Raw genomic sequence first — 112,444 nt, forward strand, 5'->3', positions numbered from 1 at the left:
CATCTCCGACTGGGGACACGACTTCCGTCCTGACTATCGCCGCCTGGCCGAGCTGATCGGCCAGCTTCCGGGCGATCTGCCCGTCCTCGCCACGACCGCGACCGCCAACGCACGCGTCGTCACCGATGTGGCCGAGCAGCTCGGCTCGGTCGATCAGGTGCTGACGATCCGCGGATCTCTCGCACGTACGTCGTTGCGGCTCGGCGTGCTCGAGCTCACCGGCTCGCGCGAGCGGCTCGGCTGGCTGCTCAGCCACCTGGCCGAGCTGCCCGGCAGCGGCATCATCTACGCATTGACGGTCTCGGCCGCCGAGGACACCGCACGGCTGCTGCGAGACGGCGGTCAGCCGGTTCGCGCCTACACCGGCCGCACCGACCCCGAGCAGCGCGAAGAGCTCGAGCGGCAGCTCAAGGACAACGAGATCAAGGCGTTGGTCGCGACCAGCGCCCTGGGGATGGGTTTCGACAAGCCGGACCTCGGCTTCGTGATCCACCTCGGCGCCCCGTCCTCCCCGGTCGCCTACTACCAGCAGGTCGGCCGCGCCGGACGCGCCACCGACAACGCCGACGTGCTGCTCCTGCCCGGGCGTGAGGACGCCGACATCTGGCACTACTTCGCCACTTCGTCGATGCCCGACGAGCAACGTGCGGCCGCCGTGATCGGCGAGCTCGGTGACAAGCCGCTGTCGACCCCCGCGCTCGAGGCGCTGGTCAACCTGCGCCGTACGCCCTTGGAGCTCCTGCTCAAGGTGCTCGACGTCGATGGCGCCGTGCGCCGGGTGCAGGGCGGATGGGTCGCGACCGGGCAGCCGTGGACATATGACCGCGAGCGCTACGAACGCATCGCCGAGGCACGATCGGCCGAACAGGCGTCGATGCTCCGCTATGAGCGGTCGACGACATGCCGCATGGAGATGCTCCAGCGCGACCTCGATGACCCCACCGCGTCACCCTGCGGCCGCTGCGACAACTGCGCCGAACCGTGGTTCCCGACCGATGTGGCCGCCGATGCTGCCCAGGTGGCCTCGAGCACGCTCGACAAGGTCGGCGTCGAGATCGAGCCGCGCGCCCAGTGGCCCACGGGCGCCACCAGGTTGGGCGTCGAGGCCAAGGGCAAGATCCCTGAGGACCAGCGCGCTGAGCCAGGACGAGCGGTCGCGCGGCTGACTGATCTCGGGTGGGGCGGAGTCCTGCGGGAGATGTTCGCCGCTGGCGCGCAGGACGGGCCGGTCACCGACGAGATGCTGGGCGCGTGTGTGCGTGTCCTCAAGGACTGGAGCTGGGTCGAGCGCCCCGCTGCGGTGGTCGCCATCGGTTCACGGTCGCGCCCACTCCTGGTCGACTCGCTGGCTCGCGGCATCGCTCGCATCGGTCGCCTCGAAGACCTCGGCAACCTCGACCTGCTCGGCGAGGGTTCGCGAGGCGGGCCGGGCGGCAACAGCGCCTATCGACTCGCCGACGTCTGGGGCACCTTCGGGGTCGGCGTCGGCCTCTCCTCGGGGCTGGCCGGCCTGGGCGGAAAGCCGGTGCTGTTGATCGACGATCGGGTCGACAGCCGCTGGACCATGACGGTCGCCGCGCGAGAGCTGCGCCTCCACGGCGCCGGGTCGGTGCTCCCGCTGGCTCTCGCCATCGTCGCCTGATCCCACCCTCCGCGCGGGGGCGGAGGGTCTCGCTAGAGTGCGGGGATGCCCACCCTGCGCGAAGTTGTCGGCGTCCTCGATGGCCTCTACGACCCCCTCTGGGCCGACGACTGGGACGCCGTGGGCACGGTCGCGGGCGATCCCGACGCCGAGGTCGCCAAGATCCTGTTCGCGGTCGATCCCGTGCAAGACGTCGTCGACGAGGCGGTCGCCTGGGGTGCCGACCTCGTCGTGACACACCACCCGCTGTGGCTGCGAGGCGTCACCTCGGTCGCGGCCAGCTCACCCAAGGGCCGGGTCGTCCACACGCTGATCAGCAACGGCATCGGACTGCACACTTGCCACACCAACGCCGACTCGCCGCCGCTGGGAGTCTCGGAGTCGATGGCCCTGACACTGGGGCTCTCCGACATACGACCGCTGGAGCCTGACCCGGACGGCCCCGGTGACAGGGGGAGCGGGCGAATCGGCACGCTCAGCACAGAGATGACGCTGGACTCCTTCGCTGCGTATGTCGCCGAGTCCCTGCCCACGCACCGCAGCGCCACCCGGGTCGCCGGCGACCCGTCAACCGTGATCAACACCGCGGCGTTGTGCGGCGGCTCGGGGGACTTCCTGCTGGCCGCTGCTGATGCCGCCGGTGCCGACGTATACGTGACCTCGGACCTGCGTCACCATCCGGTCAGTGAGCACTTCGAGACACCCGGGGCGTGTGCCGTGATCGACGTGCCGCACTGGGCTGCCGAATGGACCTGGTTGCCGGTCGCCTCGGCCGCGGTGGCCGACCGGTTGGACGGCGTCGAGGTCAAGGTCTCCACGATCATCACCGATCCATGGAGCTCGGCGATCGTGGCCGACCGATGATCCGCCCACGATCGCTGCTCGAGGCGGCGCACGCCGGTGCGGGCCTCGCGGTGTCCGCCGGTCTGGTCCGACCGATGGGCCCAGCCACGGTGGGCCGGATGATCGGCGCAGGTCTGCGGCATCAGGCCTCGGCGTCGGCCCTGCTCGGCCTGGCGGCAGCCCAGTGGCCCGACCGGCCCTGTGTCATCGACGACGACGGCGTGAGCACCTGCGCCGAGGTATATCGCCGAACGGGTCGCCTCGCAGGCGCCCTGAGGGCACGTGGCGTCTTGCGCGGCAGCAAGGTCGGGGTCATGTGCCGAAATCATGTGGGATTCGTGGTCGCCAGCTTCGCCGCACTGTGGGCGGACGCCGATCTCGTGCTGCTCAACACCGATTTCGGCCCCACACAGCTCGGAGACGTCATCCGGGGCCAGGGGATCGACGTCCTGGTGCACGACGAGGAGTTCGCCGAGCGCCTGACCGGCATCGATGTCGACGCCTATGTCGCGGATGCCGGTGGTGCGTCTTCGATCCGCTCGCTCGAGAGCGAGGGCAGGCGACCTCCGGCAACGGGCGGGAGCCATGGCCGGCTCGTGATCATGACGTCCGGGACGACCGGGTCACCCAAGGGATCGCGGCGGGATGCCGATCTGCTCGGAGCGCTGGCTCCGGTCAGCTCATTGCTCCGCGGCATCGGGCTGCGCAGCGGCGCCCCGGTGCTCATCGCGCCGCCGATCTTCCACGGTTTCGGGCTGGCGTACCTCCTGATGAGCATGTCGCTGGGCTGCCCGGTCGTGCTGACCCGCCGATTCGACCCACCGGACGTCCTCCGCCGGATCGCGCGGGACCGGGTCGAGATCGTGTTCGCCGTGCCGGTCATGATCGCGCGCCTGCTCGCCGTGCCGGCGGACGTACGCGGATCCAGTGACCTCTCGTCTCTCCGGGCGGTCCAGTCCGGAGCAGCGCCACTCCCGCCCGACCTGGCAACCCGATTCATGGATGCGTTCGGCGAGGTTCTGCATGACGTCTATGGCTCGACCGAGAGTGGGTGGTCGACGCTCGCGAGCTCGCAGGATCTGCGCGATGCACCCGGTACGGTCGGGAGGCCGCTGCGAGGTGTCTCCATCCGCGTCCTCGGACCGGATGACCGGAGCGTGGCCGCCGATGAGGTCGGAGCGATCTTCGTGTCGAGCGGCATGACCGAGCCGATCTACACCGGTGGAGGCGGCAAACGGGTCGTCGACGACCACGTGAGCACCGGCGACCTCGGTCATCTCGACGGCGCGGGGCGCCTGTTCATCGACGGCCGTGAGGACGACATGATCGTGTCCGGCGGGGAGAATGTCTTCCCGGGTGAGGTCGAGGACGTCCTCGACTCCCACCCTGATGTCGACGAGGTGTACGTCCACGGCGTGGTGGACTCCGAGTTCGGTCAACGGCTCCGCGCCGAGGTGGTCCTGCGGGACGACACCGAGGTGTCGGCGCAGGACATCAAGGACTTCGTCCGCGAACGACTGGCCCGCTTCAAGGTGCCGCGGGACGTCGAGTTCGTCGAGGCGCTCGAGCGGACGGCGACCGGAAAGGTCAGACGGGTACGGTAGCCCTTGTGAAAGCCGACCTCTCCGCCCAGTCCGCCCTGCTCGACCTCCAGGCCCAGGACTCCGCCCTCGCACAGCTTCAGCACCGGAAGAACTCCCTGCCGGAGCTCGCCCAGATCGAGGAGCTGCAGACCAAGGCGGGTGAGCTCGACGGTGCACGCATCGAGGCAGACACCGAAGTCTCCGACCTGACTCGTGCGCAGAAGAAGGCCGATGCCGAGGTCGAGCAGGTCAAGACCAGACGAACCCGCGACGAGGAGCGGCTCAACTCCGGAGCGATCAGCAACCCCAAGGATCTGGAGAGCCTCCAGCACGAGCTCGTGGCCCTCCAGCGACGGATCTCGACGCTCGAGGACGATGAGCTCGAGGTCATGGAATCGCTCGAGGCGGCCCAGAGCCGACTGACTTCGCTCCAGGCGGATCTCGATTCGGTCAACGAAGAGCTCTCCCACTCGATCGCCGCGCGGGACGCTGCTGTCGCCGTGCTGGACGAGCGGGCGGCCGGTGCACAGACAGATCGCGCGCAGGCGGCAAGCGGAGTTCCCGATGATCTCATCGCGCTCTATGACAAGGTCCGCGCCCAGTACGGAGGCCTGGGCGCAGCTGCCCTGCGGGCCCGTCGGTGCGAGGGTTGCCGGCTCGAGCTGAATGGCGCGGACCTGCGTGACATCGCGGCCGCGCCCGAGGATGAAGTGATTCGCTGCCCCGAGTGCAGCCGCATCCTGGTGCGTACGCCCGAGTCTGGCCTGTGACTGCTCGGATCATCGTTGAGGCCGACGGCGGTTCGCGCGGCAACCCGGGACCATCCTCGTACGGCGCTCTGATCCGCGACGCCGACACCGGCATGCTGATCGCGCAACGTGGCGAGACGATCGGCATCGCGACCAACAATGTCGCCGAATACAGCGGATTGATCGCCGGGCTCGAGCTGGCCCGCGAGCACGCGCCCGACGCCGAGGTCGAGGTGCGGATGGACTCCAAGCTCGTCATCGAGCAGATGGCCGGGCGGTGGAGGATCAAGCACCCAGACATGAAGCCGTTGGCCCTGCAGGCCCAACGCCTGACTCCGGCCGACGTGACCTGGACGTGGGTGCCACGCGAGCACAACAAGGCCGCCGATGCACTCGCCAACGCGGCCCTCGACGACGAAGCGAGCGGTGGCTCGGGCAAGGTCACCGAGCCGGGACCCACCCGCAGGGCGCGTGTCGCCAAGGCGCCGGCAGCTCCCGGTTGGACCGCGATGACGGGGGAGCCGACGACGCTGATCCTGCTGCGGCACGGAGTTACGGAGTCGACCGAGCGCAAGATCTTCAGCGGCAGCGGTGGCGCCGACCCGGGGTTGACGGAGGCCGGCGCCGAGCAGGCCAGACGCGCCACGGCCTGGATCGCCCGGCACGGTGGTGCAGACGTCGTGCTCTCGTCACCCCTGCGACGCACGCAGGAGACCGCTGCGGTCGTCGCCGGAGAGCTCGATCTGGACGTCACGGTCGAACCCGGCCTGCTCGAGGCGTCGTTCGGCGAGTGGGACGGCTTCACGTTTGCCGAGATCCAGGAGCGGTGGCCGACCGAGATCACCGAATGGCTCGGATCCACCGCGGTGCCTCCGCCGGGCGGTGAATCCTTCGACGCCGTCGATTCGCGTGTTGCCGAGGCGCGGGACCGGATCCTGCGGACCTATGTGGGTCAGACCGTCGTCGCGGTGAGCCACGTGACACCGATCAAGCTGCTGGTGCGAGGTGCGCTCGAGGCGCCGATGTCGACGATCTACAAGATGGAGCTGTCGCCGGCTTCGATCACGGTCGTGGCGTGGTGGCCGGACGGGCGCGCCTCAGTGCGCAACCTCAACGTCGTGCCGGACTGACGACCCGGCCGGGCTGGACCTCCGCGACCACGACATCCAGCCGTTGGCCCTCGCGCTCGACGGTCCAACCGAGATCGCTCAGCACCGACTGCAGCTCGTCGATCGTACGAGGATCCGCCCCGGACTCGAGCAACCCGCGCACGACGCGCCCCTTGGTCGCCTTGTTGAAGTGACTCACCACCTTGCGGACCCCCTGGTGCTCGTGGAGCACCCGCATCGTCGCCGTGCGTGGCGCCAGCTCCGGCGGAGGCTTGCCGAGCGCCGTGTATGTCCCGGAGCGCAGGTCGACCAGCAGGCCGTCACCCGTCAGCTCCTGCATGACGCGGGGCAGCGGCGCGCGCCAGCGTCCCGCTACGGTCCCGAGGCGGGGCAGGCTGACGGTTCCCGACAAGCGGTAGGCCGGAATCAGGTCGCTCGGTCGCAGGAGGCCGAACAGTGCGCTCGCGATCGCCAACGACTGGTCGGCTCGCTCGCGGGTCTCCGGGTCGAGGCTCGGCAGGTCCAGCTCGGAGAACAGCACGCCGGTGTAGATGGCGTCGGCGCGGGCCGCCGGCTCCTCGATCAGGTTGGCGTTGACTGTGATCGAGTCGACCTGGGTGGTGCCGAGACCGAGCACCGCAATCGCCCGCTGGGGATTGCCGTTGCAGAGCTTGACGAGGGTCCGGAGCAGCTGTGCGCGTACAGGACTGAGGCGTGGGAACGAGAGTGCCTCGAGGTCGAGCGGGGGTCCTGACTCCGGCCGGGTCTTGCCCTCGGAGGGTGGGAGCAGGATCAGCACGGATCGACCCTATCGGCCCTCGTCGGGGTCAGCTGACCAGCATCCAGATCCCCACAGCGGCGAACAGCAGCGCGGAGATGAGGTGCACGACGCGGATCGGGAGCACCTGCAGGAGCGCACGTCCGACGAACACCGCGAGCACGATCGAGATCAGCATGCCGATCGTGCTGCCGATCCAGATCAGCGCCCAGTGGTGCTGCGTCGAGAGGGTCAAGGTCGCGAGCATGGTCTTGTCGCCGAGCTCGGACACGACGAACGCAACCCCCACGACGAGGACGGCAGCGCCACCGCGCGAGCGCTCCTTGGGCTCCTCGTTCGCCGCGAGATGGCGCAGGGTCAGTGCAGCGAACAGGAGGAACAGCAGGCCACCTCCTATGCGTACGGCCTGCTCGGGCAGCGCGTCGCCGATCGCGTTTCCGACGAGGGCCGAGACGAGGTTGGTGAGCGTGCAGGCGAGCCCGGCGCCGAGGATGACGGTCCGCGCCCGGTAGCGGGTTGCGAACGTCATCGACATGAGCTGGCTCTTGTCGCCGAGCTCGGCCACGAACACCAGTGCAGCGCTCAACAGGACCGCATACATGAAGGAGGCTCCTCGTCCGCCTGGACGAAGAGCCTGGGATGACAAGCCTTCGACCAGGCATGTCAATGACACATGCTGGTCGAAAGTCTCGTCCGCCATCCGGAGATGGCCTGCTGCACCGGACCTCACAACTTCGCGAGATCAGTATGTCGACACAGCCGTTGGGGACTACTCCCTTTCGTGCCCCGAGTCTAACGGACTTCGCTGCCCACGTGAGCACCGCGTAGGATCGGGATCGCGAATGAGTCGGCCGGGCGGCCGCGGCACCCCACCTCTGGGTGGAGGTGTCGAGGAAAGTCCGGACTCCGCAGAGTGACGGTGGTGGCTAACGGCCACCCACGGCGACGTGCGGGACAGTGCCACAGAAATGAAACCGCCAGCGGCCTTCGCCCGATCATGAGCGAGCACGCTCGCTCATGGCGACGGCGAAGGTGCGGGTAAGGGTGAAACGGTGAGGTAAGAGCTCACCAGCGCTCCGGGTGACCGGGGCGGCTAGGTAAACCCCACCGGGAGCAAGACCAAGAGGACACACGTCGCTTCGGCAACGTGGGTCTGCGCTGACGGGCTGCTCGTCCCATGTCAGCGGGTAGGTTGCACGAGGCGTCCAGCAATGGGCGTCCCAGATGGATGGTCGCCCGGGTCGTCGGAGAGATTCGATGGCCCGACAGGATCCGGCTTACAGGCCGGCTCATTCGCCCCTTGACGACCGGCCCGACCGCTCAGCCGGCGTCGGCGAGGTGCATCGAGTGCTGGATGGCCAGCGCGTCGAACTGCCACGTGATCTCACGGACGATGTCGACCACATCGGGATCATCGGTCTCGATCGTGACCACGAGATGGCGGTTGTTGTTCCAGCCGGGCGCGTCGATCGTGATGTCGGGGATCGCGCCGAGCGCGAGGGAGACCGTGGAGAAGGCGTCGTCGCTACTCATCTGCATGTTGAGTACGACGCGAAGCATGATTTTATCCTCCCACGCTGGGCCCCCAATTGGTGAGCGAATGCAGATCGACGAAGGTATGGGGTGCGCTCTGGTGCACGGCACGTAGGCTGAAAGGGCAGGCCCGCCCCATCATCGGCAGCGGCCGCTCTCGCTAGATCACACACCCCCGATCCCAGGAGATCTGATCCATGAGCACTGTTCCCACCATCGACCTCAACAACGGCGTCTCGATCCCTCAGCTCGGCTTCGGGGTCTATCAGGTGCCGCCCGAGGACACCAAGGAGGCGACTCTCACGGCGCTCGAGGTCGGCTATCGCCACATCGACACCGCGCAGATGTATGGCAATGAGAAGGGTGTCGGCGAGGCTGTTCGGGAGTCGGGTCTGGATCGCTCCGATGTCTTCGTCACGAGCAAGCTCAACAACGGCTTCCACGCATACGAAGACGCAATCGCCGCGTTCGACCTGTCCCTGGAGACGCTGGGGTTCGACCAGCTCGACCTCTTCCTCATCCACTGGCCGCTGCCCGGCATCGACATCGACTTCGTCGAGACCTGGAAGGCGTTGGAGGAGGTCTACCGTGCCGGCAAGGCCAAGGCGATCGGTGTCTCAAACTTCCAGCCGACCCACCTGCGCCGGCTGATCCAGGAGTCCGAGATCGTGCCCGCGGTCAATCAGATCGAGGTCCACCCCTACCTGACACAGGAGGACGTGCGCGCCGAGTGCACCGAGCACGGGATCGCGATCGAGGCCTGGTCACCGATCGCCCAAGGGCTCGTCCTCGACAATCCGGCCATCACCGGGATTGCCAAGGAGCACGACAAGACCGCGGCCCAGGTCGTGCTCAGGTGGCACATCCAGCGCGGCGACATCATCTTCCCCAAGTCGGTGACCCGCGAGCGGGTCGAGGAGAACTTCGAGATCTTCGACTTCGAGCTCCCCGACGGCGACATGGGTCTGATCACGGCCCTCAACCAGGACCAGCGCACCGGGCCCAACCCGGACGAGTTCAACTGGATCCCCTGAGCGACCCGCGAGCTGGGCGGAGGTCAGGACAGTGTCAGGATCTCCGCGCCGCCAGCGGTGACCAGGAGGGTGTGCTCGAACTGGGCTGTCCGTGACTTGTCCTGGGTCGTGGCGGTCCACCCGTCGTCCCACATGTCCCACTCGACGGATCCGAGCGTCAGCATCGGCTCGATCGTGAACGTCATGCCTGGTTCGATGACGGTGTCATGGGCGGGGTCGTCGTAGTGGGGGATGACGAGCCCGTCGTGGAAAGCGGGTCCGACGCCGTGCCCCGTGAAGTCGCGGACCACGCCATAGCCGAATCGTCTGGCGTAGGACTCGATGACCCGGCCGATCACGTTGACCTCGCGGCCCGGCTTGACCGCGCGAATCGCGCGCATCGTGGCCTCGTGCGTGCGTTCGACCAGGAGGCGGGAATCCTGGTCGACGTCGCCGACGAGATAGGTCTTGTTGGTGTCGCCGTGCACTCCGCCGATGTAGGCCGTGATGTCGATGTTGACGATGTCGCCGTCGTCGAGCCGCCGGTCGTCGGGGATGCCGTGGCAGATGACCTCGTTGACGCTGCTGCACAGCGACTTGGGGTAGCCGCGATATCCCAGCGTGGAGGGGTAGGCGCCATGGGCGGTCAAGAACTCGTGGCCGACCCGGTCGAGCTCGTCGGTCGTGACGCCCGGAGCGATGGCCGCTTCGACGGCGTCGAGTGCCTGCGCGGCGATCCGGCCCGCAACCCGCATAGCCGCGATCGTCTCGGCGTCACGCACGTACGAGCCGCGATAGGGCAGGGGAGCGATCTGTCCGACATACTCCGGACGCTCGATCGAGGCCGGCACGGCGCGCTCAGGGGACAGTCGGCCAGCGGTCAGGACGTTCACCCGCAGAGTCTAGACAACGCATGCCGACACGCGGTGGGGCAGTATGAGGTCATGAGCGAAGGAAAGTTCTACTACTGCACCAAGCACGAGACGGTCGAGGGCGAGCAGGGTTGCCGTGCGGCGGATCGGCTCGGCCCCTACGACTCCGCGGCGGAGGCCTCGCGGGCGCTTGAGATCGCTGCGGAGCGTACGAAGGACTGGGACAACGACTCGAACTGGAACGACGACAAGACCGAACCCAAGGAATGACCCGCAGGCGGATCAAGCTCGATCGATCCGGCCCGTGGATCGCGGTGGTCGGGCTTGTGATGATGCTGTGGTGCACGGTGTCCACCGTGTTGTTCGCGCCATGGTGGGGCGTGGCGATCGCATTCGCACTGTTGATCCCGCAGGTGTGGCTCGTTGCGACGTGGGCGCGGACGCGCCCCCGCCTGACGATTGCCGTGCCACTGGTCGGGCTGCTGCTGTGGATCGGGCTCGCCTGGCTCGGCGCGAACCTGTGGGGCTGGCGTCCCTGACCCCTGGTCCCGCTGAGCTCAGCTCTCGAAGCTGTGCTCCGCGGCGGGGAAAGCTCCGTCCTTGACGTCCGCGACGTATGCCTGCGTGGCCGCGAGCATGATTCCGTGCAGGTCGGCATACCTCTTGACGAACCGGGCCGTCTTGCCGGAGTTGAGGCCCAGCATGTCCTGCCACACCAGCACCTGGGCGTCGCAGTCGAGTCCGGCGCCGATGCCCACGGTCGGGATGCGCAGTGCCTTGGTGACCTCGGCCGCGACGGGTGAGGGGACCATCTCCATGACGATCGCGAATGCGCCTGCTGCCTCGAGTGCCTTCGCCTCCTCGACCATGCGAGCGGCACCGTCACCGCGGCCCTGGACCCGATATCCGCCCAGGTTGTGCTCGGCCTGTGGGGTGAAGCCGATGTGCGCGCACACCGGTATGCCGGCGTCGGTCAGGAGCTTGACCTGCGGCACCATCGGGAGTCCGCCCTCGAGCTTGACGGCGTGGGCGCCCGCTTCCTTCATGAAGCGGACCGCGGTGTGGAACGCCTGCTCGGGTGAGCCCTGGTAGGAGCCGAACGGCAGGTCTGCGAGGACCAGTGCGTGCTTGGCAGACCGTGACACGGCGCGCACCAGCGGGATGAGCTCGTCGACCGTCACGGGCAGCGATGTCTCGTTGCCGAACACATTGTTGGACGCCGAGTCGCCGACCAGCAGCACCTCGACCCCGGCTTCGTCGAACGTCGCAGCGGTGTACTGGTCGTACGCCGTCAGCATCGTCCACTTCTCGCCCTGCTCCTTGAGCTGCTGCAGGTGATGAGTGCGGACGCGCTTGCGGGCTGTCGGCGCTGCGGTCGCAGGTCCGGTGCCGTAGGGCGCGGTCTCTTCTGGGGTGGCGTCAGCCATGGGTCGATCTCCTTGTCGTCTCGCAGCTCCTTGCGAAGTCCACGGATGTCTCCAGCGTGCCAGATCCGGGCCAAAGTGCGGCGGAGTGTGAAGGAAGTCTCACGGGTTCTGCGATCGCCGGACTGATGGGCGGTGGGTTAGCGTCCAGGGCCGCGAGGCGGATGGGACGCTGCCGCACCGCTCGTTGGCTGGGCTGGCGCCCCTTGTGGGCCAATCGACTCGCGGCCGCCGCGCCGCGGACCTAGCTGTGCGCACTCGCGCCGAGAGTTGTTCCCGATGGTCTACCGAGGGAGGCGCAGTTTCGTCCTGCGCCTTCGCTGCTCGCTGACCGCCCACATGGCCAAACCGGCCAATATCGTCGCGACCAGCAGCCAGCAGCCAGCAGCCAGCAGACGGTCAGTCCCACTGGATTCTCGTCGACCGCTTCACCAAAGAGCGACAGAAGAGCGTTCGCGACGAACGCTATGGTGACGGTCCGCTCGGCGTTGGTCGAGAGTTCGCTGCTGGAGTAGCCGGATGCAGCTCCGCGCTTGGTCCAGCGGGCCAGCGCGTACCAGCTTGCAAACACCGCGACCACGCAGAGAAGCGCGAGTTCGATGCCCCAAGGCCTGCCGGAGAGGTCCACTCGGCAAATTCAACGAGTGGGCGAGAAGGTGGGCAATCCGGCCTGTATGAACCCCTGCGGTGACGGGCAGCCGTGTGGGCCGCCGGACCGGTGGGTCAGGCGGCTGGGCGGTAGTGGGTTCGTCGTCGGCGGCGTAGTGGTCTACCGGTGCTGTTGGTGAAGGTGAATCCGTCCACGGCGTTGCCGGTGATGTGGAGCCGCCCGCGGTGAAGCAAATGGTGGCATCGGGTGCAGAGTCCGACCAGGAGGTCGAGGTCGGTCGGTCCGCCATTGGACCACCAGATCGAATGGTGAATCTCCAGGTGAGTGTGGTTGCAGCCTGGGGTGGCGCACACACCGGTCTGGCGGGCGATGACAGCACGCCTCTGGGTGAGGTTGGGCTGGTATTTGGTGGTGCCGGCGTTGAGGATCTGCGCCTGGCGGTTGCGGTCGCCGTCTTTCATGAGGAATGCGGTGAAATCACTGACGCATTGCAAATACATCAGCAGGTTGGGGCCGATGGCACCGTGGCCGGCCAGTGTGGCGGGTTCGACCGGTGGCATGGGGTCGGGGCCCAGGAAGGACCGCTCGGCGCCGGCCTTGACGTGGGTGGCGGCGGCTTGCAATGTGTCGGCGTCCACGAACACCGACAGGTGGGGTCGGACACCTTTGTCCGAGGGCAACCCGTTGGCCAGCACGGAGGACAGCAGGTCGTCGAGGCCTTGGACCCGGCGCTCCGAGCCTGGTCGGGTGTCTTCCTTGTCGACCGGTGCTGCCACCGAGTCGAGGACCTTCTTGAGCTTCGCGCCGGTGATGGTGTTGAGGAACCCGGCCACGTGCCAGCCGTCGGGGACGGCGTTGACGCAGAAGTCTTGCTTGTCCATCCCGCGTTCCCAGGCGTCGTCGAGGTCTTCGGGATGGACCTTGTCCTTCAAGTGTTTGACCGCTTCGAACAACTCGCTCGGTTCGCATTCGCGGGCGACGTCGACGAACACGTCCTGGAACTGGCGCATCGGCTCCAGGCCGACGTGGGCCAGGCCGTAGACGAAGACCCGGACGTGGGCGGCGCTGATCTGACCGGTCATCGCGGCCTCACCCACCAACGGCAGGTCCCGAAGAGCCGAAACGTTGCGGACCAGGGCGGTGGCTTGCCCGGCGTTGAGCCGCAGCTGGTTACGGACCCACATGTTCAACGTCGACGCACCGTCGAGCTCGAAGTCCTTGGACACCTCCAGCTCAGCCAGCAGCGACGCCTTCGCAGCATCCAACGCGTCCTGCGCGGTCTGAACCGCCCTGATCTTGTCCCGCACATCACCAGACCGCAACGTCCGTGCGGCGGTGCGCATCGCCTCGATCGTTGGGTCCGGATTCATACCCTCATCATAGTCGAACAGGCGTTCGAACACAAGCGGAATTCACTGAAACGACAGAGAAAACTAGGTGTCCGACCCGCCTGTCAAGATGGGAGGGGACTACAGCTTTTCCCGCCAGCGGTGGGTGATCGGCACCCTCCGATCGCGACCGAAGTTGCGGCGGGAGACCTTGGGCCCCGGTGGATACTGCCGACGCTTGTATTCAGCGCGGTCGACCAAGGTGATGACCCGCTCGACGAGCGCCGGGTCGAAGCCCTCAGCGATGACGTCGGCCGAGCCGAGGTCGCGCTCGACATAGGCATCGAGGACCGCGTCGAGCAGGTCGTAGGGCGGCAATGAGTCCGAGTCGAGTTGTCCTGGGCGCAGCTCAGCTGACGGCTGCTTGGTGATGGTGCCCTCGGGGATGGGCGGGGTCTCGCCGCGGTCGGTCGCAGCTTGGTTGCGCCAGCGCGCGAGCTCCCAGACGAGGGTCTTGGGCACGTCCTTGATCGGCGCGTAGGCGCCGACGGCGTCGCCATAGATCGTGGAGTAGCCAGTGGCGAGCTCTGACTTGTTGCCACACGCGAGCACCAGGTGCCCGTGCTGGTTGGACAGACCCATCCAGATCACCGCGCGGATCCTGGCCTGCAGGTTCTCCTCCGCCAGACCGTCGAGGTGCAGCGCCTCCTGGTATGCGTCAAAGATCGGCGCGATCGCGATCGTGTCCAGCGACAGACCCGTACGTCGAGCCTGCTCGGCGGCGTCGGACCGTGAGTGTTCGCTTGACCAGGCGCTGGGGTTGGAGACGCCGAAGACGTTGTCAGGTCCGAGGGCATCGACGGCGATCGCGGCGACGAGCGTCGAGTCGATGCCGCCCGACATGCCGAACAAGACCGATGCGAAGCCATTCTTGTGGACGTAGTCGCGCAACCCCGTGACGAGCGCGGTCCAGATCTCCTCGTGGCGAGATATCCGCTCGTGAGAGGCGGTCGGACTTGGCTCGTAAGCCGCAAACACCTCGGAGCTGATGATCGTGCGCTTGATGTTCAACCCACCGAAGAGCTCGTCGGCGTCTGGCATCGCGGGCGTCGCGGCGGGCAGGTCGAGATCGACGACCAACAGCTCGGGCTCGAACTGACCCGACCGACCGAGGACCGCGCCGTCCGCGTCGACCACGATCGAGTCACCGTCGAAGACCAGCTCGTCCTGGCCGCCGACCAGGTTGACGTAGGCCAGGACGCACTCACCCTCGCGAGCCCGACGCGCGCAGAGCTCGAGGCGTACGTCGTCCTTGTCCGCCTCGTAGGGCGAGCCGTTGGGCACGACGAGCAGCGCGGCGTCGGCGGCCTTGGCGGCGGCCGAGGGCCCATCGCGCCAGAGGTCTTCGCAGATCGCCAGCGCGACGTCGATGCCACCGATCTGGAGGATGTTGATCGTGTCGCCGGGGACGAAGTTGCGGATCTCGTCGCCAACGCCGTAGTTCCAGAGGTGATGCTTTGCCTGTCGCGCCACGATCCGACCACCGTGCATGACGCCGACGGAGTTGGTGGGTGCGTTCTTGGGTATGCCCAGCCGCTCGGTGACGCCGTCCGCCTGGTCGAGGAAGCCGACCATGACCACGAGATCACCGCAACCCTCGTCCTGCAGGCGTACGGCGAGGTTCGAGGCTGCGGCCTGTGACGCCTTGATGAGCGACGCCCGCATGGCCAGGTCCTCGATCGGATAGCCGGTCAGCATCATCTCCGGGAAGACCGCGAGGTGAGCCCCTTGCGCGACGGCGTCCTTGCAGTGCTCGACGACCAGGTCGGCGTTGCCGGCGAGGTCACCGACCGTGGCATTGACCTGGGCAAGGGCGAGTCGCAGCTGGGGCACGCATTCAGCCTAGTGGGAACCGCGATCGCGTTACCTCGTCGTAACAATCCGCATGGGAGACTGGCGGCATGGGAAAACAGGAAGATTTCGTGCTGCGCGCTCTCGAGGAGCGTGATGTCCGGTTCGTACGTCTGTGGTTCACCGATGTGCTGGGTTCCCTGAAGTCCGTCGCGATCGCCCCGGCCGAGCTCGAGGGCGCATTCGCCGAGGGCATCGGCTTCGACGGCTCGGCAATCGAGGGCTTCGCCCGGGTCCATGAGTCCGACATGCTCGCGATGCCCGACCCCTCGACATTCCAGATCCTTCCGTGGCGCGGAGAGACTCCGGCGACGGCCCGGATGTTCTGCGACATCCTGATGCCGGACGGCACGCCCTCGTACGCCGATCCGCGGCACGTGCTCAAGCGCACGCTGCAGAAGGCCGCAGAAGCGGGCTTCACGTTCTACACGCACCCCGAGATCGAGTTCTACCTGTTCAAGGGCAAGCCGGGCCTCGGCGAGCAGCCCGTGCCGGTCGATGACAGCGGATATTTCGACCACACCGCACAGGGCGGCGGCCAGGACTTCCGCCGCGAGGTCATCACGATGCTCGAGAACATGGGCATCTCGGTCGAGTTCAGCCATCACGAGAACGGACCCGGCCAGCAGGAGATCGACCTCCGCTATGCCGATGCGTTGTCGACGGCGGACAACATCATGACGTTCCGCACCGTGGTCCGCGAGGTCGCGCTCGGGCAGGACAAGTGGGCCTCGTTCATGCCCAAGCCGTTCACGGAGCACCCCGGTTCCGGCATGCATACGCATGTCTCGCTCTTCGAGGGTGATGAGAACGCGTTCTACGAGGCCGGCGCCGAATACCAGCTCTCGCAGACCGGCCGTGCGTTCATCGCCGGCGTGCTGGAGCACACTCCCGAGATCACGGCGGTCACCAACCAGTGGGTCAACTCCTACAAGCGTCTCGCGGGCGGGGGAGAGGCGCCCAACTATGTCTGCTGGGGCCACAACAACCGCTCGGCGTTGATCAGGGTGCCGATGTACAAGCCGCACAAGGGTGGTTCGGCCCGCGTCGAGCATCGTGGCATCGATTCGGGAAGCAACCCCTACCTGGTGTTCGCGTTGGTCCTGGCCGCAGGCCTCAAGGGCATCGAGGGCAAGTACGACTTGCCGGCCGAGGCCGAGGACAACGTGTGGGGCCTGAGCGAGAACGAGCGCAAGGCGATGGGTATCGCGCCGTTGCCGCGCAACCTCGACGAGGCGATCCGCACGATGGAGAGCAGCGAGCTCGTCGCCGAGACGCTCGGCGAGCACGTCTTCGACTTCTTCCTGCGCAACAAGAGGGCCGAGTGGCAGGCCTACCGGTCCCAGGTCACCCAGTTCGAGCTCGACCGCCTCATGCCGATGGTCTGACGCCAGCCTTCTCGACCAGTACGGCCCTTTCGCGCTCGTTGTGTGTCAGCTCGGCGGCGGCGAGAAACTCGATGCGCGCCTCGTCGTGCCGTTCGAGCCTCGACAGGAGCTCACCGCGGACGCTGGGCAGCAGCGAGTAACCGTCGAGTGCGCGTTTGGCGATCAGCTCGTCGACGAGCTGCAGCCCGGCCGCGGGGCCATCGGCCATCGCCACTGCGACCGCCCGGTTGAGATCGACGACCGGCGATGGTGCGAGCGATCCCAGGGCGTCGTACAGCGCGACGATCTGGGCCCAGTCGGTCTCGGCGGTCGAGGCGGCGACGGCATGGCATTCAGCGATGCCGGCCTGCAGCGCGTATGCCCCTCGGCCGCGTCCCGCAGCGTCGGCGCGGGCCAGTGCTTCGCAGCCACGTCGGATCTGGTGGTGGTCCCATCGGCTGCGATCCTGGTCGGCGAGCAGAATGGGCTCGCCGTTCGCATCGACGCGGGCGGCGAAGCGCGAGGCCTGCAGCTCCAGCAGGGCCAGCAGGGCGAGCACCTCCGGTTCCTCCGGGACGAGGGCGCTCAGGATGCGCGTCAGCCGGATCGCCTCGTTTGCGAGGTCTGGGCGCGTCCAGGCGGTGCCGGACGTGGCGGCGTAGCCCTCGTTGAAGATCAGGTAGGCGACGCTGAGCACCGAGCCGAGCCGCGAATCGAACTCCTTGCGGGGCGGTACCTCGAACGGGATCTCGGCGGCGGCGATGGTCTTCTTGGCACGGACGACCCGTTGCTGCACGGTGGCGACCGGGATCATGAACGCCCGAGCGATCTCCTCACTCGTCAGACCACCCACCACGCGCAGAGTCAGCGCGATCTGCGACTCGCGGGGGAGGATCGGGTGGCACGCCGTGAAGACCAGGCGCAGGACATCGTCGTCGATCGTCTCGGGGTCCCACGGCAGCTCGTCGGACCCCGTGTCGAGGCGCTGCTGCTCGGCGAGGTGGTGGGCCATGTCGGCGTGGCGGTCGTCGAGGCGATTGTTGCGACGGTGCATGTCGATGGCCTTGCGCTTGGCGACTGTCGTCAACCATGCACCGGGGTTGGGCGGCACTCCGTCGCGTGGCCACTGCGCCAGCGCGAGGAGCAACGCCTCCTGGGCGAGGTCCTCGGCAAGGCCGAAGTCGCCGACCACCCGGGTCAAGGTGGCGACGATGCGGGCCGACTCGATGCGCCACACCGCCTCCACGCGCCGACGGGCGGATGCCACAGCGTCTTGCGCTGTCACATCCGCGCCGTCTGGGGTCGCCATGTCGTCGTTGCGAAGGTCAGCCGGCGACGGGCTTGTCCGAGCCAAGCTGCTCGCGCCACTCGTATTCCTTCTGGACGTACTCGTTGGACTGGTCGAACTCCTCGGTCTCGGTGACCCGACGCACCTCGAGGCGTGTCCCGGGGCCGAGGGGGCAGCGCTTGGCCCACTCGGCGGCTTCTTCCTTGGTTGACGTCTGGATCATCCAGAACCCGTTGAAGAGCTCTTTGGCCTCGGCGTACGGGCCGTCGGTGACGACCGGGGGCGTCGAGTCGAAGTCGACGACGAAGCCCTCCTCCGCCGGAGCGAGGCCCTCACCGGCGAGCAGGACACCGGCCTTGATGAGCGACTCGTTGTAGGCGCCCATGGCGTTGATGATCTCGGTGAAGTCGAAGCCCTCGGGGATCTCGAGCTCGACGGGCGTGCGCATGATGAACATGTACTTCATGGTGGTGACTCCTTGTCCGGGGCCGATGATCGACCCTCTCATCTACGCTTCGAACGGGCGACGACAGGATCGACACATGTTGCAAACTTTCTTCGAGTTTGTTGTCGAGTAGCCTGCACGGGTGGCAACTGACGCGCGCGAGCTGGCCCGAGCACTCGTACGCAAGGGGTTCCGCAACGGCGAGGGCGCTGTGGCCGATCTGGCGAGGCTGGGCGACGTTTCGGACGCACTGGTCGACCAGATCGCTTCTGTCGCCAGCCCGGACACCGCCCTGGCGTCACTCACGGCGATCGCCGATCGCTTCGGTGCGCGCAAGCTGCTCGACCTGCTGCGCGACGACGCCGAGCTCCGTCAACGGCTGCTCGTGGTCCTCGGCACCAGCGAGGCTCTCGGCGACTTCCTCGTACGCCATCCCGAGCACCTGGTGGACCTGAGCTCGGCCGAGCTGTCGCCCACCCCGATCCCACTCGACGCGCGCCGGCGACAGATGGAGGAGGCGACGACGCCCGACGAGCTGCGGGTCGCCTACTACGGCAAGCTCCTGCACATCGCGGCCCGAGACCTGACGGCACTGACGTCATTCGAGGAGTCGTCCGCCGAGCTGTCGGACCTGGCCGTCGCAACCCTCGGTGCGGCGCTTGAGATTGCGCAGGCAGCCGAGGATGACGCCGCCACGTGCCGATTCACGATCATGGCGATGGGCAAGACCGGCGGACGCGAGCTCAACTATCTCAGCGACGTCGACGTCATCTTCGTCCAGGAGCCGTGCGAGGGCTCGGATGAGACCACCGCCATCGCGGCCGCGACCCGGCTTGCCGCAGCGGTCATGAAGATCTGCGGTGAGCACACCGGTGAGGGCACGATCTGGGAGGTCGACGCCAACCTGCGCCCCGAGGGTCGTGCCGGACCGCTCGTGCGGTCGCTCTCGAGCCACGTCGCCTACTACGAGCGGTGGGCCACGACGTGGGAGTTCCAGGCGTTGCTCAAGGCGCGCTTTGCTGCTGGCGACGAGGAGCTGGCGCAGGGCTATCTCGATGCGCTCTCCCCGATGATCTGGGTCGCGAGCACGCGGGACAACTTCGTCACGGACGTACGCGCGATGCGTCGCCGCGTCATCGAGCACATCCCTGCGAACCACCGGGACCGCCAGCTCAAGCTCGGCGCTGGCGGCCTGCGCGATGTCGAATTCGCAGTGCAGCTGCTGCAGCTCGTGCACGGCCGTGCCGACGTGTCGTTGCGCAGCCCGACGACGATCGAGGCGCTGAAGGCCCTGATCGAGGGTGGCTATGTCGGTCGCCGCGATGGCGCCGCGATGGAAGAGGCATACGAGTTCCTGCGGACCCTCGAGCACCGCATCCAGCTCTACAAGCTGCGGCGCAGCCACATCGTGCCCGAGGACGCGGAGGACCTGCGCCGGATCGGCCGGAGCATGGGATTTCGGCACAGCCCGGCCGAGAACCTCACCAAGGAGTGGCAGGCACATCGGCGGATCGTGCGGCGCCTGCACGAGAAGCTCTTCTACCAACCCCTGCTCGAGGCCGTCGCCTCGTTGCCGAGCGATGGATTGCGCCTCACGCCGCTCGCCGCCGAGCAGCGGCTCACGGCGCTCGGCTTCGCGGACCCCCGGGGCGCGCTGGCCCACATCCAGGCTCTGACCGCGGGGCTGTCGCGACGTGCGTCGATCCAGAAATCGTTGCTGCCCGCGATGCTCGCCTGGTTTGCCGAGTCGCCCGACCCCGACGCGGGGCTGCTCGCGTTTCGCAAGATCTCAGAGGGTCTCGGCGAGACGCACTGGTATCTGCGCAAGCTCCGCGACGAGGGTGCCGGCGCCGAGCAACTCGCGCACGTGCTGTCGTCCAGCCGCTATGTCACCGACCTCATCTTGCGCGCGCCTGACTCGGTCGCCCTGCTCGGCGACGACGCTGAGCTGCAGCCACTCGAGCGTGAGCGCCTCCGCACCGAGGTCGACCTGGCCGCCAACCGCCACCGCGACCCGCAGGACGCGATCCGTGCCGTACGCCGGGTGCGGCGCCGGGAGCTCTCCCGCATCGGCATAGCGGACGTGCTCGGCCGGCTCGACATCCTCGAGGTGGGCGAGGCGCTGACCGACGTCTCGACGGCCACGCTCGCCGGAGCGCTCAAGGCGGCGACCGCGGCGGTCGAGGCGGATCGCGGTGCGATGCCGACCCGTATGTCGATCGTGCTGATGGGCCGGCTCGGTGGGGGAGAGGCCGGCTACGGCTCGGACGCTGACGTGATGTTCGTGCACGAACCGATCGCGGGCGCGGACGAGACCGAGGCCGCCGGAGCGGCGATGGCCGTGGCGCAGGGCCTGCGCAAGATGCTGTCGGCACCCGGCGACGATCCGGCGCTCGAGGTCGACGCCGAGCTGCGTCCCGAGGGCCGCAACGGACCCCTCGTGCGTACGTTCGCGGCCTATCAGGCGTACTACGAGAAGTGGTCCGCGGTGTGGGAGGCCCAGGCACTGCTGCGCGCGAGCGCGACGGTGGGCGATCCGGGTCTCAACGAGCGGTTCACCGCACTGATCGATCCGTTGCGGTGGCCCGAGGGCGGGGCGACTCCCGCCGAGGTCCGCGAGATCCGGCGCATCAAGGCTCGGGTCGACTCCGAGCGCCTGCCGCGTGGCGCCAACCCCAACACGCACCTCAAGCTCGGTCGCGGAGGTCTCGCCGACGTCGAGTGGACCGTGCAGCTGCTCCAGATGCAGCACGCGCACGCTGTGCCCGAGATGCGTACGACCCGGACCCTCGACGCCCTGCACGCCGCCGCCAAGGCCGAGCTCCTCAGCCACGACGACGCGCAGGCGCTCGAGTCGGCCTGGCGCCTGGTCAGCCGGATCCGCAACGCGGTCGTCCTGATGCGCGGCAAACCGGCTGAGTCGATGGTCGAGCAGGCGGGCGAGCGCGCCGGGGTCGCCCATCTGCTGGGCTATGGCATGGATCAGAGCGAGCGCATGGTCGATGAATATCTGCGCACGACCCGGCAGGCCCGCAAGGTCGTGGAGCGGATCTTCTACGAGTGAGTTGTTCGCTGGGTCTGTGGCGAGCCGGCTCAGGCCGACTTGTCGTGGTGCAGCACGATCTCGCGCTCGTTGATGTTGAGCCCGCCCCACACGCCGTAGGGTTCACGCACGGCGAGAGCATGGTCGAGGCATTGCTGGAGGACTGGGCACACCGCGCACAGGGCCTTGGCGGCGGCCTCGCGGGCGCGACGGCGGGGTCCCCGCTCGGCGTCAGGTGAGAAGAAGGTCTCGGGGTCGACGCCCTGGCACGCGGCGTCGTACTGCCACTCGTAGACCTCCTGCAGAGGCATGGGGAGCCGAGAGATGCTGGCCATGAGTCAGCCCTCCGCCGGTCGCGACATCGTGATCTGGAAGACGTCGAGATAACCGGTGACGAACCCTGCCTCGCAGTAGGCGAGGTAGAACTCCCACATGCGTCGGAACGTCTCGTCAAAGCCCTGGTCGTTGATCGCGGCCCAGTTGGCGTTGAAGGCATCGCGCCAATGGCGCAGCGTCCGGGCGTAGTCCTGACCCAGTGAACGGCGGTTCGTCACCGTCAGTGAGGTGTGCTCGTCGAGAGTCTGGTCGATCGCGTCGAGGGACGGGATGAGGCCGCCCGGGAAGATGTACTTCTGGATCCAGCCGTAGGAGTTACGGGTCGCGAGATAGCGGTGGTGCCCCATCGTGATGGCCTGGATCGCGACCCGGCCCCCGGGGGCGAGCAGCTTGTCGATCGTCGAGAAGTAGGTCCCCCAGTACTCCTCGCCGACGGCCTCGATCATCTCGATGCTGACGATGGCGTCGTACTGGCCGGTGACCTCGCGGTAGTCGACGAGCTGGAGGTCGACGTCGACGCCAGCCTCGGCAAAGCGTTGCTCGGCGAGCGCGGCCTGCTCGGTCGAGATCGTGATGGTGGTGACTTTCGCTCCACGCTGGGCCGCACGGATCGCCAGCGCGCCCCAGCCGCTGCCGATCTCGAGAACCCGCGTGCCCGCGGTGACCCGGGCATCGTCGAGGATCGCGTCGATCTTGCGCAGCTGTGCGGCTTCGAGCTCCTGCTCCGGGCCTTCGAACGACGCGGCCGAATAGCTCATCGTCGGGTCGAGGAACTCGGCGAACAGGTCGTTGGACAGGTCGTAGTGTGCCTCGATGTTCTTGCGCGACCCGTTGACCGAGTTGCGCTGGTGGTGCGGCAGCTTCTTGTCGACGAAGACGCGGAACTTCTGCAGCGGCACCGGGACGATCGTCGCCATGCGCTCGGCGAACGGAGTCAGCAGCTCGGCAAGGTCGGTGCCCTCACCCGCGGTCCAGTCGCCGGCCATGTATGCCTCGCCGAAGCCGATCTTGGTCTCGGAGCCGAGCCGGGCGAAGAACGCCCGGGGTCGCACGATCCGCATCTCGGGAGAGTCCGGCGAACCGGCGCCCCACGTGTTGCCGTCTGCGAACGTCAGGCGCACGGGCACTCGGTTGACGGTCGGCTTGAGGATCGCCTTGGCGGCATGCGCCTTCAAGGGGGTGCGGGGGGCGTGCGCGATGCCGGGCCAGCGTGCGGTGGCGATCTGCGTCATTGGGTGCCTTCCTGACGAACATGTGCCGGTCGCTGGACGACTGGCAACCTACGAATCCAGAGCCATACACCTTGTATTCGGATCAGAAGGCTCGTGCGATGGGTCATGAGTGGCATCTTGACGAGAAGTTTTGCGAGCCGACCGGCTGTAGCTGCCCGTGGAGTACCCCGGAACGTCGCGCTGAACACCGCCTCGCCGCCCTGGCGCAAGATGATCGTCGACGACACCTTCTCGGGCGTCAGGGTGAACTGCAGGTCGTAGGTGCCATCGACGGTGAAGAACGGCGACACGTAGAACGCCTTGTCGACCTCGCTTCGACCCTGCTCGTCGGTCTGCAGAAGATAGGCGTGCCGCTCCCCGTATGTGTTGTGCACCTCGGCGACGATGCAGGTCAGCGACTCGTCGGGCGCGATCGCCCAGAACACGCTGAGCGGGTCGAAGGTGTGACCCAGGATCCTGGCATTGGCGAGCATCAGCACGCGATGACCGCTGATGTCGACGCCCTGCGCCTTGCAGAAGCGCTCGATGTTGGCGTGGATCGTGTCATGCGGATCGCCGATGTGGTCGGCGGCGCTGAAGGTCGAGAACGGACGCAGAGCCCGTGGCATCCGGGGCAGGTCGTCGACGTCGACGAGCCACTGGTAGACGCGATTGGTGAACCGGTGGCGCAGGGGGGTGCGGCGGGTGTGCCCGACCGTGCCCTCGACGAGGGCCGGGAGGGCGGGCACCTCGGTGAGTCTCGGCCTCGCCTGCGGCGCGGTCACCATGGCGAGCCGAGAGCCGCTGCCGCGTCGACGCCGGAGCGGCAGCCATCCTCGTGGAATCCCCAGCCGTGATAGGCCCCGGCGAACACCGTCTGCGCGGTGAACAGGCCCTTCAGCTCGCCCTGCGCCGCGACCGATGCAGGGGTGTAGATCGGGTGGGTGTAGTCCATGCGGGCGACGACCTTGGCCGGATCGATCCGATCGCTCGCATTGAGCGTCACGAGGAAGGGCTCAGTGCTCTGGATGCCCTGGAGCTTGTTCATCCAGTAGGTCACCGCCGTCCGGTCGCTGCGTTGGGCGCAGTCGTCCATCCGATAGTTCCACGCCGACTGCGCGGCCGGAGCCTTCGGGAGCTGGGACGGGTCGCGGTGGAGCAGTGTCTCGTTGTGCGAGTAGGTGAACGCACCGAGGACCCGGCGCTCGTCGTCGCTGGGATCACTCAGCAGAGTCAGCGCATCATCTGCGTGCGTCGCGATGACGACGGCGTCGGCGCGGTGCAGCTCGCCCGCCGCGTCGATCAGCTCGACCCCGTCGGGCTTGCGGGTGATCGTCCTGATCGGGCTGGACGCGCGTACGTCACCGACCGCCGCCGTGACTTTGTCGATGTAGGTGCCTGATCCGCCGGCGACGGTGAACCACTGCGGAGACCCCTTGATCGACAGGAAGCCGTGGTGGTTGAGGAACTCGAAGAGGTAGCGCGCCGGATAGGCCAGCGCCTCCTCGTGGCCGGACGACCAGACGCACGACACCACGGGGATCGCGTAGTGGGAGATGAAGTAGTCCGAGAATCCGTGGATTCGTAGGAAGTCGCCGTAGGTGAGGGGCTCGGCTCCGGGCTCGTCCGGGGCAGAGTCCAGCAGGGCATGTGCGAGCCTGCCGAACTTCTTGACGCCGAGAAGCATCAGGAGATAGCGGGGATCGGCCACCCGGCGACGCTGCGCGAAGACGCCCTGACCGCCCCGGCCGCCGGCATACTCCAGGCCGCATCCGTCGCAGTGGATGCTCATGCTCATCTCGGTCGGGAAGACCTCGACGTCGAGCTCATTGAACAGGCGACGCAACAGAGGATAGGTGCGGTCGTTGTGGACGATGAATCCGCTGTCGACGCGATGCGTCGTGTCACGGTCCTCCACGGTGTGCGTGTGGGCGTGGCCACCGATCCGGTCATCGGCCTCGAAGACCGTGACGTCCCAGTCCTTGCGGAGGACGTATGCGGCTGTGAGCCCCGAGACACCTGACCCGATGACCGCGACACGCCTCTTTTGATCACCAGTGCTCATGCCGCAACCTTCGCTACAAACCCACAACGCAAAGGCAGCGGCATGAACCCTGCTGGATGGTTCACTCGCTGGCGCTCGCTCATGTCTCTAATTCGTTGCTATTCGGCCGCGGGATTGGTGTCCTCAGCGTCCTCATCAGCGCGTCTGCTGGCCTCGGTGATCTCGAAGATCTCGGTGCCGAAGGCCCCGACCTCGGTCGTGATCTTGCGTGCCGACTCGAACAGGATCGCCACGACGTGGCCCGCGCTGGCGATCGCCGCCTCGGCTGACTGCTGAAGGACATCCTTGGTGATCTCGCGTCGGCTCAGTGCCATCGGTGTCCCTCTCGGTCGCAGTCGCCTAGGACGTCAATTGTGGCGCACGCGCTTCTTCGGCGCGACGCGCCGCCTCTTCGCGCTTGGCGCGACGCAGGGCCTTGGACTCCGGGCTGTTGCCGATCTTGTAGGGATCGGAAGGCTTGGCGCCGTACTTGCCGAGCTGACGGGCCACGCTGAGCATCTGCTTGGACAGTCGACCGGTGTTGTACTGCAGGCCGTATTGCTCGACGAGACGGTGCACGTCGACCGCGACCTCGGGGTAGCGGCGAGCCGGGATGTCAGGGAACAGGTGGTGCTCGATCTGGTAGCTCAGGTTGCCGGTCAGCACGTGGAACGGCTTGCTGCCCGAGATGTTCGCCGAACCGAGCAGCTGGCGGAGATACCACTGGCCACGCGACTCGTTCTGGGCGTCCTCCTCGGCGAAGGTCTGGACCTCCGCTGGGAAGTGGCCGCAGAAGATGATGCAGAACGTCCAGATGTTGCGGATGATGTTGGCCGCGACGTTGGCGCCGAGGATCGCCAGAGGTGCCCACCAGCCGACGAACGGCACGAGAGCGAGTCCGAGCACGGGCCACGCGATGTAGTCCTTGAAGACCTGCTTGCGGATCTTCTTCATGGCGCGCTTCTTGCGGGCCTGGAAGTCGGCCTTGGTGATCTTGCCCTGGAGGTACTGATCGAGCTCGACCCCGTGATACATCACGCCCCACTCGAAGACCATCATCAGGACGAACGCGAGTGGCAGGTTGAAGCGGTGGGTGGCATACCAGGGCTGGTCGCCGTCGATGCGCAGCAGGTTGTAACCGATGTCGCGGTCCATGCCGTGGATGTTGGTGTAGGTGTGGTGGATGTAGTTGTGCCCGTGCTTCCAGTCCTGTGCCGGCGCGACGTTGTCCCACTCGTAGCGCTTGCCGTCGACCATCGGGTCGTTCATCCAGTCGTACTGCCCGTGCATGACGTTGTGGCCGATCTCCATGTTGTCGAGGATCTTGGCCAGGCCGAGGAAGGCGATGCCGAGCACGAACGCGGGCCAGTAGAACGGCATGAAGATGCCGACGCGGCCCAGGACCTCACTGGCCTTCTGCACCTTGATGACGCGACGGATGTAGTCAGCGTCCTTCTGGCCCAGGTCGTCCAGGACACGCTGGCGCACGACATCGAGCTCACGGCCGAACTCGTCCAGCTGCTCGTATGTCATGTATTCCAACCCGATCGTTGCGGGTTTGGTGGAGTCCTTGTTGATCAGCGTCAGCGGCGCGGCGTTGTGCTGGCTGGCGCTGCGAGGCTTGATCGGGGCGTTCTTGGTCTTTCTGGCCATGATGTGTGTCTCCCTCTGCTTGAAGTGCAGGATGCTTAGAGTGCGATGCTGACGTCGCCGACCGGGACGCTGACGCAGATCTTGATGGTCTCGTCGGTGTTGGCGGTGATCTCGCCGGTCACGACGTGGCGGACGGCGCCGCTGTTCTTCTTGATGGCGCAGGTGTTGCAGACGCCCATCCGACAACCGAAGTCGGGCTTGAGTCCTGCGGCCTCGGCCTGCTCGAGCACCGTGGCCCCGCTGTTGTCGGTGTCGATCCTGGCGTCGTCGAACGACAGGGTGCCGGTGGCATCGGCGGCGTCGAGATCGACCGACGGGACCTTGAAGTACTCCATGCGGAGCTGGTCGCTCGCGCCGAGCTCGTCGTAGGTGTCACGAACCGAGGCGATCAGCCCGGCCGGTCCGCAGACGTAGGTGAGTGTGTCGGCCGGGTCCAAGCCGAGGTGCTTGAGGTGATCGATGGAGAACCGGCCCTGGAGGTCACCGGGTCCGGGCTGGCGGGTGTAGATGCGAGTGACGGTGAGCTGCGGCAAGGACGCGGCGAGCTCGTCGAGGTCGGCGCTGAACATCTCATCGCCGACCGAGCGGGCGTAGTGCAGAAAGGTGACCTTGCCGCGGTGCCCGGAGTCGCGCAGGGTGCGGACCATCGACATGACCGGAGTGATCCCGGATCCGCCGCTGATCAGCAGGAGGTTGTCGGGGACCTCACGCGGCAGGACGAACTCGCCCTCGGCCTGCGACAGGTGGACGATCGTCCTCGGCTGGAGCTCGCGGTGCAGGAACTGTGAGACATAGCCGTCGGGGTGGGCCTTGACCGAGACGCTGAACGTGCCGTCCTTGGCAGCGCGCGAGCTCGAGACGGAGAACACCCGGACGCGACGCTTGCCGTTGACCTCGACACCAAACTGCACGTGCTGGCCGGGCGTGAAGCCCTTCCAGGTGCCGTTGGGGCGCAGGACGACGGTGCTGGCATCGCCGGTCTCCTGCACCACCTTGACGACGCGGGCGCGGACATTCTCGGCGGCCAGCATGGGGTCGATCTGGTCGAGGTAGTGGTCGATCGTGTGCGGGGAGGTCAGTGAGGCGACCGGACGAGACGCGAGCGCCTTGCGGATGATGCCCATGCCGAACCTCCTCCAAACGAGTGAACATGCGTACACTTAAATTGTGCATCACGTGCGGCTGCCCCGCAACAGGCGGAGGCAGTGACCTCGACCACGATGGTTACACGTGTACACCGAAAGGCGGGTGGATAGGCTGTGAAGATGTCCGAGCCTGCGCAGTCCGCCTCGCGCCAGGAGCAGAAGGAGCGCACCCGGCAGATCATTCTCGCCGCGGCGCTTGAGCTCAGCCAGAAACAGGGGTTCGCGCAGGTCAGCCTCCGGCAGGTCTCACGCACTGCCGGAATCGTCCCGACCGCCTTCTACCGCCATTTCGAGTCGATGGACAAGCTGGGTCTTGTCCTGGTGGAGCAGTCGTTCTCGACGCTCCGTCGGATGATCCGCGACGCACAGCGCGACCCGCAGGTCTACGACAACATGATCGACGCGACGGCCAATGTGCTGGTCGAGACCGTCAAGCAGAGCAAGGCGCAGTTCGGGTTCGTCTCCCGCGAACGCCTGGGCGGCCCCGATGTCGTGCGCACGGCGATCCGGCACGAGCTGGACCTGTTCGTCGGCGAGCTCGCCGTCGTCCTCGGACGGCTGCCAAACATCGAGAACTGGTCATCCGAAGATGTGCAGATGGTGTCGCGGCTGTTCGTCCGCAACATGGTCTCCAACGCTGAGGAGGTCGTGGAGATGCCGGACGGGCGTCCTGATCTCGAGGAGCAGATCAAGGAAGGCGCGCGCCGCCAGATGCGCCTCATCGTGATCGGTTTCCGCGAGTGGCGGAGCTAGGTGTAGCTGAGGTCCAGGTGCCAGCGGTGGATCAGCCAGCAGGCTGGATCTGGACCTGCGTCTGGCCGTAGGCATCCTGCGCCGTGGTGGCGAGCTTGTCCAGAGCGGCGGAGAACACGTCATCGCCGATCGAGTCCTCGAGCTGTTGCAGGAGCTCGGGCTCGGCGGTGAAGTCGGCGTGCCACGTGACGTAGGAGCACGAGTGCCCGGCGTCCTCGACGAGGATCGTGGCGCGGTGGTTCGCGATCGGGAAGGGCGGGTCCGGCATGGTGTAGGACAGCGTCATGACGTGGTCGTCGCGTTCCACGACGGTCACGACGAGCTCGGGCGACGCCACGGGGCCGTCGGCATAGATGCGGAGCTTGGGGTGCCATTCGGCGAAGTCGCCGGCCAGGGGCCACACGTGGTGGGCGGGGGCGGCGACAAACGTACGACGGGTGATCCGGGGCATTGACTTCCTTCGGCACGGCTGGGGACGAGTTCCCCACATTCTCGCGTGTGGAAGTCGATCCGAGGGCATCTCGACCGTGAGGGATTGCTCACGCACTCCGGTGGTCAGGCGAGGCCGAGGTCGCCGGCCAGTCGCAGGGCGACCTGGTCGAAGTACGTCTCGAAGTCGCTGACCGAGCCCTTGAGGTGGCCGAACAGCTCGAACGACACAGTCCCGAAGAGGGTCGACCAGGCCATCAAGGTACGCATGACGATCTCGGGGACGCTCTGCTCGCTGACGACACCTCGCTCCCGTACGAAGGCGATGGCGTCGGCCACCATCTGGTCGGGGGCAGCGCTCCTCGAGGGCGGGGTGGCGACCGCGCCGGCAGATCCGGCCTCGTACGCCCCGACGATGATCTCCACGAGGCGGACGATGACACGGGTCGCCGGTCCGACGGTGTCCCGGGGCGCGGCATATCCGGGCACGGGAGAGCCATAGAGCAGCGCGTAGTCGTGCGGGTGCGACACGGCCCAGTCGCGGGTCGCGCGACAGGTCGCGGTCCAACGGCCGATGAAGTCCGCGCGGTCAGGGACCCCTTCGTCGGCTGCTTCCACGGCGGCTCCCAGCTCGTCGTAGGCCGCAATGAGCAACGCGGTCAGGAGCTCGTCGCGGCTTGGAAAGTAGCGGTAGACCGCGGATGACACCATGCCGACATCGCGGGCCACTGCGCGCAATGAGAGCTCGCCCGGGCCGGCTTCGCGCAGACGGGCTCGGGCCGCCGAGAGGATCTCCGCGGTGATCTCGTCGCGGGCCCTCTCGCGGGCGGTTCGTGTGGTGCTCCGGGCGGTCGTCATGGAGCCACTCTGACCTACAACGAGAGCAGTTGCAACAAATGAGAGCAGTGCTCTTGCCAAGCGCGCTCGAGGCTGCCATGCTCAAACCGAGAGCGGTGCTCTCCACCACGCGAAAGGCATTCAACATGACTGATCGTCATCTCGTCGTCGGAGCCGGACCGGTCGGCCGTCACGTCGCCGAGCTGCTCGCTGCGCGCGGCTCCGAGGTCGTCGTCGCCACCAGGTCCGGCACGGAGACCGGCATCGAGGGCGTGACGCATCTTCGCCTCGATGCCTCGGACGCGGACGCCCTGAGCGCCGCCGCAGAGGGGGCCTCGGTCCTCTACAACTGTGCCAACCCGGCCGACTACACGACGTGGGCGACCTTCTGGCCGCCGCTTGCCGCAGCCTTCGTCACGGCCGCGGAGCATTCGGGCGCTGTCTACGCGATCACGGGCAACCTCTACCCATACGGACCCGTCGAGGGCCCGATGCACGAGGGGTTGCCAGATGCCGCGACGGACCGCAAGGGTGTGCTGCGCGGTGGGATGTGGGCCGACGCGAAGGCGCTTCACGACGCCGGCCGGATCCGGACGGTCGAGGTGCGTGGGTCGGACTACATGGGCAGGGGAGTCGGCGCCAACGGACACGTCACTCGCCAGATGCCCGGCGCGCTGAAGGGCAAGCGAGCCTGGGTCGTGGGACGCAAGGATCAACCGCACACCTACACCGATGTGCTCGACACCGCGCGCCTGCTGATCGCAGCGGCCGGGGACGACTCCGCGCACGGCCGGGTCTGGCATGTGCCGAGCAACCCTCCGCGTACGCAGGAGCAGGCGATCACCGAGGTCCTGGCCAGCGTCGGCAGGCCGGCGGTCGGAGTCTCCGCGATCCCGGCCCCGATCTTCGCCGTGACGTCACGGTTCGTGCCGCTCGTCCGCGAGCTGCGGGAGCTGTCCTATCAGTGGACCGCGCCGTACGTGCTGGACGACAGCGCTGCTCGTGCACACTTCGGCATCGAGCCGACGCCATGGGACGAGGTGTGCCGCCGAAGCGCGGAGGAGTGAGTCACGTGCCCATGAGGGACAGCATCTCCAGCGCCGGCTCCCAGCCGAGCGACTCGTAGAGGCCTCGACCGTCGGCCGAAGCAGCGAGCACGCCGCTGGTGGCCCCACGACCCATGGCCTGCGTGGTCAGGGCCGCCATGACATGCCGGCCCAGGCCCTGGCGCTGGAAGTCTGGGGTCGTCTCGACGTTGTCGAAGGTGGCCCAGTCGTCGAGCACTGCCACAGAACCCTCCGCGGCCAGGCGGTCACCGGACTCCACTGAGTACGTCGTGAGGTGCTCGTCGACATCCCAGCCGAAGGTGAGTCCTGCCGCGAGCGGGGGGATGGAATCGTCGCGGAACGTCGCAGACATCAGCATCTCGTCGTCGCGGTCCACGCGTACGCCCGGCGGCAGGTTGAGCGAGCGGTAGGCACGGACGTCTTTGGCGATGACCGTGAGCATCGCGCGCGGGTCACCGTCGATGTGTCGCAGGAGTGCGGCGAATGTGTCCACCCCAGGGTCGACGCACACCAGCTCGGTCTCGCGGGTGCGGGATCCGACCTGGACCACTGGCCAGCCGTCGAGCTCCAGGACCTCGATGCTCCGGGCGTGTGCCCAGGTCGCGAGCCACCGGTCGATCAGGGTGTGTTCGGTCCTATTCGGCATGTGGTCAGTCTGCCAGCGGCGCAGTCCGCTGAACGTACGCGGCCCGGGCGGCCCACATGTGGTGTTCGCCCATTGTTCGCTGCGGTGCCGCCGTCGCGAAACGGCACCGAAGCAGACTCTGCGTAGATCTATAGGCGCCGCCTCCGGCGGCGAATCCCTTCTAAGGAGTGCTCATGAAACGGCTGAACCTTGGCTTGACTGTTCTCACCGGCCTCGTCGCCGCGGGCATCGTTGCGTCGTCGGGCACCGCGGTCGCGGGCAATGTCCGATTCTCTGACTTCACCCCGCTGGCGAGCTCGTCTGGTCCGACGGCCAATGAGGCCGCACCCATCACGTTCGGAAATCCCGCATTCGACCAGCGGTCGATCGCGTCGGTCAACGAGCAGCTCGCCAAGGGCGAGCCCAACAGCGGTGTCTGGGACATGAACACCGTCAATGAGACTGGCCCCCGCAAGGGCAGTCACCTCTTCACGCCCTTCGAGAGCGGTCAGTCCGGCATACAGCGCACGAACCTCGCGTCAGGCGAGACGGAGACCATCTTCTACAGTCCCGCGCCCGGGGACTTCGTCCGCTGGGACGCCTCTTTCTGGACGCCGTGGGGCACCTTCGTCACGGCCGAAGAAGAATGGTGCGATGACCCCACTGGCTGCAAGACCAACCCCTACGGTCGGCTGTTTGAGCTCAACAACCCCTTGACCGCGAGCTCCGTCACCAAGCCGGACGGTGAGAAGGCGGATCTGAAGCACCGCAACGTCATCCCTCGGGTGTCTCACGAGGGCATCCAGTTCGACAAGAACCTGAACATGTACTTCATCGACGAGCTCAACGGGGGCAGCCTGTACAGGTACTCCTCAGCAGCGAGCCGGGGCCAGATCGAGTCGGGCCGCGCGGGCTACTTCGACGCCGGTCAGACGTCCGTGCTGCGAGTTGGCGATGGCAGCACCCCCAACGCCTCGGGCGCGTACACCTGGGTGCCGATCACCGACAAGAAGGGCAAGGCGCTGCCGGGTGCCCTCACGATCACCGATCCCAATGGCGTCACATCGGTGGACGGCCGCAACACCACGAACCGGCCGCAGTTCAAGGGCACGGACTATCAGCGCCCCGAGGACCTGCAGATCCAGACGGTCAAGGGTGTCGAGCGGCTCTACATGGCCACCACGACGACCAACGAGGTCTATGCGCTCGACCTCGGCACCCAGACGGCTTCGGTCTTTGCCAACCGCAGCACCACGGATCGCTCCACGGGCGCCGCGGTTGGCACAGGACTGTCCAGCCCCGACAACCTTGCGCTCGATCCCGACAACAACATCTACATCGTCGAGGACCGCAACGGGGGTGTCGACGACGACATCTGGTCTGCTCGCGATCTCAACCTCGACGGCGACCTGACGGACGCTGGTGAGGGCCTAGGCCGGTGGGCATCCAACGGGACGGTGGGCTCGGAGTTCACCGGTCTCTACTTCGACCCGACGAACAAGCGTCGCGCCTGGGTCAACATCCAGCACCCGGCCAGCCGGAACGATCGGGTCATCGAGATCACGACCCCTTAGTACGACTTGCCAGAACCTGAAACGCCCCGGGACTCAAGGTCCCGGGGCGTTTCGCAGTGTGTCAGGGGCAGCTCGCGGCCGCCGCGCGCCGCCCATCGAAGTTCGGCCCCAGCGAATGCAACAAGAACGCCCCCCATCCCGAGGGATGAGGGGCGTCCTTGTCACGTCATCGTGACCGGCAGGTGAGCGCGACCCGCGAGAGCAACGGAGGGGCTTCCCCTCGAGACCTCGCCCGTTGGGGCTCCACCGGTCAGATGTCGTAATAGAGCTCGAACTCGTGCGGGTGCGGCCGCAGCTGCACGGGCAGGATTTCCTCGGTGCGCTTGTAGTCGATCCACGTCTCGATCAGGTCGGGCGTGAACACGTCACCCGCGGTGAGGAACTCGTGATCGGCCTCGAGCGAGTCAAGCACCGCGTTGAGTGAGGTCGGCACCATGTTGATCGCGTCGTACTCCTCGGGCGGGAGCTCGTAGATGTTCTTGTCGATCGGAGCCGGCGGCTCGATCTTGTTCTTGATGCCGTCGAGTCCGGCCAGCAGCAGCGCTGAGAAGGCGAGGTAGGGGTTGGCCGACGGGTCGGGGCAACGGAACTCGATGCGCTTGGCCTTCGGGTTGGACCCGGTGATCGGGATGCGAACGCAGGCCGAGCGGTTGCGGGCTGAGTAGACCAGCGCGATCGGGGCCTCGAAGCCAGGCACCAGGCGGTGGTAGGAGTTGACCGAAGGGTTGGTGAACGCGAGCAGCGAAGGAGCGTGCTTGAGGACGCCGCCGATGTAGTGGCGCGCGAGGTCCGACAGGCCGCCATATCCGGCCTCGTCGTAGAACAGCGGCTTGCCGTCGTTCCAGATCGACTGGTGCACGTGCATGCCCGAACCGTTGTCTCCGAAGATCGGCTTCGGCATGAAGGTCACGGTCTTGTCGTTGGCCCACGCGGTGTTGCGCACGATGTACTTGAACTTCATGACATCGTCGGCGGCCTTGAGGAGCGTGTCGAACCGATAGTTGATCTCGGCCTGTCCGCCGGTGCCGACCTCGTGGTGGCCGCGCTCGAGGGTGAGGCCGGCGTTCGTGAGGTTGGTCATCATGTCGTTGCGGAGATCGGCCGTACGATCGGTCGGGGCGACGGGGAAGTAGCCGCCCTTGTAGCGGACCTGGTAACCGCGGTTGTCGTCGACGTCGTCGGTGGTAGACCAGGCGGCCTCGGACGACTTGATCTCGTAGAACGACTTGTTGGCGCTGGTCCCATAGCTGACCCGGTCGAAGATGTAGAACTCGGCCTCGGGAGCGAAGAAGGCGGTGTCGCCGATTCCGGTCGTGGCCAGGTAGGCCTCGGCCTTGCGGGCGATGTTGCGCGGATCGCGGGAGTAGGCCTCGCCCGTGATCGGATCGTGGACGAAGAAGTCCATCGCGATGGTCTTGGCCCGCTTGAACGGGTCGAGGTAGGCGGTCTTGATGTCCGGGAAGAGCACCATGTCGGACTGATCGATGGTCTGGAAGCCGCGGATCGACGAGCCGTCGAACGCGACACCGCTCTCGACCATGTCGGCGTTGAACGTCAAGGCGGGCAAGGTGACCTGCTGCTGGATGCCTGGCAAGTCGGTGAATCGGACGTCGAGATATTCGACGCCTTCGTCCTTGATGAACTTGAACAGCTCGTCGGCATTGCCGAACATTGGGCCTCCTCGACCGCTGTGCGGCCTCTGTGTGTCGATGACAGGTGAGTGCGTCGCTGCACCGTACCCCGACGCTATGGTCGGGCAGTTTCCCGACCGTCACTGGATTGTTTCCAGAATGTTACAAGTGCCGCTCCCGGGCGCAACGGCAGCATTGGCAAGGGCCGTCGGTAGGCTCGCCGGGTGCAGACTGTCTCGCTTGGCCGCCGCATCGGCGCGCTCTTCATCGACTGGATCATCGCTGCGCTCAGCGCAGCCGCCCTGACCGGTTCTGCGTATGCCGGAGCAGGCTCCGCAGACGCGTTCGTGCCCCTGGGGGCATTCTTCGTCGAGGTCTCGCTGCTGACCGGGCTCCTGGGCACCACGATCGGCAAGCGGATCTTCGGACTGCGTGTCGAGCGGCCCGACGGCCGGGGAGTCGGCATGCCGCGCGCCATCGTGCGTACGGCCTTGCTGTGCCTCGTGATCCCCGCGCTCGTCATGACCGACGACAAGCGGGGGCTTCACGACCTCGCCGCTGGGACCCGCGTCACCGGGTTCTGACCGATCTCGCTGCGTTTGCGTGGCGGGGGCAACGCGAACGCATCAAGATCGGTCAAGCGCCCCGACGCCGGGCGGGCTGAGATCAGCCGCGCATGGCTTTGCGTGAGCCCTTCATGCTGGTCGGCACGGGGCCGCGCGGCATGGGGGCGGCGGGACGCATCGCGTCGAGCGCCTTGAGCTTGTAGAGCAGGGCCGTCATCTGCGCCGGCTTGATCTTCTTGGGCAGCTTCTGCATGTGCTTGACGAGCTTGGTCAGCTTGACCTCGCCCTCGCCACTGCCGACGATCAGGTCGAGGACGGGGATCTCGCCCCCGGCGATGCGGGCATGCTTCTTCTTCTCCGCGGCCAGGAGGTTGCGGACCCGCGACGGGTTGCCCTCGCCGACTAGCACGATGCCGGGACGGCCGACGACGCGGTGCACGACGTCCTGGTTCTTGGTGAACGCGACGGCGGGCTTGACTTCCCAGCCCTTGCGCAACATCTGCAGGGCGCCGGCGGCGGCACCGACCTGGCCCTCGACCTGGGCGTATGCGGCCTTCTCGGCACGTCGGCCGAAGACGATGAGCATGCCCAGGATGCCGATCAGGAGGCCGAACAGGATCGTGATGATCAGCCCGAACACGCCGGTCCCGAACAGGAGGATGCCGAGTGTCGCGGCCACACCACCGGTCAGGAGGAAGGTCAGCAGCAGGATCAGGCCGATGTTGCGGTCGCTGCGCTTGGTGATCGTGTACGCCTGGCGCATCTGGCCCAGGCGACCCTTGGCGGGTGGGGGAGTGGCATTCGACATGAGGGTCAGTCTACGTCGCGCTGCGGGTTGCGACGCTGCCGCGTCCTGACTCGATTGCCTGCTTGTAGAGCGTGCCGGCGCGGTAGGACGAGCGTACGAGCGGTCCGGACATGACTCCGGCGAAGCCGATCTCGTCTGCTTCGGTCTTGAGCTCGACGAACTCCTCAGGCTTGACCCACCGCTCGACGGGGTGGTGCCGCACCGACGGCCGAAGATATTGCGTGATCGTGATCAGGTCACAGCCGGCTTCGTGGAGGTCGACGAGTGCCTGGGAGACCTCTTCACGGGTCTCGCCCATGCCGAGGATCAGGTTGGACTTGGTGACCAGGCCGTAGTCCCGGGCCTGGCTGATGACGTCGAGCGACCGCTCGTAGCGGAACGCCGGACGGATGCGCTTGAAGATCCGTGGGACAGTCTCGACGTTGTGTGCCAGCACCTCGGGACGGGAGTCGAAGACCTGGGTGAGGAGCTCGGGTATGCCGTTGAAGTCAGGGATCAGGTTCTCGACACCGGTGCCAGGGTTGAGCTCGTGGATCTTGCGGACCGTCTCGGCGTACAGCCAGGCGCCGCCGTCGGGCACGTCGTCGCGGGCGACGCCGGTGATCGTGGCGTAGCGGAGCTCCATCTTCTGGACGCTCTCGGCGACGCGGCGGGGCTCGTCACGATCGATCGGGTCGGGCTTGCCGGTGTCGATCTGGCAGAAGTCGCAGCGTCTCGTGCACTGCTCACCACCGATCAGGAAGGTGGCCTCGCGATCTTCCCAGCACTCGAAGATGTTGGGGCAGCCGGCTTCCTGACAGACCGTGTGCAGGCCCTCGCCCTTGACGAGCTTCATCAGCTCGTTGTACTCGGGGCCCATCTTGGCCCGGGTCTTGATCCATTCGGGCTTCTTCTCGATGGGAGTCTCAGCATTGCGGACTTCCAGACGCAACATCTTGCGTCCCTCGGGTGCGATCGTCACCAGGCCAGCCTACGCCGGTGCCCCAGCCGCCATGCCGAGCACCGGCACGGTGGGCTGCGCCGCGTGGACGAGGTCGGGCGACGGGTCGTATGCCTGCCAGTCGAGCAGCTCGTGCAGGTGCGGCGAGACGACGGAGGCCGCCTCGCTCACGGTCAGGTCACGGCCCAGCTCTGCGCTCAGCGAGGTGACCCCTGCGTCCGCGATGCCACAGGGCACGAAGCGGTCGTAGAACGCGAGATCGACGTCGGCGTTGAGGGAGAAGCCGTGCATCGTGACACCCCGCGAGACCCGGATGCCGATGGCGCCGATCTTGCGCTCGATGCGTCCCTGTCCGGCCGCCAGCCAGACGCCGGAGCGGCCGTGGACGCGACCCGTGGTCACGCCGAGGTCGCCGCACGCGCGGATCAGGGCTTCCTCGACCCGGCGCACATAGTCGACGACGAGCACGTGCGACGGCAGCTTGGTGATCGGGTAGCCGACGAGCTGTCCGGGGCCGTGGAACGTGATCTTGCCACCGCGGTCGACATCGACCACCGGGGTGCCGTCGAGGGGGCGCTCATGCGGCTCGGTGCGGCGGCCCGCGGTGTAGACCGCGGGGTGCTCGAGGAACAACGCCGTGTCGGGGATCTCGTCCGAGACGCGCTGGGCGTGCAGCTCGCGCTGGAGCTCCCACGCGTCGAGATAGTCGAGCGCTCGGTCGCCGTACCAGTCGTCCAGGATCTGCAGCGTCACGACTCCAGCCTAGCCGCCCTGTGGATGACGGCGGGCGGGTCGGCGGTCCGAGCGGCACAGTGAGGTCATGGACTGGCTGTGGGTGGTGATCATCGCGATGCGTGCCGCCTCACCCGCTCCGGACGACCGCTGGGCGACCCGGCTGACCGAGCTCGACGACGTACGGGCCGAGGCGTTCGCCGCTGGAGATCCCGACCTCCTCGACGGTGTGTATGCCCAGGGGAGCCGGGCACGGGTCGTCGACTCCGCGACCATCGCGGACTACCGGCGCCGAGGCGCACGGGTCGTCGACGCGGAGCTGAGGGTGCTCTCCTGCCGGGTGCTGGGAGCGTCGCGCTCGCGGGCACGCCTCGATGTCGTCGACCGTCTCGGACCAGCCCGGATCGTGTGGGACGACGGTTCCTCCACCGCATTGCCCAGGGACGAGCCGTCCCGCCGGATCGTCCACCTCGTACAGACGCGGGAGGGGTGGCGGGTCGCCGGTGTCACTCCTCGCCGGTCGTCCCGTCGATGAGCTCACGCATGACGTCGAGGTGACCCACGTGACGCGCATACTCCTGCGTGACGTGGAACAGGATCGTGAGCAGCGTCGGTATCGGGTCGCCGTCAGCGAACCGGCCTCCGGTCGCGGCGTGATCCTGGAGGTCGTGCGTCGTCACGATCTCGGATGTGCGCTCACCGCCGTCGGTCAACGCAGCCAGGAGCTCGTCGTGCGTACGGTCGGTGGTCCACGCCCCGGCGTCGTCGTGGTCACCCCACGGGCTCTCGACCGGCTCGCCGAGGAATCCCCAGACGAGCCACCGGCGCTCCATGTGGACGAGGTGCGAGATCATCTCGAGGGGTGTCCAGCCCGACGGCAGGATGCTCTCCCGCATGGCGTGCTCATCCAGACCCGTGACCTTGCGTGCCGCAGCGTCCCGGAAGAAGTCGAGATAGGCGATGAATGCCTGAGCGGAGTCGGAGACCGCCGTGCCGGGGGACGGCAGCGACGGGGTCTCGCTCATGGCAGGGCGGCGTCGAGCGTCGAGGCGATGTCGGGATGGGCGAAGGTGAAACCCAGTCCGTTCAACGCGGCCGGGGAGATGCGCAGCGATCCGAGCAGGTCGTCGGAGATCCCCCCGAGGGCGGCCTTGACGGCGAACGACGGCACTGCGAGGAATGTCGGACGGTGCACGGCCTGACCGAGTGCGTCCGTGAACTCAGCATTCGTCACCGCGGCCGGCATCGCGAAGTTGAACGGCCCTGCGGCTTCGTCGTTCTCGAGCAGGAACTCGACGCCGCGCACCCAGTCCTGGGCCGAGATCAGGGACATGTGCTGCTTGCCGGAGCCGAGCTTGGCGCCACCGCCGAGCTTCCACGCCGGGAGCATCAGGGGCAGTACCCCTCCTTGGTGGCTCAGCACGAGCGAGGTACGCACGAAGCACGTGCGGGCGCCGGCCTCGATTGCGGGCGTCGCGGCGTCCTCCCACTGGCGGGAGACGTCGGCAAGGAATCCTTCGCCGGGCGAGCTGGACTCCGTGAGCTCCTCGTCGCCGCGGTCCGTGCCGTACCAGGACATGCCAGAACCGGAGATGAAGGCCGTGGGAGAGGCTGAGGCGGCGACTGCCTTGGCGAGTGTCCCCGTCGCGGAGAGACGAGAGCTCAGGATCTCCTGCTTGCGCGCCTTGGTCCGCGGCCACTTGGCGATCGACGACCCTGACAGGTTGACCACGGCATCGGCCCGGTCGATGACGATCTGGTCGATACGCCCGGTCCTGGGGTCCCAGACCGACGCGTCGTCGGCGGGCTCGCCCGACCGGATCAGGCGGGTCACCCGGTGTCCTCGGGCGCGCAGGTGCTGGGTCAGGGCTGTGCCCAGGAACCCCGAGGCACCGCCAATGACGACCTGCATGCGATCAGGAGCCGAGCTCGGCCTCGAACGAGGCGCCTTCGAGTCGATCCTTGATCGACGTCAGGAATCGGGCTGCGTCGGCACCATCGACGATGCGGTGATCGTAGGTCAGCGCAAGGAAGACCATCTGGCGTACGGCGATGCTCTCGCCGACGTGCGGGTCGGTGATGACCACCGGACGCTTGACGACCGCTCCGGTGCCGAGGATCGCGACCTGCGGCTGGTTGATGATCGGCGTGTCGAACAGCGCCCCACGGCTACCGGTGTTGGTCAGCGTGAACGTACCGCCCGACAGCTCGTCCGGCGTGATCTTGTTGGTGCGCGTCCGCTCTGCCACGTCGGCGATCTTGCGGGACAACCCCGCGATCGAGAGGTCGCCGGCATCCTTGATGACCGGGACCAGCAGGCCTCGCTCGGTGTCGACCGCGACGCCCAGGTGCTCGCCGGCCGGATAGGTGACGGTGCCGGCCTCGAGGTCGATCGAGGAGTTGACCTGCGGATATTCCTTGAGAGCCTCGATCGCGGCCTTCGCGAAGAATGGCAGGAACGACAGCTTGACGCCCTCCCGCTCGAAGAACTGGTCCTTGGTGCGCGCACGCAGTCGGGCGATCTCGGTGACGTCGACCTCGACCACGGTGGTCAGCTGAGCGGAGATCTGCAGCGACTCCAGCATGCGGTTGGCGATGGTCTTGCGCAGCCGGCTGAGCTTCTCGGTCTTGCCGCGCAGGGGGGAGGGCTCGGCGGCCGCTGCGGGTGCGTCGGTGGGGGAGGCCTCCTCACCAGTGGATTCTGCCGGAGCATCCGCGGACTTCTCGGCGGCGTCGAGCACGTCCTGCTTGCGTATGCGGCCACCGACGCCAGTGCCAGTGACGGCTGCGAGGTCGACGTCGTGCTGCTTGGCGAGCTTGCGGACGATCGGGGTGACGTAGGTGTCGCCGCCGTCGGCTGCGGGCTCAGGAGCTTCTGCGGAGTCGGGCTTGGACTCGGAGGGCTCCGGTGCGGGCTCCGGCGCCTTCTCGGGCTCGGCCTTCTCCTCGGGCTCGGGTTCCGGTTCCGGCTTTTCCTCGGGCTCGGGCTTCTTCTCGGGCTCTGGCTCGGCCTTCGCCTCGGGCTCCGGCTTTTCCTCGGGCTCCGGCTCGGGTGCCTTCTCTGCCTCCGCGTCAGCCGAACCGATGATGGCCAGCTCGGCGCCGACCTCGACGGTCTCGTCCTCGGACACCTTGATCTCGAGCAGCTTGCCCGCGACGGGTGAGGGGATCTCGGTGTCGACCTTGTCGGTCGAGATCTCCAGCAGAGGCTCGTCGACGGCCACGTCGTCGCCGACCTCCTTGAGCCACTGCGTCACGGTGCCCTCGGTGACGCTCTCACCGAGCGCGGGCAGGGTCACTGCGGTGCCGCCACCCGAGGCTGGTGTGGTCTCGGCCTTCGGCGCGGCAGCATTCTCGGCGGCGGCCTGATCGGCTTCTGCGCTGTCGTCATCGGCGGGGGACCGCTCCTGCGAGGCGCTCTCGGCGACTGGCTCTTCGGCGGGAGCTTCCTCGGCGGGAGCCTCGTCGGACTTGTCGCCCTCATCGGGGGTGGCCTCGGAAGACTCATCCTCGGCCGGGGCTTCGTCCTTGACGTCGTCCTCGGAGACAGGGGCCTCGGCCGCGGCGGCGTCGTCGGCGCTCTCGCCCTCCTCGCCGATGATCGCGAGCACGGCACCGACCTCGATCGTGTCGTCCTCCTCGGCCTTGATCTCGAGCAGGACGCCCGCGACGGGCGAGGGGATCTCCGTGTCAACCTTGTCGGTCGAGATCTCCAGCAGTGGCTCATCGACCGCGACGGTGTCGCCGACCTGCTTGAGCCATTGGGTGACTGTGCCCTCGGTGACGCTTTCGCCGAGAGCGGGAAGGGTGACAGACGTGGCCATGATGTCCTTTGGTTCTCCGGGTCAGGCGTGTGAGTGGAGGGGCTTGCCGGCAAGTGCGAGAGCCGCTTCGCCGAGTGCTTCGTTCTGGGTCGGGTGGGCGTGGATGAACTGGGCGACGTCCTCGGGATAGGCCTCCCAGTTGACCATCAGCGAAGCCTCGCCGACCTGCTCGCCGTATCGGGCGCCGATCATGTGGACGCCGACGATCGGGCCGTCCTTCTCACGTACGAGCTTGACGCTTCCCGCGGTGGCGAGGATCTGGGACTTGCCGTTGCCACCCAGGCTGTAGTCCTGGATCTCGACCTTGTCGTCGCCGTACTTGTCGCGGGCCTGGGGCTCGGTGAGCCCGACCGAGGCGATCTCGGGATCGCAGTAGGTCACGCGGGGGATGCCCGAGTCGATGACCGGCTGCGGCTTGAGGCCGGCGATCTCCTCGGCTACGAAGATGCCGTGCGCGAAGCCACGGTGGGCCAGCTGCAGGCCCGGCACGAGGTCGCCGACCGCGAAGACACCCTCGACGTTCGTCGCGAGGCGCTCGTTGGTGGGGACCCAGCCACGATCGACCGTGATGCCGGCCTCCTCGTAGCCCATGCCCGCAGAGTTGGGGCCACGGCCGACCGCGACGAGGACCAGGTCGGTCTCAATCGTCGCGCCGTCCTCGAGGGTGACCGTCACGCCGGACTCGGTCTGCTTGACCGAGTCGAACTTGACGCCGGTCTTGAACTTGATCTTGCGCTTGCGGAACGCGCGCTCGAGCTGCTTGGCCAGTGACGGATCCTCCAGCGGGATCAACGTCGGGAGGCCCTCGATGATCGTGACATCGGCGCCGAACGACTTCCACACCGAGGCGAACTCGACACCGATGACGCTGCCACCGATGATGACGACCTTCTCGGGCACCTCGCTCATCGTGAGCGCCTCGGCGCTCGTGATGACGCGGCCGCCGATCTCCAGACCGAGCGTGCGGGACACCGAGCCCGTCGCCAGGACGACGTTTGTGCCGGTATAGCGATCGCCACCGACCTCGACGGTCTTGGCGTCGACGAGCTTGCCCTCGCCCTCGACGACCGTGATGCCGCCGGACTTGATCAGACCCTGCAGACCCTTGTAGAGGCGCTCGATCACGCCGTCTTTGTACTTGTTGACCTGAGGCATGTCGATGCCCTCGAACGAGGCCTTGACCCCGAAGTTCTCACTCTCGCGGGCGGCATCGGCCACCTCAGCGGAGTGCAGCAGCGCCTTGGTCGGGATGCACCCGGTGTGCAGGCACGTGCCGCCGAGCTTGCCCTTCTCGATCAGCGCGACGGACTTGCCGAGCTGGACCGCGCGCAGCGCACAGGCATAGCCACCACTGCCGCCGCCGAGAATCACGATGTCGAAGTTGTTGCCGGCGCCGTCCGCCACGGTTCCTCCCAAAGGATGTGTCTGTTCCTCATCTTGTCACTCGCGGCAACGAGTCTGCCACCGGGGTTTGATCGGGGTATGCGACCCGATCGGGCACACTTGGCGCATGGGAATTTTCCGAGGCCGCAAGGCGAGGACGGATGGCGGCGCGGTGGTCTCCGACCGCAACGCGAGCCGGGCCGACCTCGACGCGCTGCGTGCCTTCGTCGAGTCACGCAAGGGTGTCGAGGCCTATATCGAGCCCAAGACCTCGGTGACCCAGACCACCCTGCTGCTGGTCGCCGCCGACGGCGAGTCGATCCGTCGCCGCGTGACCTCGGCGCAGGCGGCGCACGACTTCGCCCGCAAGAAGCTCAACATCCCGGTCTACGACGCCAATCTGGTCGGAGTGCCGCCTCGCAAGCGTGAGTACGACCTGCGCAAGGCCAAGGGGACTCCGGCGTCCTCGACCCCGGCCGCGCCGCAGGCGTCCAAGCAGACCCCCAGGGAGCTCGCCGCGATCATGACGCTGGAGTCGATCGCTGGCGCCGATCCGTTGCCGACCAACCCGTCGTTCGACGAGCTGATGGGCGTCTATCGCAAGGCGCGCAAGCAGGCGCACCCCGACCGCCTCGACGGGGCACGGGACAAGTGGGACACCGTCGAGGACGCGGCTCGCGCCCTCGGTCTCCCCGACTGACACGCCGCCTCCCCGACTGACACGCCGCCCGGGCTGCGGGGCGGGCGCTGGCGTCCATCGGGCTCGACGTCTCAAACGCTCACGCACGCCCAAGACGTGGGAGCTGGTGACTAGTGCCAACCCCCGGGGTCCAGACCGCCGGGGACGTCTGCGCCGGGCTCATAGGGCGTGCGGGTGAAGACGAACGAGGCCAGCACGAGTCGGGTGGCGCGGCCCGAACCATCGCGATCCACCTCGAGCGGCTCGCCGCGGTAATAGCCGTCGAGGCCGACCCAGCCGTCGCCGCCCGCCTTGAACCGTGCGCCGCGACCCTCGCCCGGCGTGCCGAGCCGGAGCTCGCCGTCCGGAGCGAGCGACAACCCGAACTCATAGGTCCCCCAGAACCACGGGCCGACGAGGTCGAGCGCGGCGGCCTGCGAGTCGTCTGCTGACCAAGGTGCGGGGTCGATCGGCTCCTTCTCGATGAACAGGTCGAGCAGCTCGGCCGTCACAGTCCCGAGGCCGCTGGTCGCATTGGTCATCAGCACCGCGCCGTCCCCGCTCTCCACGTCGACGCGCAGCACCGCGAGGAAGCCCGGCATCGACCCGCCGTGCCCGGCATACCTGCGGCCCTTGACGTTCCACATCTGCCATCCGAGCCCGTGTGCACCGGTCCATGCCGTGCCTGGGACGTCGTTGACGGCGAAGGGGTGCAGCATCTCGGTGAGTGTCTCGCGAGCGAGCACGTCACCGGTCCGCCCGCCGAGGAATGCCGCCCAGAGCGCGAGGTCCTCGACCGTCGACCAGAGCTGGCCGGCCGGTGCCATCGCGACCGCATCGTGCTCGGGCTCGGCGTGCACGAGGTCAGCCAGCGGATGCACGGCGAGTCCCGGGGCCGCGGGGGCCACCGGCCGCGTCGTCGTACGTCTCATGCCGAGCGGCTCCAGGATGCCCACGCGCACGGCGTCCTGCCACGGCTGCTCCCGCAGCCGCGCGACGAGCTCGCCGAGCACGGCGAAACCGACATTGGAGTAGTGGAAGGAGGTGCCGGGAGTGGAGCGAAGGCCCGGGCCGGTAGCGAGCAACGCCGCCCATGAATCACCAGCGGTCCGCTCCCACCACTGCCCGTCGGACTCGGCCTGGAGCCCCGAGGTGTGGGTCAGGAGCTGGGCGATCGTGACCTGCGGGAACGGCACCTCCGGCAGGTGCGCGCCGATGGGGTCGCCGATCTCAAGCCGTCCCTCATCGCGCAGGCGCATGACCTCGACGCCGACGAACGTCTTGGAGATCGAACCGATGCGATATTGCGTGTCGGCCGATGACGCAGGACCACCGGCGCGCCCGTCGAGCGTCCCGACCGTGTCGGTCCACACGAGCACTCCGTCCCGCTCGATGCCTGCAGCGACGGAGGGGAGACGTTGCTTGGACTGCTCGACCCGCAGCCGCTGCGACAGGGCGCGTGCCGTGGACGAGTCGATCGTCATTGAGTCGTGGCCAGCTCCGTGGCGAGCTTGACGAGCGTGCGCACGCCGCTGCCGGTGCCACCGACAGGGGTGTAGTCAAAGGCGCTGCCCTCGTTGAACGACGGTCCCGCGATGTCCAGGTGGGCCCACGGGATCTCGCTGACGAACTCGCGCAGGAAGGCCGCTGCGAACAGCGTCCCGCCGTATGGCTTGGGGTTGTGCTGACGCAGATCGGCGATGCTGGAGGACTTGACGATGCCCTGCATCTCCTCGGCGATCGGCAGCGGCCACATGGATTCGCCGGCCGACTTGGACGCGGCGAGGACCGTGTCGCCGAACGCCTCGTCATTGCCGAGGATGCCGCTCGTGTGCGAGCCGAGGGCCACGACGCAGGCGCCGGTCAGGGTTGCCACGTCGACGATGTGGTCGGGCTTGGCTTGGGCGGCCAGCGCGTGCCGGGGGGCGAGGACGAGGCGGCCTTCGGCGTCGGTGTTGTGCACCTCGACGGTCGCTCCGTTGCGCATGGTCAGCACATCACCGGGGCGCGTGGCGCCGCCGCTGGGCATGTTCTCGGCGATGCAGGCAAAGGCGGTGACCTTGATCGGCAGGCCGAGTCGCGCGATGGCGACCGTAGCGGCGACGACCGCTGCGGCGCCGGCCATGTCGAGCTTCATGGTCTGCATCGAGGCACCCGGCTTGATCGACAGTCCACCCGAGTCGAAGGTGATGCCCTTGCCGACAAGGGCAAGGTGCGCGACCGGGTCGGCCGGTTCGTACGACAGCGTCACCAGGCGTGGGGGACTGTCGGATCCGCGGCCGACCCCGAGGATGCCGCCGCACCGCTCCTTGGCGAGGCGCCGCTCGTCCCATACCGAGACCTTGACGTCGGTGCCGGCGTGGGCCGTCATGAGCTCGACGAGATCTGCGGGTCGCTTGTCTCCGGGCGGGGTGTTAACCCAGTCACGGGCCGTGTTGACGGCGGCGGCGACGACTGCCGCCCGCTCGACTGCCTTGGTGGCGGTGCTCTGGCGGGCGAACGGGGTCAGGATCGCCGCGGACTTGAGCGTGGGCTTCTTGGCCGCACCCTTCTTCTTGGTCTTGTAGCTCTCGAACCGGTAGCTGCCCAGCGTCACGCCCTCGGCGATCGCCTCGACCTCATCGACGCCGGCCGGGTGCAGCGCGATAGCGACACTGGTTGCGGTCTTGGCGGCGCGCACGCCGCGTGCGGTGGCTCGGCGCAGGTCCTCCGCAGTCGGCTCCTCCGGCAGTGCTACGGCCACGATCAGCGACGCCTTGGCAGCCTCACCGGCGGGGAACGTCACGGTCTGGCCCTTCTCGCCAGTGAATCCGAGGAGGTCCAGGGTCTCGCCGAGATCGCCCTTGTCGTCATCCCCCCGGATTCCGAGGATCAGGGCGTCGGCGCGCGCGGTGGTCGGCTTGGCGGTGCTGAGGCTCACAGAAGGCATGTCCTTCACTCTATGGTCGCGGATGGGGAGTGCGCGACCACCCTCTACGTTGGTGCCCATGGACCTGCTGCATTCGCCGTTGCACGACCGACACGTCGCCCTGGGCGCGAAGCTCGCCGAGTTCGGCGGCTGGCACATGCCGCTGGAGTACGCCGGCGGTGGTGTGCTCGCGGAGCACAAGGCCGTGCGCGAGGCGGTCGGCCTGTTCGACGTGAGTCACCTCGGCAAGGCGCTCGTGCGTGGATCGGGCGCCGCGGCGTTCGTCAACTCCTGCTTGACGAACGATCTGGAGCGCATCGAGATCGGCAAGGCGCAATACACCTTGTGCTGCGACGAGGACGGCGGCACGATCGACGATCTCATCGCCTATCTCCGCAGCGACTTCGAGGTCTTCCTGATCCCCAACGCGGCCAACACCGCGGCGGTCGTGGCGCGGCTCCAGGCCGCCGCCCCGGACGGCATCGAGGTCACCAACCAGCACCGCGACTATGCGGTCCTGGCGATCCAGGGCCCGCTGAGTGACGAGGTGCTCACCTCGCTCGACCTTCCGGTCGACCACGAATACATGTCGTTCGCCGACGCCACGATCGCGGGTCGTGACATCACGGTGTGCCGTACGGGCTACACCGGCGAGCGGGGCTATGAGCTCGTCGTGCCTTCGGCGTTCGCCGGCGAGGTCTGGGACGCGGTCTTCGCTGCTGGGGAACCCCACGGCATACGGGCCTGCGGCCTCGGTGCCCGCGACACGCTGCGCACCGAGATGGGCTACCCGCTGCACGGGCACGAGCTGTCTGCCGAGATCAGTCCGGTCATGGCCCGCGCGGGCTGGGCGGTGGGTTGGGGCAAGCCGGCCTTCTGGGGCAAGGAGGAGCTCGCGCGCCAACGCGAGGAGAAGGTCGTGCGCACTCTCCGAGGGCTGATTGCCCAAGGCCGCGGCATCCCGCGACCGGGCATGTCGGTGCTCGATCCAGACGGAGGTGAGCTCGGCGAGATCACCTCGGGGACGTTTTCACCGACGCTCCGCCAGGGCATAGCGCTCGCGCTCGTCGAGCAGTCGGTCGAAGACGGAGCGACTGTCGTGGTCGACGTGCGTGGCCGGGCAGAGGCCTTCACGGTGACCAAACCGCCATTCATCCAGCCGTCGACCACGTCGAGCTGACGACGAGCCCGGTCAGGAGCACCCGGCGCCGGGCGGCGATCGCTATCGTGGGTGCGCCAGAGGTCCGATCACACAGGGGAGAAGCGCAATGAGCTGGACATGGACGTTGGAGACCTCGCTCGGTGAGGTGACCGGCCGCTCGGAGGAGTTCGAGAGCCGAGGTGACGCCGAGTCCTGGGTGGGCGAGGAGTACGGCGACCTGCTCGAGAAGGGTGTCGACCAGGTACGCCTGTTCGACGGCGAGACCGAGATCTACGGCCCCATGTCACTCCACGCCGAGAACAACTGACGCTAGTAGCGGCCGGCCATCGGCTCGCCGCGCTTGACCTGCGGCTTCGGCAGGCGGAACCGGCGGAGCTGCGTGCTGCGCAGCACCGAGTAGGGAACCGCGCCGCGGATGTCGTCGGGATCGAATCGGGCCTTGAGCTGCTTGCGAAGTCCCCGCACCAGGATGACCTCGTCGACGATCGTGCCGATGATGACGAACGGATAGAGGAGGTACGTCGCTGCGGCACCCCACTGGGCACCTGTGCCAGCGAGGCTGACGACCAGGATGATCAGCAAGAAGATCAGCAGGAACTCGGCGAAGTTCCAGCGCCGGTCGACGTAGTCGCGGCAGAACCTGCGCACGGGTCCACGCTCGCGAACCGGGAGGAACTTCTCGTCGCCGGTCTTGAGTGCCTCTCGCTGCTTGAGTCGAAGCTCCTCGCGGGCCGCGCGCTCACGCTTGGCCTGGTCCTTGCGGGTCATCGGGACCTTCATCTGCTTCTTTCGAGCAGCTTCGGCCTCCCGGCGGCTCGGCGTCGCGCGTCCTTTGCCGGCCTCTGTCTCGTCTGCCACCCGCGACACCCTACCCGTAGGCTTGAGGGCATGAGCATTGGTGAGCGGATCGCGCGCATCTTCGGCTCGAGGCGGGCTGGCAACGATGTCGAGGACCTCAAGGACAGGCTCGACGAGACCTACCGCTCGCAGATCGCCCTGCTCCGACAGGTACGCCGCGGCGTCGCCGATGTGGCGACCAGCCGCAGGCGGATCGAGATCCAGCTCGCGGCTGCGACCCAGCAGGCCAACTACCTCGACGAGGAGGCCCGCCAGGCCGTGGCCCAGGGCAACGACGACGCCGCCCGCAGCGTCCTGACCCGCAAGGTCACCCTCGAAAAAGCCGCCGCCGAGCTCCAGGGCCGCCACGCCGACCTCAAGCTCGAGGAGGACAAGCTCGAGGCCGCTGCCCTCAAGATCGAGCACGACGTCGAGTCGTTCCGGGTCCGCAAGGACACGCTCGCCGCGCGACACACCGCCGCAGCGGCGCGCGCGGAGATCAACAGCGCGACCAGCGGGATCAACTCCTCGGTGAGCGACGTCGGCCAGGCGATGGAGTCGGCCGAGCGGCACACGCGTGAGCTCGAGGCCACCGCGGACGCAGTCGATGAGCTTGTCGCCGAAGGCATCGTCAGCAAGCCCGGCGAGAGCGCCGACGATGCGCTCGGTCGGCAGTTCGACGCCGCGCTCGACGGCGCGGAGGTCGATCGTCAGCTCCAGGAGATCTCGACGGACCGGAAGGACGACGATGGCCCGGACCCGCTTCAGAAGTGACCGCGGACTGACCCTGCGGATGGGCGGCGTCGGCTTCGGCCTCGGCGCGCTCTACGTCGCGTTCGGCGTCTTTCTCTACCAAGGTCTGGGTCTCGGTGCCATCGGCCTGGTGATCGTCCTCGCGATGGCGTGGGGTCAGTGGTACTTCTCGGACACGCTGGCGCTCAAGTCGATGGGAGCCAAGGTCGTCACGCCCGAGCAGGCACCCGAGCTGCATGCCATGATCGACCGCCTCTGCGCCCTGGCCGACATGCCCAAGCCGCGGGTCGCTGTCGCGGTGACCGACATGCCCAACGCGTTCGCGACAGGTCGCTCGCCCAAGCATTCGTCGGTGTGCGTCACGACCGGCATCATGCAGCGGCTCGACGCCGAGGAGCTCGAAGGCGTGCTGGCCCACGAGCTGGCCCACGTCGCCAACCGTGACGTCACGGTCATGACCGTCGCCTCGTCGCTCGGGCTGCTCGCCGGATTCATCACGCGCTGGGGCATGTACGCCACGAGCATGTTCGGGGGCCGCAACAACAAGAACGGCGGAATCGCGTTCCTGTTGGTCTTCGTGGTCAGCATGGTCGTCTATGCCATCAGCTTCGTCCTGACCCGTTCGCTGTCGCGCTACCGCGAGCTCAGCGCGGATCGCAGCGGGGCCTATCTCACCGGCCGTCCGTCCAAGCTGGCGTCCGCGCTCGTCAAGATCTCCGGAGACATGGCAAGCATCCCCAACCGGGATCTGCGGGAGGGTCAGGCGATCAGCGCGTTCTTCTTCGCGCCGGCGATCAACCGGCAGTCGATCGGGGCGCTCTTCTCGACGCACCCACCGCTGGAACAGCGCATCGACCAGTTGGCCAAGGTCAGCGCCGAGCTCTCCGAGCAGGGCTGATGGGGATCTTCGATTCGATCCTGGGGCGCACCCGGCCGCCGCAGGCCGACCTGGACGTGCTGTTCGCCGTGCCGCAGGCCGTGCTGTCGATGGGGACCGAGGGCTTTTCGGCGACCGGCGCTGGCTCGGTATGTTTCCGCGACGTCGAAGGCGGTGCCGACGACACCGTGATGGCCGACGCTGAAAAGCTCATCGCCACCAATGCGGCGACGACAATCGACCGCAGCACCGATCGATTCGGGTTCCACTGGCTCACCGTCACGCGTACGGACCAGGACGTCTCGGGACTCGTGACCGACCTCCATGCCGTCAACAGCTCCCTGGTCGATGCCGGCTTCGGGTCGGCGCTGCTGTGCTCGACGATCGGGTTCGCGGCATCGGACGCCCAGCCCCTGGCACTGGTCTATCTCTACAAACGGGGCTCGTTCTATCCGTTCGCACCGCTTCCCGGCGACAAGCGGGACAATGCACTCGAGCTGCGGGTCCGCGGCATCGTCGCGCAGGACGTGCCGATCGAGCCCGACCTCACCAAGTGGCTCGCGATCTGGGGCGCTCCGGGTCTGCCCTGACCCGGTTGCTGCACGGTGCGCGATAGGTTGGTCCGGTGACGTTCGACGCGCTGTCCCATGACCAGATCCAGGCTCTTCTCGACGAGCAGTCCGCCGCCTATCGGACCCTCCAGGAGGCAGGCCTCAAGCTCGACCTCACCCGAGGCAAACCCTCGCCGGCCCAGCTCGACCTGTCCAGCGAGCTGCTCTCGATGCCCGGTTCTGACTACCAGGACGCGGCGGGCATCGACACCCGCAACTACGGCGGACTCACCGGTCTGACCGAGCTGCGCGAGATCTTCGCACCGATCATGCAGGTGCCGGTCGACCAGGTCATCGCCGGTGACAACGCGAGCCTCGCGATGATGCACGACAATCTGGTGTTCGCGCTGTTCCACGGTGTGGCCGACTCCGAGCAGCCTTGGGGTGTCGAGGAAGCCGTCAAGTTCATCTGCCCCGTTCCCGGCTATGACCGGCACTTCGCCCTGCTCGAGGAGTACGGCATCGAGATGCTCCCGGTGGACCTGCTCGACGACGGTCCGGACGTGGCAGCGGTGCGCGAGCTGGTCAAGGACCCGGCCGTCAAGGGCATGTGGCTCGTCCCGACCTACGGCAACCCGACCGGCTCGGTCGTGAGCGAGGCCGTGGCCGCAGAGCTCGCCGCCCTCGACACTGCGGCGCCGGACTTCCGCATCTTCTGGGACAACGCCTACGCCGTCCACCACCTGACCGAGGAGCACACCAAGACCGCCGACATCCTGGGTCTGTGCTCGGCCTCCGGCCACCCCAATCGTCCGATCATCTTCGCGTCGACGTCGAAGATCACGTTCGCGGGTTCGGGGGTCTGCTTCCTCGGCAGCTCGGCGGACAACATCGCCTGGTACCTCAAGCACCTGGCCAAGCGCACGATCGGCCCTGACAAGGTCAACCAGCTCCGGCACGCACGGTTCCTCAAGGACGCCGACGGCGTGCATGCCCTGATGGACGGTCACCGGGAGATTCTCGCGCCGAAGTTCCAGGCCGTCGTCGACATCCTGCGGGCCCGACTGGGCGACCATGCCGTGGCGAGCTGGACCGAGCCCAAGGGCGGCTACTTCGTGAGCCTCGATGTCCGCGACGGTACCGCGACCCGGGTCATCGAGCTCGCACGCGAGGCAGGTGTGGCCATGACGCCGGCCGGTGCCGCGTTCCCCTACGGAGACGACCCGCGCGATCGCAACATCCGGATCGCGCCGTCCTATCCGTCCTCAGAGGAGCTGGCGGCCGCCATCGACGTGCTCGCGACGTGCGTGCTCATTGCCGCGGCTGAGCAGGCTCTCGCCCGTTAGTCGGGTGATCCGGTGCGAATCCTCGTGGCCCCCGACTCATTCGGTGGCACCCTGACCGCACCTGAGGCGGCGCGCGCGATCATCGAGGGCTGGCAGCGGCACGCCCCGGGCGACGTGCTGACCCAAGCCGCGATGGCCGATGGTGGTCCCGGTTTCGTCGACGTCCTGCACGAAGCACTCGACGGCGAGCTCTCGGTCGTGACGGTGCGCGGCCCGCTGGGTGCCGCGACTCCTGTGACGTTCCTCCAGGCAGACGGGACGGCATACTTCGAGAGTGCGCAGGCCTGTGGCCTGCAGCTGGCCGATCCGCCCGATCCCATGCGCGGGTCGACGTTCGGGGTCGGCCAGGTCCTTGACGCCGCGATCGAGGCGGGTGCGGGTCGAGTCGTGGTCGGACTCGGCGGCAGCTCGACCAACGACGGGGGAGCGGGGATGCTGGCGGCGCTGGGAGCCACGGCTGACGTACGCCTCGACTCGGGCCCGGCTGCCCTCGCCGGCGTCACGCAGGTCGATCTGGCCCCGGCGCGTGATCGGCTCGACGGGATCGAGCTGGTCATCGCCGCAGATGTCGACGTCACCCTGCTCGGCATGTTCGGCGCGACCAAGACCTTCGGCCCGCAAAAGGGACTGTCCGACGAGCAGATCATCACGGTCGACGGCATCCTCGACCGATTCGTCGAGGCCGCGTGCGGCACCTCGCCGGCCGAACGTCGCGTGGCCGACGCCAAGGGGGCCGGAGCTGCAGGCGGGCTCGGTTTCGCGTTGATGCTGATGGGCGGACGGGTCGTCTCCGGCATCGAGCTCGTGGCCGAGACGGTGGGACTCACGGCCCAGGCTGCCGCGCACGACCTGGTGGTGACGGGAGAGGGCGCCTACGACTTCTCCTCGCGCGCCGGCAAGGTCGCCTTCGGCGTAGCGGCGGTGGCCGCTGCCGCTGCGCGCCCTTGCATCGTCCTGGCCGGCCAGGTCAGTGTCGGCTCACGCGAGATGCGGGCCATGGGCGTCGAGAGTGCCTACTCACTGGCCGACGTCGTGGGACTCGAGGCAGCGATGGGGGAGCCCTACGCCAGCCTGGCGACGGTGGCCGAGCGTGTCGCGCGAACGTGGTCGCCCAGGCGTGAGGACTGACGGCGTACAATGGAATGGAACTGTCACGGCATCTGTTGACCACCGTGACGTGACCACAGACCAGATTCATGGGAGACCACATGACGATCGAGACTGAGCAGGCTGCCGTCGAGACCGCACCGCCCGTCGAGACCGCACCGTCCACGGAAGTCACCCTGAGCGAAGGTGCTGCCGAGAAGGTGGGCAGCCTGCTCGCCCAGGAAGGTCGCGACGACCTCGCTCTGCGGATCGCCGTGCAGCCGGGTGGCTGCTCCGGACTGCGATACCAGCTGTTCTTCGACGAGCGTTCGCTCGATGGCGACCAGATCTTCGAGTTCGGCGGCGTCAATGTCGTGGTCGACCGGATGAGCCTCCCCTACCTGGGCGGAGCGACGATCGACTTCGTCGACACGATCGAGAAGCAGGGCTTCACGATCGACAACCCGATGGCCACGGGCTCCTGCGCGTGCGGAGACTCCTTCCACTAGGCAGCGACTTGAGATAGAACACACGACGGCCTCCTGCATTGCGGGAGGCCGTTGTCTATTGTGTGGGGGTGCACCTCGCCATCACTGGGTCGATCGCCACCGACCACCTCATGACCTTTCCGGGCAAGTTTGCAGATTCTCTCGTGCCGGACCAGCTCGACAAGATCTCGTTGTCGTTCCTCGTGGAGGACCTCGACGTACGCCGCGGGGGGTGTGGCGCCAACATTGCCTTCGCACTCGCCAAGCTCGGCCACCGATCCTTGCTGGTCGGTGCCGTGGGTCGTGACTTCGAGAACGAGTATCGCGGCTGGCTCGACGAGGCCGGCGTCGACACGAGCGGCGTCCTGGTTTCTGAGACCCGTCACACCGCGCGATTCGTGTGCACCACCGACGCCGATCTGGCGCAGATCGCCACCTTCTATGCGGGCGCGATGTCCGAGTCGCGCGACATCGACCTGTTCTCGCTCGGCCACGACTTCGACCTCGTGCTGGTCGGTCCCGATGACCCCGAGGGCATGCTGCGCCACACCCGCGCCTGTCGCGATCGCGGCGTGCCGTTTGCCGCGGACGTCTCGCAGCAGCTCGCCTGGGCCGACGGAGCGGTGATCCGTGAGCTGATCGACGGGGCGACCTACCTGTTCAGCAACGACTACGAAGCCGCGCTGATCGAGCAGAAGACCGGCTGGTCATCCGATGACGTCCAGTCCCATGTCGGCACCCGGATCGTGACCCGAGGCAAGGACGGGGTCACGATCTTCCCCGCCGCGGGCGAGCCGATCCAGGTCGCCGCCAACGAGGGCGTCGTCGCGGTCGACCCGACCGGGGTCGGAGACAGCTTCCGGGCCGGCTTCCTCGCCGGCATCGCAGCCGGCCTGGACTTCGAGCGCTCGGCGCAGATCGGTTGCACCATCGCGGCCAGCGTCGTCGAGACGACGGGCACGCAGGAGTATGTCCTGGAGCGTGACGGCTTCCTCAAACGCATCGAGGCGGCCTACGGCGAGGCGGCCAGGACCGAGATCGACTCCGCCCTCTCGCTCGCGTGACGCACCACTCCCCAACACCCGTGCAACAGAGGCTGACCTCACCGCGGCCGCCGGCTGTCGCTGAAGTAAGGTGCTCCCGTGTCATCACGTGACAGTCATGGTTCAGAAAGGCGCCCCGTGGGTCGGATGAAGTTGGCGGTTCCCGCCGTCGCCATCGTCGCTTTGAGCGGCTGTTCTCCCGATGCCGATCACGACCTCAAGCGTCTCGGCCTGCCCGTCGCGGGCAGTGACCGCTCGCAGGCGATGTGGAACCTGTGGTTGGGCGCATGGATCGCGGTGCTCGTGATCTTCCTGCTGGTGTTCGGCCTGATCGTCTACTCGATGATCCGCTACCGCAGGCGCAGCGACGATGAGGTTCCGGTCCAGATCCGCTACAACCTGCCGATCGAGGCGCTCTACACCTTCGCGCCGGTCATCATCGTCGCGGTGTTCTTCTTCCACACCGTGACGTCGCAGAACGACATGCTGCGAAACGTCAAGAATCCGGACCACACGGTCGAGGTCGTCGGCAGCAAGTGGCAGTGGGCCTTCAACTACCTCGACGAGGACGCCACGACCGGCACTGACGTGTTCGATGTCGGCACTCCGCAGGACCCCACCGACCTGTGGCTCCCGGTCGATGAGTCGGTGCGCTTCCGCCTGTTGTCACCCGATGTCATCCACTCGTTCTGGATCCCCGAGTTCTACTTCAAGATGGACGTCGTCCCGGGCCAGGAGAACCAGTTCGACATGACACCGACCCGCGAGGGTGTGTTCACGGGTCGCTGTGCGGAGCTGTGCGGCCTCTACCACTCACGCATGATCTTCAAGGTCCACGTGGTCTCGCGCGCCGAGTACGACGCGCACCTGACCGAGCTCAAGGAAGCCGGCGACACGGGTGCGCCCAAGGGCGCCAAGGAAGCAAGGACGATCGCCGGTCTCGACGAAGAGGCCGAAGGCAACGTCGACGAAGTCCAGGAAGGACCCGAGCAGTAATGGCCGACGCAACAGCGGCATTCGACGACGGATCGACCGATCTGCGCGCAGGAGTGCCCGAACGCACCCTGGGCCAGAAGGTCGTCATCGTCCTGACGACCACCGATCACAAGGTGATCGGCAACTTGTACCTCATCACCTCGTTCGCGTTCTTCATCATCGGCGGCATCCTGGCGCTGCTGATCCGCGCCGAGCTGGCCCAGCCGGGCACGCAGCTGGTCGATGACGAGACCTACAACCAGCTCTTCACGATGCACGGCACGATCATGCTGCTGATGTTCGCGACACCGCTGTTCTTCGGCTTCGGCAACGCGATCATGCCGTTGCAGATCGGTGCGCCCGATGTGGCGTTCCCGCGCCTCAACATGTTCAGCTATTGGCTCTACCTGTTCGGCTCGTCGATCGTGGTGTCCGGATTCTTCGTGCCCGGAGGAGCGGCGAGCTTCGGCTGGTTCGCGTACGCGCCGCTGAGCGATGCGGTCAACTCCCCGGGCGTCGGCGGTGACCTGTGGGTCATGGGTCTGTGGATGTCCGGTCTTGGCACGATCCTCGGCGCGGTCAACTTCATCACCACGATCTTCACGATGCGCGCTCCGGGTCTGACGATGTTCCGTATGCCGATCTTCGTCTGGAACACGCTGGTCACGAGCATGCTCGTCATCATCGCGTTCCCGATCTTTGCCGCGGCCCTGCTCTCGCTGGAGGCCGATCGCCGGCTCGGTGCCCACGTTTTCGACGCCGCCAATGGCGGGCCGATCCTGTGGCAGCACCTGTTCTGGTTCTTCGGGCACCCCGAGGTCTACATCATCGCCCTGCCGTTCTTCGGCATCATCACCGAGATCCTGCCGGTCTTCAGCCGCAAGCCGATCTTCGGCTACATGGGCCTGGTGGGCGCAACCCTGATGATCGCGGCCCTCTCGGTCGCGGTCTGGGCGCACCACATGTTCGTGACCGGCTCGGTCGACCTCGCCTTCTTCTCGTTCATGACGTTCCTGATCGCGGTGCCGACAGGGGTCAAGTTCTTCAACTGGATCGGCACGCTGTGGGGGGGATCTCTGTCCTTCGACACCCCGCTGATCTTCGCGCTGGGCTTCTTGACGACATTCCTGTTCGGCGGACTGACCGGTGTCATCCTGGCTGCGCCGACACTGGACTTCCAGCTGTCCGACAGCTACTTCGTCGTGGCGCACTTCCACTATGTCGTGTTCGGCACCGTGGTGTTCGCGATGTTCGCCGGCTTCTACTTCTGGTGGCCCAAGCTCACCGGACGGATGCTCGACGAGAAGCTCGGCAAGATCCACTTCTGGCTGCTGTTCATCGGGTTCCACCTGACGTTCCTGGTGCAGCACTGGCTGGGCGTCGAGGGCTTCCCGCGTCGCTATGCCGACTATGGGCCCAATGACGGGTTCACGACGCTCAACGAGATCTCGTCGATCGGCGCGTTCCTGCTCGGCGCCTCGACCCTGCCGTTCTTCTACAACATCTGGAAGTCACGCAAGTCGCCGCTGGTGGGTCTCGATGACCCGTGGGGCTGGGGGCGCTCGCTGGAGTGGGCCACCTCGTCGCCACCGCCGCGACACAACTTCACCTCGCTGCCGCGCATCCGCTCCGACAGCCCTGCGTTCGATCTGCACCACCCCGAGATCGCGGCCCTCGAGCTGGCCGACAACCCGGGGGAGAACTCATTCTTCGCCGATGCACCGGACGTCAGCGGCAAGGGCGACGCGGCAAAGCGCAACGACACCGACGACGGCAAAGGCGGTCAGTAATCCATGAAAGCCGAATACTGGACCATCATCTCGTGCGGGATCTTCTTCGGAGTCGTCGCGCCGATCTACTGGTTCCTGACAAACGACTACACCGGCACCACCGCGTTGGTCATGACCTTCCTCCTGACCGCGTTGCTCGGCTTCTACCTGGGTGTCGTGGCCAAGCAGATCCCGGACCGTCCCGAGGATCGCAGTGACGGCGAGATCGCCGAGGGTGCGGGGGAGCAGGGCTTCTTCCCGCCCTACAGTTGGTGGCCACTGGCCTGCGCCGCGGCTCTGGCTGTCGTGGTGCTGGGTGTCGTCATCGGCTGGTGGCTCTTCATCATCGGCGCGGGCATTCTCGCGGTCATGGTGTGCGGCTGGATCTTTGAGTACTACCGGGGCATCCACGCGCACTGATCTGCAGCCGCGGCGTGTCCAGATCATTGGTCACCACCACCTAGAATGATCTGGTGAGAGAACTTCGCCTTTCTGCTGCGGCCGCCTGTGCGGCCGTGTTCGCCGTGTCCGCGTGCTCGGCCGATGGAGTCAAGGACGCCGTCACGCCGGAAGAGCCCAAGAAGCCGATCGCGCTCACGGCGAACGTCGACCAGAAGGCCGCCGACGTCAAGGTCAGCACGATCGTGTCGGTCAAGGCTCGACACGGCGACATCTCCTCTGCTCGGCTCGTCTCGGACGACGGCAAGTCGCGAGTCAAGGGTCGCGTCGCCGGCAACCAGTGGTTGGCGAGCCAGCGGCTGGAGCCCGGCACGACATACACCCTGTCGGTCGCCGGGAAGGGCGAGGACGGCAAGCGCGGTCGCATCACGCGGCGCTTCAGCACTCAGCCGCTGACCCTCGCCCAGCAGACCTATCCGTCAGTGGCGCCGCTCAAGGGTGAGACCGTCGGAGTCGGGATGCCGGTCATCGTCACATTTGACGTGCCGGTCAAGAATCGCGCGCTGTTCGAGCGCAACATGCGGGTGCAGTCCTCGCCGGCCGTCGAGGGATCCTGGAGCTGGTTCGGTCCTCGCGAGGCGCACTTCCGTCCGCGTACGTTCTGGCCCGCGCACTCCAGGGTCAAGGTCAGGCTGAGCCTCAACGGCCTGCCGGCCGGCGGCGGCGTCTATGGGCAGCAGGATCAGCTGATCGACTTCAAGGTCGGCAGCAAGGTCGTCAGCGTCGTCAACGTCGCGAAGTACCGGCTCAGGTACATCAAGGACGGCAAGGTCAAGCGGACCATTCCGGTGTCCACCGGGGACAGTGGGCATCGAACTCGCGAGGGCACCAAGGTCATCATGGAGAAGTTCTCCTCGATCGACATGGACGCGGCCACGACCGGCGTCGACTCGGAGGATCCGGGCTACTACAACATCGAGAACGTGCGCTGGGCCATGCGTGTCACCAACTCCGGTGAGTTCCTGCACGCAGCACCGTGGTCGGTGGCCTCACAGGGCAATGCCAACGTCAGCCACGGCTGCACTGGCATGAGCACCGCCAATGCCGACTGGCTCTATCACCACTCGCGCCGCGGCGACGTCGTCCGCTATGTCAACAGCCCGCGCCGGCTCGAGGACCGCAACGGGTGGACCGACTGGAACGTCGACTGGTCGACCTGGCTCGACGGTTCGGCACTCAACAACACCGGCACCTGATCCCACCTCCCGCCTCCGCTGGGAGTGACACCATTGAGGTGACGCGCCGCAGCGCGCCTCAAAAGTGTCACTCCCAGCGGGTGGGGAGGTCAGTGAACGCGGGGGATACCGGTCTCGGAGACGCCCTGGAACTCCTCGCCGAGTGCCACGGGGTGACCGTCGTGCTCACGCAGGTGCTCATCGGCGTGCTGGACGTCATGGACGGTGGGCTTGTCGAGCGCGCCGTCGTAGTAGAACGCCTTGGCCCTGGCCTGCAGCTTGGCCTTGAATCCGTGCGGAGCCGCGACACCGTTCTTGTCGGTCTCGGCGGGAGCCTCGATCGCGGGCACGCGGTCGTGAGCGGTCAGCGTGTACTGAGCCGACACCGGCAGGGGACCGTGGCGCTCGGTGAAGCCGCCGTCGGGTGAACGCTCGATGACGCCGGTCTCATAGCCGTGCAGGATGCGGTTGGCGTCGGCCCGCTGCAGGCCGATGCAGATTCGCTTGGTGATCATGTAGGCGACGACGGGAAGCACGAACAGGCCGATCCGCAAGAACCACGTGATCGCGTAGATGTCCATGTTGAACTGGGTCGCGATAATGTCGTTGCCGCCGGCGATCCAGAGGACCGCGTAGGCCGTCATGCCCGCGACACCCAGGCCGGTACGGACCGGGGCGTTGCGCGGCCGTTCGAGCAGATGGTGCTCGCGCTTGTCGCCGGTCATGAACTTCTCGATGAACGGCCATGCGCCCAGCACGACGAACAGCATCGTCATGGCACCCACCGCGGGGATGACGACGTTCCAGCTCCACGTGTAGTTGAAGAACGTGCTCTCCCACCCGGGCATGAGGCGCACCGCGCCCTCGGAGAAGCCCATGTACCAGTCCGGCTGGGAGCCGGCGGTGACCTCGGAAGGGTTGTATGGGCCATAGACCCAGATCGGGTTGATCTGCAGGAATGCGCCCATCAGGGCGGTGAAGCCGAACACCACGAAGAAGAATCCGCCGGCCTTGGCGGCATAGACCGGAAGCATCGGATAGCCGACGACATTCTGCTCGGTACGTCCGGGGCCAGGCCACTGCGTGTGCTTGTGGAAGACCAGCAGGAGCATGTGCGCACCGATCAGCCCCAGCAGGAGAGCGGGGATCAGCAGGATGTGAGCCATGTAGAGGCGCGGGATGATGACATCGCCGGGGAACTCGCCGCCGAACACGAAGAACTCGAGATAGGACCCGACGATCGGCATCGAGCGCATCAGCCCGTCGACGAATCGCAGGCCCGTCCCCGAGAGCAGGTCGTCAGGCAGCGAGTAGCCCGCGAAGCCTTCGATCAGGCCCAGCGAGAGGAGGCCCACGCCGATCAGCCAGTTGATCTCGCGCGGCTTGCGGTAGGCGCCGGTGAAGAAGACGCGGAGCATGTGCAGGATCATCGCGGCGATGAACAGCGCGGCCGCCCAGTGGTGGATCTGCCGGATCAGCAGGCCGCCACGGATGTCGAACGAGATCCGCAGCGTCGACTCGAAGGCCTGGGACATCTCGACACCGTTGAGCGGCAAGTAGGAACCCTGATAGGGAACCTCAGCCATGCTGGGCTGGAACCAGAACGTCAGGAACACACCGGTCAGCAGCAGGACGACGAAGCTCCAGAGGGCGATCTCGCCCAGCATGAAGGACCAGTGCTCAGGGAAGACCTTGCGGAGATTCTTCTTGGCGACGGTTGCGAGGCCGAGTCGATCATCCAGCCACTCGACCGGACCGGCGGACTTTTTGCCCAGTCCGGTGTCCTGGATCTTGGTGTGCTCGTCCGTGCTCATGACTTATTGTCCAACTTCTTCTGGTCGCGCGCCAACTCAGGATAGCTGGGGGCCACGATGTCGGGGAAGTCGCTGACCGCCACGATGTAGCCCTCGGAGTCCAGCGCGAGCGGCAGCTGCGGGAGCGGACGGTGAGCGGGGCCGAAGGTCACCCGGCCGTTGTCTGCGAGGTCGAAGGTCGACTGGTGGCACGGGCACAGCACGTGGTGCGTCTGCTGCTCATAGAGGCTGATCGGGCAACCGACGTGGGTGCAGATCTTGGAATAGCAGAGGATGCCGTCGATGCCCCAGTTCTCGCGTCCCTTGGACGCCGTGACGTCCTCGGGGCGCATCCGCACCACGATGACCGCGGCCTTGGACTTGGCCTGCAGGAGCTCGGTGCCGTGCAGCACGTGCTCACCCTCGGCGTCGGTCTCATACATGATGGCCGGCTCGGCGTTGACGAGCTGACCGACCTCGAGGTCGGACGGCTTGATCGGGGTGCCTGAGACGTCGTTGACGACCCGCATGCCCTTTTTCCAGACCGTGTCGCGCTGGCCGTGGGGCAGGGGTCCGAGATCGCGGAGCAGGACGATGGCCGGCAGACCGAGGGCGCCCATCGCGCCGAGCAGGGAGTTGCGGATCATCGGGCGGCGGCCGAAGCCGGACTCGGAGATGCCCGCGTTGAGGTCGTCGAGCACCGCGGCCCGGTCCTCGGCCGGCGATGCCGAGGGGTGACGCATCTCGACCATCTCGTGATCGCCCATGAGCTTCTTGGCCCACTGGATGATTCCGACGCCCATCAGCAGCATCGCAAATCCGAGCGTCGACCCGAGCGCGAAGTTCATCGCCGACCAGCCGAGGAACGTCTGGTCCTTGTCGATCGCGATGTATGCCACGACGAATCCGACGAGCAGCAGGGTCGCAGCGAAGAACATTCCGGAGATCTGCCGCTCGGCCCGCTTCTCCTGCGCCGGGTCGACGTCGGTCAGGCGATATGCGTGCTCCGCCAGACCGGGGTCCTTGACCGGCTCGGTGTCGGGGCGACGATCCAGCTCGTCGGTCATTTCTTCTTCACCCTCGCTCCGTGTGCGCCGATCCAGATTGCCGCGATCACGAGACCGCCAATGCCGATGATCCAGGTGAACAGGCCCTCGACCACGGGGCCCAGGCCGCCGCCGGCCAGGCCGCCGTAGCTGGGCTGATCCTGGAGCCGCTTGATGTAGGCGATGACGTTGCTCTTGTCCTCAGGCGTGATGACCGCGTCGGAGAAGACCGGCATCTGCTGCGGGCCGGTGATCATGGCCTCCGCGATGTGCTTGGCGCTGACGTCCTCGATCGTCGGGGCGTACTTGCCGCCGGGCATCGCGCCGCCCGCACCGACCGAGTTGTGGCAGGCAGTGCAGTTGGTGCGGAAGAACTCGCCACCCTCGGCGATCTGCTCAGGCGTCTTGTCGGAGATGTCGGTGTATTCGCCGTCCGGGACGGCCGGGCCGGGGCCCAGGGAAGCGACGAAGGCCGCGAGCTGCTTGGTCTCCTCGGCGTCGTACTCAGGGGCCTTGCGGGGAGCCTGCGGGGCGGACTGCGCCATCGGCATCCGGCCCGTGCCGACCTGGAAGTCGACTGCGGCGGCCCCGACGCCGACCAGGGACGGACCGTAGTTGCCGCCGCGCTTGGTCTCGATGCCTCCGGCGTTCTTGCCGTGGCAGCTGGCACAGCCGATCAGGAACAGCTGACGACCGGCCTCGACGTCTTGTGTCGTCGCAGCCTCGGCGGTCGCGGGCTTGGGCGCCAGTGCCGTGTAGAGGCCTCCGACAACCACGAGGCCCATCAGGAGCACGACAAAGCCGGCGAGTGGGTGCCGGCGTCTGGTGGACAGTTTCCGCACCGAGAACCTCATTCCTGGAAGTCTTGCTGACACTCAGAATACCTTCGGGCAGGCGCCCGACCTGCAGTGAGGTCAGCCTTATTGAATGATGTAGATCGTGGCGAAGAGCCCGACCCACACGATGTCCACGAAGTGCCAGTAGTAGGACACGACAATCGCGGAGATCGCCTGCTCATGGGTGAACTTGCGCGCGGCGAACGTACGGCCTATGACCAGCAGGAATGCGATCAGGCCACCGATCACGTGCAGGCCGTGGAACCCGGTCGCGAGATAGAACAGGCTGCCGTAGGGGGAGTCGGCGATCGTGACGTTCTCGTGCACGAGCTCGGCGTACTCGGTGGCCTGGCCACCGATGAAGACAGCACCCATCAGATAGGTCAGGACGAACCACTCGCGCATGCCCCACAGCTTGAGCTGGTGGAGCTTGCCGGAGCGGCCGGCCTTGCCGCGCTCCGCTGCGAACACGCCGAACTGACAGGCGACCGACGAGAGCACCAGGATCAGGGTGTTGGCGGTGGCGAACGGGATGTTGAGCTTCTCGGTCTCCTGGGCCCACAGCTCAGGCGAGATGTTGCGGATCGTGAAGTAGGCCGCAAACAGGCCGGCGAAGAACATCAGCTCGCTGGAGAGCCACACGATCGTCCCTACCGTCACCATCGACGGGCGGCCTTCTTGGCCATGGAGTCGGGAAGCAGGAATCACGGATGTAGTCGCCACGCGATCATTATGTACGATCGTCCCGTGAGCGAGCACAAGCCCCTACGTGTCCTGGTCTACAGCGATGATCGAGACGTTCGTGCTGCCGTGCTGTCAGCGCTCGGCGCTCGCCCCGATCCCGATCTCCCGCTGTTCGAATATGTCGAGTGCGCGACCGAGCCCGTCGTGTTCCAGCACCTCGACGAGGGCAAGATCGACCTGGCGATCCTCGACGGCGAGGCTGTGCCCGCCGGCGGCCTGGGCATCGCCCGACAGATCAAGGACGAGATCTACCAGTCGCCGCCGGTGCTGGTGCTGACCGGCCGCCCGCAGGACGCCTGGCTCGCCACGTGGTCCCGCGCCGAGGCCGCCCTCGCGCACCCGATCGAGCCGATCCGCCTCGCCGAGGTCGTCACAGACCTCGCGCACGGTGTGCTCCAACCCGGCTGACGGCCGCGATGTCCCATACCTGGCCCGACGTCCTCTCGTCCCTCGTGGCGGGCCAGGACCTGGCTGCCTCGGCGACCGCATGGGCGATGGAGGAGATCCTCAGCGGTAATGCGACTCCTGCGCAGATCGCCGGGTTCGCCGTCGCGCTGCGGAGCAAGGGTGAGACGCTCGCCGAGGTGCAGGGCCTGGTCGACTCGATGTATCACCACGCCATCCCGCTCGAGGTCGATGGGCGTGTCGTCGACATCGTGGGTACGGGAGGCGATCGAGCCAAGACCGTCAACATCTCCACCATGTCGGCCGTGGTGATCGCCGGAGCCGGCATCCCTGTGGTCAAGCACGGCAACCGGGCCGCGTCGAGCGCGAGCGGGTCGGCCGATGTGCTCGAGGAGCTGGGGGTCCGCCTCGACGTCCCCCCGACCAAGATCCTCGAGGTGCTGCATGCCACCGGCATCACGTTCTGCTTTGCGCCGGTCTTTCACTCGTCGCTGCGATTCGCCGCCGCGCCGCGCCGCGAGCTCGGGATCGCCACGACGTTCAACTTCCTCGGCCCGCTGACCAACCCGGCGCGGCCCGCAGCCATGGCAGTCGGGGTGGCGGACCTCCGAATGGCGCCGATCATGGCCGGTGTACTCGCGGCTCGCGGCGCCGATGCCTTCGTGTTCCGAGGCGAGGACGGGCTCGACGAGATCACCACGACCACGACGTCCCGGGTGTGGATCTCAGGCGGTGGGTCCGCCGATGTGTCCGAGGAGACGATCGACCCGCGCGCACTCGGCTTCGACTACACCCCGGGGTCGGAGCTCGCCGGCGGCGACGCGGCGTTCAACGCCAAGGTGTTCGAGCGGGTGCTGGGCGGCGAGCAGTCGTCAGTACGCACCGCGGTGCTGCTCAACGCCGGGGCGGCCATCGCCGCCCACGAAGCGGCAAGCGGAGACCTGGAGTCACGACTCAGGTCGGGGATCGAGCGGGCCGGGGAGTCGATCGACTCCGGGTCTGCGACCAACGTCCTCAACGCATGGGCGAGGACGACCCAGACGCTCGTCTGACAGCGGGGTCAGAGGCCAATGCTGAAGGCGTCCTCGAGGTCGTGCTGGCTGAACGTCTGGAACGCGATCTGGGTCTGCGTCGCCAGGACACCCTCGACCTTGTTGAGCTGATCGGCGATCACCCGCGCGATGTCGTCGTGCTCGCGGACTCGGACCATCGCGACGAGGTCGAGGTCGCCGGTCACGGAGTAGACCTCGCTCACACCCGGGATCGCGGCGATCTGCTCAGCGGTCTCGGACAGATGCGAGACGTCAGCCTGGATGAAGACGATGGCGGTGATCATCTGCCCAGACTAATCGGATGAGTGCCTGATCGGCCGACGGCCTAACCGGGCCGCTGGAGTCCGTGCCACGAGGCGGTGGCGTCCTCGAACGGCGACAGGTGCCGTGCCGCGCCGCCCAGGGGCGTGTGCCACGAGCCGCGGGCCATGCGCAGGCCGGGGGAGTCCAGCCAGCGCAGGAGGGTCTCGGTCTCCTCGGCGGTGGCGGCCGGGATCGGGCCGAAACCCGGCTCGACGGTCTCGGCCGTCGCCAGCAGTGCATCTATCCAGCCGATCGGGTGCATGCCGCGTGGCATGACCCCGGCGGCTGCGAGCCGGCCGAAGCGGATGACGTGGATCTCCCACCCGTCGGGGTGAGGTGCGGCCGCGACCAGCTCGGCGGTGCCGGTCAGCTCGCGCAGTCGCTGTGTGCGCACGACCGCCCGAAGGAATCCGGTGAGCCGGTCGCGCCAGATCGCGGCGTCCTCGAAGCGCTCGGTGCGGGCGAGGTCGAGCATGCGGGCGCGGATCGCGGTCACGAGCTCCTCGGGATCACCGGTCATGGCGCTGCGGACCCGCGCGACCTCCACGGCATAGGTGTCGAGATCGGCCGAACCGTCGCACGGTGAGAGACAGTGACCCATCTCGGCGAGCGCGCAGGCCGAGATACGCGGCTTCTTGGCCATCTTGGTGGTGCACTGGCGGATGCGGAACGAGTCGTGCAGGGCGGTGAGCGCCCCCTCGGCGGCCGCCCGGCCGCGGAACGGGCCGATGTAGTCGGCGTCGTCATCGAGGATCTTGCGGACGATCGAGAGTCGTGGCCAGGGCTCTCGGGTCAGCTTGAGCCAGCTCAGCCGCTCGGGGAACCGGGAGCGGCGGTTGTAGGGCGGCCGGTGCTTGCCGATCAGGCGCAGCTCGCGCACCTGGGCCTCGAGTGCCGTTGCGCAGACGATGCCCTCGATCCGTTGGGCGAGCATGACCATCTCACCCATGCGGGTGCGGGTCTCGGCCTTGGTGAAGTAGGAGCGCGTCCGCACCCGCAGATTGCGGGACGTGCCGACGTAGAGGATCTGGTCGCGGGCGTCGCGGAAGAGGTAGACCCCAGGGGCCTCCGGGAGGTGCTCGGCGAGATGACGCTTCTTGCGCTGCTCGGGCTTGACCTTGGAGGTGTAGGTCGACACCTCCTCCAGCGTCGTGACGCCGAGCGGACCCAACCGCTCGAACAGGGCGTGCAGGACGTCGACCGTGGCCCGGGCGTCGGACAGCGCGCGGTGGTTGGGGGTCGTTGAGGCTGAGAATGCCGCGGCGAGCGTCGAGAGCTTGCAGTTGGGCACCTCTTCGCGCGACAGCACCCGCCGGGCGAGGATCGCGGTGTCGAGTGTCTCGAATCCGGGCCACGGGATCGCCAGCTCACGACTGAAGTGCTTGAGGAATCCGACGTCGAACGGCGCGTTGTGGGCGACGAGCACGCTGCCGCGCGCGAACTCGAGAAAGCTCGGCAGCACTTCCGCGATGCGGGGAGCGCCGATGACCATCTGGTTGGTGATGCCGGTCAGAACCGTGATGTATGCCGGGATCGCCTCATCGGGGTTGACCAGGGTCTGGAACTCACCGATGACCTCACCGCCGCGAATCTTGACGGCACCGAACTCGGTGATCCGGGACCCCTTGGCGGCAGAGCCGCCAGTGGTCTCGAGGTCGACGACACAGAACGTCGTGTCGGACAGGGGACGGCCGAGCTCGTCGAACGATCCCTGAACTACCTGCATGTCGTTCACGGTAGGTGGCCACACCGACAGAGCGACGGAACCTGCAATGCGCGGCGTTTTTGTCCTGACCCGCTTCTACCGTGGTTGATGACCCCGAACTGCGGGGCCTGCCAGCACAGGAGGTGCCGACATGTTGGAAGACTCACCCACCGACTCCGTGGTCGTCGATTGCGACCGGTGTGTCGTACGCGGTCCGCGTGCCTGCGGCGACTGCATCGTCACGGTCTTGCTGGGGGCGCCACCGGCCGGCATCGAGATCGACCCGGAAGAGATGGCAGCGCTCGGTGTGCTCGCCGACGCCGGACTCACGCCACCCCTTCGGCTGGTGACTCCGGTCACAGGTCCAGAGACACAGGTGGGTTAGCTGGTTGAACTGACCCGAGGCTGCGCCTACAGTAGGTCCTTGTGTGTCCGGTGAACGCCGCCCCTCCAGGGCGACGGCGGCCGCACCGCCGAATTGCCGCAGGCATGGGGAAGATGTCTGAGGTGAACCGGGGACCCAGGTGTGTGGGGTGAATCGGATCGCATCCGTGCGAACCGTAGGGCGTCCTTGGCCCGAATCCGTCAGCTCACCCGGTAGGCGTCGAGGAACATGTAGGAGTCTTGCGTGCGCTTGCCCGCTACCCGAACACGTCGTCAAGGATTCGTCGCTGCGGCGGCTCTCGCGCTGATCGGTGGCCTCTTCGTGCTGCCTGCGGCGGTGGCCGAACCGAAGGTCACTCCCAAGGACGTCGAGATCGCGTTCCACAAGGCCGAGGCGCTGAACGAGCAGGTCAACCAGCTGGATGTCGAGGCCGAGCAGACCCAGGACGAGATCGACGACATCAGCGGTGACATCGACCGCGGCCTCGTCGACTACAACAAGCAGCGGGCTGCGCTCGGCGAGGCGATCGCGCAGCAGCAGATGGATGCCCCGCTGGGACCGAGCGTCAGCCTGCTGAGCAGCGGCGATCCGGATGAGTTCCTCGCCGGGCTGGGCGCTGTGCAGGCACTCAACAGCACCCGCGCCGATGCCCTGGAGCAGTTCGGTGAGAAGAGCAAGGAGCTCAAGAACCGCCGCGCGCAGCTCCAGGACCGCAAGGACGATCTCGCCGCCTCCACCAAGGTTGCCGACGCCAAGCGCGACGCGATGAACAAGAAGCATGCCGAGGCCAAGGCCGAGCTCGCCCGGCTCACCGCTGCGCAGCAGGACAAGCTCAACTCCAGCAACACCGACGTCGAGTTCGACGTGAAGGCCTCCGGCGGCGCCAAGACCGCGATCGCCTTCGCCATGGCCCAGATCGGCGAGCCTTATGTCTACGGCGGCACCGGACCCAACGGGTGGGACTGCTCAGGACTGATGATGAAGGCCTGGGCGGCGGCCGGGGTCTCGATCCCGCGTGTCGTCGGGCCCCAGATCGCATCCGGCAGGCGCATCCCCATGGGACAGCTGCAGCCCGGCGACATCGTGGCGTACGGCGACATGTCCCACAACGGCATGTACCTCGGCAACGGTCGGGTCGTTCACGCGCCGCGACCGGGCAAGAGTGTCGAGATCACCAGCCTCTCGGGCTTCTCGACAGCCGCGCGAGTTGGCTGACTCAGACCGAAGACTGGGACCCAACGCGGTCGCAGTCCTTGTCCTGATCGCGCTCGGCGCTGCCGTGCTCCTGTGGCAGCGGCCGTGGCAGGGAGCCGGTGACAACACACCTGCCGGTATCCCGGCAGACGCACCGACCCGGCTCTCGTCCCAGTTCCGCGCACTCTCCGAGGCCGAGTCGGAGTCGGCCTTCGTCGCTGCAGCGGGCACCACGGATGCGGCCAAGGCCTTGGCGCGCCAGACCTGGCAGTCGCGCGAAGCCCTCGACGCCACGGCTGTCGAGCTGCGGTATGTCTCAGGCGGCGACGTCACGGACCGTGCTGACGGCTCGGCGCTGGCCGTCGTCGACGTCAGCTGGCGGGCCGGGGAAGCAACGGGTCTGGATGCCTCGACGGTCCACATGTCCTCCGTCGCGTTCCGCGTCGCACCGCAGGCCGACGGCCGCTTCTCGATCATCGGTGCGACCTCCCGGGACGGAGTCCTGCCGATCTGGCTGGCCGGTGCTGTCACGACCAAGCAGAGCTCCGGCGCAGTCGTCATCCGGGTCGACGGTGGCGACGAGGAGCTGCCGGTCGAGTCGATGGCAATGGAGGCGCGCACGGCCGTCGGACGTACCGTCCCCGGCAGGCAGGGCGATCTCACGATCGTGTCCCCGAACACGCAGGAGCAGATGGCGCAGCTGGTGGGCCAGGCTTCTGCCAAGATCGCCCAGATCGCCGCCGTCACCACCCGGCTGGACGGCCGCGGCGGGTCGTCGGCGGACACCGTCATCGTGCTCAATCCGGCGGTGTTCGCGACCATGGATCGCCGAGCCGCCCAAGTCGTCCTGTCCCACGAGGCGACCCACCTGCTGACCGATGCCGTCGGAACCCGGGCCGAGAGCTGGGTCGTGGAGGGCTTCGCCGACTTCGTGGCATTGCGTGATGACTCGGCCCCGCTTTCGGTCAGTGCCGGCCAGATCCTTGCCGAGGTTCGTGCTGACAAGCTCCCCGTGCGACTGCCGTCCGAGTCCGAGTTCGGTGCCGGGCGGCACGGGCTGGGCGCGGTCTACGAGTCGGCGTGGATGGTCTTTCGCATGCTGGGAGAGCGCCACGACGTCGCCGATGTCGTGGACTTCTACACGTCGGTGATCGGCGGCACTTCCCTTGAGAAGGCGCTGCAGACGTCGTTCGGGCTGAGCGTCGAGGAGCTGACCTCCGACTGGCGGGCCTACCTGTCGAAGAGCGCTTCGACCGTGTCGTGAAAATCGCGCAGGACCGAGTTGCGCTTGACCTTGAACGAGGGCGTCAGATAGCCGTTGTCCTCGGTCCAGTCCTCTGGGAGGATCACGAACTTGCGGATCGACTCGGCCTGCGAGACCTGTGAGTTGGCGTCGTCGACGGACTTTTGGACCTCGACCTTCAGCGCCGGGTCGTCGAGACCGTCGGACCACGCCTCGGTGTCGATCGTGACGAGAGCGGCCACGAACGGCTTGCCGTCCCCGACCACCAGGCACTGACTGACGTACTGATTGGCACGCACGCGGTCCTCGAGCATGGCCGGCGCGACATTCTTGCCGCCGGCCGTCACGATGATCTCCTTCTTGCGCCCCGTGACACGCACGAATCCGTCGTCGTCGACCTCGCCGAGGTCGCCGGTGGAGAACCAGCCGTCCTGGTCGACCGCCTCCGCTGTGGCCGCGTCGTTGCGCCAGTAACCCGAGAAGACCTGCGGTCCGCGGAAGTGGAGCTCGCCGTCGGGGGCGACACGGACCTCGGTGCCGGGCAAGGGCCGGCCGACCGATCCGATCCGCTGGTCGCCTGGGGTGTTGACGCACAGCGCCGCGGTCGTCTCGGTCAGGCCGTAGCCCTCCAGGACTGTCACCCCGATGCCGCGATAGAAGTGCGCGAGGCGGTCGCCGAGCGGCGCACCGCCCGAGATCGCCCACTCGGCATGCCCGCCGAGCGCGTCGCGGAGCTTGCCGAAGACGAGCTTGTCGTATGCAGCGTGCCGTGCCCGGAGCACGATGCCGGGGGAGTCGTTGTCGAGCGCCTTGCTGTAGGCGATGGCGGTCTGTGCGGCCCGGTCGAAGATCTTGCCCTTGCCGTCGGCGTACGCCTTGCTGCTGGCGGTGTTGAAGACCTTCTCGAAGACGCGCGGGACGGCCAGCACGAAGGTCGGCTGGAATGTGCCGAGGTGCGTCACGAGGTCCTTGACGTCGGCGGTGTGCCCGAGCCGGGCTCCCGAGCGGATCGCCCCGACCTGGATGATGCGGGCAAAGACGTGTGCCAGCGGCAGGAAGAGCAGTGTCGACGCACCGTCGCGGTCGAACAGGTCGGAGAGCTGGTCGATCGCGGCGCCGAGCTCGTGCCGGAAGTTGCCGTGCGTCAGCTGGCAACCCTTGGGACGGCCCGTCGTGCCGGAGGTGTAGATCAGCGTCGCGAGGGTCTCACTGGTGAGCGAGGTCCGACGGGCTTCGAGGTCGGTGTCACTGACCCCGGTGCCGCCGGCGGCGATCCCGCCGAGCCCTCCGGGGTCGAGCGTCCAGACCTGCGTGAGGCCGGGTGCCTCGGAGCGTGCCTCCTCGACGCGGTCCAGGTGCGCCTGGGTCTCGACGACCGCCGCGACAGCACCGGAGTCGGACAGGATCCAGGCGATCTGCGCGGTTGAGGATGTCTCGTAGATCGGGACTGTCGCCGCTCCGACCCACCAGTTGGCGTCGTCGACGACGGTCCACTCGTACCTCGTCTTGGACAGCAGGGCGACGCGGTCCCCGGTGGAGACTCCCGCAGCGATCAGCCCCTTGGCGGTCGCCAGCACGTCCTGGTGGAAGGCGCCCAGCGTGACATCCTCCCAGCCGTCGCCCACCATCCGGGCCAGGGCGACGTCGTCAGCATGCGCCGGGAGGCGGTCGAGAATGTCATCGGAGAGGTTGCCCAGTTCGGGCGTATGTGCCTGCGTCACGTACCGCAGGCTACTCGCCCGGGCTGCAAGGTCCAGAACGGGTGGGCGCCCCCGGGCGTCGCCCTCCCCGGGGGAGTGTTCGGCGGCGTGACCACTAGCATGGGGTGACACAGCGGGCCGGACGAGGAGGGGTGATGGCGCGAACCACGAGCGACATCGTCATCGACGCTCCGGCCGGGCGGATCATGGACGTCATCGCCGACTTCGGCGCCTATCCGGACTGGGCCACCGGGGTCAAGACTGCCGATGTCGTCGCGGCCGCAGACGGGGGCCGGGCTCGCCAGGTGCACTTCGTCCTCGATGCCGCCCCGATCCGTGACGAGTACGACCTCGGTTATACCTGGGACGGTGACCGGTCGGTGTCGTGGAGCCTCACCGAGAAGGGCGCGATGCTGAAGTCGATGGACGGGGCATACGTCCTCGAGCCGGTTGACCGCACCCAGACCCGCGTCACCTACCAGCTTGCGGTCGATGTCTCCGTCCCGTTGCTCGGGATGCTCAAGCGCAAGGCCGAGAAGGTCATCATCGACACCGCCCTGAAGGGGTTGAAGAAACAGGTCGAGGCGCTGTGACAGGGTCCAGCTCCACTGCAGACTCTGCCGCAACCAACCAGGTCGGCTCGGTCGCCGAGGAGGCATTCAAGCTGTTCCGTGCCATGGCCGCCCAGCCGTCGGCCGGCGAAGGCGTCGACTCCGCACACATGTGCACGACGACGTGGTGCCCGGTATGCCAGGTCGCGGGCTTCGTGCGGGACAACCCGGATGCGATCGCCAAGGTCTCGGAGTCCGCGACACAGCTCGCTCGCTCCCTCCGTGACCTGATCGACACCGCACTGACCACGCCCCGGGACAACCCATGACACGTGCCGTTGGCGTCGACATCGGGGGGACCAAGATCGCCGCCGGGCTCGTGTCCGAGTCCGGCGAGATCCTCGACTCCGCTGCTGAGCCCACTCCTGACGACTCGACCAAGATCCCCGCGATCGTGGCAGACCTCGTCGGGCGTCTGGTCGGTGATGAGGACGTCGCCGGTATCGGCATCGGCGCGGCCGGCTTCGTCGGCGAGGACCGGGCGACGGTGCGTTTCGCGCCCAACATCGACTGGCGCGAGGAGCCCCTCGCCGCGCATGTCCGCGCGCTCGTCGACCTGCCCGTCGTGGTCGAGAATGACGCCAACGCTGCGGCGTGGGGCGAGTTCAGGTTCGGCGCCGGCGAGGACACCGACGACCTGCTCCTCGTGACGGTCGGCACCGGCATCGGCGGTGGCATCGTGCATCAGGGGCAGCTGTTCCGCGGCGGTTTCGGCGTCGCGGCTGAGATTGGTCACATGCGGATCGTCCCGGACGGCATCTTGTGCGGCTGCGGTCAGCACGGTTGTTTCGAGCAGTACGCCAGCGGCAGTGCCCTTGTGCGCGACGCGCGCGAGCGGGTGTCCAACGGTGACGACAGCGCCACGGCCATCGCGGCGCTGGCCGACGGCGACCTGTCGCGCATCACGGGTCCGGCGATCACCACGCTGGCGCAGCAGGGTGACCCTCTCGCGGTCGAGCTGCTCACCGATGTGGGTCGCTGGATCGGTGAGGGCGTTGCGGTGCTCGCGACGATCCTCGATCCGAGTGTCATCGCGATCGGCGGAGGAGTCGCAGCGGCCGGGGACCTGCTGCTGGACCCGGTCATCGAGGCATTTGCGATCCACCTCCCGGCACGCGCGCATCGCCCTGAGGCGGCCCTGCGGCTTGCGGCGTTGGGCAACCAGGCCGGTCTCATCGGTGCCGCCGATCTGGCCCGGGTCGAGCCAGCCTGATGGCCGACAAGCTGGCAGTCGGGATCGACATCGGTGGCACCAAGATCGCTGCCGGGGTCGTCGATGAGGACGGCCATGTCCTGGCCCGGCTCAAGCGCGAGACCCCCACCACCGAGCCGCTCCAGGTCATCGACGCGATCGCGGACATCACCGAGGAGTTCCGCCGCGAGCACCACATCCGTGCGATCGGCGTCGGGGCGGCAGGATTCGTCGATGCGACACAGTCGACGGTCCTCTTCGCTCCCCACCTGGCCTGGCGGCACGAGCCGCTGCGCGATGCCGTGGCGCGGCGGACCGGGCTCCCGGTGCTCGTGGACAATGACGCCAACGCAGCAGGCTGGGCCGAATGGCGATATGGCGCTGCCCAGAACGAGGCCGACCTGGTGCTCATCACTCTCGGCACCGGCATCGGCGGTGCGATCGTGATCGACGGACAGCCCTATCGAGGGCAGTTCGGGATTGCGGGGGAGTTCGGCCACATGCAGGTCGTCCCGGGCGGCAACCCGTGCGAGTGCGGCAACCTCGGTTGCTGGGAACAGTATGCGAGTGGCCGGGTGCTGACTCGCCGCGCGCGGGCCGCGGCGACCGAGGGCACCGAGTTCGGCAAGGCACTCCTGATCGAGTCCGGAGGCACGGTCGAGGCAATCGAGGGCCACCTCGTCACCAAGCACGCCCAGGCCGGCAACGATGAGGCGGTCCAGTGGATCGCTGAGGTCGGTGACTGGCTGGGCGTGGGGATCGCCAACCTCGCCGCCGCCCTCGACCCGGGGATGTTCGTCATCGGGGGCGGGGTCAGCGATGCCGGCGAGCTGTTGGTCGGACCTGCACGCGCGGCCTTCAGCCGAACGCTGACCGGTCGCGGCTATCGCGCCGAGGCGAGGATCGTGCGCGCGCACCTGGGACCCGAGGCCGGTCTCATCGGAGCGGCCGACATGGCGAGGCTCACAGCACGGCGCCGTCGTCCGGCCAATCCCTCCGCGAGGGCCCGTGTTCGGGCAACTGCAAGATCAAATAGATCGCCGCTGCGACGAAAGTGAGCGAGGCGCCCGCCACGATCGGCCGGTCGAGCAGGACCCCGGCCAGGGTGGCGATGACCAGCGAGAGGGGCGCGCCGATCAGGCCGGCCCACGCCAGCAGGATGCCGCGTCGCCGGGGGATCAGCGGAGTCGGCTCGACCTGGCGGTAGAACGGCTCCTCGGCGGCGTCGACCTCATCGTCGGTGCGCGGTGACCACGCCGGCTCGGCCGGTTGCTCGGCCGCCTGCTTCTTGTTGTCGACCTCGTCCTCGTCCTCGAACGACAGGTCGAGCTCGAGCCCCTCGACGATCTTGTCGAAGTCGTCGCGCTCAGTCACGACTCGCGCCCACGTGCTCGGCGATGAATGCCGCGGTGCGATCGAAGATCAGCTGAGCATCGTTGTCGATCGTCGCGACGTGGTAGCTGTTCTGCAGGGCCACGAACTCCTTGATCGTCGAGGAGACGCCCGACAGGACGATGTCCTTCGAGGACGCATCGACCACGTGATCGTCGTCGGAGCGGAACAGCAACAAGGGCTGCGTGACCGACGGCAGGTCCGTGCGGATGACCTTCCACGTCCGGAGCAGTGATGCGAGCGCCTTGAGCGGTGTCTTGTCATAGCCGATCTCGTCCTGGCCGGGCTTCTTGATGTCGTTGGCGACGCCCGGCATGGCGGGGACGATCCACTGGAGTGCGGGCACGAGCTTGACGTCCAGCCGGGCGACGTTGACGGCGGGGTTGACCAGCACGATCGCATCGACATCGTCGGGACGCTGCTCGGCCAGGCTCAGCGCGAGGGATCCGCCCATCGACAGGCCGGCGACCACGACGTGGGCGCAGGTGGAGCGCAGGTCGGTCAGGGCGGCGTCGAGCTCGCCGTACCAGTCCTGCCAGCGGGTGGTGTTCAGGTCCTGCCAGGTCGTCCCGTGCCCGGGGAGGCGGGGTACGCGGACGGTGTGCCCGAGTCCTGCGAGGTGCCTGCCCCAAGGGACCATCGAGGCCGGCGAGCCGGTGAACCCGTGGCTCAGGAGCACACCGACAGGGCCGCCGTCTGCTGAGAAGGGTTCGGTTCCCGGCACCACGGGGGAGGACGTCGTCGAGGTCATGCCCTCCATCCTCCCCCATCGACGATCCGATCGCGTTGCATCATGCGAAAGGAGTGCGGTTCAGAGTAGTGTCCTGTCCGTGTTCTATTGGTTCTTGAAGTTCCTCGCACTGGGTCCCGTGCTCAAGCTGATCTTCAGGCCATGGGCCGAAGGCACCGAGAACCTTCCGAAGGAAGGCGCCGTGATCTTGGCGTCGAACCACCTGTCGTACAGCGACTGGCTCTTCACTCCCTGCGTCGTCCCGCGGCGGGTCACATTCGTGGCCAAGGCCGAATACTTCGAGGGCTCGGGCATCAAGGGCTGGCTGCAGAAGACCTTCTTCTCCGGCGCCGGGCAGGTGCCGATCGACCGCACGAGCGGAAGCTCGGCTGCCGGCGCGATCAAGACGCAGCTGCGCCTGCTCGAGAACGGCAACGTGTGCGGTATCTATCCCGAGGGCACCCGCTCGCATGACGGCAAGCTCTATCGTGGCCGCACCGGCGTCGCACGCCTCGCCCTGGAGTCAGGGGTTCGTGTCATCCCGATGTGCGTCATCAACACCAATGTGGTGGCGCCTCCAGGGCGGATCTTGGGCAAAGTGGTCCGGGTGGGGGTCCGGTTCGGCAAGCCGCTGGACTTCAGCCGCTACGAGGGCATGCAGGACGATCGCTACATCCTGCGGGCGATCACCGACGAGATCATGTACGAGATCATGCGGCTGTCTGACCAGGAGTATGTCGACCTCTACGCCCAGGACGCCAAGAAGCGGGACCGTGATGTCGAGCGCGAGGACGCCAAGGTCGCCGCCCGTGCTGAGGCCGACGAGGTCTGGGACGAGATTCGACCTGAGTGAGCGCAGCGAGTGAACCTTCCGTCGCGCCAGCGGAGCGTGTGCGATCTGCAGCGAAGCCGCCGGCTCTGAGGCATGGCGAGATGACGCAAGGACCCAACCCAAGGAGACACATATGTTGGTCGGCATGCTCACCGGTGGAGGCGACTGCCCCGGACTCAACGCGGTCATCCGAGGCGCTGTCCGCAAGGGTGTCTCCGCGTATGGCCATGAGTTCATCGGGTTCCGTGATGGTTGGCGGGGACCGTTGGAGAACGACACGATGTCACTCGGCATCCCCGAGGTGCGCGGCATCCTGCCGCGTGGAGGCACGATCCTCGGCTCGTCTCGCACCAACCCGTTCGCGGTCGACAACGGCGTCGAACTGATCAAGGACAACCTCGCGGCCCATGGCTGCGACGCGCTGATCGCGATCGGTGGCGAGGACACCCTGGGTGTCGCGACCAAGCTGGCTGATCTCGGCGTCGCTGTCGTGGGAGTGCCCAAGACGATCGACAACGATCTGTCCGGCACCGACTTCACCTTCGGCTTCGACACCGCGGTCAACATCGCGACCGAGGCAATCGACCGGCTGCACACCACCGCCGAGTCCCATCACCGTGTCCTGGTCGTCGAGGTCATGGGACGCCACGCGGGCTGGATCGCGCTGCACGCGGGCCTCGCGGGCGGCGCCAACATCATCCTGATCCCGGAGCGGCCTTTCGACATCGACAAGGTCTGCGCCCAGGTCGAGAGCCGCTTCGCGACGCACTATTCGCCGATCATCGTGGTGTCCGAGGGCGCCGTGCCGGCCGAGGGCGGCGACATGTCCCTCGTCAGTGGTGAGAAGGATGCCTTCGGCCACGTACGCCTCGGTGGCATCGGCGACCGGCTCGCGTCCGAGATCGAGCACCGGACCGGCAAGGAGGCACGCGCTGTCGTGCTGGGTCACGTGCAACGTGGCGGCTCGCCGACTGCATTCGACCGTTGGCTCGCGACCCGTTTCGGCCTCCATGCGATCCAGGCCGTGCACGAGGGAGATTTCGGCACGATGGTCTCCCTGCGCGGCACCGATATCGCCCGAGTCCCGCTGTCGGAGGGCACGGCCGTGCTCAAGACCGTACGGCCCGAGCTCTACGAAGAGGCCGAAGTCCTGTTTGGTTGAGCAGATCGCGCGCAGCGAAGCGGGGTGGCTGGTTCGACGGGCTCATGGAGCTCTTCGGACATACCCTCAGGGCGTGACCGCGCGAACTGTCGAGAATGTCTGGGACTACCCCCGTCCGCCGTCGATCGAACCGAGCGACGAGCGAATCGTGGTCGAGCTCGCAGGGACCGTCATCGCCGAGACGTCGACGTCGTTTCGGATCTGCGAGACAAGTCACCCGCCGACTTACTACCTGCCGATCCACAGCTTCGGCCCCGAGGTCCTGCGTGCGGTTGCCGGCAGGACGTTCTGCGAGTGGAAGGGCACGGCCTCCTATTTCGACCTCGTCACCCCGGACCGGACGATCGCGGCCGGGGCGTGGACCTATCCTCAGCCGAGCGCGGGCTATCGCGACCTGGTCGGGCACGTCGCGATCTACCCCGGCAAGGTCGACCGCTGCACCGTCGACGGGGAGGTCGTCCAGGTGCAGGAGGGCGACTTCTACGGCGGCTGGATCACGTCCCGTGTGACGGGACCGTTCAAGGGTGCCCCGGGAACGATGGGCTGGTGAGGCGCGCGACTCCTTCGTCGCCGCTCCCCGCCCGGGCGCCTGCCTTCGCTGCGCTCGGCCCATGGCTGGGTACTTCGGGGACCCGCGTATTCTTGGTGGGTGAGCATTCCCAGTCTTGACGACCTCCATGCGATGGGTGCGGCCCAGCAACCCACGTATGTCGATCCGTCTGCCCGCGACGCCGCGGTGCAGAAGCTGCGGAAGATGCCCCCGCTCGTCTTTGCCGGGGAGTGTGATGCGCTTCGCGACCGGCTCGCGGAGGTCGCTCGCGGTGAGGCATTCCTGCTCCAGGGTGGTGACTGCGCCGAGACATTCGAGGGTGTGACCGCCGAGAACGTCCGCAACAAGCTGCGGGTCCTGCTGTCGATGGCAGTCGTGCTGACCTATGCCGCCAGCGTCCCGGTCGTCAAGGTCGGCCGCCTCGCGGGTCAGTATGCCAAGCCGCGCTCGAGCGACACCGAGACCCGCGACGGCGTGACCCTGCCTGCCTACCGCGGCGACGCAGTCAACGGCTTCGACTTCGACCCCGAGTCGCGCGCACACGATCCGCACCGGCTCGTCGACGTCTATCACGCATCGGCCGCGACCCTCAATCTCGCGCGGGCGTTCACAACCGGCGGCTACGCGGATCTGCGCCAGATGCACGCGTGGAACACCGACTTCGTCAAGAGCAGCCCGGTCGGGGAGCGCTATGAGCGCATCGGCGCCGAGATTGACCGGGCGCTGGCGTTCATGGATGCGATCGGGGTCGACCCCGATGAGTTCCACACCGTCGACTTCTTCTCCTCGCACGAGGCGCTGATCCTGGAGTACGAACACTCGCTCACCCGCATCGACTCGCGTACCGAGCGGCCCTATGACGTGTCGAGCCATTTCGTGTGGATCGGTGAGCGCACCCGTCAGCTCGACGGAGCGCACGTCGAGCTGCTGAGCAAGATCGCCAACCCCATCGGCGTCAAGCTCGGGCCGACCTCGACGGCGGACGACGCGATCGGGCTCTACGAAAAGCTCAACCCCGAGCGCACGCCGGGCAAGATCACCTTCATCACGCGCTTCGGTGCCGGCAAGATCCGCGACGGGCTGCCCAACCTGGTCGAGAAGGTCACGGCCGCCGGAATCGAGGTCGCCTGGGTGTGCGACCCGATGCACGGCAACACCTTCGAAGCGAGCAACGGCTACAAGACCCGCGAGTTCGATGACGTCATCGACGAGGTCCGCGGCTTCTTCGAGGTGCACCGCGCCCTTGGCACGTGGCCCGGCGGCGTCCACGTCGAGCTCACCGGCGACGATGTCACCGAATGCGTCGGTGGTGGCGGCAAGCTGGCCGCGGAGGACTTGAGCCACCGCTACGAGACGCTCTGCGACCCGCGGCTCAACCGAGCCCAGAGCCTGGAGCTGGCGTTCCTGGTGGCGGAAATGCTGTCTGGTCGTAGCTAGGTGATCTCACCTTGCGGTGGGGTCGGTCGCCAGGACTGCTCGTGCGTTTCACCCCACGGTTGGCTGATCTCAGGGGTGCCTTCGTCGTTTGTTCCGAGGTGCTCCTACGAGTCCGTGCGCCCTGGTCCATGCGGGGCGTCGTGACGGAACCGGGGGTGATCTCACCTTGCGGTGGGGTCGGTCGCGAGGACGAATCCATGCGCGCTGGTCCATGCGTGGCGTCGTGACGGAATCGGAACTGACGTATCCCGAGGTGGGAGCGACGGCTCGGGAGCCGTTGCCCGCGGGATATCACCACATGCGTAAGTCGCGCGCGCTCGGGGTCGTCGATCTCGACCAGGTCGCGGAGATCCTGACGAGGTGGAAGGTCCAGGAACGCGCCGGCGTACGTCAGGTCGCCGGTCCCGCCCGAGTCGTCCTGGGCGCTGATGTGACGTTCCGGTTCCTGCTCCAGACGATCCCGTGCCGGGTGGTCGAGGTCATCGACGAGCCAGATCGGCGGGGTTTTGCCTATGGGACGCTGCCCGGCCACCCCGAGACGGGGGAGGAGCGGTTCATCGCCGAGCGCGACCCGGCGACAGGGGAGATCACCGCGACGATCATCGCGTTCTCCAACGCCGCAACCTGGCAGACAAGGGTCGCCGGTCCGATCGGCCGACTCCTTCAGCGGGTCATGGCGAAGCGCTATCTCGCAGCGATGGTTCCCTGATCCTCGGGCTGCACCTTGAGGGTCAGGAGGACCGTGGCGAGGGAGTCGTACTGGCCACACAGCAACAAGAACTCGATCAGCTCGGGTTCGCGGAGGTGAGCGGCCAGCTCGGCCCAGGTCGCATCGTCGATGAACTTGTCATCGACGAACTGATCGACCGCGGCGAAGAGCGTACGCTCGCGGGCGGTCCACCCGGACCAGGACTCGTCGGCGAGGTGGTCGAGCTGCGCGGGGGTCACCCCGGCCTTGCGACCGATGCGCGCGTGATGGCGACGTTCATACTCGCACTCCCGGATCGTCGCGATGCGCAAGATGATGAGCTCGCTCTCGCGGCGAGGAAGCGTGCCGCCCGGCATGAGCTTGCCGCTGTAGTAGAGCCAGCCGCGGAACAGCTTGCGCTGGCGACCGAGGGTCGTGAAGACGTTGGGTTTGCTGCCACCGATGACGCGACCGGCGAGGGTGCTGAACCCGTAGTTGAGGAGACCGAGCTCCTTGAGGCCACCGGGTGCGATGCGGGGATGGTCCATCGGGTCAGTGTAGGGGAACCTGTACGCGCGTCTCACTACACGCGGCCAAGGTGGCTCAGAGGCACAGCCTGGCTCAGAGGCACAGCCTGGCTCAGAACAGGATGATCTGGACCGTCGAGCCGCGCTTGGCGCTCTTGCCGGCGCCGGGACTCTGGAACCGCACTGTCGGCTTGGCGGCCGGGCTGGTCTTGGTGGCATTGATCTTGAAGCCTGCCGCGCGCAGCAGCTTGCGGGCCGCGGCTTCGGTCCTGCCAGTCACATCCGGTACGTCGACGCTCTTGGGACCCTTCGACACCACGAGACTGATCGTGTCGTCCTTGAACTTCTTGCCGGCGCTGGGGGTCTGGGAGATCACGACACCCTCGTCGACCTTGTCATCGAAGGCCTCGGCGAAGACGACCTTGAAGCCAGCCGCCTCGAGTCCGCTCCTCGCGTCGGAGAGCGATCGGCCCACATAGTTCTCGACCGCGATGGGCTTGCGGCCCTTGCTGACCGCGAGGATGACGGTCTTGCCACGCTTGAGCTGGTCCTTGGGCGTGACGTTGACCGGACCGACGACCCGACCCTCGTCGATGGTCTCGCTGAAGACGCGCTCGGGTTCTCCGACCTTGAGGTCCACCTCATCCAGCGCAGCCGTGGCGGCCGCGAGGGTCTTGCCCTTGAGATCGGTGGGGATGGTGACCCGGTCCGGGCCCTTGGAGACGACGGCATTGATCTTGCCTCCCGGCAGGATCTTGTCGCCTGGACCTGGGTCGGTCTCGATGACGCGGCCGAGCGCGAACTTCTCGGAGAAGACTCGCTCCTCGACAGAGAACTCGAATCCCGCCTGCTGGGCCTTCTCCCTGGCCGCGGTCTCGGCGCTGCCGGTCAGCGTGGGCGTCTCGGCATAACGCCCGACGCTGAGGTAGTAGCCGACACCGAACACCAGGAGAGCCAGCAGGACGACCAGGATCAGGAGGTTGCGTCCACGGTGCGACTTCTGCTCGCCGGACCGCGCCCGCCTGTAGTCCTCGGCCGACATGGCGGGGTGCAGACCCGCCGGACGCTCGGCCGTCTCGGCGAGGGCAGGGGGCGTGTGGAGATCAGAGGGCCGGACGAGGGGGGGCCTGACACCCGAGTCGGGTGACCACTGGACGGTGGGCTCGGAGAGCCGGACCGACTCGGTCGGCGCCCCATCCGAGGCCATCGCCGCCGCAGGGACTGCGCCGAGCGCGACCCGAGGCACCGAGACCGTTGGTGCGTCGTCGGCGACCCGGCCACCTGGCATGAGGTCGGCGACCAGGTCGGGATCGTCGGTGAGCCCTGCGTCGAGGGCGCGTTGCACGGATCGCACCTGTTGCAGCATCACGCGGGCATCGGTGGAGCGCTGATCGCGATCGCGGACGGTGGCGCGCGCCACGAGCGCGTCGACATAGGGCGGTATCCCTGCCTGGACTGCGGAAGGGGGACCGATGTCCTCGTGCACATGCTTGTAGGCGACCTGGATCGGTGACTCGCCCGAATGTGGTTTGACCCCGGTGAGCATCTCGAAGAGCATCGCGCCGCACGCATAGACGTCGGAGCGCGCGTCGGCACCATCGTTGGTGACGATCTCGGGGGCGAGATATGACACCGTGCCGATCAGGGTGCCTCCGGTCGCGGTCGTCGCGGCACTGACCGCGCGAGCCAGGCCGAAGTCGGCGACCTTGACGTCACCGTCCGGCGTGATGAGGACATTCTCGGGCTTGACGTCACGGTGGATGATCTTGGCGGCGTGCGCCGCCGACAGCGCGACGAGAACCTGCTCGAGGAGCTCGAGCGCTCGGTACGGCGGCATCGGCGCTTCCTCGCGCATGAGGTCGCGCAGGGTGTGGCCGGGGACGTACTCCATCACGAGGTAGGTGACCTCGCCGTCCTTGCCCTGATCGAAGACCGAGACGACATTACGATGGTTGAGCTTGGCGGCGGATTTGGCCTCGCGGACGAAGCGGTCGGTGAATAGTTGGTCATCACCGAGCCCGTGGTGCATGATCTTGATCGCGACGCCGCGGTCGAGTCGGCGGTCGGTGGCCTGGAAGACACTTGCCATTCCACCCCGCGCGATGCGTTCGCCGATCAGGTAACGGTCGCTGAGGACACTTCCGACCAGGGCTTCATCGCGCGTCAATGTCACGCCACCCTCCTCGACCTGTGCGGATACCTTCGACCTGTCCAATGATTCTAGAGACTCTTGCACACCCGGAGCGTGACGCTGGCCCGTGTCCCGGTCACGTCGTGATGTTCGCCACGCCGCGATGCGACACACTATCGGGCATGCGTCGCCCCCTCTGGATCCCGTGCTGCTGGTCGTCCGACTGGCATGCCTGCCAGATGTCGAGGGGCTCCGATGACCGCGTCGTATGACTCGCTGCTGGCCGGTTCGACGTCGTCGGGGCTGTTCAGCTGGCGAGGCGCGCCCGAGAGGGACCTCGTCGAGGAAGCGCTGTCAGTCGGCTGGCAGGCGCTGACGCTCGACACGCGGCTCGTGAGAACCGTCGAGGACTTCTACGAGGAGCTGGCGACGTCATGGGGCCTGCCTGGGTGGTTCGGCCGCGACCTCGACGCACTGTTCGACACGCTGGCGGACCTGGCCGTGCAGCCGACCGTGATCATCTGGGACGGGCTGGCCCACCTCGCGGATGTCGACCCGGTCCACGCCAGTGCTGTCGTGGACATCTTCTGCGACGCCGTGGGGCAGGCGCCGTCGCTCGCGGTGATCTTGCGCGGCGAGCTCGGCGTCAACGACTTCGACGGGTTGCTGTGAGCGCGAGTGGGCCCAGGATCGCTCGGCTCCTGGCGCCGAGCCGGTCGATGGCGGCATCGGACTGATCCTCGAGCCGGGCGATGTCGTTCTCGACCGCCGCGAGCGCGCCGCACGAGCTGATGAGATCACGGACGGGCCCGACTCCGTCGGACGTACCCAGGCAGGAGCGGAGCAGCGCCCGCCCTGCGTCGTCGGTCAGCTCTGCCGCCCGGGCCACCAGCACGGTGCGCTTGCCCTCACGGAGGTCGTCCCCGGCCGGCTTCCCGGTGTGCTTCGGATCGCCGAACACGCCGAGGACGTCATCTCGGAGCTGGAATGCCTCACCGAGCGGCAGCGCGACCTCGGTCAGTCCGGCAATCAGTTCCACGTCGGCTCCGGCGAGTGCTGCGCCAATGTGGAGGGGGCGCTCGACGGTGTACTTCGCCGACTTGTAGCGCACGACCTGCATCGCCTCGGCGACCGAAAGTGACTCGCGGGTCTGCCCCGCGACGTCGAGGAACTGGCCCGCGACCACCTCGGTCTTGCAGAGGTCGAGGAAGCGCAGCGCGTCCGGCGTGCGGGGGAGCTCGCTGGACCTGAACAGCTCGTCGGTCCAGGACAGGAGCAGGTCGCCGAGCAGAATCGCCGCCGAGACCCCGAATCCGACCGGATCGCCGTGCCGGGACTCCTCGTGGTGCTGTGCTTCGAATGCGCGATGCACGCTGGGGCGGCCGCGTCGGGTGTCCGAACCGTCCATGAGGTCGTCGTGCACCAGCGCGCTTGCCTGCAGCCACTCGAGAGCGGCGGCCGCTGTCACGATGCGCGGCTCGTCGGCATCGCCGCCGGCCACGAGCCAACCGGCGTAGCAGAACTGGGGGCGCAGGCGCTTGCCGCCGGCGACGAAGGCGATCGCGGCGTCCGCGAGGTCATCGAGATCCGGTCCGAGCTCGGTGAGGATCAGGCGCTGGCTGTCGACGAATGATCGCAGGGTGTGATCTACACGCGTCCGGAATTCGGGATCATCGGCGCGTGGAGTCACAGCCCGGACGATACCGTTGGCCCATGCCTTCCGAAGACCAGTCCCTCGTCGATGCGCTGCGAAGCCCCTCGCCGAGCTACTCGTTCGAGTTCTTCCCGCCCAAGGACGACGAGGGCGAGGCCCTGCTGTGGCAGACGATCGCCGAGCTCGAGCCGCTCGAGCCGACCTTCGTGTCGGTGACCTATGGCGCAGGTGGCACGAGCCAGGAGCGTACGGTCCGCATCACGGCTCGCATCGCAGAGCAGACCCGGATGCGTCCGGTCGGTCACCTGACGCTCGTCGCGCAGACTCGCGGCGAGATCGAGTCAGTGCTCAAGCAGTACGCGGCGGCAGGCGTCGACAACGTGCTCGCACTCCGGGGAGACCCCAAGGGTGGTCCGCGCGCTGCATGGGAACCGCATCCCGACGGCATGGACCACGCCGTCGATCTCGTCGAGCTCGCGACGGGTCTCGGCGGATTCCGCATCGGCGTCGCGGCGTTTCCCGAGGGCCACCCCGATGCTGCGAGCCTCGAGCACGACGCCCAGGTCCTGGTCGCCAAGGCCGAGGCCGGCGCCGAGTACGCCATCACCCAGCTGTTCTTCCGCGCCTCGGACTACTTCTCCCTCGTCGAGCGGGTCCGGATGATGGGCTGCGACATGCCGATCGTCCCGGGCATCATGCCGATCCTCAACTTCGCGCAGGTCGCCCGGATGGCCGAGCTGTCCGGCGCCGAGCTGCCTCGCGAGGTTCTCGACCAGGTCGAGCCGATCCAGGACGACAAGGCGGCCGTGCGCAGCAAGGGCATCGAGCTGGCCACCCAGCTGTGCCGCGACCTGCTCGCCGGGGGCGCTCCGGGCCTGCACTTCATCACGCTCAACCGGTCCAAGGCGACTCGCGAGATCTTCGAGGCCCTGCGGTCAGACGGCGTGGTCTGACCCTCGTCGGCGGGCCGGGTCAGCGGGGAGCCGGACCGACCGCCTCGGCGATCGATGCGGTCGCCATCCCGATGGCCTCGAGGGTCGCGCCGGGATGGGCGTGGGCGCCGGCGAAGTGGAGGCCGCCGGTTGGCGCGACCCCCGGCAGATCGAAGGCGCTCGCCCAGCCGCGCCACGTCCAGCCCCAGTGCCCCATCCCGACGAGGTCACTGGGTGTCAGGTTGGTCTGGTCGACCGCGAACGGTCTCAGGTCGATCCCGAAGCGCACGAGCGCGCGCAATGGATCCTCGCCGCTGCGGTGCTCGATCGTCCACAGCCCGTCGCCGCCCGACCACAGACGGATCGGGGGGTTGGAGTGGACCAGGATCTCACCGGGCATCGAAGGTGCATCGGGTGACAGTGCGACCAGGGTCCTGGACGCCGGGATGACGGGCATCAACCGCGGTGGGGGCAGGGGAGCGGGCCACGTCGGGGCGCACCAGACCACGACATCGGCCGGGACGGTACGACGATCGGTGACGACGCCTTGCACCTGACCACGGTCCAGCACGAGCTCGTGAGCCGACTCGCCGAGCTCGATCGCGACGCCGCGCTCGCCGAGCCTGGTCTCGAGCGCGGCGGCGAGCGCCGGCAACCCTCCGGCGAAGCGCCAGCGGCCGAACGAGCGCTCGACGTAGTGGCTGACTGCCGCGAGGGCGGGAGTCGATCGTCGGTCCTGCCCGGCGAGGCGTAGCGGATCGAGCACGAGCTTGCGGAGGCGGTCGTCGTGCAGATCCTTCTCGGCGAGGGTGGCAAGGCTGCGACGAACACGCAACGACTTGCGGACGGACCGGTCCACGACGTCCTTGCCGGGCCACACCTGGTCGAGTGCCATCCGACGGAGGATGTCCCAGGTCTCGGCGAACGTGTCGACCCACGGTGACCACTCGTCCTCCCCGAAGGTCTCCATCAGGGCCGTGTGCTGATCGCCCCGATTGCCCAGGGGGAGGTCCAGGGTCGACTTGTCCTTGAAGACGTGGCGGCGTCCCTCGGTCATCGTCAGCCCGAGGACCTGCTCCAGTGGGCGACCGGACTTCCGGAACAGGTCGCGGAACACTCCTGGGAGCGTCACGGTGTCGAGCTCGGTCTGCCACGTTCGGCCCTCGATGGTCACGCCGCCCAGGCGACCGCCGAGTCGTTCACCGGACTCCAGGAGGACCACGTCGTGCCGCAGCTTGGACAGCCGGGCCGCGACGGACATCCCGGCGAAGCCGCCACCCACGACCACGACGTTCGCCATGCGCGCACACTACGCGGTGGTGCTCCGCCGCCTGCGCCATGCCTTCCGGATGACCCTCCACAGCACGATCACGGTGAGGATGCCGGCGATCAGCAGGGAGGCCGAGACGCTCAGGGCAACCCAAGGATGGTTCACGGCGAGCGCCACGACCGTGATGACGCCCACGTCCTCGGCGGTGCTGACGATGCCGTTCGAGAATGGTTCCGGCGACGTGTTGACCGCGAGTCGTATGCCCGACTTCACGCCGTGTGATGCCAGCGCCGTCCCGCCACCGAGCGCGGTCAGGAAGGCCTGGTCGACCCCTCCCGTGTCGCCGGCGAACTGGTAGGCCACGAACGCTCCCACGGTGGGACGCACGACTGTCGAGACCGCGTCCCACACCGAGTCGGCGACCGGCACCTTGTCGACGACGAACTCGATCGCGAACATCACGAGCGAGATCACGAGCACGTCGGTCCGCGCGAGTGCGTCGGGGATCGTGCTGGTGTCGCTCAGGCGGTCGATCAGGCCGAGGACGGCGACCGTCGCATACGCGTTGACTCCGCTCGCCCAGCCGCTGGAGAACACGAGGGCAGTCAGGGACTCCATGGACCGACGCTATCGGAGACGGCTGTTCGCGCTGTGGCACAGTGTCCGCATGGGTCCGGTCCGCACTGAGCTGATGTGGCAGTCCGTCGTAGACGCGGTTGATCTGGCCGGATCCGGCGAAGCCCTCGACGTCCTCGACCTGGGCGGCGGCACGGGTGGGGATGCGGTCCGTCTCGCGGCGCTCGGCCATCGCGTCACGGTGGTCGATCCGAGTCCGGATGCGTTGGCCTCGTTGCACCGTAGGGGTGTGGAGGCCGGACTCGATGAGGGCGTCAACGGCGTCCAGGGCGATGCCGACGACCTGCTAGAGCACGTGTCATCGGGCTCGTTCGACCTGGTGATCTGTCACGGTGTGATCGAGCACGTGGATGACCCGGCCCACGCCCTTTCGACGATTGCGACGGTCCTGCGACCCGGAGGTCATGTCAGCGTTGTGGTCGCGGGCCGCAATGCCGCGGTCGTCGCCCGGGCCCTTGCGGGTGACTTCGTCACCGCCCAGGCGCTCGTCGAGCGATCGGCCGGCACATGGGATGTCCGCACGATGGGCTTTCGGCGTTTTGTGGTGGCCGAGCTGGAAGAGCTGCTGACCTCGCATGGTTTCAGCCCGGTGGCGACCAGTGGCTTGCGCGTGTTCGCCGACCTGGTGCCCAGCGCGATCGTCGATACCGAGCCCGGAGCGCGCGACGCGCTGTACGCCCTCGAGCGCCTGCTGAGCAGATCTGCGGAGTTCACTTCGCTTTCGGCTGGTCTGCACACGATCGCGCGCCTAGACTTGCCATCAGCAACATCCGATCCAGGAGGCAACAGTGCCGCTGTCTGATGAAGAGGCCCGGCTGCTCCACCAGCTCGAGCAGTCCTTGGCCGCCGAAGACCCCGACTTTGCGTCGACCCTCCGCGGCTCGAAGTTCATGGCTCACAACCGGCGCGTCGCGGCTCTGGCCGTCCTCGGCTTCATCGGTGGCCTCGTGGTGTTGTTCGCGGGAGCCGTCTCTGCCATGACGTGGCTCGGGGTCGTGGGATTCGTGGCGATGCTCGCGACGGCCTATTTGTTCATGACCGCGTGGAAGCGCGGCATCGGTGGCCGCGACGAGGAGCAGGTCCGCAGCCCGGGCAGCAGGCCCAGCAAGCCGAGCAAGCCGTCAGGGACCTTCGTCGACCGCATGGAGGAGCGCTGGCAGCGTCGCCGGGACGGCGACGATCGCTAGAACCGCCCCACTTCACTCCACTTTCACCGCTACCGCCCCTACGGGGGCGGTTTTTCTTTGCCATGACGGCGATTTCTTTGCTCTCCACGGAGTGGTGAGCGCGCCCAAGAATCCCTGAGAAACCCTTCTTTCTGACCCCCAAGTGGGGGAAGGTGGGGTATGGTGGGGCGAAATGGAGCAACTGGTCGGCGAGGAGGAGCGAGGTGAACCCGGATGTATCGAACTTCTTCGGCACCTACACCCCACGCCTCGACGACAAGAGCCGGCTGTTCCTGCCGGCGAAGTTCCGCCCCCGCCTGGAGAACGGCATCGTTCTCACCCGCGGGCAGGAGAACTGCATCTATGGCTGGACGACCGAGAGCTTCAACGCCTTCACCGACCGGGTCCGGGACACGCCGTTCACCAATCAGGCCGCCCGCAACTTCACCCGCATGTTCTTCTCCGGCGCTTCGTCGGAGGTGCCCGACAAGCAGGGACGCATCTCGGTGCCGCCGGTCCTGCGCGACTGGGCCCACCTGGACCGCGACTGCACGGTCGTCGGAGCGATGGACCGGATCGAGATCTGGGACTCGGGTCGTTGGACCGAGTTCTCGAATGCCCAGGAAGGTCCGTTCGCGGACATGTCAGAGGAAGTGATGCCCGGCATCTTCTGACGGTCGTGCGGCGAGATCTGCGCCCGCCTGGTTCTGACGCCACTTCCCCGGTGTCAGACCCAGCGGTCGCGGATCTGGCCGCAGGACATCAGCCGGGCACCGACAACGGACAGGACGAGTGGACATGAGGATCGACACGAGCACGAGGCGCGTACGGCACGAGGTTGCCGACGGCGTCGCGCTCATGCTGTTCTCATTGGGCTCCTCGGTGGTGCTCGCGCTCCTCATTGCGCTCTTGCTGGGTCTGCTATGACAGAGGCGAGCCACGTACCAGTTCTCCTGGAGCGCGTTCTCGACCTCCTCGCGCCTTCGGTCGCGGTCGACCGTCCGGTCGTGGTGGACGCGACCCTCGGGCTCGGCGGTCACACCGAAGCAATGCTCGACCGGTTCGCCGACCTGCACGTCATCGGCGTCGATCGCGATCCGGAGGCGCTGGCCCGAGCCAAGGACCGCCTGGCTGCCTACGGCGATCGGGTCACGTTCGCCCACGCCGTCTACGACGAGATCGCTGACGCCGTCACCGAGGCCGGTTTCCGGACCGTGTCCGGGGTGCTGTTCGACCTGGGCGTCTCTTCGATGCAGCTCGACCGCGCCGACCGGGGCTTCGCCTACAGCCAGGATGCCCCGCTCGACATGCGGATGAACCCCGAGGACGAGCTGACCGCCGCGGACATCCTCAACACCTACACGTCGCGCGACATCGCCAAGGTCCTGCGGGAGTACGGCGAGGAGAAGTTCGCCAAGCGCATCGCCGACGCGGTGGTCGCCGAGCGGAGCCGCGAGCCCTTCACCAACAGCGCCCGGCTCGTCGACCTCATCCGTACGTCGATCCCGGCCGCTGCCCGCCGCACCGGTGGCAACCCCGCCAAGCGCACGTTCCAGGCCCTCCGGATCGAGGTCAACGACGAGCTCGGCGTCTATCGCCGGGCACTGCCGGCCTCGCTCGAGGTGTTGGCACCCGGAGGCCGCGTCGTGGTGCTGGCCTACCACTCGCTCGAGGACCGCATCACCAAGCGTGCCTTCACCGAGGTCACGACCACCGATGTCCCGCGGGACCTGCCGTTCGTGCCCGAGGGGCACGAGGCGAGGTTCCGGCTCGTGACCCGCGGCGCCGAGATGGCGACAGAAGGCGAGATCGAGGAGAACACCCGTGCGAGGTCTTTCCGCCATCGCCTCGTCGAGCGGATCGCAGCATGAGCGGTCAGATCGCGTCGGCCGCGGCCTCGTTCCAGCGGATGGCTGCCAATCCCGGTCTCCTGCCGGAGACTGCCAAGTCCGCCGGAATGCGGCTCGTGCGGCCCGTACGCAGCCGGGCCCGCAAGGCGCCGTTCGTCGTGGTGATCCTCACGGTCCTGTCGATCGGCCTGGTCGGGCTGATCGTGATGAGCACGATTCTGCAGGCTCAGTCATTCGAGGCCGAGGCGCTCAACCGCAGGGCGGCCGTGCTCGATACGCAGCAGCAGGCGCTCGCGCGTGAGGTCGACCAGCTGCAGAGCCCGGCAAATGTCGCGCGTCGCGCCATCCAGTTCGGCATGGTGCCCAACACCAACCCGGCATTCTTGCGCCTCGCAGACGGCAAGGTGCTCGGCAAGCCCGAGGCGGCCAAACCCGGCAGCAGCAACATCAGGAGCGTGACGCCGTGAGCGAAGGCAAGGTCAAATCCCGGCGGCGCCTGCGGGTCTGTCTCGCCGTGGTGATCGGGGTCTTCGGGGTCTTCGGCATCCGGCTCTTCCAGATCCAAGGTCTCGACGCCAGCGCATACGCTGCGATGGCGGTCGAGGCCGGCACCGCCAAGAGCACGGTTCCTGCGCCCCGCGGGGCGATCCTCGACCGCAACGGCGTCGAGCTCGCGTCGAGTGTCGATGGACTGACGCTGACAGCCGACCCCAAGATGACCGCGGCCGTCGCCCCACAGATCGCTCGAATCCTGCGACAGAAGCTCGGCAGCCGGATCGACTACTTCGACATGATCGACAAGCTGCGCACACCCGACTCGCGCTTCGTCTACCTCGTGCGCGACGTGCCTGCGTGGACGGCCAACAAGGCGCTGAAGGCGATCAGCGATGCGAAGCTGACCGGTGTGTTCAGCGAGAAGGAGACGCTGCGGACCTACCCCGGTGGCAAGCTCGCGGCCAACCTGCTGGGCTACATCAACGGCGCAGGCAAGGGCGTCGCCGGCGTCGAGCAGAAGTATGACAAGACCCTGACCGGCACGGACGGCTCCAGCACCTACGAGGTCTCGCCGACCGGCCAGCGGATCCCGATGGCCGACAGCACAGTCACCGAGATGGTGCCGGGCGGCAGCGTGAAGACCACGATCGACCGCGATCTGCAGTGGTACGCCGACCAGCGTCTGGCAGACGCCGTGCGTGAGTCCAGCTCGGACTTCGGGCTCGCGATCACGATGGACACCAAGACCTGCCAGATCGTGCAGATGTCGCAGGCGCCGACGTTCGACGCCGACACCGGGACCGGCATGGTCGACTCCAACACGGTCTCGCGGGGTGTGCAGAACGTCTACGAGCCTGGCAGCACCATGAAGACCATCACGATGGCCGCATTGGCGGACCAGGGAAAGGTCGCTTCGGACACCCCGATCGTCGTCCCTTCTGGCATGACGATCGACAAGTTCCCGATCGGCGACTACTGGGAGCACGGCACGCTGCACCTGACCGCCGCAGGCGTCATCGCCAAGTCGTCCAACCTCGGCACGATCGTCGCCGCCCAGCAGATGAGCAACCAGACGATGTATGACTACTTCCGCAGGTTCGGCTTCGGCCAGATGTCGGGTGTCAACCTTCCCGGGGAGTCGGACGGAATCCTCAAGAACGGCAAGGACTGGACCAAGGCCAATCACGCGACGATCTCGTTCGGCCAAGGCATCTCGGTGACAGCGATGCAGATGGTGCGCGCGGTCGGTGCGATCGCCAACGCAGGCAAGATGTGCGAGCCGTCCGTCGTGAGCAGCGCGGGTGGCGCAGACGGCGAAAAGGCCGAGATCCCGTCCAAGCCCGGCAAGCGCGTGGTCTCCAAGGACGCCGCGGCAACCGTCACCCGCATGATGGAGGCCGTCACAGCTCCGGACGGCACCGCTCCCGCGGCGTCCATCAAGGGCTACCGGGTCGCCGGCAAGACCGGCACAGCGTGGCGGGTCGACCCGGCCACGGGCCGCTACATCCGCGGACAGAACACCGTGTCGTTCATGGGCTTCGCCCCGGCCGACAACCCGCGGTTCCTGACGTACATCGTGCTCGACAAGCCCTACAGCAACGCCGGCGGCGGCTCGACGGCAGCGCCGGTCTTCCACGACATCATGTCGATGGCGCTCGAGCGCTTCGGCGTCGCACCCAGCGGCGCGAAGAATCCGAAGGTCGACCAGACGTGGTAAAAGCCCCACCCACGCTGACGGGTCACTTTTCGTCCTATGACGGGTCACAAACCGTCCGGTGACGCAGTCAACAACTGACCCGTCGGGGGACGAAAAGTGACCCGTCAGCGGGGGGATAGGTTGGGGGGGTGACTGAGGAGATGCGGGTCCGTCCACGGGAGACGCCGCGGTGGAGCCTCACGGAGCTGGCTGCCGAGCTCGACGCCGTTGCCACCGACGAGGCAGCGGTCACCGGCATCTCGCTCAACACCCATCAGCTCGAGCCGGGTGACCTCTATGCCGCGCTGCCCGGCGCGCGGGCCCACGGCGCGACCTACGCCGTGGCGGCCCTCGACCGGGGGGCCACGGCGGTGCTGACCGATCCAGATGGCGCGGGGCTCATCGATGGGTTGCCGATGATCGTGGTCGACGAGCCGCGAAAGGCCCTGGCCGCACTCAGCAGCAGGTTCTACGGCAACCCCAGCAGCTCGTTCACGACGGTCGGCATCACCGGCACGCAGGGCAAGACCACCACGACCTACCTCGCTGAAGCAGCGCTCGGCGATCGCGTGTCCGCCGTCGTGGGCACGATCGGGACCCGAATCGCCAAGGTCCCGGCCGCCTCGTCGCTGACGACACCGGAGGCCCCGCAGCTCCAGGCGCTGTTCGCGGTCATGCGCGAGGAGGTAGTCGAGCTGTGTGCCATGGAGGTGTCCAGTCATGCCCTGGTCCAGGGTCGGGTCGACGGATTCGTGTTCGACGTCGCGGTCTTCCTCAACCTCGGCCGCGACCACCTCGACTTCCACACCGATCTCGAGGACTACTTCCTCGCGAAGGCCGCGTTGTTCACGCCGCAGCACGCCCGGCGGGCGGTCATCAACATCGATGATCCGCATGGGCGTCGGTTGCGCGAGCTCACCCCGCTACCGGTCACGACCTTTTCGACCGACGGAAGCTCGGCGGACTGGCGTGCGGTCAACATACGACCGCACCGGGTCGGCACGGACCTGGAGGTTCTGGGACCCGGCGGTGTGGCGATCGACCTCTCCGTCCCTCTGCCCGGTGTCTTCAACGTGTCCAACGCGCTGGCTGTCATCGCCGCGTTGTCCGAGGCAGGTCACGATGCAGGGGAGCTGGCCGCCGGCATCGCCGCGAGCACCGGGGTGCCGGGACGCATGGAGCACGTCGAAGCCGGCCAACCGTTCACCGCGATCGTCGACTACGCCCACAAGCCCGACGCCGTCACGGCTGTGCTGACGGCTCTCCGCCCGGTCACGGCGGGGCGACTCATCATCGTGATCGGCGCCGGAGGCGACCGTGACCACGGCAAGCGCCCCCTGATGGGTCAGGCGGCCGCGCGACACGCGGACGTCGTCATCGTCACGGATGACAACCCACGCACCGAGCGGGCCGCATTGATCCGAGCCTCGGTGCTCGAGGGCGCCAGTGCCGGCCCCGGTGTGGCGGTCGAGGTGGACGGCCGCCGGGAGGCGATCGCTCGCGCGGTGGCGATGGCGCACCTCGGCGACACCGTCGTGGTGGCCGGCAAGGGTCACGAACGTGGCCAGGAGGTCGGTGGGATCGTGCATCCCTTCGACGACCGTGAGGTGCTGGTCGAGCTGATCGGGGAGCGGGCGTGATCCCTCTCTCACTGCGTCAGATTGCCGACATCACCGATGGCGTGGTCCTCGGCGACGAAACGATCGTCATCGATGCTCCGGCCTCCCTGGACTCCCGCAGCGTCGAGTCGGGTGGACTGTTCGTGGCCATGGCCGGTGAACACACCGACGGCCACGCCTATGCGGCCCAGGCCGTGGCGGCCGGGGCTGCGGCCGTCCTGTCCTCTCGTGTCGTGGATGCCCCGACCGTCGTGGTCGATGACGTCACTGTCGCGATGGGTCGGCTCGCGCGGCACGTGCTGGACCTCCTGGAGGACCTCACCGTCGTCGCGATCACGGGCTCGAGCGGCAAGACCAGCGCGAAGGACCTCCTGGCGTACGTCCTGGAGCCGGACGGCATGACCGTGGCGACGGTGGGCAACTTCAACAACGAGCTCGGGGTTCCCCTCACGGTCCTGCGGGCAGACGAGCTGACTCGTTACCTCGTGGTCGAGATGGGCGCGCGCGCGCTCGGTGACATCGCGAAGCTGTGCGCGATCGCGCCGCCGGACCTCGGCATCGTGCTCAACGTGGGCACGGCACACATCGGCGAGTTCGGCTCGGTCGAGGTCATCGCCCGGGCCAAGGGTGAGCTCGCCGCAGCAGTCCAGCCAGATGGTGTGGTGGTGCTCAACGCCGACGACCCGCTCGTAGCCGCGATGGCCACCCGGACCGAAGGGGCGGTCGTGACGTTCGGGGAGTCCGGGGACGTCGCGATCAGCAATCTCACAGTCGACGCGGCGGGGTCGCCGACCTTCACGCTCACCAGCGCAGGGCGTAGTGTCCGCGCCGCCGTCCCTCTGATTGGTGCCTATCAGGCGTGCAACGCAGCAGCGGCTGCTGCCGCCGCGGTCGCGCTCGGCGTCGACCTCGGGACGATCGCCGAGCGGCTCGCCACTGCGACCTCGCGCACCTCGATGCGGATGGAGCGGCACGTACGCCATGACGGGCTCGTCGTGATCAATGATGCCTACAACGCCAACCCCGAGTCCATGGCGGTCGCCCTGCGAGCCGTCGCGGGAATGGCCGGTGGCCGGGCGGTCGCCGTGCTCGGCGAGATGCTCGAGCTCGGACCGGGCAGCCATGCCTCACACCTGCAGATCGGCCGGCTCGCCGCAGATCTGGGATTCGCCCGGGTGGTCGTGGTGGGCTCGGGCGCTCGGGGCATAGCCGAAGGGGCGGGTGATATCGCTGTCGAGGTCGAGGATGTCGATGTGGCCGTTCACACACTCTCCGCGAGCCTGTCCGGGGACGAGGTAATACTTGTGAAAGCATCGAGGGGCGGCCGGCTCGAGCGGGTCGTCGATGCCCTGCTGCAGGGCTGACCGATACTCATGTGAGCATCCCAACCTCCCGGGGAAAGGACCAGCCGACCGATGAAAGCCATCCTGATTGCAGGAGCGCTGTCCCTCTTGGGGACCCTCATCGGCACCCGGTTCGCAATCTCGGTCCTGGTCAAGAAGGGCTACGGCCAGCTGATCCGGGATGACGGTCCGACATCCCACCACACCAAGCGCGGCACCCCGACGATGGGTGGGCTCGTCGTCATCGCCTCGGTGCTCGTCGCCTATTTCGTCGCCAAGCTTGCGACCCAGACCGCGCCCAGCGCGTCGGCGTTGTTGCTGCTCTTCCTGTTCACCGGCCTGGGCGCAATCGGCTTCCTCGACGACTTCATCAAGGTGTTCAAGCAGCGCAACCTCGGACTTCGCAGCAAGGCCAAGTTCATCGGCCAGGTCGTGGTGGGGCTGATCTTCGCGTGGGTCGCGATCGGGTGGGAGGACGACACCGGTCAAACCCCCATCACCCACGCTGTTTCTTTCACCCGAGACTTCAAGGGTTGGGAGCTGCCGACGGCCCTGCTGGTGATCTGGGTGCTCATGATGATCGCGGGTACGAGCAATGGGGTGAACCTCACCGACGGTCTCGACGGGCTGGCGACCGGCGCGTCGGTCATGGTTTTCGGAGCCTTCGTCATCATCAACATCTGGCAGAGCAACCAGAGCTGTTCCGCGCTCAATCCGGGGCCCAAGTGCTACGAGGTGCGCGACCCGCTCGACCTCGCGGTGGTGGCCTCGGCTCTCACCGGCGCCTGTTTCGGGTTCTTGTGGTGGAACGCCTCGCCGGCCAAGATCTTCATGGGCGACACCGGTTCGCTGTCCCTCGGCGGCGCGATGGCAGGCTTTGCCCTCATGACCCGCACCGAGCTGCTTCTGGTCGTCATCGGCGGTCTGTTCGTCGCGATCACCGCGTCGGTGATCCTGCAGGTCGGGTTCTTCAAGGTGAGCGGTGGCAAGCGCATCTTCCGCATGGCCCCCCTGCAGCACCATTTCGAGCTGCTGGGGTGGGCCGAGATCACGATCGTGGTGCGGTTCTGGATCATCAGCGGGCTCTGTGTGGCAGCGGGCCTCGGCATCTTCTATGCCGAGTGGGTCACCGGCGCATGACTCGGCCCGATCTCGCATCGCTGGGTCGGGGGACGTCATGGGAGGGCATCCGTGCCGTCGTCGGCGGCCTGGGCGTCAGCGGATTTGCTGCTGCCGACACGCTCCAGCACCTCGGCGCCGAGGTCATCGCGTTGGACGACGGCGACGACGACCGACTCGGGGAGAAGGCGACGCTGCTGGAGATCCTTGGGGTCGACGTCAGGATCGGTCCGGGCTCGACCGCGACGCTCCCAGACGGGGTCGACCTGGTCGTCACATCGCCGGGCTGGTCACCGAGCACGCCGATCCTGCTCGAGGCAGCCGGCCGCGGAGTTCCGACCTGGGGCGAGGTCGAGCTGGCCTGGCGGCTCCGTGGCGAGGATGCCGCTCCGTGGCTCGCCGTGACCGGCACCAACGGAAAGACCACCACGGTGCAGATGCTGGAGTCGATCCTGCGGGCGGAGGGCCTCAACGCCATCGCGGTGGGCAACGTCGGCACCCCGGTGCTCGAGGCGGTGATGAATCCCGACCCGTTCGACGTCCTCGCGGTCGAGCTCTCGAGCTATCAGCTGCACGGGAGCTCATCGATCTCCGCCGAGGCCAGTGTCGTGCTCAATGTCGCTCCCGATCACCTTGACTGGCACGGTGGGATCGACGCCTATACCGCTGACAAGGCCCGTGTCTACGACCGCACCCGGCTGGCCTGCGTCTACAACGTCCAGGATCCAGTCACCGAGCGCCTCGTCGAGGAGGCCGACGTGATCGAAGGGTGCCGCGCCATCGGCTTCACCCTCGGCATCCCCGCCGCCGGCATGATCGGGCTCGTCGACGACGCGATCGCGGACCGCGCGTTCATCGCCGGTCGGGTCTCGAGCGCCGCCGAGCTCGGTACGATCCACGACCTCGCCCGGACCGGGGAAGAGACGCCGGCCCCGCACATCGTCGCCAACGCGCTGGCGGCAGCCGCTTTGTCACGCGCCCATGGCGTGTCCGCGCGAGCCGTGCGCGACGGGCTGCGGACATTCACCCCCGACTCCCACCGCATCGCGCAGATCGACCGAATCGACGACATTGGCTATGTCGATGACTCCAAGGCGACCAATCCCCATGCTGCGCAGGCCTCGCTGCAGAGCTTCGAGCACGTCGTGTGGGTCGCCGGCGGCCTGACGAAGGGCGCGAGCTTCGACGAGCTCGTGATCGCGGCGCGTGACCGGCTGCGGGCCGTCATCCTGATCGGGGCGGATCGGGCGGTCATCGCCGAGGCGCTCGCGCGACACGCGCCCGACGTCCCAGTGGTCGAGGTCGACACCGGCGACACTGATCCCATGGATCGCGTCGTCGAGGTTGCGGCATCCTTCGCCCGTCAGGGTGACACGGTGCTGCTGGCCCCGGGCGGGGCGTCCATGGACCAGTTCCGCAACTACGCCGCACGTGGCGACAGCTTCGCCGCGGCGGTGCACCGGTTGCGCGGCGGATCCTGAACCTTCCTTCCCCGAGGCAGAGGACCACCATGAATGAGCGCCAGCGAGTGAATCATGAAGCAGGGCTCATGTCGTGGTCCTCGTATCCTGGGTTTCCGACGAGGTTCGCGACATGAATGAGCGCCAGCGAGTGAATCATGAAGCAGGGCTCATGGCGTCTTCGAGGGCCGCGACGTGACCGATACCGCCGAGCGCCGAGCGCCGGCGATCGTCGAGGCCGCACGGCGTACGCTCGAGCGCCCGCTGGCCTCCTACCAGCTCGTGCTCGGCTCGACCGCCCTGCTGCTCGGACTCGGGCTCATCATGGTGCTCAGCGCCAGCTCGATCTTCGCGCTCCGCAACTATGGCAACTCGTTCGCGATCGTCCAGCGTCAGCTGATCTTCGCGGTCCTCGGGGTCATCGGTGCGATCGCCGCCTCACGCATCCCGCTGCCGATGCTCCGCAAGCTGATCCGGCCCTTCCTGCTGGCCACAGTCACCTTGATCGTGGCGACGTTCTTCATCGGCGTCGACGTCAACGGCAACCGCAACTGGCTGGCGTTGCCGGGCGGATTCCAGCTGCAGCCCTCGGAGTTCGCCAAGCTCGCCGTCGTCCTGTGGATAGCTGACCTGTACGCCCGTCGCCAGAAGTATCTCGGCACCCCTCGCTACGTCCTCACGCCGATGGTGCCGATTGCCGGAGCGGTCGCGGCGCTCGTGGTCGGCCAGCACGACCTCGGCACGGCGCTGGTGCTGTTCGCGCTGATCGTGGGGATGCTGTGGGTCGCGGGCCTGCCAGCCAAGCAGATGAGCGGTGTCATCGCGGGCATATTCGTCGTGCTCGTGTTCTTCGTCGCCACGGCACCACACCGCGTGGCCCGGTTGCTCAACTTCACCGATCCGCAGTCCGATCCCGACAGCGCCGGCTTCCAGGCGATCCACGGCATGATGGCGCTTGCCAGGGGCGGCTTCTGGGGTGTCGGGCTCGGCGGCAGTCGGCAGAAGTGGGGCACCCTCCCGGAGGCGCACACCGACTTCATCCTCGCGGTCATCGGCGAGGAGCTCGGGCTGCTCGGCACCTTCGTGGTGCTGGTACTTTTCGCGGTGGTGGCGTTCGCCGGCATCCGCATCGCGAGCCGCACGAAGGATCCGTTCGTGCGCTACACCGCGGCCGGCATCACGATCTGGATCATGGTCCAGGCCGTCATCAACATCGGTATGGTCCTGGGGCTCCTTCCGGTCATCGGCATCCCGCTCCCACTCATCTCGTACGGTGGGTCCAGCCTGTTGGTGACGCTCGTCGCGATGGGCGTACTGATCAACTGTGCCAAGACCGAACCCGGAGCTCGTCGTGCACTTGCTGCGGGCCGCGCCAGCCGTGCCCGCGGCCGGGCGTCTCGGAGAGGATGACGAGTGCGTGCGTTGCTTGCCGGCGGGGGTACCGCCGGCCACACGTCGCCGCTCTTGGCCACCGCCGCGGTGCTGAGCGACGACGGAGCTCAGATCATCTGCCTCGGCACACCCCGAGGGCTCGAGGTCACGCTGATCCCTCAGGCCGGATATCAGCTCGAGCTCGTTCCACCCGTGCCGTTGCCGCGCAAGCCGGGCAAGGCGATGGTCCAGGTCCCGACCAGGCTTCGTGCCGCGGTCAAGGCGACCGGCGAGGTCGTCGACCGCGTGCGTCCCGATGTCATCGTGGGCTTCGGAGGCTACGTCTCGGTGCCGGCCTATCTGGTCGCGCGGCGCCGGCGCATTCCGCTGGTGGTCCACGAGGGCAACGCGATCCCGGGCATCGCCAACAAGCTGGGCGCCCGGTTCACCGAACACGTGGCGACCAGCTTCCCGGACACCGATCTCCCGCACGCGCGCTACATCGGGCTCCCGATCCGACGCGAGATCTCCGGACTCGACCGGGCCGCGCTCCGGGACGAGGCCAGGGCCCACTTCGGGCTCGACGCGGACCGACCGACCCTGCTCGTCACGGGGGGATCGCAAGGCGCCCGGCGCATCAACCAGACGATCTCGGCGGCGGCTCGCGATCTCGCTGAGGCCGGCGTCCAGGTGTTGCACAGCGCTGGACGACCGGATGAGGTTCGCATAGACAGACGCCCAGGCTCGCCGCCGTATGTCGTCAAGGCGTACATCGACCGCATGGATCTTGCCTATGCCGCCGCCGACCTGATCGTCTGCCGCGCGGGGGCCAACACCGTGACCGAGGTCGCCGCAGTCGGCCTCCCAGCGGCCTTCGTCCCACTGCCGATCGGCAACGGCGAGCAGGCGCACAATGCGCATCCGGTGGTCCAGGCCGGGGGAGCGCTGCTGATCGATGACGCGGCGCTGACTCCCGCATGGATCGACAACGTCGTCATCCCGCTGGTGTCGCACCCGGGACGACTCCGGGCGATGTCGCGCGCAGCGTCCGACATCGTGCCGCGAGACGCGGACCGCAAGCTCGCTGAGCTGATTCAGAAGGCGTCCCGCGAGTGAGGATCCCAGTCCCCGGCGACATACCGCCGGCGCAGGAACTCGGAGCCGTGCACTTCATTGGGATCGGGGGCGCCGGCCTCTCAGCCATCGCGAGGCTGATGGCCCAGCAGGGCATCGTCGTCAGCGGCAGCGACGCCAACGACTCGGCGGTCGTGCAGGCACTGCGCTCGGAGGGCATCCAGTGCTACGTGGGGCACGACGCCGCACACCTCGACGGGGTCGACACCGTGATTGCGTCGACCGCGGTTCGCGAGGACAACCCGGAGATCGTCGAGGCACTGCGCCGTGGTGTCCGCCTGTGGCCGAGATCGGCAGGCATGCGCTCGATCATGGAGGGCCGTCGGACGATTGCCGTCGCCGGCACGCACGGCAAGACCACGACGACCGGAATGCTGACGTGTGCCCTGATCGCCGCCGGAGCTGCGCCGTCCTTCGCAATCGGTGCCGAGGTCGCGAGCCTCGGCGCCAACGCGCGGATCGGCCGCAGTGACCTGCTCGTGGCCGAGGCCGACGAGAGCGACGGTGCCTTCCTGCACTATTCGCCCGAAGGCGCGATCGTCACGAATGTCGACGCGGACCACCTGGACAACTACGGCACGGTCGAGGCCTATGCGGCGGCATTCGGGGAGTTCATCGCCTCGGTCGGCGGCTTCGTGATCCTCAACGCAGACGATCCCGGCGCCCGTGCGCTGATCGGCCCGGCGCGCCAGCGCGGTCTCGAGGTCCTGTTGGCCGGATTTGCCGACGATGCGGACCTTCGTGGTCGTGACCTGGTCGTCGAGGGTTCGGAGTCCAGACTCGCGGCCGCACTCCACGGAGTCGATCTTGGGCCCGTACGTCTCTCGGTGCCCGGGGCGCACTACGCGCAGGATGCGCTGCTGGCACTGGGTGCGGGGCTGCTCCTGGGCCAGAACGTCGATCTGCTGATTGCCGGGCTGACGGCCTACACCGGGGCCAACCGCCGGATGCAGCACCTCGGGACGGCCGGCGGCATACGCGTCTACGACTCCTATGCGCATCACCCCACCGAGATCCGCGCCGATCTCGCGGCGGCCCGCTCCATCGCGGCGGGGGCCCGGCTCGTCGTGGCCTATCAGCCGCACCTTGTCAGCCGGACCCGGCTCTATGGAGTCGAGATGGGCGAGGCGCTCTCGGGTGCGGATCGGGTCATCGTCGCCGACATCTACCTCGCCCGCGAAGACCCCGATCCAGCCGTGACGTCGGCGCTGATCGTGGATGCAGTCGACGGTCCACCGGCGTCGCTGGGCGGGCCTGTCGAAGGGCTGGCTCAGGTACTCGTACCCGACCTGCGGCCAGGTGACCTGCTCCTGACGTTGGGCGCCGGTGACATCACGACAGTGGGTCCGGCCGTTCTGGCGGCGCTGTCGTGAGCAACGATCGGTTCGCCGCGCGATCTGGCTACCTTCGCCGCCGACGCTGGAAGCGGGTGGCCGCGGGTCTCCTGTCCGTCGTCATCGCAGCCACCCTGATCTGGGTCGTGGCGTTCTCCAGCGTGCTTGCCGTGCGGCGTGTCGCGGTGGACGGCGAGACGACCCTCAAGGAGTCGCAGGTTCGCCGGGAGGCGGACGTACGAATCGGCGAGCCGCTCGCGAGGCTCGACACCTCCGCGATCGAGGCGCGAGTCGCCTCGATGGAGCGGATCGAGAGCGTCGAGGTCTCCCGGTCGTGGCTGCACACCGCACGGATCACCCTTGTCGAGCGCACGCCGGTCGCGTGGATCTCAGTGGGTGGCGAGGTCCGGGCCCTCGATCGCTACGGCATCGACTTCCGGACCTACCGGAAACCACCCGCGAGGCTGATCAAGGCCGAGGTCACGGTGTTCGATGCCCGTCAGCGTCAGCAGACCCTCGAGGCGGTCACGGCCGTGGTCCAGCTGATCGAGGACAAGGATCCGGGCCTGCGCCGCCGCATGCAGGCGATCAGTGCCGGGAGCAAGGACTCGATCGAGCTGAACCTCACCAAGGGACGCACGGTCGTGTGGGGGAGTCGAGCCGACTCGAGCCACAAGCTGACGGTGCTGCGTGCGCTGCTGCGCATCGATGCGGCGCGCTACGACATCAGTGCGCCGGACCAGCCCACGACTCGCAAGTAGTCATCTCCTCAACGCGGCGTGTCGTGCCAGGATGCCGGGCCCACGCGCGTACCGTTTCACGTGAGTCACAGGTTGACATAACTATAAACCTCCACCTCAGGGTCAGAGTTTCGAATCCCCCGGAAGGGACACACGATGGCGGTACAGAACTACCTCGCCGTGATCAAGGTCGTCGGCATCGGCGGAGGCGGCGTCAACGCCGTCAATCGGATGATCGAGGTGGGGCTCAAGGGAGTCGAGTTCATCGCGATCAACACCGACGCCCAGGCGTTGCTGATGAGCGATGCGGACGTCAAGCTCGATGTCGGGCGCGACTCGACTCGGGGCCTCGGCGCAGGCGCCAACCCCGAGATCGGCAAGCGCGCGGCCGAGGATCACGCCGAAGAGATCGAGGCGGCCATCAAGGGCGCCGACATGGTCTTCGTGACAGCCGGTGAAGGCGGCGGCACCGGCACGGGCGGCGCTCCCGTCGTGGCGCGGATCGCCCGCTCGCTGGGTGCCCTGACGATCGGCGTGGTGACGCGACCGTTCAAGTTTGAGGGACGCAACCGCTCCGGCCAGGCCGATGCCGGCATCCAGGCGCTGCGCGACGAGGTCGACACCCTCATCGTGATCCCCAACGACCGGCTGCTCTCGATCAGCGATCCCAATGTCAGCCTGCTCGACTCGTTCCGCCAGGCCGACCAGGTCCTGCACCAGGGCGTCTCGGGCATCACCGACCTGATCACTACTCCGGGCCTGATCAACCTCGACTTCGCCGACGTCAAGTCGGTCATGTCTGATGCTGGGTCCGCCCTGATGGGTATCGGCTCGGCCCGCGGCGAACACCGGGCCGCAGTCGCTGCCGAGAGCGCGGTGTCCAGCCCGCTGCTCGAGGCGTCGATCGAGGGAGCGCGTGGCGTGCTGCTGTCGATCGCCGGAGGCTCGGACCTCGGCCTGTTCGAGATCAACGAGGCCGCCGGGCTCGTGGCCGATGCCGTGCACCCCGACGCCAACATCATCTTCGGCGCCGTCATCGACGATGCCCTGGGCGATGAGGTACGCGTGACGGTCATCGCGGCCGGATTCGACGGCGGCGAGCCCATGTTGCGAGATGCGACCAAGCCCGCGCTGCTCAAGGAGACCCCGCCCGCGGCGCCGGCAGCGGTCGCGCCGCCGACGGCCGGGAGCTTCCTGGATCCCGATCCCCACCTGGATGGGCCCCGACAGCCCGCTGATGGTGCCGGCAACGTCACAGTCCCGCCCGAGCCGGTGTCCACCGGCTACGGCGACGACCTCGACGTGCCCGACTTCCTTCGCTGAGTTGTTCCACCGGGACACGGTCGGCCGGGTCGAGTTCGCCTTCACCGACCGAGAAGGCGGCCTGAGTGACGGGCCGTGGGAATCGCTCAATCTCGGGACGTCCAACGGCGACGGCCCTGACGTCGTCGAGCGCAATCTGGGCCGCCTCGGCGACGAGATGGGGGTCGACCGACTCGTGCGGATGACCCAGGTGCACGGAGCTGACGTCGTGTGGTCCCGCGATGTGTCCCCCGGGGATATCCCGGTTGCCGACGCACTCCTCACCGACGAGCCGGGTGTCGGCGTCCTGGTACGCGTGGCCGATTGCACCCCGGTCGTCCTGGTGGGTCTCGACGAGCCCGTCGCCGGTGTCGTCCATTGTGGCCGCGAAGGCCTGGTCGGCGGCGTCGTCCTGGCGGCTGTGGCTGCGCTTCGCGAGTGGGGCGCGGAGTCACTCGCCGCATGGGTCGGCCCGCGCGCCTGTGGAGGTTGTTACGAGCTGCCCGAGGAGATGGCAGACGCCGTCGGCGCCGCGGTGCCGGCAGCGCGGTCGACCACGTCGTGGGGCACACCCGCGGTCGACATCGGCGCCGGGGTCGTGGCGCAGCTGGTCGAGCTGGGCATACCAACAACGGATCTGGGCGCGCATGAGTGCACGATCGAGGACGAGCGGTTCTTCTCCTACCGGCGCCAGGGCCAGGACTCCGGCCGATTCGGCGCAGTCGCGGTGATCAGATGAATCACCCCACGAAACCGCTCGCTCGTGGAGTTCGGCCGAGCCCGGTCCCGGCTCCGCTCACGCCTTCGCGGGGACCCCGATGAATCGCCGGGACGAGCTCGTCGATGGGCTGGAGAGCACCGAGCAGCGCATCGGTGCCGCCTGCGTGGCGGCCGGCCGCGACCGTTCGGAGATCACCTTGGTCGTCGTGACCAAGACCTATCCGGCCACCGATGTGGAGCTGCTGACCGAGCTCGGGGTGACCGACGTGGGGGAGAATCGCCACCCCGAGGCGCAGCTGAAGCTCGAGGAGCTGCGGGCCTTGCAGGCCGACCACGTCGGGGCGCTGCCGAGGTGGCACTTCCTGGGGGGCGTGCAGACCAACAAGGCTGGCGCTGTGGCCCGCTACGCGGATGTCGTGCACAGCGTGGATCGGCTCAAGCTTGCCAATTCGCTGTCGCGCGGCGCCGATGCGGCGGGTCGGGTGCTCACCTGCCTGATCCAGGTCGACTTTGCCTCGACGGGTCCATCCGCCGGTGATGGGGGCAGATCCGGGGTGACACCGGCCGGCATACCCGAGCTGGCCGCTGCGATCGCCGGGTCGGACCATCTCGCGCTGGGCGGGCTCATGACGGTGGCACCCTTGGGGGACGACCCCGCGCCGCACTTCGATCACCTCGCGCGGCTCTCGATAGATCTGCGCCGGGACCACCCCGACGCCACGATCGTCTCCGCTGGGATGAGCGATGACTTCGAGCCCGCGATTGCTGCCGGCGCGACACACCTACGGATAGGGCGTTCGATACTCGGTGAGCGTCCCTCCGCGGGGTAATCTCAAGATGTCATAACCGAAACGCACACACGGAGTTCTCATGGCTGGCGCAATGCGGAAGGTCGGCGAATACCTCGGCCTCGTAGAACAGGCTGACTTCGACGACGAGTTCGAGGATGACATCGACGATCCGACCCCCGCGAAGCGACAGCCCGCTGTCGTGCGTCCGGCGCCGGTCTCAAGCATCGACGACCACCGCCGTCCCGAGCGGCGCCCCGAGCGCCGGGCGTCCAACGCCTCGGACCTCGCGCGCATCGAGACTGTGACCCCCCGGACCTACAACGATGCCCGCACGGTCGGCGAGCACTACCGTTCCGGCGTCCCGGTCATCATGAACCTCTCAGAGATCGACGACGATGACGCCAAGCGCCTCGTGGACTTCGCGGCCGGCCTCGTGTTCGCCGTGCATGGGTCGATCAATCGCGTCACCGCCAAGGTCTTCCTCCTGTCGCCCGAGAACATCTCGGTGACAGATGAGGACAAGCAGCGCATTGCTGCCGGCGGCTTCTTCAACCAAAGCTGACGCATGCGGCTGGTTGGCGGCATCCTCGACCTCATCCTCCTGCTGGCCATAGTTCTGCTGATAGCGAGGTTCGTCCTCGACTGGGTGCAGATGTTGGCCCGCAACTGGCGACCACGTGGCATCGTCCTGGTCTTCTGCGAGGGGCTTTACTCCTTGACGGACCCGCCCCTGCGGGCTGTGCGGCGGGTCATACCGCCGCTTCGACTGGGCTCGGTGATGCTCGACCTGTCGCCGATGGTCCTGCTCATTGCGATCGTGATCGTCCGGCGAATCGTCCAGGCAGTCTTCTTGTGAGGGCTCCACAGAAGGTGTTCTGAACCACCTCACTTCGTTAGGGACGCCTGTGGCAGAAGTAAACCCCGGCAGAGTACGGTGGAGGCTCAGAGTCCCCAGGACTAACCCCAACCCCGAGGTGTACTCATGCCATTGACGCCAGAGGACGTGCGTAACAAACGATTTACGCCTGTCCGTCTTCGCGAAGGCTATGACATGGGCGAAGTGGATCAGTTTCTCGACGAGGTCGAGGCCGAGCTCGAGCGACTCACGGTCGAGAACGAAGAACTTCGCGCCAAGGTAGCTGCCGCATCGACCGGCGAACCCACCGGTCTCATCCCTGCTGTCTCGCCGGCGACCCCGGCTCCGCAGACCGCACCGACCCCAGCCGTCCAGGAGCCTGTACAGACGTACACGCCTCCGCCGAAGCCCGAACCCGTCCCGGAGCCCGTCGCCGCGCCGGCCCCGGTCCGCGCGACCCCGACCATGGGCGATGCGTCGTCGGCTGCGGCCCGGCTGCTCGAGATCGCCTCGAACAATGCCGACCAGCTGATGGACTCGGCCAAGGAAGAGGCCGACCGGATCGTCGGTGAGGCACGTGCCAAGGCCGAGCGGCTCACCAACGAGGCGCGCGGCAAGGCTGATCGCCTCGAGACCGATGCTCGCATCCGTGCTCAGAAGCTCGACGAAGAGACCAACGAGCGCCGCCAGCAGGCAGTGGCGACCATCGAGCGGGATCGCTACGAGATCCAGCGCGAGGTCGAGCACCTGCGGGCCTACGAGCGTGAATACCGTGCGCGGCTCAAGAACTACTTCCAGAGCCAGCTCGATCAGCTCGCGGCCAATGAGAGCACCAACAGCTCTCAGCCCGTCCAGGCTCCGGCAGAGACGGCCCCGCGCCGCCTCCGCTCCCTGCTCGGTGATGACGAGAGCTTCTGACTCTCAGCACCATTCACGAAGGGCCTGTCACCGCGAGGTGACAGGCCCTTCGTAGGTTCCACCCGACCATGGGCCGAGCGCAGCGAGGCGGGCGCCCACGCGGAGCGTGGCAGCGACGGAGTCGCTGGGCGGGCGGAGCCCGCGCGCCTCAGGCCTTGATGATCGTGAAGCTGAGGCCGAGCTCATCGTCGGTGAACGTGGCGGCGAGGCCGTCATCCTTGGCGACCTCGGTCGCCAGCACCTCGTCGGCGATCAGGGCCTCGTGGGTCTGCAACGCATCCGCGAGCGGGCCTGTCGCGGTCCATGACAGCGTGATGCGGTCGCTGATGTCGAGACCGGAGGACTTGCGCGCCTCCTGGATGACCCGGATGGCCTCGCGGGCCAGTCCCGCGAGCCTCAGCTCGTGGTCGAGCTCGAGATCGAGCGCCACGGTCTCGCCCTGGTCATTGACCACCGACCAACCCTGCCTCGGACGCTCGGAGATGATGACATCATCGAGTCCGACCTCGACCGAGGAACCGTCCAGGTCGATGGTCGCGTTGCCGTGCTCGGCGAGCCCCTTCGCGAGCGCGGAGGCGTCGGCTGAGGCGATGGCCGCGGCGACCCGGGGGGTCTGCTTGCCGAACCGCTTGCCGAGGTTGCGGAAGTTGCCCTTCGCCGCGTGGTCCACGAGATCGCCACCGGCGTCCGCCAGCGACTCCAGCGAACCGACGTTGAGCTCCTCGCAGACCTGCGCACGCAGATCTGGCCCGAGCTGCTGCCAGGCAGCCGATGCCACGAGGGCGCGGCGCAGCGGCTGGCGCGTGCGCACCTTGGCCTCGGCGCGGGCCGCGCGGCCGAGCTCGGTGACGCGGCGAGCCAGGTCAACGCGTGCGCCCAGACCGTCCACGATCAGCGACTCGTCGGCGACCGGCCAGGTTGCAAGGTGCACCGAGACTGCGGCGCCAGGCGTCACCGGCACGATGACGTCCTGCCACACCCGCTCAGCGATGAACGGCGTCAGGGGCGCGAGCAACCTGGTCAGTACGTCGAGCGTCTCGTGCAAGGTGGCGAACGCCGCGACGTCGCCGCGCCAGAAGCGGCGCCGGGACCGGCGGACGTACCAGTTGGACATGTCGTCGACGAAGCCCGCGATGCGGGCCCCGGCGGTCTGCGTGTCGAAGGCCTCGAGGGCAGCAGTCACATCGCGCGTCAGGGTGTGCAGCTCGGACAGGAGCCACTGGTCGAGCACCTCACGCTCGGCCACCGGCGGCACGTCGCCTGAGCCGGGGGTCCAGCCCTCGGTGCCGGCATAAAGGACGTGGAAAGCCGTGGTGTTCCAGTACGTCAGGAGCACCTTGCGGACGATCTCGGTCAGCGCGGTGTGGCCGATGCGGCGCGGGGACCACGGAGAGCCGGAGCACGCCATGAACCAGCGCAGGGCATCAGCGCCGTGCTCCTCCATGAGCGGCATCGGCAACAAGATGTTGCCGAGGTGCTTGCTCATCTTCTTGCCGTCCTCGGCCAGGATGTGGCCGAGGCAGACGACATTCTCATAGGAGCTCTGATCGAAGACCAGCGTGCCGACTGCCATCAGGGAGTAGAACCAGCCACGGGTCTGGTCGATCGCCTCGCAGATGTATTGCGCCGGATAGGCCTGGTCGAACTTCTCCTTGGACCCCTCGACATGGGGGTAGCCCCACTGGGCGAAGGGCATCGAGCCGGAGTCGAACCACGCGTCGATCACGTCGGGGACTCGGCGGTAGGTCCCCGGGTGTCCCTCGATCTCGAATGTCACCTCATCGATGAAGGGGCGGTGGGGATCCAGGTCGGCCAGGTCGCGGCCGGTCAGCTCGGAGAGCTCGGACAGCGAGCCGACGCACACGAGCCTGGTCGGGTCCTCGTCGTTGCGCCAGATCGGCAGAGGTGTGCCCCAGTAGCGGCTGCGCGAGAGAGACCAGTCGATGTTGTTGGTCAGCCAGTCGCCGTAGCGACCGTTCTTGATCGTGTCGGGAAACCAGTTGGTGTCGGCGTTCTCGGCGAGCAGGCGGTCCTTGACCGCGGTGGTGCGGATGTACCAGGCCGGCAGCGCGTAGTACATCAGCGGCGTGTGGCAGCGCCAGCAGTGCGGGTAGGAGTGCTCATAGGCGAGCTCGTTGAACATCAGGCCACGCGCTGCGAGGTCGTCGGCGAGTGCCCGGTCAGCGGTCTTGAAGAACTGCCCGCCGACCAGCGGGACGTCGGCCTCGAAGTGGCCGTCCGGCGTGATCGGGTTGACCACCGGTAGGCCATAGGACTTGCAGACCGCCATGTCGTCGGCGCCGAACGCGGGGGACTGGTGCACCAGTCCGGTGCCGTCATCGGTCGTGACGTAGTCCGCGAGGACCACGAAGTGTGCTGCGGACTGCCCGTCGATCCCAGCCGGGAAGGGCACCAGGTCGAAGGGTCGCTGATAGGTCCAGCGCTCCATGTCGGAGCCGCGGAATGACTCGCCGGTCGTGGACCAGCCTTCGCCGAGAGCCTTGGCGACCAGCGGCTCGGCGACGAGGAGCGACTCCTCACCATCGGTGGCCACGACATAGGTGACCTCGGGATTGACCGCGACCGCGGTGTTGGAGACGAGGGTCCAGGGCGTCGTCGTCCAGACCAGCATCGAGGCCCGGCCGGCGAGCGGACCCGACGTCACCGGGAAGCGTACGTAGACCGAGGGATCCGTGATCGTCTCGTAACCCTGGGCCAGCTCGTGGTCCGAAAGCGTCGTGCCGCAGCGCGGGCAGTAGGGCGCGACCCGGAAGTCCTCGGTCAGCAGTCCCTTGTCGAAGATCGTCGAGAGTGCCCACCAGACGCTCTCGACGTAGGAGGACTCCATGGTCCGGTAAGGGTTGGTCATGTCGACCCAGTAGCCCATCCGGTCCGTCATCTCCTCGAAGAGGTCGACGTTTCGGACGACGGCCTCGCGGCACCTGGCGTTGAACTCGGCGATGCCGTAGGCCTCGATGTCGGGCTTGCCGTTGAACCCCAGCTCCTTTTCGACCGCGATCTCGACCGGCAGTCCATGGCAGTCCCAACCGGCCTTGCGGTCGACGTGGAAGCCTTGCATGGTCTTGAACCGCGGGAAGATGTCCTTGAAGACCCGGGCCTCCACGTGGTGCGTCCCCGGGGTGCCGTTTGCGGTCGGCGGACCCTCGTAGAACGTCCAGCGTGGTGCGTCTGCGGGGGTGTCGAGGCTGGCGGCGAACGTGCCCTGTGCGGCCCACAGATCGAGGATCTCGCGCTCGAGCGCCGGCAGATCGACATGGGCGGGAACGGGGCGGTAGGACGCGTGCGGGGTCACACCCTCAATTCTACGGGTGAGCGACGGCGACACTGCGGCGGTGCGAGTTGCCGCTGCACCACCGGCGGTCTAATCTCCATGCATGCCAAACACCAAGCTAGCCGTCCGAGCCGACGAGAAGCCCTGGACAGTCGCCGAGACCAAGGCGGTCCGCGTCGAGCTCGAAGGCGACCTGACCAGGCTGCGCGGCGAGCTCGACCAGTCCGCCCGTGAGCTGCAGGACCTGCTGCGCGACGGGGTCGACGGCGCAGGCAACGACCAGGCCGATGTGGGGTCCAAGGGCCTGGAGCGGGACGCCGAGATGTCGCTCGCCGCCAACCAGCGTGAGCTGCTGCAGCAGACCGAGAAGGCGCTCGATCGCCTCGAGAAGGGCAGCTATGGCCAGTGCGAGGTCTGCGGTGAGGCGATCGGCAAGAATCGTTTGATGGCGTTCCCCCGTGCCACACTGTGCATGACATGCAAGCAGCGCGAGGAGCGTCGCTGAGCCCTGGCGACGACCACGGCCCGACCGCCACACAGACGTACGTACGCCTTTTCGCGATCGTTGCTGCGCTGACGCTGGTTCTGGACCAGGTCACCAAGCTTGCGGCGGTCGAGAAGCTGCAGGGCCGTGAGTCGATCGAGCTGATTCCGCACGTGTTGTCGCTGACCTTCTTGCGCAACGGTGGCGCGGCCCTCGGTACCGGCGCGGGCTTCACCCTCGTGCTGAGTGTCGTCGCGATCGTGGTGTCGATCGCGGTCATACGGATCGCCGGCCGCCTGCGTGATCGTGGGTGGGCCGTGGGGCTCGGCCTGCTGCTCGCCGGAGCGGTGGGCAACCTGTGCGACCGGATCTTCCGCGAGCCGGAGCCGTTCAGGGGCCACGTCGTCGACTTCATCGACTACGGGGTCTTCGTGGGCAACGTCGCCGACATCGCCCTGACCTTTGCGGCGGTCATCATCATCTGGCGCAGCTGGCGCGGGATCGGGATCGACGGAACCAGGCAGGTGGCGTCATGACCGCCGAGGAGACCGGACTCGAGCACAAGGTGATCCAGGTCCCCGAGGGCCTCGCCGGCGAACGGGTCGACAGCGCCCTCGCCCGCCTGCTGGGCCTGTCCCGCACCCGCGCCAGCGAGCTCGTCGCTGACGGCCTGGTCACGCTCGACGGCCAGCCGCCAGCGAAGTCCGAGCGCGTGTCGCCCGGCTCGATCCTCGAGGCCTCGATCCCGGCGCCTCGTCGCGTCGCGGTCGTGGCGGCCGAGGTCGCGGGCATGCGGATCGTCTTCCAGGACGACGACTTCGTCGTGGTCGACAAGCCCGTCGGTGTCGCGGCTCATCCGAGCGTCGGCTGGTACGGGCCGACGGTGTTGGACCACCTTGCGGGCGCCGGCATACGCATCTCGACGTCGGGCGCGCCGGAGCGGCGGGGCATCGTGCATCGACTCGATGTCGGGACGAGTGGTCTGATGGCGGTGGCGAAGTCCGAACACGCCTACACGGTCCTCAAGCAGGCGTTCCGCGACCGCACGGTCGACAAGACCTATCACGCGCTCGTGCAGGGCCATCCCGATCCGCACATGGGGACGATCGATGCGCCCATTGCGCGACACCCCAAGCACGACTTCAAGTTCACGGTCAAGGACGGCGGCCGCGACAGCATCACGCACTACGACACCCTCGAGGCGCACCACTACGCCAGCCTGCTGACGATCAAGCTCGAGACCGGTCGGACGCACCAGATCCGGGTCCACATGAGTGCCTTGCACCACCCGTGCGTGGGTGACCTGATGTATGGCGCGGACCCCACCCTGGCCAAGCGCGTGGGGCTCGATCGGCAGTGGCTGCACGCCAAGAAGCTGGGCTTCCTCCACCCTCGAACCG

General features: G+C 67.4%; 114 protein-coding genes, 1 other RNA gene and 1 riboswitch (2 of these 116 running past the window's edge). Of the genes, 70 read left to right on the plus strand and 45 right to left on the minus strand.

The window, feature by feature from the left end; genetic code table 11:
• The 5 genes in view from WKF39_RS00665 to WKF39_RS00685 are tightly spaced (at most 45 nt apart) and all read left to right on the plus strand, a layout consistent with a single transcriptional unit that may run on beyond the window.
• Positions 1–1,642: the 3' portion of a RecQ family ATP-dependent DNA helicase gene (locus WKF39_RS00665; protein WP_340384913.1), read on the plus strand. 467 nt of this gene lie to the left of the window's left edge; only the last 1,642 of its 2,109 coding nucleotides appear in the window; the start codon falls outside the window, past its left edge; it ends in the stop codon at positions 1,640–1,642.
• Between the two features lie 45 nt (positions 1,643–1,687).
• A complete protein-coding gene (locus tag WKF39_RS00670; RefSeq protein ID WP_340384915.1) occupies positions 1,688–2,506 on the plus strand; it encodes a Nif3-like dinuclear metal center hexameric protein in 819 nt (272 codons plus the stop codon).
• On the plus strand, positions 2,476–4,089 hold the full coding sequence (locus tag WKF39_RS00675) for an AMP-binding protein (protein ID WP_340384917.1): 1,614 nt from the start codon (positions 2,476–2,478) through the stop codon (positions 4,087–4,089). The genes WKF39_RS00670 and WKF39_RS00675 overlap by 31 nt, the downstream gene beginning before the upstream one ends.
• Positions 4,090–4,094: 5 nt before the next feature.
• Positions 4,095–4,838: a C4-type zinc ribbon domain-containing protein gene (locus WKF39_RS00680; RefSeq protein ID WP_340384919.1), complete on the plus strand. Its 744-nt coding sequence runs from the start codon at positions 4,095–4,097 to the stop codon at positions 4,836–4,838.
• On the plus strand, positions 4,835–5,947 hold the full coding sequence (locus WKF39_RS00685) for a bifunctional RNase H/acid phosphatase (RefSeq protein WP_340384921.1): 1,113 nt from the start codon (positions 4,835–4,837) through the stop codon (positions 5,945–5,947). The genes WKF39_RS00680 and WKF39_RS00685 overlap by 4 nt, the downstream gene beginning before the upstream one ends.
• Here WKF39_RS00685 and WKF39_RS00690 read toward each other — a convergent pair.
• The gene (locus WKF39_RS00690; protein WP_340384923.1) at positions 5,928–6,725 is read right to left on the minus strand and encodes a peroxide stress protein YaaA; all 798 of its coding nucleotides are present in this window, start codon (positions 6,723–6,725) and stop codon (positions 5,928–5,930) included. The two genes, WKF39_RS00685 and WKF39_RS00690, sit on opposite strands and share 20 nt — an antisense overlap.
• Positions 6,726–6,753: 28 nt before the next feature.
• Entirely contained in the window at positions 6,754–7,305 is a 552-nt protein-coding gene (locus WKF39_RS00695) for a TMEM165/GDT1 family protein (protein ID WP_340384925.1), read from the minus strand.
• 242 nt (positions 7,306–7,547) lie between these two features.
• Between WKF39_RS00695 and rnpB the strand changes: the two genes are divergently transcribed.
• An RNA gene (gene rnpB, locus WKF39_RS00700) (RNase P RNA component class A) lies at positions 7,548–8,000 on the plus strand.
• A gap of 24 nt (positions 8,001–8,024) precedes the next feature.
• Here the strand turns inward: rnpB and WKF39_RS00705 are convergent.
• Positions 8,025–8,264 (minus strand): hypothetical protein, encoded by a 240-nt coding sequence (locus WKF39_RS00705; RefSeq protein WP_340384927.1) that lies wholly within the window; start codon positions 8,262–8,264, stop codon positions 8,025–8,027.
• 170 nt (positions 8,265–8,434) lie between these two features.
• On the opposite strand from WKF39_RS00705, the gene WKF39_RS00710 reads away from it, so the two are divergent.
• Positions 8,435–9,271 (plus strand): aldo/keto reductase, encoded by an 837-nt coding sequence (locus WKF39_RS00710; RefSeq protein WP_340384929.1) that lies wholly within the window; start codon positions 8,435–8,437, stop codon positions 9,269–9,271.
• Between the two features lie 23 nt (positions 9,272–9,294).
• On the opposite strand, the gene map is transcribed toward WKF39_RS00710, so the two are convergent.
• Positions 9,295–10,143, minus strand: coding sequence for a type I methionyl aminopeptidase (map, locus tag WKF39_RS00715; RefSeq protein ID WP_340384931.1), 849 nt, complete (start codon positions 10,141–10,143; stop codon positions 9,295–9,297).
• A 51-nt stretch (positions 10,144–10,194) separates the two neighbouring features.
• On the opposite strand from map, the gene WKF39_RS00720 reads away from it, so the two are divergent.
• A complete protein-coding gene (locus WKF39_RS00720; RefSeq protein ID WP_340384933.1) occupies positions 10,195–10,392 on the plus strand; it encodes a hypothetical protein in 198 nt (65 codons plus the stop codon).
• Entirely contained in the window at positions 10,389–10,661 is a 273-nt protein-coding gene (locus tag WKF39_RS00725; RefSeq protein ID WP_340384935.1) for a hypothetical protein, read from the plus strand. Before WKF39_RS00720 ends, WKF39_RS00725 begins: the two co-directional genes overlap by 4 nt.
• Before the next feature lie 18 nt (positions 10,662–10,679).
• Here WKF39_RS00725 and panB read toward each other — a convergent pair whose 3' ends face one another.
• The 3 genes from panB to WKF39_RS00740 all read right to left on the minus strand — a co-directional run bounded on the left by panB (position 10,680) and on the right by WKF39_RS00740 (position 15,377).
• A complete protein-coding gene (gene panB / locus WKF39_RS00730; RefSeq protein WP_340384937.1) occupies positions 10,680–11,549 on the minus strand; it encodes a 3-methyl-2-oxobutanoate hydroxymethyltransferase in 870 nt (289 codons plus the stop codon).
• Positions 11,550–12,269: 720 nt separating this feature from the next.
• Positions 12,270–13,526: a DUF222 domain-containing protein gene (locus tag WKF39_RS00735; protein ID WP_340384938.1), complete on the minus strand. Its 1,257-nt coding sequence runs from the start codon at positions 13,524–13,526 to the stop codon at positions 12,270–12,272.
• Positions 13,527–13,625: 99 nt separating this feature from the next.
• Positions 13,626–15,377 (minus strand): NAD+ synthase, encoded by a 1,752-nt coding sequence (locus tag WKF39_RS00740; RefSeq protein WP_340384939.1) that lies wholly within the window; start codon positions 15,375–15,377, stop codon positions 13,626–13,628.
• Positions 15,378–15,445: 68 nt separating this feature from the next.
• Between WKF39_RS00740 and WKF39_RS00745 the strand changes: the two genes are divergently transcribed.
• Positions 15,446–16,783 carry a glutamine synthetase family protein gene (locus tag WKF39_RS00745; RefSeq protein ID WP_340384941.1) on the plus strand — a complete coding sequence of 446 codons (1,338 nt, stop codon included), beginning with the start codon at positions 15,446–15,448 and terminating at the stop codon, positions 16,781–16,783.
• Here WKF39_RS00745 and WKF39_RS00750 read toward each other — a convergent pair.
• Together WKF39_RS00750 and WKF39_RS00755 are read right to left on the minus strand one after the other, a co-directional pair.
• Positions 16,767–18,071: an RNA polymerase sigma factor gene (locus WKF39_RS00750; protein WP_340384943.1), complete on the minus strand. Its 1,305-nt coding sequence runs from the start codon at positions 18,069–18,071 to the stop codon at positions 16,767–16,769. The two genes, WKF39_RS00745 and WKF39_RS00750, sit on opposite strands and share 17 nt — an antisense overlap.
• A gap of 16 nt (positions 18,072–18,087) precedes the next feature.
• A complete protein-coding gene (locus tag WKF39_RS00755; RefSeq protein WP_340384945.1) occupies positions 18,088–18,516 on the minus strand; it encodes a YciI family protein in 429 nt (142 codons plus the stop codon).
• A gap of 121 nt (positions 18,517–18,637) precedes the next feature.
• Between WKF39_RS00755 and WKF39_RS00760 the strand changes: the two genes are divergently transcribed.
• Positions 18,638–21,559, plus strand: a complete 2,922-nt coding sequence (locus tag WKF39_RS00760; RefSeq protein WP_340384947.1) for a bifunctional [glutamine synthetase] adenylyltransferase/[glutamine synthetase]-adenylyl-L-tyrosine phosphorylase — start codon at positions 18,638–18,640, stop codon at positions 21,557–21,559.
• A 29-nt stretch (positions 21,560–21,588) separates the two neighbouring features.
• Here WKF39_RS00760 and WKF39_RS00765 read toward each other — a convergent pair whose 3' ends face one another.
• The 7 genes from WKF39_RS00765 to WKF39_RS00795 all read right to left on the minus strand — a co-directional run bounded on the left by WKF39_RS00765 (position 21,589) and on the right by WKF39_RS00795 (position 27,906).
• Complete coding sequence (locus WKF39_RS00765) at positions 21,589–21,873, minus strand: WhiB family transcriptional regulator (protein WP_340384949.1); 285 nt, start codon at positions 21,871–21,873, stop codon at positions 21,589–21,591.
• Positions 21,874–21,876: 3 nt separating this feature from the next.
• Positions 21,877–23,106 (minus strand): cyclopropane-fatty-acyl-phospholipid synthase family protein, encoded by a 1,230-nt coding sequence (locus WKF39_RS00770; RefSeq protein WP_340384950.1) that lies wholly within the window; start codon positions 23,104–23,106, stop codon positions 21,877–21,879.
• Positions 23,103–23,834: a DUF1365 domain-containing protein gene (locus WKF39_RS00775; RefSeq protein ID WP_340384951.1), complete on the minus strand. Its 732-nt coding sequence runs from the start codon at positions 23,832–23,834 to the stop codon at positions 23,103–23,105. Before WKF39_RS00775 ends, WKF39_RS00770 begins: the two co-directional genes overlap by 4 nt.
• Positions 23,835–23,866: 32 nt before the next feature.
• Entirely contained in the window at positions 23,867–25,150 is a 1,284-nt protein-coding gene (locus WKF39_RS00780) for an FAD-dependent oxidoreductase (protein ID WP_340384953.1), read from the minus strand.
• A 98-nt stretch (positions 25,151–25,248) separates the two neighbouring features.
• On the minus strand, positions 25,249–25,464 hold the full coding sequence (locus WKF39_RS00785) for a hypothetical protein (protein ID WP_340384955.1): 216 nt from the start codon (positions 25,462–25,464) through the stop codon (positions 25,249–25,251).
• Positions 25,465–25,489: 25 nt separating this feature from the next.
• Complete coding sequence (locus WKF39_RS00790) at positions 25,490–26,782, minus strand: acyl-CoA desaturase (RefSeq protein WP_340384957.1); 1,293 nt, start codon at positions 26,780–26,782, stop codon at positions 25,490–25,492.
• Positions 26,783–26,817: 35 nt separating this feature from the next.
• Positions 26,818–27,906, minus strand: coding sequence for a ferredoxin reductase (locus WKF39_RS00795; RefSeq protein ID WP_340384959.1), 1,089 nt, complete (start codon positions 27,904–27,906; stop codon positions 26,818–26,820).
• 141 nt (positions 27,907–28,047) lie between these two features.
• Between WKF39_RS00795 and WKF39_RS00800 the strand changes: the two genes are divergently transcribed.
• On the plus strand, positions 28,048–28,680 hold the full coding sequence (locus WKF39_RS00800) for a TetR family transcriptional regulator (protein WP_340384961.1): 633 nt from the start codon (positions 28,048–28,050) through the stop codon (positions 28,678–28,680).
• A 31-nt stretch (positions 28,681–28,711) separates the two neighbouring features.
• Here the strand turns inward: WKF39_RS00800 and WKF39_RS00805 are convergent, their stop codons facing one another.
• Positions 28,712–29,131: an SRPBCC family protein gene (locus tag WKF39_RS00805; RefSeq protein WP_340384963.1), complete on the minus strand. Its 420-nt coding sequence runs from the start codon at positions 29,129–29,131 to the stop codon at positions 28,712–28,714.
• Between the two features lie 104 nt (positions 29,132–29,235).
• Positions 29,236–29,967, minus strand: coding sequence for a TetR/AcrR family transcriptional regulator (locus WKF39_RS00810; RefSeq protein WP_340384965.1), 732 nt, complete (start codon positions 29,965–29,967; stop codon positions 29,236–29,238).
• Between the two features lie 125 nt (positions 29,968–30,092).
• On the opposite strand from WKF39_RS00810, the gene WKF39_RS00815 reads away from it, so the two are divergent.
• Positions 30,093–31,013 carry an NAD-dependent epimerase/dehydratase family protein gene (locus tag WKF39_RS00815; RefSeq protein WP_340384967.1) on the plus strand — a complete coding sequence of 307 codons (921 nt, stop codon included), beginning with the start codon at positions 30,093–30,095 and terminating at the stop codon, positions 31,011–31,013.
• Between the two features lies 1 nt (position 31,014).
• On the opposite strand, the gene WKF39_RS00820 is transcribed toward WKF39_RS00815, so the two are convergent.
• Positions 31,015–31,659 (minus strand): GNAT family N-acetyltransferase, encoded by a 645-nt coding sequence (locus tag WKF39_RS00820; RefSeq protein ID WP_340384969.1) that lies wholly within the window; start codon positions 31,657–31,659, stop codon positions 31,015–31,017.
• Positions 31,660–31,832: 173 nt separating this feature from the next.
• Between WKF39_RS00820 and WKF39_RS00825 the strand changes: the two genes are divergently transcribed.
• Positions 31,833–33,212 carry an alkaline phosphatase PhoX gene (locus tag WKF39_RS00825; RefSeq protein WP_340384971.1) on the plus strand — a complete coding sequence of 460 codons (1,380 nt, stop codon included), beginning with the start codon at positions 31,833–31,835 and terminating at the stop codon, positions 33,210–33,212.
• A 250-nt stretch (positions 33,213–33,462) separates the two neighbouring features.
• On the opposite strand, the gene glnA is transcribed toward WKF39_RS00825, so the two are convergent.
• Entirely contained in the window at positions 33,463–34,884 is a 1,422-nt protein-coding gene (gene glnA, locus WKF39_RS00830) for a type I glutamate--ammonia ligase (RefSeq protein WP_340384973.1), read from the minus strand.
• A gap of 183 nt (positions 34,885–35,067) precedes the next feature.
• Between glnA and WKF39_RS00835 the strand changes: the two genes are divergently transcribed.
• A complete protein-coding gene (locus tag WKF39_RS00835) occupies positions 35,068–35,427 on the plus strand; it encodes an RDD family protein (RefSeq protein WP_340384975.1) in 360 nt (119 codons plus the stop codon).
• 82 nt (positions 35,428–35,509) lie between these two features.
• Here WKF39_RS00835 and WKF39_RS00840 read toward each other — a convergent pair whose 3' ends face one another.
• From WKF39_RS00840 to lipB, 3 genes are read right to left on the minus strand one after another with little or no spacing between them, the layout of a single operon-like run.
• On the minus strand, positions 35,510–36,217 hold the full coding sequence (locus WKF39_RS00840; protein WP_340384977.1) for a DUF4191 domain-containing protein: 708 nt from the start codon (positions 36,215–36,217) through the stop codon (positions 35,510–35,512).
• 10 nt (positions 36,218–36,227) lie between these two features.
• A complete protein-coding gene (lipA, locus tag WKF39_RS00845) occupies positions 36,228–37,151 on the minus strand; it encodes a lipoyl synthase (protein ID WP_340385592.1) in 924 nt (307 codons plus the stop codon).
• Positions 37,152–37,187: 36 nt separating this feature from the next.
• The gene (gene lipB / locus WKF39_RS00850) at positions 37,188–37,910 is read right to left on the minus strand and encodes a lipoyl(octanoyl) transferase LipB (RefSeq protein ID WP_340384979.1); all 723 of its coding nucleotides are present in this window, start codon (positions 37,908–37,910) and stop codon (positions 37,188–37,190) included.
• Positions 37,911–37,977: 67 nt separating this feature from the next.
• On the opposite strand from lipB, the gene WKF39_RS00855 reads away from it, so the two are divergent.
• Complete coding sequence (locus tag WKF39_RS00855; RefSeq protein ID WP_340384981.1) at positions 37,978–38,424, plus strand: hypothetical protein; 447 nt, start codon at positions 37,978–37,980, stop codon at positions 38,422–38,424.
• Here the strand turns inward: WKF39_RS00855 and WKF39_RS00860 are convergent.
• The 4 genes from WKF39_RS00860 to lpdA are packed head-to-tail and all read right to left on the minus strand — an operon-like array spanning position 38,396 to position 43,117.
• Positions 38,396–38,914 (minus strand): DUF664 domain-containing protein, encoded by a 519-nt coding sequence (locus WKF39_RS00860; protein ID WP_340384983.1) that lies wholly within the window; start codon positions 38,912–38,914, stop codon positions 38,396–38,398. The genes WKF39_RS00855 and WKF39_RS00860 overlap by 29 nt on opposite strands.
• The gene (locus tag WKF39_RS00865; protein WP_340384985.1) at positions 38,911–39,801 is read right to left on the minus strand and encodes a TIGR01777 family oxidoreductase; all 891 of its coding nucleotides are present in this window, start codon (positions 39,799–39,801) and stop codon (positions 38,911–38,913) included. Before WKF39_RS00865 ends, WKF39_RS00860 begins: the two co-directional genes overlap by 4 nt.
• 4 nt (positions 39,802–39,805) lie before the next feature.
• Positions 39,806–41,713, minus strand: coding sequence for a 2-oxoglutarate dehydrogenase, E2 component, dihydrolipoamide succinyltransferase (gene sucB, locus WKF39_RS00870; RefSeq protein WP_340384987.1), 1,908 nt, complete (start codon positions 41,711–41,713; stop codon positions 39,806–39,808).
• 21 nt (positions 41,714–41,734) lie between these two features.
• Complete coding sequence (gene lpdA / locus WKF39_RS00875; RefSeq protein WP_340384989.1) at positions 41,735–43,117, minus strand: dihydrolipoyl dehydrogenase; 1,383 nt, start codon at positions 43,115–43,117, stop codon at positions 41,735–41,737.
• 106 nt (positions 43,118–43,223) lie between these two features.
• Here lpdA and WKF39_RS00880 point away from each other — a divergent pair, with 106 nt between their 5' ends.
• On the plus strand, positions 43,224–43,796 hold the full coding sequence (locus WKF39_RS00880; protein ID WP_340384991.1) for a hypothetical protein: 573 nt from the start codon (positions 43,224–43,226) through the stop codon (positions 43,794–43,796).
• A gap of 110 nt (positions 43,797–43,906) precedes the next feature.
• On the opposite strand, the gene WKF39_RS00885 is transcribed toward WKF39_RS00880, so the two are convergent.
• Both WKF39_RS00885 and WKF39_RS00890 read right to left on the minus strand, forming a co-directional pair.
• Complete coding sequence (locus WKF39_RS00885; protein ID WP_340384993.1) at positions 43,907–45,259, minus strand: serine hydrolase domain-containing protein; 1,353 nt, start codon at positions 45,257–45,259, stop codon at positions 43,907–43,909.
• Positions 45,256–46,704, minus strand: a complete 1,449-nt coding sequence (locus tag WKF39_RS00890; protein ID WP_340384996.1) for a leucyl aminopeptidase — start codon at positions 46,702–46,704, stop codon at positions 45,256–45,258. Before WKF39_RS00890 ends, WKF39_RS00885 begins: the two co-directional genes overlap by 4 nt.
• Positions 46,705–46,762: 58 nt before the next feature.
• On the opposite strand from WKF39_RS00890, the gene gcvT reads away from it, so the two are divergent.
• Both gcvT and WKF39_RS00900 read left to right on the plus strand, forming a co-directional pair.
• A complete protein-coding gene (gene gcvT, locus WKF39_RS00895) occupies positions 46,763–47,863 on the plus strand; it encodes a glycine cleavage system aminomethyltransferase GcvT (RefSeq protein WP_340384997.1) in 1,101 nt (366 codons plus the stop codon).
• A gap of 88 nt (positions 47,864–47,951) precedes the next feature.
• Positions 47,952–48,152, plus strand: coding sequence for a hypothetical protein (locus WKF39_RS00900; protein WP_340384998.1), 201 nt, complete (start codon positions 47,952–47,954; stop codon positions 48,150–48,152).
• Between the two features lie 2 nt (positions 48,153–48,154).
• Here the strand turns inward: WKF39_RS00900 and WKF39_RS00905 are convergent, their stop codons facing one another.
• Positions 48,155–48,703, minus strand: a complete 549-nt coding sequence (locus tag WKF39_RS00905) for a DUF3043 domain-containing protein (RefSeq protein ID WP_340384999.1) — start codon at positions 48,701–48,703, stop codon at positions 48,155–48,157.
• Between the two features lie 30 nt (positions 48,704–48,733).
• On the opposite strand from WKF39_RS00905, the gene WKF39_RS00910 reads away from it, so the two are divergent.
• The 11 genes from WKF39_RS00910 (at position 48,734) to WKF39_RS00960 (ending at position 59,225) form a co-directional block, all read left to right on the plus strand.
• Positions 48,734–49,456, plus strand: coding sequence for a PspA/IM30 family protein (locus WKF39_RS00910; RefSeq protein WP_340385000.1), 723 nt, complete (start codon positions 48,734–48,736; stop codon positions 49,454–49,456).
• Positions 49,431–50,333, plus strand: a complete 903-nt coding sequence (gene htpX / locus WKF39_RS00915) for a zinc metalloprotease HtpX (protein WP_340385002.1) — start codon at positions 49,431–49,433, stop codon at positions 50,331–50,333. The genes WKF39_RS00910 and htpX overlap by 26 nt, the downstream gene beginning before the upstream one ends.
• Positions 50,333–50,902 (plus strand): hypothetical protein, encoded by a 570-nt coding sequence (locus tag WKF39_RS00920; protein WP_340385004.1) that lies wholly within the window; start codon positions 50,333–50,335, stop codon positions 50,900–50,902. Before htpX ends, WKF39_RS00920 begins: the two co-directional genes overlap by 1 nt.
• A gap of 35 nt (positions 50,903–50,937) precedes the next feature.
• Positions 50,938–52,209 (plus strand): aminotransferase, encoded by a 1,272-nt coding sequence (locus WKF39_RS00925; protein ID WP_340385005.1) that lies wholly within the window; start codon positions 50,938–50,940, stop codon positions 52,207–52,209.
• Positions 52,210–52,221: 12 nt separating this feature from the next.
• On the plus strand, positions 52,222–53,337 hold the full coding sequence (locus WKF39_RS00930) for a glycerate kinase (RefSeq protein WP_340385007.1): 1,116 nt from the start codon (positions 52,222–52,224) through the stop codon (positions 53,335–53,337).
• Between the two features lie 80 nt (positions 53,338–53,417).
• Complete coding sequence (locus tag WKF39_RS00935; RefSeq protein ID WP_340385009.1) at positions 53,418–53,804, plus strand: iron-sulfur cluster assembly accessory protein; 387 nt, start codon at positions 53,418–53,420, stop codon at positions 53,802–53,804.
• A 68-nt stretch (positions 53,805–53,872) separates the two neighbouring features.
• Entirely contained in the window at positions 53,873–54,847 is a 975-nt protein-coding gene (locus tag WKF39_RS00940; protein ID WP_340385011.1) for a carbohydrate kinase family protein, read from the plus strand.
• A gap of 126 nt (positions 54,848–54,973) precedes the next feature.
• A complete protein-coding gene (coxB, locus tag WKF39_RS00945; protein WP_340385594.1) occupies positions 54,974–55,822 on the plus strand; it encodes a cytochrome c oxidase subunit II in 849 nt (282 codons plus the stop codon).
• Positions 55,822–57,591, plus strand: coding sequence for a cytochrome c oxidase subunit I (gene ctaD, locus WKF39_RS00950; protein ID WP_340385013.1), 1,770 nt, complete (start codon positions 55,822–55,824; stop codon positions 57,589–57,591). Before coxB ends, ctaD begins: the two co-directional genes overlap by 1 nt.
• Before the next feature lie 3 nt (positions 57,592–57,594).
• The gene (locus WKF39_RS00955) at positions 57,595–57,990 is read left to right on the plus strand and encodes a cytochrome c oxidase subunit 4 (RefSeq protein ID WP_340385015.1); all 396 of its coding nucleotides are present in this window, start codon (positions 57,595–57,597) and stop codon (positions 57,988–57,990) included.
• 53 nt (positions 57,991–58,043) lie between these two features.
• Entirely contained in the window at positions 58,044–59,225 is a 1,182-nt protein-coding gene (locus WKF39_RS00960) for an Ig-like domain-containing protein (RefSeq protein WP_340385017.1), read from the plus strand.
• 89 nt (positions 59,226–59,314) lie between these two features.
• Here the strand turns inward: WKF39_RS00960 and WKF39_RS00965 are convergent, their stop codons facing one another.
• The 4 genes from WKF39_RS00965 to WKF39_RS00980 form a co-directional block, all read right to left on the minus strand.
• Positions 59,315–61,018: a cytochrome bc complex cytochrome b subunit gene (locus WKF39_RS00965; RefSeq protein ID WP_340385019.1), complete on the minus strand. Its 1,704-nt coding sequence runs from the start codon at positions 61,016–61,018 to the stop codon at positions 59,315–59,317.
• Positions 61,015–62,064, minus strand: a complete 1,050-nt coding sequence (locus WKF39_RS00970) for a Rieske 2Fe-2S domain-containing protein (protein ID WP_340385021.1) — start codon at positions 62,062–62,064, stop codon at positions 61,015–61,017. The genes WKF39_RS00965 and WKF39_RS00970 overlap by 4 nt, the downstream gene beginning before the upstream one ends.
• Positions 62,061–62,885, minus strand: a complete 825-nt coding sequence (locus tag WKF39_RS00975; RefSeq protein WP_340385023.1) for a cytochrome c — start codon at positions 62,883–62,885, stop codon at positions 62,061–62,063. Before WKF39_RS00975 ends, WKF39_RS00970 begins: the two co-directional genes overlap by 4 nt.
• Positions 62,886–62,963: 78 nt before the next feature.
• Positions 62,964–63,542 carry a heme-copper oxidase subunit III gene (locus WKF39_RS00980; protein WP_340385596.1) on the minus strand — a complete coding sequence of 193 codons (579 nt, stop codon included), beginning with the start codon at positions 63,540–63,542 and terminating at the stop codon, positions 62,964–62,966.
• 84 nt (positions 63,543–63,626) lie between these two features.
• On the opposite strand from WKF39_RS00980, the gene WKF39_RS00985 reads away from it, so the two are divergent.
• Positions 63,627–64,031, plus strand: coding sequence for a hypothetical protein (locus WKF39_RS00985; RefSeq protein WP_340385025.1), 405 nt, complete (start codon positions 63,627–63,629; stop codon positions 64,029–64,031).
• A gap of 8 nt (positions 64,032–64,039) precedes the next feature.
• Positions 64,040–65,080 (plus strand): anthranilate phosphoribosyltransferase, encoded by a 1,041-nt coding sequence (trpD, locus tag WKF39_RS00990; RefSeq protein WP_340385027.1) that lies wholly within the window; start codon positions 64,040–64,042, stop codon positions 65,078–65,080.
• Positions 65,081–65,088: 8 nt separating this feature from the next.
• Here trpD and WKF39_RS00995 read toward each other — a convergent pair whose 3' ends face one another.
• Both WKF39_RS00995 and WKF39_RS01000 read right to left on the minus strand, forming a co-directional pair.
• A complete protein-coding gene (locus WKF39_RS00995; RefSeq protein ID WP_340385028.1) occupies positions 65,089–65,364 on the minus strand; it encodes an Lrp/AsnC ligand binding domain-containing protein in 276 nt (91 codons plus the stop codon).
• 41 nt (positions 65,365–65,405) lie between these two features.
• A complete protein-coding gene (locus tag WKF39_RS01000; protein WP_340385030.1) occupies positions 65,406–67,109 on the minus strand; it encodes a DEDD exonuclease domain-containing protein in 1,704 nt (567 codons plus the stop codon).
• 130 nt (positions 67,110–67,239) lie between these two features.
• On the opposite strand from WKF39_RS01000, the gene WKF39_RS01005 reads away from it, so the two are divergent.
• The 3 genes from WKF39_RS01005 to WKF39_RS01015 all read left to right on the plus strand — a co-directional run bounded on the left by WKF39_RS01005 (position 67,240) and on the right by WKF39_RS01015 (position 69,931).
• Positions 67,240–67,473, plus strand: coding sequence for a hypothetical protein (locus WKF39_RS01005; protein ID WP_340385032.1), 234 nt, complete (start codon positions 67,240–67,242; stop codon positions 67,471–67,473).
• A 76-nt stretch (positions 67,474–67,549) separates the two neighbouring features.
• Positions 67,550–67,707: riboswitch (cyclic di-AMP (ydaO/yuaA leader) on the plus strand.
• A gap of 9 nt (positions 67,708–67,716) precedes the next feature.
• Positions 67,717–68,688 carry an NlpC/P60 family protein gene (locus tag WKF39_RS01010; RefSeq protein WP_340385034.1) on the plus strand — a complete coding sequence of 324 codons (972 nt, stop codon included), beginning with the start codon at positions 67,717–67,719 and terminating at the stop codon, positions 68,686–68,688.
• Complete coding sequence (locus WKF39_RS01015) at positions 68,681–69,931, plus strand: hypothetical protein (protein WP_340385036.1); 1,251 nt, start codon at positions 68,681–68,683, stop codon at positions 69,929–69,931. The genes WKF39_RS01010 and WKF39_RS01015 overlap by 8 nt, the downstream gene beginning before the upstream one ends.
• Here the strand turns inward: WKF39_RS01015 and WKF39_RS01020 are convergent.
• On the minus strand, positions 69,898–71,631 hold the full coding sequence (locus tag WKF39_RS01020) for an AMP-dependent synthetase/ligase (RefSeq protein ID WP_340385039.1): 1,734 nt from the start codon (positions 71,629–71,631) through the stop codon (positions 69,898–69,900). The two genes, WKF39_RS01015 and WKF39_RS01020, sit on opposite strands and share 34 nt — an antisense overlap.
• 134 nt (positions 71,632–71,765) lie before the next feature.
• On the opposite strand from WKF39_RS01020, the gene WKF39_RS01025 reads away from it, so the two are divergent.
• The 4 genes from WKF39_RS01025 to WKF39_RS01040 are packed head-to-tail and all read left to right on the plus strand — an operon-like array spanning position 71,766 to position 74,471.
• Positions 71,766–72,203, plus strand: a complete 438-nt coding sequence (locus WKF39_RS01025) for an SRPBCC family protein (RefSeq protein WP_340385040.1) — start codon at positions 71,766–71,768, stop codon at positions 72,201–72,203.
• Positions 72,200–72,490 (plus strand): hypothetical protein, encoded by a 291-nt coding sequence (locus tag WKF39_RS01030; RefSeq protein WP_340385041.1) that lies wholly within the window; start codon positions 72,200–72,202, stop codon positions 72,488–72,490. Before WKF39_RS01025 ends, WKF39_RS01030 begins: the two co-directional genes overlap by 4 nt.
• Entirely contained in the window at positions 72,487–73,434 is a 948-nt protein-coding gene (locus tag WKF39_RS01035) for an ROK family glucokinase (RefSeq protein ID WP_340385042.1), read from the plus strand. The genes WKF39_RS01030 and WKF39_RS01035 overlap by 4 nt, the downstream gene beginning before the upstream one ends.
• On the plus strand, positions 73,434–74,471 hold the full coding sequence (locus WKF39_RS01040; protein ID WP_340385044.1) for an ROK family glucokinase: 1,038 nt from the start codon (positions 73,434–73,436) through the stop codon (positions 74,469–74,471). Before WKF39_RS01035 ends, WKF39_RS01040 begins: the two co-directional genes overlap by 1 nt.
• Here WKF39_RS01040 and WKF39_RS01045 read toward each other — a convergent pair.
• Both WKF39_RS01045 and WKF39_RS01050 read right to left on the minus strand, forming a co-directional pair.
• Positions 74,377–74,787 (minus strand): hypothetical protein, encoded by a 411-nt coding sequence (locus WKF39_RS01045; protein WP_340385046.1) that lies wholly within the window; start codon positions 74,785–74,787, stop codon positions 74,377–74,379. The genes WKF39_RS01040 and WKF39_RS01045 overlap by 95 nt on opposite strands.
• Complete coding sequence (locus WKF39_RS01050; protein WP_340385048.1) at positions 74,780–75,556, minus strand: alpha/beta fold hydrolase; 777 nt, start codon at positions 75,554–75,556, stop codon at positions 74,780–74,782. Before WKF39_RS01050 ends, WKF39_RS01045 begins: the two co-directional genes overlap by 8 nt.
• A gap of 79 nt (positions 75,557–75,635) precedes the next feature.
• On the opposite strand from WKF39_RS01050, the gene WKF39_RS01055 reads away from it, so the two are divergent.
• From WKF39_RS01055 to WKF39_RS01075, 5 genes are all read left to right on the plus strand, one after another.
• Positions 75,636–76,388, plus strand: a complete 753-nt coding sequence (locus WKF39_RS01055; RefSeq protein ID WP_340385050.1) for a lysophospholipid acyltransferase family protein — start codon at positions 75,636–75,638, stop codon at positions 76,386–76,388.
• 112 nt (positions 76,389–76,500) lie between these two features.
• On the plus strand, positions 76,501–77,529 hold the full coding sequence (locus tag WKF39_RS01060; RefSeq protein WP_340385052.1) for a 6-phosphofructokinase: 1,029 nt from the start codon (positions 76,501–76,503) through the stop codon (positions 77,527–77,529).
• Between the two features lie 73 nt (positions 77,530–77,602).
• A complete protein-coding gene (locus WKF39_RS01065; RefSeq protein WP_340385054.1) occupies positions 77,603–78,079 on the plus strand; it encodes a DUF427 domain-containing protein in 477 nt (158 codons plus the stop codon).
• Positions 78,080–78,178: 99 nt separating this feature from the next.
• Positions 78,179–79,516: a 3-deoxy-7-phosphoheptulonate synthase class II gene (locus WKF39_RS01070; protein ID WP_340385055.1), complete on the plus strand. Its 1,338-nt coding sequence runs from the start codon at positions 78,179–78,181 to the stop codon at positions 79,514–79,516.
• Between the two features lie 223 nt (positions 79,517–79,739).
• On the plus strand, positions 79,740–80,225 hold the full coding sequence (locus WKF39_RS01075) for a DUF1990 domain-containing protein (protein ID WP_340385056.1): 486 nt from the start codon (positions 79,740–79,742) through the stop codon (positions 80,223–80,225).
• Here the strand turns inward: WKF39_RS01075 and WKF39_RS01080 are convergent.
• Entirely contained in the window at positions 80,201–80,752 is a 552-nt protein-coding gene (locus WKF39_RS01080) for a carboxymuconolactone decarboxylase family protein (RefSeq protein WP_340385057.1), read from the minus strand. The two genes, WKF39_RS01075 and WKF39_RS01080, sit on opposite strands and share 25 nt — an antisense overlap.
• Positions 80,753–80,843: 91 nt before the next feature.
• Entirely contained in the window at positions 80,844–82,904 is a 2,061-nt protein-coding gene (gene pknB / locus WKF39_RS01085) for a Stk1 family PASTA domain-containing Ser/Thr kinase (RefSeq protein WP_340385058.1), read from the minus strand.
• A gap of 213 nt (positions 82,905–83,117) precedes the next feature.
• Between pknB and WKF39_RS01090 the strand changes: the two genes are divergently transcribed.
• Positions 83,118–83,534, plus strand: coding sequence for a barstar family protein (locus WKF39_RS01090; protein WP_340385059.1), 417 nt, complete (start codon positions 83,118–83,120; stop codon positions 83,532–83,534).
• Here WKF39_RS01090 and WKF39_RS01095 read toward each other — a convergent pair.
• Complete coding sequence (locus tag WKF39_RS01095) at positions 83,509–84,552, minus strand: polyprenyl synthetase family protein (protein WP_340385060.1); 1,044 nt, start codon at positions 84,550–84,552, stop codon at positions 83,509–83,511. The genes WKF39_RS01090 and WKF39_RS01095 overlap by 26 nt on opposite strands.
• 23 nt (positions 84,553–84,575) lie before the next feature.
• Between WKF39_RS01095 and metF the strand changes: the two genes are divergently transcribed.
• A complete protein-coding gene (gene metF, locus WKF39_RS01100; protein ID WP_340385061.1) occupies positions 84,576–85,469 on the plus strand; it encodes a methylenetetrahydrofolate reductase [NAD(P)H] in 894 nt (297 codons plus the stop codon).
• Positions 85,470–85,488: 19 nt separating this feature from the next.
• Here the strand turns inward: metF and WKF39_RS01105 are convergent, their stop codons facing one another.
• Together WKF39_RS01105 and WKF39_RS01110 are read right to left on the minus strand one after the other, a co-directional pair.
• On the minus strand, positions 85,489–86,748 hold the full coding sequence (locus tag WKF39_RS01105; RefSeq protein WP_340385062.1) for an FAD-dependent oxidoreductase: 1,260 nt from the start codon (positions 86,746–86,748) through the stop codon (positions 85,489–85,491).
• A 9-nt stretch (positions 86,749–86,757) separates the two neighbouring features.
• Positions 86,758–87,336: a DUF4126 domain-containing protein gene (locus tag WKF39_RS01110; protein WP_340385063.1), complete on the minus strand. Its 579-nt coding sequence runs from the start codon at positions 87,334–87,336 to the stop codon at positions 86,758–86,760.
• A gap of 49 nt (positions 87,337–87,385) precedes the next feature.
• On the opposite strand from WKF39_RS01110, the gene WKF39_RS01115 reads away from it, so the two are divergent.
• The 21 genes from WKF39_RS01115 to WKF39_RS01215 all read left to right on the plus strand — a co-directional run bounded on the left by WKF39_RS01115 (position 87,386) and on the right by WKF39_RS01215 (position 107,268).
• Positions 87,386–88,156 (plus strand): methyltransferase domain-containing protein, encoded by a 771-nt coding sequence (locus WKF39_RS01115; RefSeq protein ID WP_340385064.1) that lies wholly within the window; start codon positions 87,386–87,388, stop codon positions 88,154–88,156.
• Entirely contained in the window at positions 88,143–88,541 is a 399-nt protein-coding gene (locus WKF39_RS01120; RefSeq protein ID WP_340385065.1) for a DUF3040 domain-containing protein, read from the plus strand. The genes WKF39_RS01115 and WKF39_RS01120 overlap by 14 nt, the downstream gene beginning before the upstream one ends.
• 203 nt (positions 88,542–88,744) lie before the next feature.
• Complete coding sequence (mraZ, locus tag WKF39_RS01125) at positions 88,745–89,194, plus strand: division/cell wall cluster transcriptional repressor MraZ (RefSeq protein ID WP_340385066.1); 450 nt, start codon at positions 88,745–88,747, stop codon at positions 89,192–89,194.
• Positions 89,195–89,318: 124 nt separating this feature from the next.
• Complete coding sequence (locus WKF39_RS01130) at positions 89,319–89,447, plus strand: hypothetical protein (protein WP_340385067.1); 129 nt, start codon at positions 89,319–89,321, stop codon at positions 89,445–89,447.
• Entirely contained in the window at positions 89,444–90,391 is a 948-nt protein-coding gene (gene rsmH / locus WKF39_RS01135) for a 16S rRNA (cytosine(1402)-N(4))-methyltransferase RsmH (protein WP_340385068.1), read from the plus strand. The genes WKF39_RS01130 and rsmH overlap by 4 nt, the downstream gene beginning before the upstream one ends.
• Positions 90,388–90,837, plus strand: a complete 450-nt coding sequence (locus WKF39_RS01140) for a hypothetical protein (RefSeq protein WP_340385069.1) — start codon at positions 90,388–90,390, stop codon at positions 90,835–90,837. The genes rsmH and WKF39_RS01140 overlap by 4 nt, the downstream gene beginning before the upstream one ends.
• Positions 90,834–92,582: a penicillin-binding protein 2 gene (locus WKF39_RS01145; RefSeq protein WP_340385070.1), complete on the plus strand. Its 1,749-nt coding sequence runs from the start codon at positions 90,834–90,836 to the stop codon at positions 92,580–92,582. Before WKF39_RS01140 ends, WKF39_RS01145 begins: the two co-directional genes overlap by 4 nt.
• A 140-nt stretch (positions 92,583–92,722) precedes the next feature.
• Positions 92,723–94,201: a UDP-N-acetylmuramoyl-L-alanyl-D-glutamate--2,6-diaminopimelate ligase gene (locus WKF39_RS01150; protein WP_340385598.1), complete on the plus strand. Its 1,479-nt coding sequence runs from the start codon at positions 92,723–92,725 to the stop codon at positions 94,199–94,201.
• Positions 94,198–95,544 (plus strand): UDP-N-acetylmuramoyl-tripeptide--D-alanyl-D-alanine ligase, encoded by a 1,347-nt coding sequence (gene murF, locus WKF39_RS01155; RefSeq protein ID WP_340385071.1) that lies wholly within the window; start codon positions 94,198–94,200, stop codon positions 95,542–95,544. Before WKF39_RS01150 ends, murF begins: the two co-directional genes overlap by 4 nt.
• 51 nt (positions 95,545–95,595) lie before the next feature.
• Positions 95,596–96,663: a phospho-N-acetylmuramoyl-pentapeptide-transferase gene (mraY, locus tag WKF39_RS01160; RefSeq protein ID WP_340385072.1), complete on the plus strand. Its 1,068-nt coding sequence runs from the start codon at positions 95,596–95,598 to the stop codon at positions 96,661–96,663.
• A complete protein-coding gene (murD, locus tag WKF39_RS01165; protein WP_340385073.1) occupies positions 96,660–98,123 on the plus strand; it encodes a UDP-N-acetylmuramoyl-L-alanine--D-glutamate ligase in 1,464 nt (487 codons plus the stop codon). The genes mraY and murD overlap by 4 nt, the downstream gene beginning before the upstream one ends.
• Positions 98,124–98,297: 174 nt before the next feature.
• Entirely contained in the window at positions 98,298–99,512 is a 1,215-nt protein-coding gene (gene ftsW / locus WKF39_RS01170; protein WP_340385074.1) for a putative lipid II flippase FtsW, read from the plus strand.
• 3 nt (positions 99,513–99,515) lie between these two features.
• Positions 99,516–100,589, plus strand: a complete 1,074-nt coding sequence (murG, locus tag WKF39_RS01175; RefSeq protein WP_340385075.1) for an undecaprenyldiphospho-muramoylpentapeptide beta-N-acetylglucosaminyltransferase — start codon at positions 99,516–99,518, stop codon at positions 100,587–100,589.
• The gene (gene murC, locus WKF39_RS01180; RefSeq protein WP_340385076.1) at positions 100,586–101,980 is read left to right on the plus strand and encodes a UDP-N-acetylmuramate--L-alanine ligase; all 1,395 of its coding nucleotides are present in this window, start codon (positions 100,586–100,588) and stop codon (positions 101,978–101,980) included. The genes murG and murC overlap by 4 nt, the downstream gene beginning before the upstream one ends.
• Entirely contained in the window at positions 101,977–102,702 is a 726-nt protein-coding gene (locus WKF39_RS01185) for an FtsQ-type POTRA domain-containing protein (RefSeq protein WP_340385077.1), read from the plus strand. Before murC ends, WKF39_RS01185 begins: the two co-directional genes overlap by 4 nt.
• 135 nt (positions 102,703–102,837) lie before the next feature.
• The gene (gene ftsZ / locus WKF39_RS01190; protein WP_340385078.1) at positions 102,838–104,004 is read left to right on the plus strand and encodes a cell division protein FtsZ; all 1,167 of its coding nucleotides are present in this window, start codon (positions 102,838–102,840) and stop codon (positions 104,002–104,004) included.
• Position 104,005: 1 nt separating this feature from the next.
• Positions 104,006–104,722, plus strand: a complete 717-nt coding sequence (locus WKF39_RS01195; RefSeq protein ID WP_340385080.1) for a polyphenol oxidase family protein — start codon at positions 104,006–104,008, stop codon at positions 104,720–104,722.
• Positions 104,723–104,801: 79 nt separating this feature from the next.
• Positions 104,802–105,533: a YggS family pyridoxal phosphate-dependent enzyme gene (locus tag WKF39_RS01200; protein WP_340385082.1), complete on the plus strand. Its 732-nt coding sequence runs from the start codon at positions 104,802–104,804 to the stop codon at positions 105,531–105,533.
• Between the two features lie 40 nt (positions 105,534–105,573).
• Entirely contained in the window at positions 105,574–106,056 is a 483-nt protein-coding gene (gene sepF, locus WKF39_RS01205) for a cell division protein SepF (protein WP_340385084.1), read from the plus strand.
• A gap of 3 nt (positions 106,057–106,059) precedes the next feature.
• Complete coding sequence (locus tag WKF39_RS01210; protein ID WP_340385086.1) at positions 106,060–106,350, plus strand: YggT family protein; 291 nt, start codon at positions 106,060–106,062, stop codon at positions 106,348–106,350.
• A gap of 126 nt (positions 106,351–106,476) precedes the next feature.
• On the plus strand, positions 106,477–107,268 hold the full coding sequence (locus tag WKF39_RS01215; protein ID WP_340385088.1) for a DivIVA domain-containing protein: 792 nt from the start codon (positions 106,477–106,479) through the stop codon (positions 107,266–107,268).
• A 148-nt stretch (positions 107,269–107,416) separates the two neighbouring features.
• Here the strand turns inward: WKF39_RS01215 and ileS are convergent, their stop codons facing one another.
• The gene (gene ileS / locus WKF39_RS01220) at positions 107,417–110,581 is read right to left on the minus strand and encodes an isoleucine--tRNA ligase (RefSeq protein ID WP_340385090.1); all 3,165 of its coding nucleotides are present in this window, start codon (positions 110,579–110,581) and stop codon (positions 107,417–107,419) included.
• A gap of 82 nt (positions 110,582–110,663) precedes the next feature.
• On the opposite strand from ileS, the gene WKF39_RS01225 reads away from it, so the two are divergent.
• The 3 genes in view from WKF39_RS01225 to WKF39_RS01235 are tightly spaced (each overlapping or abutting the next) and all read left to right on the plus strand, a layout consistent with a single transcriptional unit that may run on beyond the window.
• A complete protein-coding gene (locus WKF39_RS01225) occupies positions 110,664–111,065 on the plus strand; it encodes a TraR/DksA C4-type zinc finger protein (RefSeq protein ID WP_340385092.1) in 402 nt (133 codons plus the stop codon).
• The gene (locus WKF39_RS01230) at positions 111,038–111,580 is read left to right on the plus strand and encodes a signal peptidase II (RefSeq protein WP_340385094.1); all 543 of its coding nucleotides are present in this window, start codon (positions 111,038–111,040) and stop codon (positions 111,578–111,580) included. Before WKF39_RS01225 ends, WKF39_RS01230 begins: the two co-directional genes overlap by 28 nt.
• Positions 111,577–112,444: the 5' portion of an RluA family pseudouridine synthase gene (locus WKF39_RS01235; RefSeq protein WP_340385095.1), read on the plus strand. The gene runs 77 nt beyond the window's last position; only the first 868 of its 945 coding nucleotides appear in the window; its start codon is at positions 111,577–111,579; its stop codon lies off the right edge, out of view. The genes WKF39_RS01230 and WKF39_RS01235 overlap by 4 nt, the downstream gene beginning before the upstream one ends.

Origin of the sequence: Aeromicrobium sp. (genome assembly GCF_037719875.1) — a bacterium.
Classification (GTDB): Bacteria; Actinomycetota; Actinomycetes; order Propionibacteriales; family Nocardioidaceae; genus Aeromicrobium.

Bases quoted from the DNA above. Each gene is read 5' to 3' on its own strand.
- WKF39_RS00670 (WP_340384915.1), top strand. From the start codon at position 1,688: ATGCCCACCCTGCGCGAAGTTGTCGGCGTCCTCGATGGCCTCTACGAC.
- WKF39_RS00675 (WP_340384917.1), top strand. From the start codon at position 2,476: ATGGAGCTCGGCGATCGTGGCCGACCGATGATCCGCCCACGATCGCTG.
- WKF39_RS00695 (WP_340384925.1), bottom strand. From the start codon at position 7,305: ATGTATGCGGTCCTGTTGAGCGCTGCACTGGTGTTCGTGGCCGAGCTC.
- WKF39_RS00705 (WP_340384927.1), bottom strand. From the start codon at position 8,264: ATGCTTCGCGTCGTACTCAACATGCAGATGAGTAGCGACGACGCCTTC.
- WKF39_RS00710 (WP_340384929.1), top strand. From the start codon at position 8,435: ATGAGCACTGTTCCCACCATCGACCTCAACAACGGCGTCTCGATCCCT.
- WKF39_RS00720 (WP_340384933.1), top strand. From the start codon at position 10,195: ATGAGCGAAGGAAAGTTCTACTACTGCACCAAGCACGAGACGGTCGAG.
- WKF39_RS00725 (WP_340384935.1), top strand. From the start codon at position 10,389: ATGACCCGCAGGCGGATCAAGCTCGATCGATCCGGCCCGTGGATCGCG.
- panB (WP_340384937.1), bottom strand. From the start codon at position 11,549: ATGGCTGACGCCACCCCAGAAGAGACCGCGCCCTACGGCACCGGACCT.
- WKF39_RS00735 (WP_340384938.1), bottom strand. From the start codon at position 13,526: ATGAATCCGGACCCAACGATCGAGGCGATGCGCACCGCCGCACGGACG.
- WKF39_RS00745 (WP_340384941.1), top strand. From the start codon at position 15,446: ATGGGAAAACAGGAAGATTTCGTGCTGCGCGCTCTCGAGGAGCGTGAT.
- WKF39_RS00750 (WP_340384943.1), bottom strand. From the start codon at position 18,071: ATGGCGACCCCAGACGGCGCGGATGTGACAGCGCAAGACGCTGTGGCA.
- WKF39_RS00755 (WP_340384945.1), bottom strand. From the start codon at position 18,516: ATGAAGTACATGTTCATCATGCGCACGCCCGTCGAGCTCGAGATCCCC.
- WKF39_RS00765 (WP_340384949.1), bottom strand. From the start codon at position 21,873: ATGGCCAGCATCTCTCGGCTCCCCATGCCTCTGCAGGAGGTCTACGAG.
- WKF39_RS00770 (WP_340384950.1), bottom strand. From the start codon at position 23,106: ATGACGCAGATCGCCACCGCACGCTGGCCCGGCATCGCGCACGCCCCC.
- WKF39_RS00780 (WP_340384953.1), bottom strand. From the start codon at position 25,150: ATGAGCACTGGTGATCAAAAGAGGCGTGTCGCGGTCATCGGGTCAGGT.
- WKF39_RS00785 (WP_340384955.1), bottom strand. From the start codon at position 25,464: ATGGCACTGAGCCGACGCGAGATCACCAAGGATGTCCTTCAGCAGTCA.
- WKF39_RS00790 (WP_340384957.1), bottom strand. From the start codon at position 26,782: ATGGCCAGAAAGACCAAGAACGCCCCGATCAAGCCTCGCAGCGCCAGC.
- WKF39_RS00795 (WP_340384959.1), bottom strand. From the start codon at position 27,906: ATGGGCATCATCCGCAAGGCGCTCGCGTCTCGTCCGGTCGCCTCACTG.
- WKF39_RS00800 (WP_340384961.1), top strand. From the start codon at position 28,048: ATGTCCGAGCCTGCGCAGTCCGCCTCGCGCCAGGAGCAGAAGGAGCGC.
- WKF39_RS00805 (WP_340384963.1), bottom strand. From the start codon at position 29,131: ATGCCCCGGATCACCCGTCGTACGTTTGTCGCCGCCCCCGCCCACCAC.
- WKF39_RS00810 (WP_340384965.1), bottom strand. From the start codon at position 29,967: ATGACGACCGCCCGGAGCACCACACGAACCGCCCGCGAGAGGGCCCGC.
- WKF39_RS00815 (WP_340384967.1), top strand. From the start codon at position 30,093: ATGACTGATCGTCATCTCGTCGTCGGAGCCGGACCGGTCGGCCGTCAC.
- WKF39_RS00820 (WP_340384969.1), bottom strand. From the start codon at position 31,659: ATGCCGAATAGGACCGAACACACCCTGATCGACCGGTGGCTCGCGACC.
- WKF39_RS00825 (WP_340384971.1), top strand. From the start codon at position 31,833: ATGAAACGGCTGAACCTTGGCTTGACTGTTCTCACCGGCCTCGTCGCC.
- glnA (WP_340384973.1), bottom strand. From the start codon at position 34,884: ATGTTCGGCAATGCCGACGAGCTGTTCAAGTTCATCAAGGACGAAGGC.
- WKF39_RS00840 (WP_340384977.1), bottom strand. From the start codon at position 36,217: ATGTCGAATGCCACTCCCCCACCCGCCAAGGGTCGCCTGGGCCAGATG.
- lipA (WP_340385592.1), bottom strand. From the start codon at position 37,151: ATGTTGCGTCTGGAAGTCCGCAATGCTGAGACTCCCATCGAGAAGAAG.
- WKF39_RS00855 (WP_340384981.1), top strand. From the start codon at position 37,978: ATGGACTGGCTGTGGGTGGTGATCATCGCGATGCGTGCCGCCTCACCC.
- WKF39_RS00860 (WP_340384983.1), bottom strand. From the start codon at position 38,914: ATGAGCGAGACCCCGTCGCTGCCGTCCCCCGGCACGGCGGTCTCCGAC.
- WKF39_RS00865 (WP_340384985.1), bottom strand. From the start codon at position 39,801: ATGCAGGTCGTCATTGGCGGTGCCTCGGGGTTCCTGGGCACAGCCCTG.
- sucB (WP_340384987.1), bottom strand. From the start codon at position 41,713: ATGGCCACGTCTGTCACCCTTCCCGCTCTCGGCGAAAGCGTCACCGAG.
- WKF39_RS00880 (WP_340384991.1), top strand. From the start codon at position 43,224: ATGGGAATTTTCCGAGGCCGCAAGGCGAGGACGGATGGCGGCGCGGTG.
- WKF39_RS00885 (WP_340384993.1), bottom strand. From the start codon at position 45,259: ATGACGATCGACTCGTCCACGGCACGCGCCCTGTCGCAGCGGCTGCGG.
- WKF39_RS00890 (WP_340384996.1), bottom strand. From the start codon at position 46,704: ATGCCTTCTGTGAGCCTCAGCACCGCCAAGCCGACCACCGCGCGCGCC.
- gcvT (WP_340384997.1), top strand. From the start codon at position 46,763: ATGGACCTGCTGCATTCGCCGTTGCACGACCGACACGTCGCCCTGGGC.
- WKF39_RS00900 (WP_340384998.1), top strand. From the start codon at position 47,952: ATGAGCTGGACATGGACGTTGGAGACCTCGCTCGGTGAGGTGACCGGC.
- WKF39_RS00910 (WP_340385000.1), top strand. From the start codon at position 48,734: ATGAGCATTGGTGAGCGGATCGCGCGCATCTTCGGCTCGAGGCGGGCT.
- htpX (WP_340385002.1), top strand. From the start codon at position 49,431: ATGGCCCGGACCCGCTTCAGAAGTGACCGCGGACTGACCCTGCGGATG.
- WKF39_RS00920 (WP_340385004.1), top strand. From the start codon at position 50,333: ATGGGGATCTTCGATTCGATCCTGGGGCGCACCCGGCCGCCGCAGGCC.
- WKF39_RS00935 (WP_340385009.1), top strand. From the start codon at position 53,418: ATGACGATCGAGACTGAGCAGGCTGCCGTCGAGACCGCACCGCCCGTC.
- coxB (WP_340385594.1), top strand. From the start codon at position 54,974: ATGAAGTTGGCGGTTCCCGCCGTCGCCATCGTCGCTTTGAGCGGCTGT.
- ctaD (WP_340385013.1), top strand. From the start codon at position 55,822: ATGGCCGACGCAACAGCGGCATTCGACGACGGATCGACCGATCTGCGC.
- WKF39_RS00955 (WP_340385015.1), top strand. From the start codon at position 57,595: ATGAAAGCCGAATACTGGACCATCATCTCGTGCGGGATCTTCTTCGGA.
- WKF39_RS00965 (WP_340385019.1), bottom strand. From the start codon at position 61,018: ATGAGCACGGACGAGCACACCAAGATCCAGGACACCGGACTGGGCAAA.
- WKF39_RS00970 (WP_340385021.1), bottom strand. From the start codon at position 62,064: ATGACCGACGAGCTGGATCGTCGCCCCGACACCGAGCCGGTCAAGGAC.
- WKF39_RS00980 (WP_340385596.1), bottom strand. From the start codon at position 63,542: ATGGTGACGGTAGGGACGATCGTGTGGCTCTCCAGCGAGCTGATGTTC.
- trpD (WP_340385027.1), top strand. From the start codon at position 64,040: ATGTCCCATACCTGGCCCGACGTCCTCTCGTCCCTCGTGGCGGGCCAG.
- WKF39_RS00995 (WP_340385028.1), bottom strand. From the start codon at position 65,364: ATGATCACCGCCATCGTCTTCATCCAGGCTGACGTCTCGCATCTGTCC.
- WKF39_RS01000 (WP_340385030.1), bottom strand. From the start codon at position 67,109: ATGCAGGTAGTTCAGGGATCGTTCGACGAGCTCGGCCGTCCCCTGTCC.
- WKF39_RS01005 (WP_340385032.1), top strand. From the start codon at position 67,240: ATGTTGGAAGACTCACCCACCGACTCCGTGGTCGTCGATTGCGACCGG.
- WKF39_RS01025 (WP_340385040.1), top strand. From the start codon at position 71,766: ATGGCGCGAACCACGAGCGACATCGTCATCGACGCTCCGGCCGGGCGG.
- WKF39_RS01035 (WP_340385042.1), top strand. From the start codon at position 72,487: ATGACACGTGCCGTTGGCGTCGACATCGGGGGGACCAAGATCGCCGCC.
- WKF39_RS01040 (WP_340385044.1), top strand. From the start codon at position 73,434: ATGGCCGACAAGCTGGCAGTCGGGATCGACATCGGTGGCACCAAGATC.
- WKF39_RS01050 (WP_340385048.1), bottom strand. From the start codon at position 75,556: ATGACCTCGACGACGTCCTCCCCCGTGGTGCCGGGAACCGAACCCTTC.
- WKF39_RS01060 (WP_340385052.1), top strand. From the start codon at position 76,501: ATGTTGGTCGGCATGCTCACCGGTGGAGGCGACTGCCCCGGACTCAAC.
- WKF39_RS01080 (WP_340385057.1), bottom strand. From the start codon at position 80,752: ATGGACCATCCCCGCATCGCACCCGGTGGCCTCAAGGAGCTCGGTCTC.
- WKF39_RS01090 (WP_340385059.1), top strand. From the start codon at position 83,118: ATGACCGCGTCGTATGACTCGCTGCTGGCCGGTTCGACGTCGTCGGGG.
- metF (WP_340385061.1), top strand. From the start codon at position 84,576: ATGCCTTCCGAAGACCAGTCCCTCGTCGATGCGCTGCGAAGCCCCTCG.
- WKF39_RS01105 (WP_340385062.1), bottom strand. From the start codon at position 86,748: ATGGCGAACGTCGTGGTCGTGGGTGGCGGCTTCGCCGGGATGTCCGTC.
- WKF39_RS01110 (WP_340385063.1), bottom strand. From the start codon at position 87,336: ATGGAGTCCCTGACTGCCCTCGTGTTCTCCAGCGGCTGGGCGAGCGGA.
- WKF39_RS01115 (WP_340385064.1), top strand. From the start codon at position 87,386: ATGGGTCCGGTCCGCACTGAGCTGATGTGGCAGTCCGTCGTAGACGCG.
- WKF39_RS01130 (WP_340385067.1), top strand. From the start codon at position 89,319: ATGAGGATCGACACGAGCACGAGGCGCGTACGGCACGAGGTTGCCGAC.
- rsmH (WP_340385068.1), top strand. From the start codon at position 89,444: ATGACAGAGGCGAGCCACGTACCAGTTCTCCTGGAGCGCGTTCTCGAC.
- WKF39_RS01140 (WP_340385069.1), top strand. From the start codon at position 90,388: ATGAGCGGTCAGATCGCGTCGGCCGCGGCCTCGTTCCAGCGGATGGCT.
- WKF39_RS01150 (WP_340385598.1), top strand. From the start codon at position 92,723: ATGCGGGTCCGTCCACGGGAGACGCCGCGGTGGAGCCTCACGGAGCTG.
- mraY (WP_340385072.1), top strand. From the start codon at position 95,596: ATGAAAGCCATCCTGATTGCAGGAGCGCTGTCCCTCTTGGGGACCCTC.
- murD (WP_340385073.1), top strand. From the start codon at position 96,660: ATGACTCGGCCCGATCTCGCATCGCTGGGTCGGGGGACGTCATGGGAG.
- ftsZ (WP_340385078.1), top strand. From the start codon at position 102,838: ATGGCGGTACAGAACTACCTCGCCGTGATCAAGGTCGTCGGCATCGGC.
- WKF39_RS01200 (WP_340385082.1), top strand. From the start codon at position 104,802: ATGAATCGCCGGGACGAGCTCGTCGATGGGCTGGAGAGCACCGAGCAG.
- sepF (WP_340385084.1), top strand. From the start codon at position 105,574: ATGGCTGGCGCAATGCGGAAGGTCGGCGAATACCTCGGCCTCGTAGAA.
- WKF39_RS01210 (WP_340385086.1), top strand. From the start codon at position 106,060: ATGCGGCTGGTTGGCGGCATCCTCGACCTCATCCTCCTGCTGGCCATA.
- WKF39_RS01215 (WP_340385088.1), top strand. From the start codon at position 106,477: ATGCCATTGACGCCAGAGGACGTGCGTAACAAACGATTTACGCCTGTC.
- WKF39_RS01225 (WP_340385092.1), top strand. From the start codon at position 110,664: ATGCCAAACACCAAGCTAGCCGTCCGAGCCGACGAGAAGCCCTGGACA.
- WKF39_RS01230 (WP_340385094.1), top strand. From the start codon at position 111,038: ATGCAAGCAGCGCGAGGAGCGTCGCTGAGCCCTGGCGACGACCACGGC.